Source organism: Amycolatopsis stemonae (genome assembly GCF_054781455.1).
The window spans coordinates 328,831-435,277 of the sequence record NZ_BAAGUJ010000005.1; the positions used below are offsets into that span (position 1 = coordinate 328,831).

Genomic DNA, 106,447 nt, shown 5'->3' on the forward strand with positions numbered 1-106,447 from the left:
GGCAGGCTCCCGTGAAGATCGCCGTGGTCGGCGCGGCCGGCATGGTCGGCTCCCGCGTCCTGGCCGAAGCCGCCCGGCGCGGCCACGACCTCGTCGCCGTCGTGCGGACGCGACGCCCCGACGTCCCCGGGGTCGTCGCCGTCGAAGGCGACGCGGGCGACCCGCACCGGATGGCCACGCTGTTCGCCGGGACGGACGCGGTCGTGGCCGCCGCCCGGCCGGCACCCGGGCAGGAGCACACGGTCGTCTCGACGACGACGGCCCTGCTCGACGCGGCCGCGAAGGCGGGTACCCGTCTCCTCGTCGTCGGCGGTGCGGCCCCGCTGCGCACGGGCGCCGGCCGGGTGCTCGACGACCCGCGGTACGTCCCCGCCGAGTACCGGGCGATCGCCGAAGCGAGCGCCGCGCAGCTGGCCGCCTGCCGGGCGCACCCGGCCGCCGGCTGGGTCTACCTCAGCCCGCCGGCGCTGCTGGAGCCCGGCCCGCGCACGGGCGCCTACCGCCGCGGGACCACGACGTTGCTCACGCGGCCCGACGGCTCGTCCCGCATCTCCGCGGAGGATCTCGCGGTTGCTGTCGTGGACGAGCTCGAGAACGCCGGGACCGACCGGCACTTCACGGTCGGGTACTGAGCTTGGTTTCGCAGCGGACCCGCGGGGCCTGCTCCGTGCCGGAGGCGACGCAGTCGACGCCCCGGCCCGGGGCGGGTACCGGGTAGGTGAACACGGTCGCCCCGTCGGTGTCCCGGCCGACCGAGAACTTCAGGAGCTTCGGCCGCCAGGCGCCGTCGCCGTGCAGGTTCTCCGAGTAGTACGCGGTGTGCGGCTCGACGCTGGTGCCCATGCCCGCGCCGTCGCCGGTCACCTCGTGGACGTGCAGCCGGTAGCCGGCGGCGGTGTACTTGCCCTCGTTCGCGTGCCCGGGCTCGGCGGGCGTCGCGCTGAAGACCTCCGGCGCGACGGGGTCCGCGGTGGCGGCGAGCACGTTCGCCCCGGCCGCCACCACCGCGGCCCCGGCCGCGACGGCGACGACCCCGGCTCGTGGGTATCCCATGTCCCTCAAGCTAGGGCGGTGACCGGGCCGCCCACTTCGGCCGAAGGGACAGGGCAGTCTCATCCTTTCGGCCGAGGTGGATCGTTGTCTCGGACAACTGTCGACGGCACCTGCGCTCAGCGGGGCTCGGCCATCCGGTAGGTCAGCAGGGCGAGGCTGTCGCCGACCGTGCGCATGCCGACCAGGTGCAGCGCCTTGACCGCACTCGTCGCGGGAAAGAGCCGGTCGCCCGCGCCGACGACGAACGGGTAGGTCATCAGCCGCAGCTCGTCGGCGAGGTCGTGTTCGATCAGGGTGTGCGCGAGGCGGCCGCTGCCGTACACGACGATTTCGCCCTTCACGCGCCGCTTCAGCGTCGTCACCTCCTCGACGACGTCTCCCTTCAGCACCGTCGTCTCGCCCCAGTCGCCCTCGAGCGGGCTGGAGGAGACGACGTACTTGGGCAGGTCACGCAGGCGATCGGCCCACTCCCCGGGGCGTGAAGCCCAGCCGCGGCCGAGGAAGTACTCGTGCGTCCGGCGGCCCATGAGCAGGGCTCCGGCGGCCAGCGCCTCCTCGAACTCGGCCTTGGCCCACGCTTCGCGGTCCTTGTCCGCGATGCCCGTGAACCAGCTGCCGCGGCCCGACGCGCCCTCGCCGGTCGGGTCCTGGACGACTCCGTCGAGCGTGATGTTTTCACTGATGATGAGTTTTCCCATGCCGGTTCCGACGCCGGGGCTTCGGAAAAGGGGGCGGCCGCCCCCTTCGCGCGCACGGTGGCGTCAGTACAGGATGGAACGCGAAGAGGGGAGAGAACTGGTGGAAGCCGACCTGATCGGCCGGGCGCGGGCGGGGGACGGCGAGGCGTTCCGGGCGCTGACCGAGCCGTACGGCCGCGAGCTCCGGCTGCACTGCTACCGGATGCTCGGCTCGTTCCAGGACGCCGAAGACGCGCTGCAGGAGACGTTGCTGTCCGCGTGGCGCGGGCTCGGCGGCTTCGACGGCCGCGCGTCGGTCCGCACCTGGCTCTACCGGATCGCCACGAACCGGTGCCTCAGCGAGCTTCGCGCGGCCGGACGACGGCCCGCGAAGGCGTGGGACATCCCCGGCGTCGAACCGCCCGAGCCGACCCGGCTGGGCGAAGCCGTCTGGCTCGAACCCTTTCCCGACGCCCTGCTGGAGGGGGCGTTCCCGGTTCCGCTCGGCCCGGAGGCCCGTTACGAGCAACGGGAATCCGTCTCGCTCGCCTTCGTGACGGCGCTGCAAGTGCTGCCACCCCGCCAGCTGGCCGTGCTCGTTCTGCGCGACGTGCTCGCGTTCCCCGCCAGCGAGGTGGCCGCGATGCTGGACACGACGGTCGAGTCGGTCAAGAGCGCCCTCAAGCGGGCGCGAGCCGGCCTGCGGCAGCGCCCGGCGGAACCGGCGCCCGCCACCGGCTCGCCGGGGGAGAACGCGCTCGTGGCGGACTTCGTGCGCGCTTGGGAGGCCGCGGACGTCGGCGCGCTGGTGGACCTGCTGACCGGCGACGTCTTCGTCTCGATGCCGCCGCTGCCGTTCGAATACGAGGGCCGGGAGGTCGTGGCCCGCTTCTGCGCGGCCCTCTTCGGGGCCGGCCGCCGCTTCGACCTCGTCCCGGCGCGCGCCAACGGCCAGCCCGCGTTCGGGGCGTACCTGCGCACGGCTTCGGGCACGCGGCACGGCACCGGGTTGTACGTCCTCACCCTCGCCGGTGACCGGATCGCTGCCCTGGCGCGGTTCGAGAACAGCGTCTTCCCGGCATTCGGCCTGCCGCGCTCGCTGCCCGGCTAGAGCCGGTCCGGGCCAGTGCGGCGCAGGCGTCACTCCGGCTGGCCGGAGTCCGTTCCGCGGAGCGGGGTTTCCCGGATGCGCCAGGCGGCGACGGCCGCCAGCCCCGCCGCGACGGCGGCGACCGTGAAGATGCGCGCCATCCCCGTCTCCAGCGGTGCCGGGCCGGTGGCCAGCAACGCGCCGAACACCGACGTGCCGACCGCGCCGCCGATCGTGCGGAACATCGTCGTGTTCGCCGTCGCCACGCCGATTTCCGCCACCGGCACCGTGTTCTGCGCGATCAGCGTCATCATCTGCGTGCTCAGGCCGAGCCCGGCGCCGATCAGCACGAGGGCGCCGCTGGTGAGCCAGACCGGCGTGCCGGCGTGCGCGGTCGTGAGCACGCCGCACCCGGCGGCCATGGCCACCGCGCCGGCGATCGGGAAGACGCGGTACCGGCCGGTCCGGCTGCTGATCCGGCCGGCCACCTGCGACGCGACGACGACCGCGAGCGTCATCGGCAGCAGCAGCGTCCCGGAGCCGGAAGCCGAGGCGCCCTGCACGGTCTGCTGGAACAGCGGCACGAACGTGATCGTCCCGAAGCTGACGACGCCGACGACGAAGATGATCACCGTCGTGAGCCGGATGTCGCGCCGGGCGAACAGGCTCAGCGGAAGCACCGGTTCGCTGCTTCGCCGTTCCACGACCACGAAAGCGGCGAACGCCACGACGGTCACCGGCGCCAACGCCAGCGCCGGGCCCGTGCGGTCGGTGAGCAGGAGCAGGCCCGTCACGGCGGTCGTGAGCAGCAACGCGCCGCCGACGTCCAGGTGCACCCGGCGCCGCGGCGTCGCCGGCACCAGCAGGACGACCGCGGTGGCCGCGAACACCGCCAGGCCGAGCGGGAGGTTGAGGTAGAACGTCCAGCGCCAGCCCAGCAGGCTCGTCACCAGGCCGCCGAAGAGCGGGCCGCCGATCTGCCCGGCGGCCATCACGCTCGCCGTCATGCCCTGGTAGCGGCCGCGGTCCCGGGGCGGGACCAGGACGCCGATCAGCGACAGCGCGCCGACGGCGAGCCCGCCGCCGCCGAGGCCCTGCACCGCGCGGAACGCGATGAGCTGCGTCATGTCCTGGGCGAAGCCGCACGCCACGGAGGCGGCGGTGAACAGCGCGATCGCGTACAGGTGCACGCGCTTGCGGCCGTAGAGGTCGCCGAGCTTGCCCCAGATCGGCGTGGAGGCGGCGGTGGTGAGGGTGTAGGCGGTGACGACCCACGACAGCCGGTCGAGGCCGCCGAGCTGGGTGACGATCGTGGGCATCGCGGTGCCGACGACCGTGTTGTCGAGCATCGCGAGCAGCATGGCGAGCAACAGCACGGCGAAGGCGGCGCGCAGCCGGGCCGGGCTCATCGGTGCCCGGCCGGGACGCGGCGGGGAGACGACCACGATCGCGCCCCTCAGGCCGGGGTGCCGAGGACGAGCTCGGCGACGCGGTCCGGCTGCTCCAGCTGCGGCTGGTGCCCGGCGCCGCGCACGACCGTGAACTCGGCGCCTTCGTCGTTCTCGCCGGCGAAAGCGGCCGCGTACGCGCGTCCGTAGGACAGGTCGGCGACCCCGTCGCTTTCGCCCCAGACGACCCGCACCGGCAGCCGCACCGCTTCCAGCCGGGCGCGCAGAGCGGGGTCGTGCATGTACGGGTCGCCCGCGTAGCGGTTCAGGGCCACGGCGTCGCCCTGCATCGCGGCGAGGCGTTCCGGCGGGAGCAGGGCCGGGTCGAGCCGGAACCGGTCGGGGGAGTGGAAGACGACGTCGGCGAGCTTGTCCGGCGGCGTCGCGGAAAGGTCGGTGATCGGGTGCCCGTCGACGGTGATCCCCATCGGGTCCAGCAGCGCGAGCCGGCCGACGCGGTGCGCCGAAACGTCCCCGGTGTCGCGGGCCGCCTGCTCGTCGACGCCCATCTGCGCCGCGATCCACCCGCCGACGGAGTTGCCGGCGACGAGGACGTCGTGCACGCCGAGTTCGCCGAGCAGCGCCCGGAAGAGCCGGGCGAGCGCGGGCACGTCGGCGACGGCGTCCGACGCCGCGGTGCCGTCGAAGCCGGGGATGACGGGCGCGAGCACCCGCGTGCCCCGCGCGGCGAGCAACCCGGCCAGGCCGGCCACCGAAGCCGGGCCCGCGCCGCCGTGCAGCAGCAGGACCGGCCGCCCGGCCCCGCGGTCTTCGACCCGGACGCTCAGGTCGCCGACGCGGACGTCGACGGTCCGCGGCCCGGCCACGGGTGTCTCGCCGGCGTAGGTGGTCGCCGGTTCCGTGTGGTAGCGGGCCATGATCTCGGTGAGTTCGGTGCCCTGCGCGGGCCGCCCGGTTTCGGCGGCGAACGCGCGCAGGTCGCGGAAGTACTGGACGTACAGGTCCGGCGTGAACGTGTTGAGCATGACGGCGGGTTCGTCGCCCGGGTTGGCGAAGGTGTGCGGCGCGCCCGGCGGCACCATGACGAGGGTGCCGGCCGGAGCGTCGTGGCTTTCCTCGCCCACGGTGAAGCGAACGGTGCCGCGGACGACGTAGAAACCTTCGTCGTGCTGGGCGTGCCGGTGCTGCGGCGGGCCGGGGGTGTGCGGGGCGACGACGATCTCGCCCAGGCCCAGCCGGTGCCCGGTGGTGCTGCCGTCCTCGAGGATCCGCAGCCGGATCGGGCCGGTCAGGGTGGTTTCGCCCGCTTCGGGCCCGACGATCGAGATGCGCGTCATGCCGACTCCTCATGAGAGTGAACTTTCACGAAGAAGGTAAACCCTCATCTGGCGTTCGTGCAAGTGCACTCTTATGATGAGAGCCGGCTTGACTGCGAAAGGCGGCGGACATGGACGGCGGACGGGTCAATCAGAAGCGGCGCACGCGCAACGCGATCCTGGCGGCCGCGACCGAACTGGTCCGCGGCGGCGCCACGGTGACGATGCCGGAGGTCGCCAAGGCGGCCGAGGTGTCGGAGGCGACGGCCTACCGGTACTTCCCCGACCTGGCGAGCCTGCTGCGCGAGGCCGTCGCCGGGACGCTGTTCGACCCGGCCGAGGCGCTCGCCCCGGTGGCGGACGCGACGGACCCCGTCACGCGCGTCGCGACGGCGACGGAACACCTGCTGCGGCACGTGCTGACCCACGAAGGCGCGGTCCGCGCGATGATCGCGGCGACGATCACCCGGCCCGCGGACACCGCCGCCCGGCCGGGCCTGCGGTTCGGGCTCATCGACCAGGCGCTCGCGCCGCCGGCCGACCTGCGGGGAACCGACGTGGCCCAGCTGAAGCGGGATCTTGCGGTAGTGATGAGCGCGGAAGCGTTGTTCGGGCTGACCGATCTCCACGGGTTGCCGGCCGAGGAAGCCGTGCGCAGCATCGTCCACACGGCGAAGACGCTGACGCGGGCCGCGCTCGGCTAGCGCCCGTCCCAGGCGGCGTTCGCGTGGCGGACGAACTCCGCGCGGCTGCCCGCGGTGAGCGCGCCCAGCCGCGTGCGGTAGCAGTCCAGCACCGCCTCGAACCCCGTGGCGTGCAGGAAGTCGCGCACCACCGGGCGCTCGCCGGTCACCACGCGCAGGCGGCTGGTGGCCGTGTCGTCGTGGGTCGCGCGGACCTGGCGGGCCCCGGCGAGGGACAGGAACGACAGCTCGGTCAGGTCGAGGACCAGCACCTCGGGATCGGCCGCGAGCACCTGCGCGGCGGCTTCGGCGAGCTTGGGCGTCGTGCCCGCGTCGAGTTCGCCGGACAGGGCGAGGACCACGACATCGGACTCCCCGCGTGTCCGGACCACCCGGAGACGTTCCGGGTGAAACGTACCTTTCACCGTCACCACGCTCCCCTGCGTCTTCGGTGGAGAGACCTCTCTCGGATCGGCTACCCGGGCGCCGGGGCGGCAAACGCCGCCATCCGCGTGACGGGCGGATTCCCCTTTCCCGCCCGGCCTGCTTGACTGGGTGTTCGGGTGCGCGGCCCGGGACGGGAGGGCTCTCCATGCCGACCGACCGGCGCGTCCCCCGGCAGGCCGCCGCGGAGATCCTCGCGGTCGAGCGGCTCGAGGTGCGGCCGGACCTGCTGGTCATCAGCGCGGCCGGTGAGATCGACACCGTTTCGGTGCGCGCGCTGCAGCACGAGACCTGGCAGGAGCTGGCCCCGGTCACCGTGCTGGACCTGTCCCGGGTGACCTTCCTCGGCGCGGCGGGCCTGCGCGTGCTCGGCCAGACGGCGCAGCGTGCCCGCGTCGAAGGGTGGCGGCTGTGCTTCGTCGTCCCGCCCCGCCCGGTTTCGGTGGTGCTGCTGAGCTTGTGGAACGACGACAGCGTCCTCCTCTACCCGACGCTGTCCGAGGCCCTGCAAGCGAACCCGGAGTGAGGGCACACTGGTCGGATGACGTCCTCGGGTTCGGGCGACTGGTCGGCGTTCACGATCGAGCGGGACGCGCCGCCCCCGCTCAGCGCGCTCCGGAGGTGGACCGCCCGCGCGCTGCCGCTGCTCGGCGCCGACCACCTCTGGGCGGTCCAGCTGGTGGTCACCGAGCTGGCCACCAACGCCTACGAACACGGGACCGGCCTGGTGACGGTCACCGCCGAGGCGACGCCGCGGCCGTGCTCGGCGCTGCTGGAGGTCCACGACGAGGGCGAGGACGCCCCGGTGGCGGGGAACCGCGCGCCGGTGAGCGGCCGGGGCCGGGGGCTGGTGCTGGTCCGGGACCTCTCGCGGGCGTGGGGTGTGCGGGCCGCGGACCCGGGGAAGACCGTCTGGGCGCGGATCGAGTGCGGGACCGGGACGATCAAGGCCTGCGCGGTGCGCGCGGAGCCGATCGCCATGGACCCGGAACCGTGCTGATCAGCCGAGCACGGCCGCCGCGTCGTGGAACGCCCGCCGCACGGCGGAAACGTCGCGGTCCCGGCTCGGGTGGACGCGGTTGGTCAGCAGCACGTAGTAACGGCCGCGCGACGGCTCGACCCACAGGCTCGTGCCCGTGAACCCCGTGTGGCCGTAGGAATCCGGCTGCAACGCCGTACCGACCGGTGAGCCCGGGACGTCCAGGCCCTGCCACGCCAGGCCGCGGCGCGGCCCGCGCGTGTGGCACGCGATCATCTCCGCGTGCGTCTCCGGCTTCAGCAGCGGCGACGCGCCGCCGGCGAGGATCCGGCCGAGGCGTTCGACGTCGGCCAGCGGCGCGAACAGGCCCGCGTGGCCGCAGATCCCGCCCAGCACCACCGCGTTCTCGTCGTGCACCTCGCCGGTCACGACCCGGCCGCGCCACGCGCAGTCCTCGGTGGCCACGGCGGCCCCGACCGGGCCGAACGTCGTGCGGCTCAGCCCGGCCGGGGTGGTCACGAGGTCGGCGACCAGGCGGTCCAGGGGAGCGCCGGCCGCCGCCGACGCGATCAGGCCGAGCAGGATGAACCCCTGCGACGAGTACTCGACTTCACCCGGCACGCCCGCCGGCGGCGTCACCCGGATCGCTTCGAGCAACGCCTCGCGCGTCGGGAACTCCCGCCACAGCGGCGTTCCGCCCGGCAGGCCCGACGTGTGGGTGAGCAGCTGCCGGACGGTGATCGACGCCTTGTCGGTGCCCGCGTACGCGGGGAGGAACTCCGGGAGGGGGTCGTCGAAGGACAGCGCGCCGCGCTCGGCCAAGGCCGCGACCACCAGGCCGGTCACCGGCTTGGTCACCGACGCCAGGTCCCACCGGCTCGCCTCGCCGGCCGGCGGCCCGTCCCACCAGCGCGTCCCGAGGAAACCGCGGTCCAGCACGCCGTCCGCGGTGCCGACCGACCACGCCGCCGCGGAGAAGACCCGGTCGGCACGGGCCTGGTTCAGCAGCTCAGCGAGCATCGACGGCTCGTAGCGTCGTTCCGGCGAGCACCGCCGAAAGCCGGTTCGCGGCCTCGGCGACCAGCGGGCCCAGCACGTCGAAGCTCGACGGCTGCAGCGTGAACGTCAGCCCGGACACGCTCACCGCGCCCAGGACCGCGCCGTCCGCGGCCAGCACCGGCGCACCCAGGCAGCGGACGTGCGCCTCGAACTGCTCGTCGTCCACGACGTACCCCGCACTGTCCACAGTGGCCAGCTCGGCGCGCAGAGCCGCCGGGTCCGTCAAGGTCTTGGCCGTGCGGGCGGCGAGCGGCGCGGCCAGTACGGCGTCCACTTCGGACTCGGACAGCCGCGACAGGATCGCGCGGCCGACCGCGGTGCAGTACAGCGGCACCTCGCCGCCCGGCCGGGTGGCGAGCTGGTAGGCCTGCTCCGGCTCCAGCTTCTCGACGTACACCGCCCGGTCGCCGTGGCGCACCGCGTAGTGGACCGTGTGGCCGGTGCGCCGCTGCAACTCGGCCAGCACAGGCCGCGCCGGTTTCAGGCCCGCCAGCGCCGCCGCGGACAGCCCCAGCAGCCGCGGCCCGACGGTGTAGCGGCCGCTGCCCGCACTGACCGCGTAACCGGCGTCGGTGAACGACTGCAGCATCCGGTGCACGGACGGTTTCGGCAGGTCGCAGGCCTGCGCGAGGTCCGCCAGCCGGTGCGGCCCGCCGGGTCCCGCGAGCGTCGCGAGCACCTCCAGAGCCTTCTCGACCGCGCCCCGGGCGGCGGGGGAAGCGTTGACAGCCTTGTTCACGGCGCCTAGCTTAGCGCAATTGCGTTCCGCGTGACGGAATGCTCTTCCGAAAGACGGAAAGGAGGCGCCGTGTCCCCACTGTCGCGCCGCGACGCCCTGCGGCTGGGCGGGCTCGCGCTCCCCGCGCTGGCCCTGCCCGGCCTGCTGAGCGCGTGCGGCACCGCCGCGGGCGCCACCGGCAGCGTGCTGCGCGTCGCGCAGACGTCGGACCCGAAGACGCTCGACCCGCAGAAGCAGGGCGACCTGACCTCGATGAATGTGCTGACCAACCTGTTCGACACGCTCACCACCCGGGGCCCGGACAACCGGCTCGCGCCGGGGCTGGCCCTGGAGTGGTCCTCGCCCGACCCGCTGACCTGGCGGTTCAAGCTGCGCTCCGGCGTACGGTTCCACAACGGGGAGCCGTGCGACGCCCAGGCCGTGGCCTTCAGCATCAACCGGCTGCTCGACCCGGCCACGAAGTCGCCGATCGTCGAGCTACGCTACGTCAAGCAGGCCGTCGCGACCGACCAGCTCACCGTGGACCTGCGCTGCAGCCAGCCCGACCCGATCATCCCGGCGAAGGTGTCGCTGTTCGGCGGCGTCGCCGTCCCGCCGGGCTACCTCAAGCAGGTCGGCAACGCCGGGTTCGCGAAGCACCCCGTCGGCACCGGGCCGTTCACCTTCGCCGAGTTCCAGCGCGACCACCGGCTGCGGATGCGCGCCAACCCCGTCTACTGGGGCGGCAAACCGGCCTACGACGAGCTGGTGTTCCTCCCGATGCCCGACCCGTCCTCGGCGCTCGCCTCGCTGCAGAGCGACGAAGTGGACATCGTCGCCAACCTGACCCCGGACGCCGCCCTGCAGCTGCAGGGCTACAAGGGCGTCTCGATCAAGCACTACCCGGGCATCCGCACGTCCTACCTGTCGCTGGACACCACCAGCGGCCCGCTGCGCGACGTGCGCGTCCGCCGGGCGCTCAACCACGCCGTCGACGTGCCGCTGCTGATCAAGGCGGTGCTCGACGGCAAGGCCCGCGAGGTGCCGACGATGTTCCCGCGCGAGTCCTTCGGCTTCGACGCCTCGGTCACGCCGTTCACCCGCGACCTCGGTCTGGCCAAACAACTGCTCGCCGAGGCCGGCTTCCCCGACGGCTTCGACACCTCGCTCACCGCGCAGACCGCCGACGCCAACCTCGCCGAGGCGATCTCCGGCCTGCTCGCCCGCGCCGGCGTCCGGGCCGAGGTGGACCTCGTCGACGCCGGCACGTACACGAGCCGGCTCACCTCGAGCAACCGCGCCGCGCTCGGCCCGATCTACCTGGCCGCCAGCACCGGCTGGACGCTCGACGCGGAAAGCCTCGTGCAGTCCAACGTCCGCCACGACCGGCGGCAGAGCCGCTGGCACAACGCCGACGCCGACCGGCTGGTCGACGCCGAAGAGCTGTCACCCGCCCCCGCCGACCGGCAGCGCGCGTTCACGCGGCTGCAGCACCTTCTCAAGGAGGAGGCGCCGTTCGTGTTCCTCTACCAGATCGACAACGTCCACGCGGTCAACGCCCGTCCACAGTGGACACCGGGCGTGGTCGGCGTGCTGAACATGGCGAAGGCGACGGTGACGCCATGACCGCGCTCGCGCTGAGCCGCCCGGCCGCCGCCGGGAGCGGGGTGCTCCGCACGGTCGCCACCAAGGTGCTGACCGCGGTCGTCGTGCTGTTCTTCGTCGCCACGGCGGCGTTCTTCCTGGTCCGCCTGTCGGGCGACCCGGTCAAGCTGATCCTGCCGCCCGACGCCACCGCCGCGCAGGAGGCGACGCTGCGCGCGAGCCTCGGCCTGGACCGCCCGCTGCTCACCCAGTACCTCGACTACCTCGGCGGCCTGCCGCGGCTGCGCCTGGGCACGTCGCTCGTCTACGACCAGCCCGTCGCCGACGTGCTGTTCGCCCGCGTCCCCGCGACGCTCGAACTGGCCGGCGCGGCCCTGCTGCTGGCGCTGGTCGTCGCCGTCCCGGCGGGCACGTTCGCCGCGGTGCGCCGCGGCCGCGCCGGCGACACCGGCGTGATGACCGGCGTCCTGGTCGGGCAGTCGACGCCGGCGTTCTGGGTGGGGATCCTGCTGATCCTCGTCTTCGCCGTGCGGCTGCAGCTGCTGCCCGCGTCCGGCTACGGCGGGTTCGACCACCTCGTGCTGCCCGCGATCACCCTTGCCGTCTACTCGGTCGCGGTGATCGCGCGGCTGCTGCGGACGTCGCTGATCGACGTGCTCGGCGCCGACTACATCCGCACCGCCCGCGCGAAGGGCCTCGGCACGGCCGGCGTCGTCCTGTCCCACGGCCTGCGCAACGCCGCGCTGCCGGTCGTCACGGTGGTCGGCCTGGAGGTCGGCTCGCTGCTCGGCGGCGCGATCCTCACCGAGCAGGTGTTCTCCTGGCCCGGCCTCGGCCGGCTCACCGTGGAGGCGATCCAGAACCGCGACTTCCCGCTGGTCCAGGCCGCGGTGCTGTTCTTCGCCGCCACGTTCGTCCTGGTCAACCTGCTGGTGGACCTGTCCTACACGCTGCTCGACCCGAGGGTGCGGGTGACCGCATGACCGCCGTCGCCCTGCCCGCCGCCCGCCCGAAGATGGCCCGCGCGCTCCTGCGCAGCAAGCTCGGCGCCGTCGCGCTCGCCGTGCTGACGCTCATGGTGCTCGTCGCCCTGTTCGCGCCGGTCATCGCGCCCTACGACCCGGGCGCGCAGGACCTGCTGGTGCGCCTGCACCCGCCCGCGTGGGCGGCCGGCGGCGACTCCGCCCACCTGCTCGGCACGGACCAGCTGGGCCGCGACATCCTGTCCCGGCTCTGCTACGGCGCCCGCGTCTCGCTGCTCGTCGGTGCGTGCGCGGCGCTGCTCGCGGGCCTCGCCGGGGCCGCGATCGGCCTGGTCGCCGGGTTCCTCGGCGGCTGGTTCGACCGGATCCTCATGCGGCTGGCCGACATCCAGCTCGCGTTCCCGTCGATCCTGCTGGCCCTGGCCATCGTCGGGTTCCTCGGCTCCGGCCTGTGGTACGTCGTGCTGGTGCTCGGCTTCACGGGCTGGGTCTCCTACGCCCGCGTCATCCGGTCCGAGGTGCTTTCGCTGCGCACCAGGGAGTTCGTCACCGAGGCCCGCGCGATCGGCGTCACGGACTTCACGATCATGCGGCGGCACCTGCTGCCCAACGTCATGGCACCGCTGGCGACCATCGGCACCCTGCACGTCGCCGCGGCGATCGTCGCGGAGGCGTCCCTGAGCTACCTCGGCCTCGGCGTGCCGAAGCAGACCGTGACCTGGGGCGGCATGCTCGCCGACGGCCAGCTCTACCTCGGCACGTCGTGGTGGGTGGCGGTGTTCCCGGGCATCGCGCTGATGCTCACCGCGCTGGCCGTCAACATCACCGGCGACGTGCTGCGCGACGTCGCGGACCCGAAGGCGTACCGCTCATGAGCCTGCTGGAGATCAACGACCTGCGCGTCGAGTTCCACGTCGACACCGGCGCGGTGACCGCGGCCGACGGCGTGAGCCTGTCGGTGGCCGAAGGCGAAACCCTGGCGCTGGTGGGGGAGTCCGGCAGCGGCAAGACCGCGACGGCGCTGTCGGTGCTGCGGCTCAACCCCGAGCCGCCGTGCGTCTACGCGGGCGGCTCCGTGCTGCTCGACGGCCGGGACATCCTGCGGCTGCCCGAAAAGGAGCTCCGGCGCGTCCGCGGCAACGACGTCGCCATGGTCTTCCAGGACCCGATGACGAGCCTCAACCCGGTGCGGCGCGTCGGGGTCCAGGTCGCCGAGGTGGTCCGGAAGCACCACGGCGCGTCCCGGGCCGAGGCGCGCGCGGCGGCCGTCTCGGCGTTGGAGGAAGCCGGTATCCCGGACGCCGGACGCCGGGCTTCGCAGTACCCGCACCAGCTTTCCGGCGGGCTGCGGCAGCGGGTGATGATCGCGATGGCGCTGGTCGGCCGGCCGCGGGTGCTCATCGCGGACGAGCCGACGACCGCGCTCGACGTGACCGTCCAGGCGCAGATCCTCGAGCTGCTGGTGGACCTGCAGGCCCGGCACGGGATGGCGATCCTGCTCATCACGCACGACCTGGGCGTCGTCGCGGAGGTCGCGGACCGGGTGGTGGTCATGAGCGCGGGCCGGGTCGTGGAGACCGGCGACGTCGTGCCGCTGTTCGAGGCGCCGCGGGAGGACTACACGCGCGAGCTGCTGCGCGCCACACCGAAGCTGGAGCGGGCATGACGAACCTGGCCGAGATCCGCGGGCTGCGCAAGGACTACGGCGCACTGTCCGCCGTGGACGGAGTCGACCTCGACGTCGTCGCGGGCGAAACCCTCGCGGTGGTCGGGGAGTCGGGCAGCGGCAAGACGACGCTGACCCGCCTGCTGCTGCGGCTGGTCGAGCCGACGGCGGGCACGGTCCGCTTCGACGGCGCCGACCTGCTCACCATGCCGGCCCGGCGGCTGCGCAAGGTCCGGCGCGAGATGCAGGTGGTGCTGCAGGACCCGTACTCGAGCATGAACCCGCGGCTGCGCGTCACGGAGATCGTCGGCGAACCCCTGCTGACGCACGACCCGTCGATGCGCGGACGCCGCGCCCGGGCCCGGGTCCGCGAGCGGGTGGCGGACCTGCTCGAAGCGGTCGGCCTGCCCGCGCAGGTCCAGGACCGCTACCCGCACGAGTTCTCCGGCGGCCAGCGCCAGCGCGTCTCCATCGCGCGGGCGCTGGCCCTGGAGCCGCGGCTGGTGGTGCTGGACGAGCCGACGAGCGCCCTCGACGTCTCGGTGCAGGCCCAGGTGCTGGACCTGCTGGGTGCGCTGCAGGAGCGGCTGAGCCTGACGTACGTGTTCGTGTCGCACAACCTGGCGGTGGTCCAGCAGATCGCCGACCGCGTGGCGGTGATGCGCGCGGGAAAGATCGTCGAACTGGCGGACGCGGCCACGCTGTTCCGCTCGCCTTCGCACGAGTACACGCGGAGCCTGCTCGACGCGGTGCCGAATCCGGACCCGCGGCTGGCGCGCCGCCGGGCGGCCGGATGAGGGCCTCAGCGGTGCGAAAGCACGAGACCCGCGCCGCCGAGCAGGGCGACGTCGTCGGCCGGGCCCGGGCTCACCACCACCCTCGGCGGTGCGGCGCCGCTGGCCCACGACGAATCTTCGCGCAGCCGGGCTTCGATGCGGGCGCGGAAGTGCTCGCCGCCGTCCGCGGCCTCGCCGTGGAGGACGAACAGGCCCGGGGCGAACAGCTGCTGCACGTTCACCAGGCCCAGCGCGATGTTGGCCGCGTACTCGTCGAGCAGGGGGTCGCCGGCCAGTTCGCGCACCGACTGCGCGGCCAGCCCGCGCCGCGCCGCCTCGGCGCGCAGCCACGGTGTCGTCGCGACCGTCTTCCAGCAGCCGCGGGCGCCGCAGGTGCAGCGGCGGCCGCTCGCCGCGACCGTCATGTGCGCGCCGCTGCGGCCGCCCGGTGGCGCCAGGACCTCGCCGCCGTACAGGATCCCGACGCCCAGCACTTCTCCGGTGGACACGGACGCGAACGCCGTCCGGCCGCGGCCCTCGCCGAACCAGCGGTCGCCCATGACCTGCAGCCGCGCCCGGTGTTCGACGTGCACCGGCACACCGGCCACAGTGGACAGTCTCGCGGCGACCGGGTAGCCGCGCAGCGCGGGCACTTCGTTGACCTCGATGATCACGCCCGCCGCGGCGTCGACGAGGCCGGCGGCGGCCACGCCGACGCCGACCGGGCGTTCGGGGAACCGCGCGACCGCCTCGAGGGCCGCGTCGATCTCGGCCGGGTCCGCCGTGTCGCGCGGGTACGCCGCCTCGGCGCGCCACCGCACCGCGCCGGACAGCTCGACCAGCGCCGCCCGGACGCGGCCGGGCAGCAGCTCGACGGCCCCCAGCACCGGGCCGCCGGCCTCGGGGGCCGGCGCCGGGACCAGCCGCAGGGCCGGGCGTTCGCCGGTGCTCATGCGGCCACGATGCCACGACCCGCGACGACAGGGGAGACCCGATGCCCGAACTGACGCGGATGTCCGCGCGGGAAGTCCGTGCCGAAGCGCGCGACGCCATCGCACTGCTGCCGATCGGCTCGCAGGAGCAGCACGCGGGCCACCTGCCGATGGGCACCGACACGCTGCTCGCCGAGGCCGTCACCGACCGCGCCCTCGACCGCCTCGGCGGGACGCCGGCCGTGGTGCGGCTGCCCGCCCTGCCCTTCGGCCACAGCCCGCACCACCTGTTCGCCGCGGCGGTCTCGCTGCGGGCCGCGACCCTGCAGGCCGTCCTCGCCGACGTGCTCGATTCGCTCGTCACCAGCGGGTTCCGCCGCGTGCTCGTGGTCAACGGCCACGGCGGCAACGACGAGATCATGCGCCTGGCCGTCAAGGAGCACGCCCTGCGCGCGGACGTAGCCGTGGGTGCGTGCTCGTACTTTTCGCTCGGCGAGCACAGCGGCTCACCCGGCCACGCCGGCCACTACGAGACGTCCCTGATGCTCGCCGCGCACCCGGACCTCGTCCGCCCGCGCGAACCGCGGCCGGAGGTCACGCCGCCACCGCTGTTCGCCGAACCGCCGTACCCCGGCCTGACCGCCGAACGCCACGGCGAATGGGCCCGCGCCGGCGGCAGCACCGACGACGCCGGCGAAGCGACCGCGGAAGGCGGCGCCGCCCTGCTCGAAGACCGGGTGACCGCGCTGGCGGACGCGATCCGCGCGTTCGACGCGGCCACCCGCGCAACCCACGCCGAAGGGGAGGCATGAAGATCACCGAAGTCGACGCGCTCGTCGTGAACCTGCCGTTGACCAACCCGTTCACCAGCTCGTTCGAGACCAAGACGGGCGAAACGCGCACCGTGGTGCGGCTGCGCACCGACACCGGCGTGACCGGCTGGGGCGAGACGATGTGGGGCCGCCCGGTCGCCGAGTTGGTGCGCAAGCTCGGCGCGGGCCTGGTGGGCACCAGCCCGTTCGCGCTCGAGGCGTTCCACCGGCGCCACCACATGGTGCCGTTCTTCCACGGCTACCTCGGCTACGCGGCGTTGGCCGCGCTCGACGTCGCCTGCTGGGACCTGATCGGGCGCGTCACCGGCCAGTCCGTGACGGACCTGCTCGGCGGCCGGGTCCGCGACGAAGTCCCGATCACGGCGCTCGTCACGCGTGCCGACGCTCCGGGCGCGGCGGGCCGCGAACTGGCCCAGGGGGTCGCCGAGCACGCGGCGAAGGTGGTCGCCCGGGGCGGGTTCACGGCGGTGAAGCTCAAGGGCACCACCGACGTCCGGGGCGACGTCGCGATCATGCGCGAGCTGCGGCGCGCGCTGCCGGACGTCGAGCTGCGCGTCGACCCGAACGCCGCCTGGTCGGTGCCCGACTCGATCCGTGCCGGGCTCGCGCTGGAGGAGCTGGACCTGGAGTACCTCGAAGACCCGTGCGCCGGCATCGAAGGCATGGCCCAGGTGCGCGCGAAGGTGCGGATTCCGTTGTGCACCAACATGTGCGTGGTGCGGTTCGAAGAGTTCGCACCGGCCGTGCGGCTGGGTGCGGTCGACGTGGTCCACGGCGACGTCTACAAGTGGGGCGGCATCGCGGCGACGAAGGCCCTGGCCGCGCACTGCGAGACGTTCGGCCTCGGGATGAACCTGCACAGCGGCGGCGAACTGGGCATCGCGACCGCCGCGCACCTGGCGGTCGTGGCGAGCACGCCGGTCCTGTCGCGGGCCATCGACAGCATGTACTACCTGCACGCGGACGACATCGTCGAGCCCCTCGAGCTCACCGGTGGCCGGCTGCGCGTGCCGTCCGGGCCGGGCCTGGGCGTGACGGTGGACGAGGACAAGCTGGCCCACTACGCCCGGCGCAACGCCGAGGAGGGCGACCTGACCGGCTGATCCGGCGACCGGGAGGGTGGCCCGGCCGGCGGCGGCCCCCTGCAGCCCCGCGGGCCGGGTCACCCTCGCGCAAGGCGGCCCGGCGCGCGGTACCGGGAGCGCGCGACCGCCCGTGTGGTCGGTGACCCGTCGAGCCGGGTGCCCGGCCGGACGTGACTCAAACCCGCCGGTGACCACGGACGCGTTCTCCGGCGCGGTGCTGCCGTGCCCGGAGCACCGGAAGCTCGTGGTCGCGATCCTCAGCCGGCGGCCAGGGTGTCGTGCAGGTCCCGCAGGGCCGCGCGCAGGCGCCGCCGGTCGTCCCACGCTTCCCAGCGGCTCACCGAGTGGGCGATGTGGTCGAGCTCGGTGGCTTCCGCCGCCGTGACGACCCGGCCGGACCGGCGGTCGAGGGTGGAGAGCACGGCCCGGCACTCCAGGCTGTCGTGGTCGAGCACCGGGGTGCTCTGCGCGAAACGGAACCGGTCGGCGAGCAGGACGTCCCGGGTGCGGGTGCCGGTGAGCAGGGTGTCGGTGCTCAGGTCCGGGACGACGACGCGGGTGCCGTAGAGGCTGGCCCGCGCGCACGCGGTGTCGAACCGGCCGATCCGGCCGAGGGTTCGCCAGAGCTCCCGGTCCAAGCCGTGGGCGCCGACCAGCAGCAGCGCGTTCGCGGTGGCGACCTGGGCGTAGCCGGCCGGTGCCGCCATGACGTTCATCGTGGCCTTGAGCGCGGCGTCGAGCACCGTGAGCAGTTTCGGGGCGGGGCTGGCGCGGACGGGGAACGGCATGGCCGGCGCGGCGCCGTCGGGCACCACGCCGCGCGTGGCCGGGATGAGCAGCTCGCCCGACGCGGCGGCCAGCTGACCGGCGTGGATCCGGTGCCGGGTCGCGGCGTCCCGCAGGAGGCCGACGGCCGTTTCGATGTCGCTCAGCGAGTAGCGGCGCTGGAGCTGCTGGACGGCCTGGACGAGCTCGGCCATGGTCCCGGCCCTGGTCGTCGGCGCGGCGCGGAGCACGGCCGCGCCGTCGGCGGCGAGCGCGGCGCCGCGCGAGTCGTGCACCGCGATCAGCCCGAGCGAGGTGATCAGGGGAACGACCCGGCGGGCCGGGCTGCCGGGGCCGATGACGACCCGGGTCCGGCGGTGGTGCGCGCGCCAGCCGGTGGCGGTCCGCGCGATCGCCCGCACCGCCGCGGCGGTGAACAGCGAGGCGGCCGAGAGGTCGACGACGACGTCGGCCGGCCCGGCGCCCGCCAGCTCGCGCAACCGCCGCTCGAACGCCGTGGCGACCGCCGCGTCGATGCCGCCGCGGACCACGATCACCTGCCTGGGTGGGCTGCCGGCGGCCGGCTCGGCCCACGCCTCCCATCGCCGCATTCCGTCCCCTGTGTGCGCACTGTCGGGTGGCCACCGGTGACGATGGTCGACCTGGCTGGTCGGAGAACGTACGAGCACGAGCCACGGCGCACACCGCGTCCCGACGTCAGGGTAGCCCGGCGCGGACGTCGTGCGGCCGCGCGATCGGACGAGCGGGCTACGGTGGTGTCATGCCGGTCCCGAACCCCAGTGACGACACGCGGATCAGCGTCCGCACCGTGTCGGACGTCGTCGTGGTCGCGGTGGCCGGCGAGCTCGACATGGTCGGTGCCCAGCCGCTGCGGTCCGAGCTGGCCGCCCGGATCCGGTCGGGCCCGGCCGGGCTGGTCGTCGACTTCGAGCGCGTCGAGTTCTGCGCGTCGCCCGGCCTGCGGGTGCTCGCGGAGACCGCGATGGCGGCCGCCGAGGCCGGGGTGCCGTTCGTCGTCGCCGGCGCGCGGCCGAACGTCGCACGGGCCCTCGAGATGGGCCGGCTGATCGAGGTCGTGCTGCTCGCCGACGACGTGGACCAGGCGGTGGCCTGGGTGCCCGGCCTGCGCGCGGCGGGTGAGCACCCCGGACTTTGAGGCGGGCGGCGTAGTCTCAGCGCGTGCAGATGCCGACACAGCGGGACCGCGGGCTGCCGACGCCGCTCCGCGACCACGTGTGCTGGGGCTACCGGCGGCGGGACGAGTTCGTCTCGCGGGCGCGGGAGTTCCTGGCCGAGGGCCTCGCCGCGGGGAAGCGGGTGCTCTACGTGGGCCAGGGTGACAAGACGTCCCTGGCCCGGCAGCTGCAGGGCACCGGCGAGTTCGACGAGGGGCTGCGGCGCGGTGCCGTGCGGGTGTCCTCTGTGGACTCGACCTACCCGGCGGGAGCCGTCGTCGACCCCGCCGGCCAGGTCCGGTTCTACGCCGCGGCGACCGAGGCGGCGCTGGCGGCCGGGTTCACCGGGCTGCGGGTGGCCGCGGACGCGACCTCGCTGGTGCGCACGCCCGCCCAGCTGGACGCCTTCGCCCGCTACGAGCACAGCGTGGACCGCTACATGGCGGCCCACCCGATGTCGGCGATGTGCGGTTACGACCGGACCGAACTGGGCGACGAAGCCGTCGCGCAACTGGCCTGCATGCACCCCTTCGCCCACGACGGCGCGACGCCGTTCCACCTGCACGGGCACGCCGGGCCCGGGGACTCCGCCGCCCTCGACGGGGAGCTGGACGTCGCGGTCCGCCGGTTGTGGCCGCTCGCGCTGGAGCGCGCCGGGCTGGGCTCGGCCGCGGACCCGGTCGCGATCGACGCGACCGGCCTGGACTTCATCGACCACCGCGGCCTGTTCGCCGTCTCCGACCACGCCGAACGGCACGGCACCACGGTCGTCCTGCGGACGCGGCTGAGCACCCCGGCGCGGCTGCTGGAGCTGTTCGACGTCCCGGGGGTGCGGGTGGAGCGCCCGTGACGACCACCGACCCGGCCACCACCCGGCGCGGCTACGACCACGCCGCCGTCCACTACTCCTCCGACGAAGAGCTGCTCGCCGTCGCCGTGCCGTTCCTCCGCGACGGGCTCGGCGCGGGCGAGCCGACCCTCGTTTCCCTGGTACCGGACCGGGCCGAACTCGTGCGCGACGCGCTTCCCGAGGCCGGCGCCGTGCACTTCCTGCCGACCGGCGACCTCTACACGCGGCCCGCCACGGCGATCAAGTCCTACCGCGAGCTGCTGGCCGGGCTCGTCGGCGAGGGCGCCACCGGCATCCGCGTCTTCGGCGAGATCCCGCCGGCCGTGATCGGGACCTCCTGGGACTGGTGGGCCCGCTACGAGTCCGCGGTGAACCACGCCTACGACGAGTTCCCCCTGCGCAGCATGTGCGCCTACGACACCCGCACGACCCCGCGGCACGTGCTCGACGACGTCGCCCGCACCCACCCGTTCCTCGCCACGCCCGGCGGTGGGTACCACCCCAACGCCGGGTACGTCGACCCGACCGCGTTCCTCGCCGGCCCGCGGCCGCCGGTGCCCTTCGCGATCCAGCGCAACGCGCCGCTGGCCGAACTCGCCGACCCGACGCCCTCGGCCGCCCGCCGGGCCGTCGCGGACGCCGTCCAGCCGCACCTGCCCGCGGCCGAGGCCGACGACCTCGTGCTGGCGGTCAGCGAGATCGTCGACAACGCCCTGCGCCACGGCCGCCCGCCGGTCCGGGTGCGGATCTGGGCGGGAGCCGGCCACGCGGTCGTCACGGTGCACGACACCGGCGAGGGCCCGGGCGACCCGTTCGCCGGCCTGCTGCCCGCCGGGCAGGACATCGGTGGCCGTGGGCTGTGGATCGCGCACCAGGTCTGCAGCGAGGTCGTCCTCCACCGCGACGACACGGGCTTCACCGCCCGGCTCGCCGCGGGGAACCCCTGGATCTGAGCGGTCAGGCGTCTTCGACGGGAGCCAGCTTCGCGTGGTTCTGGACCAGGGCTTCCGCGATCTCGGCCAGCTTGACGTTGAGGTCCTGCGAAGTGCGGCGGAGCAGGGCGAACGCGGCTTCGGCGTCGAGGCCCTGGCGGGCCATCAAGATCCCCTTCGCCTGGCCGATCACGTCCCGGGACCCGATCGCCTCCTTGAGGTGCGTGCGCTCCAGCTCGGCGACCTCGGCCCCGCGGGCGTGCTCCAGGGCCAGCGAGGCGTGCGTGGCGAGCAGCAGCGAGCGGTGGCGGTCGGTCGGGGTGATGCCGCCGCGGTGGGCGTAGATGTTGAGGGCGCCGGTGAGCCCGCCCGGGCGAGAGGCCGGCAGCAGGGCCGTCGACAGCACCGCGCCGAGGCCGTGCGCCGTCGCGACCGCGGCGAACTGCGGCCACGCCGAGGGCCGGGCGAGGTCCTGGTCGAGCGCGTAGGCGGGCCCGTCGGGCGTGGCGGCGTCCAGGCAGGGGCCCGCGCCGGTGCGGTACTGGACGTCGTCGAGGTCGGCGGCGATGTCGGGGATTTCGACGGGGGTGAAGAAGCGGCCCCCGGGATCCCGCAGGGTGATGCTGACCAGCCGCGCGTGCGGGACGACGACGGTCGTCGCGGCAACCACCTGCTCCAGGGCGCGGGTGACGCTGGGGGCGTCCAGCAGCACCCGGGTCAGCGCCGCGAGCTGCTCCCCGAGCCGGTCCTCGTCGGCTCCGCCGGGTGCTTCGGTCCGGATCGCCTCGGTCGCGCTGCCGTGCACGGGCAGGTGGCCGCCGCGCAGGAACTTCGCGTTGAGCGTGTGCGGCTCGAGCAGCACGGCCGACCGGACGCCGGTCCGCGCGCGGGTCACCGCGAACTCGCCCAGCGCCCGCACCCCGGCCGCGGAGATCACGTCGACGTCCCGCAGGTCGAGCAGCACGAGCCGCGGTGGCGGGAGGGTGACGGTCGCGTCGAGCAGTTTGCCGCGCGCGGTCTCCGCGGTCGCCGCGTCGAGCGTGCCGCTCACCTCCAGCACGAGAGCCTGTTCCGCGTCCACGGGGAGAACCTCGATCCCGCCGTGCCGTCCTTCAGCCATCTCGAGGGGGTACCCCGGATGACCCGTGGCTATCCCCGCCGACTTCGGCCGCCGCTCACGCGCGTCTCACCGGCGCGTAGACCTGGATCTCGCCGTCTTGTTCCCGCGCTTCGAACTGCGGCAGGGGCGGGATGTCCACCGGCAGGTCGTAGTGCACGATCTCGCCGGTCAGCGCGAAGATCGCGTTGTGGCACGGGCACTGCAGCCGGCGTGCGGAAGCGAGGAGCTGCAGCCGGCAGCCCAGGTGCGTGCAGGTCGAGGACACCGCGCGCAGGCCGTCCGGGGTCCGCTGGACGAAGCCGATCAAGGTGTCCAGCTCGAACTCGCGCACGCCCCCGGCGGGCAGGTCGGCGCTCGCCGCGACCGTGCGCCAGGTGCCCGCGGCGGCCGGTGGTGACGCCGGTGTGTCCGTGCCGCGGACGAGCCGGTCGATCCCGGCGCCCGCCGCGAGGGAGGCCGCGGCGACGCCCGCGGTCCGGACCACGGTGCGGCGGGTGCGCGGCCGGCCGGCGGCGGGTGCGTCGAGCCGGGCCGCGAGCCGGTGGCCGAGGCCGGCGACGAAGTCCGGGTCCGGCACCGCGTCGGCCGCCCCGACGTGCACGGCACGCAGTTCGATGGCGGCGCGCATCTGCGCGACCTGCTCGTCGTCGGGCCGGAACGGTTCCGGCGTGCGCTCCCTGATCAGGCTCTCGGCGAAGTGCTCGACGTCGTTCATGCCCCCTCCTCGATCCGGGCCGCGGCCTGCGCGGCGAGCCGCAGCGCCCGGTGCTGGATCACCTTCACGTTGGCCAGGGTGACGCCGAGTTCGTCGGCGGCGTCCTGCAGCGAGTACGACTCCAGGAACCGTAGTTGCAGGACTTTCCGGGCACGCTCGGGCAATTCGGCGAGAATTGCCGTGATCCGCCGATCCGTCGCGTGCCGGGGCGAGCCGTTCGGCGTTTCGTCGTCGCGATCGGGTATTTCCGTCGTTTCGTCGAGGCCGATCGTGGTGATTTCCCGGCCGAACAGCCGGCGCCAGTGCGCGGCGAGCACCGTCCGCGCGGTGGCGAGCAGGTAGGCGCGCACCTCTTCGCTGCGGGCCGTGAGGCGCAACGGTTTCAGTGCGGCGAGGAACACCTCGCCGGTGAGGTCTTCGGCGTCCGCCGGGTTTCCCACTTTGGTCAGCATCAGCCGGTAGATCCAGACGACGTTCTCGCGGTAGACGGTTTCCCAGTCCGATTCGGACTTCCCCTCCATCGGGACTCCACATCCGTGTTTCCGATGGTTCCCCACCATACCGGCGGACCGGGAGTGGTGTAACCCCGGTGCATATCTCTCGGCGAGGGGCCACCTTGATTTCTCCTCCGCGCCCCTGCCGGCGAGCGCGGGGACTGCCCGTTTCATGCGAGGAGCGATCATGAGGAGCAAGCGCAAGGCCGCGACCGCGGTGGTCGCGGCACTGACGCTGGGGGCGACCGCCACGTTCGCGAGTGGGGCCGGAGCCGTTACGCAGCAAGGGGGAGGGGGATTCACCGATCGCGGGGACATCCGGCAGCTGCCGCAGCCGCTGAAGGACCGGCTGGCGGTGCTGGCCGGCCGGCCGAGCACGTTCCCGCCGATGACCGCGTTTTCCGAAGCGCCGTCGCCGAGTCAGTTATTCCAGTACTACTTGATGGACACGAAGAATTTCCAACCGAATGTGTTCACGACGACCATTCCGGGAATCAACGACGGTGTCGCGCCGACCGCCACCGGGCCGAACCACGACCTGCCCACACTGGGCGCGACGCGGGTGGTCGTCGAACCGAAACCGGGGCTGCCGACCGATCCGAACGACCCCGGCTCGTTCGTCGACATGTTCACCGACATCTCGGGGCTGTTCGTCATCAACAACGAGTCCGGCTGGTACGAGGGCTGGATGATCCACGACGTGACGGTGCCGGCCGTCGCGGCGCCGCGGCCGGACGGGCACGCCACGTTCGGGACGGTCACCGCCGCCGACGCCGCCGCGCTGGCGAAGGCCGGTGACCACCACAACCGGCCCGGCGCGGTGTTCACCACCGACGGCAAGGCACCGCGCGAACCGTCCGCGACCGACCACTGGCCGGACCGGGTGTCCAACCTCGTGCCGATCCAGCTGTCGCTGGGTGCCTACAACGCGACGCAGCAGAGCGACCTCCACTCCTACTGGGAGCTGAACCAGTACACGAACTGGGTGCCGCCCGCCTACGAGCTGCCGTTCACCGGCGGTGCCCCCGGGACGTTCGAGAAGGGCAAGATCGGTGCGCTGTCCTCGATCGTGCCGGGCTCGGGGCCCGCGGGCGTGCAGAACAGGCCCCAGGTCGACGGCGACAACCCGAACATCCCGCGCGACCCGGACCGGCTGCTCAACACCAGCCCGGACGACCCGGACCGCCCGATGCCGAACAACGACGACCACAAGGAGAAGCGGCTCCGCTTCATCCCGAGCGGGCTGGGCAACGAAGTGATGCTGGACGTCTACCTGCGGACGGCGTCGTTCGAACCGTACGAGCACAACCTGAGCCAGCGGATCTTCGACGCCTACGCGGCCGAAGTCGCCCGGGTCGACGGCAACCACGACGGCATCGTCGACGCGGTCGAGGCGGACCTGGAGGGCACGTCCGACGGTGGCCAGTCCAACGACCGGCTGTTCCTGCCCGCGACGGCCTACAACCGCATCGCGGTCACCCGGGAGATCAACGACGGGCTGCTTTCGCCGCGGTTCGCGCCGAGCCAGCGCGCGTGGGTGCTCAGCGGTGACATCGCTCGCGTGAGCCCGTCCGTCCCGGCGTCGATCCCCCAGGACGGCGACAACCGGTAGGGCGGCCCAGATCGAGAGGAGCGCTTGGTGCGGCGGTGTCCGACCGCCGCACCAAGCGGCTGTCGAGGGGGTGAACATGCGCGTCTGGGAAACCAGTGCCAAGACACCGCGATGAGTCAGGGGGTCGCCGAGATCCGGTGGCCGCGCGGGGGATGCGTCGCTCCGCCGTAGTGGGTCGCGCCCAGCGTCACCGCGGCCACGAGCGCCACCACGCCGGTCGCCGTCGCGATCCGGGCCGGGGTGCGCAGCCGGAGCGGGATGCGCGGGACCTCGGTCGTGGCGCGGGAAAGCCACCGGTAGCCCTGGGCGAGCGCGAACGCCAGGGTGGCGCCGACGATGAAGAAGTCCGCGACGTTGAAGGAATACCGCCCGACGGGCACGAAGTCGATCGCGCCGCGGACGCTGCCCGGCGCGGTGAGGTGGTGCAGGCCGAGGCGGTCGAGCAGGTTGCTCGTCCAGCCGCCGATCGCCAGCGCGGCCGGCGCCCGCAGGAACACCGGGTGCCCGCGGCGCAGGAGGAGCAGCACGGCCGCGGTCAGGGTCGCGCTGCCGGCGAGGTCGAGCACCGCGCCGGTGACCGGATCGGCGTACCAGGCGCCGACAACCGGTCCGACCAGCGGGTTCCCGCCGAAGTTGATGTGCGTGCGGGGTACTTCGCGCCAGGCCCACCACTTGGTCACCTGATCCGCCACGACGACCAGCAGCAGAGCGAACGCCGTCCAGGGCAGGCGGAAGACCGGCTCCTCGAGCCGGACCGTCGCGGCTTCGTCACGGGTCATGGTGTCCTCACAGCGCGGCCGGAGCGACCACGGCCGTGACCCGGGCAACGGGGGCTGCGTGGGATCGCCGGGTGGTGAATACCCCACCGGCGGTGCCGTCAAACAATTGTCCTTTGTGGACTGAGGTCGGGGATGCCCGGCCGAGCCGCGATTCCCGCCCGTCGAGCTTCGTCGGCAGCCGGGGGAGCGGGTCCGGGCGGGGCAGGCGCGACCCGGACCCGCTCGCGTGCCCGTCCGGCCGGTCAGCGCAGGGCGGGCACGGCCGGTCAGGATGGGGCCGGCCGGACGGAACCCAGCGGCCTGCCGGTCAGAACCGGGCGGGGACGGCGGCGAGGACCGCGCCGAGGCTGGGCAGCCACCGCTGGTGCGGGTCCGGCGCGGTGAGCCACTCCGTCGCGACCTCCACGCGGCGGGCGCCCACCGGCAGCGGCAGCAACGTTCCCCAGGCCAGCACCTCGACGTCCTTGGGCAGGGCGTCGCGCGCGGGGAAGAGGCCGTCGGTTTCCGCGAGCAGGGCCACCCGCGGGCCGTGCGGGGTCGGGAGGTGCATGGCCGGGCCCTGGCAGCCGGTCGTGGCGAGCCGGGAGAGGACCGGGCCGGCGCTGAGCTTGGGCAGCGTCACCGCGCAGATCCCGTTCTCCAGCGCGAGGAACGGATGCGTCCCGCGCCACTTCACCGGCCAGCCGAAGAGCCGGCCGTAGTAGGCGTCGACCCGGTCGCCGGCCGGGTCCCGGGGGGCCGAGGAGCTCGTCGGCACCTTCTGGTCGAGCGACATCGTCGACGCCTTTCCGCTCGGTGGGAGGTTCGTCTCACTGTAACGGCACTCAGTGCCGTTAGCAAGCCCGGCTGCTACCGTCCGGCTATGATGGATTCGCCGCGCCGCGCGCCGGCCACCCGGGTCGGGGCGACCCCCGCGGGCCGGCGAAGGCTGCGCCGCGCGCTCGCCTCCGCGGCCGTGGACCTCTTCGCGGCCAACGGCTACGAGGCGACCACGGTGGACGACATCGCGGCCGCCGCGGGGGTCGGGCGCCGCACGTTCTTCCGGTACTTCGACGCGAAGGACGACGTGCTGTTCGCCAACCACGACGAGATCGTGGCGGAGATGGAGGAGGCCTTCGCGAACGCGGACCCGTCGCGCGACCCGGTGGAGGTGGCGTGTTCGGCGGTCGGCCTGGTCCTCGACTCCTACGCCGCCGACTTGGACGTGTCACTCAAGCGCTTCGCCCTCACGCGCGCGGTCCCGTCGCTGCGCGACAAGGAGGTCGCGACGGTCGACCGCTACCAGCGCGTGCTGACGCGCTACCTGCAGGCCCGGTTCGAGCAGCAGGGCGACGACACGGCCAGCCTGCGCGCGGCGGTGGCGGCGGCAGCCATCGCCGCGGCCAACAACCACGTGCTCCGGCGCTGGCTGCGCACGGGCGGCCAGGACGACATCAAGACCAGTGCGGCGGAGGCATTCGCCCTGGTCGCGGACGCATTCCGCCCCACCGGCCGCGACGATTCGACGGTGGTCGCGGTGATGAGCACGGCGACGCCCCTGCACGAGGTCGTCGCCCAGGTGAGCGCCGCTCTGCGCGCCGGCGGCCAGCCGGCGCGCTGAGCGCGGAATGTGACGGGTGAGGCTGCCTTCCAGGCGAGTGCCTTGCGTGACGGTGGCCGGTCGGCTCACCGAGCGGATCTGGCACTGAGTGTCATACGCGGCTCGCAAAAACGTCCCTGGTCAGCTCGAGCTGGCCGTGGTGCTGCGCCAGCTCCTCGTACACGTGCTGCAACGCCCCACCCTGGGTTCGCCCCGCCGGGGTGTCCCGGTACTTGGGTGGCGCCTCGGCCCGCAGCGGCGCCGTCGAGTCGGCCGCCGCAAGATCGGCGCGCAGCTGCTCCCTGGCCTGCTCGACACGTTCGAGCAGGCCGGCCACCGGACCCGCGGCAGTGAACTCGGCAGCGCGGTCCCGGTGCACCGAACGCCCGGCGACCAGCGACCCCACCCAGAACTCGAGCACGCCCAAGCAGTGCGTGACGATCGCGTAGGGCGTGTTGGCTCCGGGCAGCGCCGGCCGCCGGTTGGCGTCCTCGTCGCCCAGGGAGGCGAGGATCGCCGACATCCCGTCGAGGGCTCGTCCGGTGAACCAGAGAAAGTCCTCGTCGCTGATCCGCACCACCGGCACCTCCGCATCGACCGTCGTCCGGCGACAACTTAGCGCGCCGGACGACGTAGCCCGGAGAGGTCGTCGATCGGCGGGCCGCCATGAAGAACGTCAAACCGACGCCGTTTCCGGAGGCGGTGAGCACCCGTTCTTCGTGCGTGTATCACGCGCTCAGAACCAGTGCAGGCAGTGCGGCGCCCGCTCCCCGCGGAACAGGGCGTCCGCACGGGCCGCGGCCTCCGGGTGGTGGGCGCGGATGTGGCCGGCGCGCACCAGGGTGCTCGGCGCCGTACCGCCCAGGTACACCGAACCCAGGTCCCGGACGTCCAGGGACAGGTCCGGGTCCCGGTCGGTCGGGACGCACGCGGGCTTGCCCTCCCGGACGCTCAGCAGGTAGCGGCCGCCCTCGACGAGGAACGGGTCGGTGACGTCGAGGACCAGCTCGCCGTCGGTGAACCAGCCACGGGCCGTCAAGGCGCGCGGGACGTCCAGCAGCCGCACCCAGAGCCAGTCGGTGTCGTCGGTCAGCCGGGCCGCGCGGGAGTCCGCCAGCTGCCAGCGCAGCGGGTGGTCGGCCGGGAGCTGCTTGAACACGATCTCGGTGACCAGGTCGTGCCCGAGCACGAACCGGGTCAGCGCCGTGGAGACGTCGTCGGCGGCCGCGATCGTCTCGTCGACCGTCAAGGTGCCGGAGTCGCCCAGCGAATAGCTCGCGTACCCGTCCGCGACGCCGTCGGCGTCCCGGTGGACGGCGACGTAGCGCGGTGCCCGGGCCACCGGCGGCCGCCCCGCACCCGCGGCCCACCAGCGGTGCGGCCGGGACAGCGCGCCGGGCTGAGCGCGGCGGTACCGGTCGTAGACCTCTTCCATGAGCTCCGTGCAGGCGTCGCGGCGCAGCAGCTCGACCGAGCCGGTCCCCTCGGACGCGCCCCGCGGCGGGGCGAACTCCGCCTGGCGGCGCGGCACCGTCACGCGCTGCGTGGTGGTCGCCGGGCCGTAGCCGAACCGGCCGTAGATCGGGGCTTCGGAGGCCAGCAGCACCGCGAGGAGCTCCCCGCGCGCCCGCACGTCGGCGAGCTGGCGGCGCATCATCGCGCTGAGCACGCCCCGGCGCCGGTGCGTCGGCAGGACGCCGACCGCGCTCACCCCGGCGGCCGGGACGACGACCTCCCCGGGCAGCGTCAGCTCGAACGAGTACGCCGCGGTGGTGCCGACCGGGCGTCCGTCCGCCACCGCGAGCAGGGCGCGGTCCGGTTCGAACGCCGAGAAGAGCGTGCCGCCGGGCTCCGGGAAGCGGCCGAACGCGGCGTGGACCGTGTCGACGAAGACGGCGAAGTCCTCGTCGGTCGCAGAGCGGATCTCCATGGCGGCAGTCCAGCGCCGTCTTCGGCCCGGGGCAAGCGATTTACGCCGGGTGGAGGGCGGTGATGCCGGCGAGCACGAGGTCGATCCCGGCGAGGAACTGCTCGCGGTCGTCGTGCTCGCGCAGCTCCGCCGCGATGGACCGGGCGACCGGGTACTCGTCCGGGTCCAGGTCTTCCCAGGCCTTCGCCACGGAGTCGAGGAACTCGGCGCGGCCGGCGGCGGTCACCGGGCTGTGGGCGTTCGCGGCGTTCTGCCCGGCGGCGCCGAGGACGTAGTGCACCAGCGCCGACGTCGCCGTGAACAGGCTTCCCGCGGGCACGCCGAGCGCGCGCACCGGCCGTCCGAAGCGTTCGAAGATCCGCGGGGTCAACGATCCCCAGGAGCTGCGCGAGAGGTTCAGGGCGAGCTGCGTGGCGAGCCAGGAGTGCGCCTCGATCGCGTCGAACAGGCTCAGCGCGACGACACGGATCTCCTCTTTCGGCGAGGACGCGGCGGGCTCGACGGCCAGCGCGGCGGTCACGACGCCTTCGGTCGCGGCGTCGAGCAGCTCGCCTTTGTTCGCCACGTGCCAGTAGATCGCGCCGGCGCCGGTGGCGAGGCGCTCGGTCAGCGCCCGGAACGTCAGGCCGCTCTCGCCGTCGTTGTCGAGCAGCTCGACGGCGGTCTCCACGATCCGCTCGCGGGAGAGCGCTTCGGTGCGTCGTGACATACCGCCATCTTGACATATCTGGAACGGTGTTCCAAGATTGGAACATCATTCCAGAACGACCCGGAGGAGTCCTCATGACCACCCACGTCACGATCATCGGTGCCGGTCTCGGCGGCCTCGTGCTCGCCCGCGTCCTGCACGTCCACGACATCCCGGTCACGGTCTACGAGGCGGAGGCCTCACCGACCGCGCGAGCGCAGGGCGGGATGCTCGACATCCACGAAGACAACGGCCGGCCCGCCCTCGAAGCGGCCGGCCTGACGGCCGGGTTCCGCGAGCTCGTCCTGGAGGGCCGGCAGGCCGTCCGGATCCTGGGCAGCGACGGTGCCGTCCTCTACGAAGAAGCCGACGACGGCACCGGCGGACGTCCCGAAGTGCAACGCGGCGAGCTGCGGCAGCTGCTGCTCGACTCGCTGCCCGAAGACACGGTCCGGTGGGGGCACAAGGTCGGCGGCGTCCGCGCGCTGGGCGAGGGGCGCCACGAAGTGACCTTCGCCGACGGCGCCACCATCGTCACGAGCCTGCTGGTCGGCGCGGACGGCGCCTGGTCCAAGGTCCGGCCGCTGCTCTCGGCGGCCAAGCCGGAGTACACCGGCCGGTCGTACGTCGAGACGTTCCTCCACGACGGCGATACCCGGCACCCGGCCGCGGCCGAGGCGGTCGGCGGCGGGTCGCTGCTCGCGGTCGTGCCGGGCAAGGGCATCCAGGCCCACCGCGAAAAGGGGGACACCCTGCACACGTACGTGGCCCTGACGGAGTCACCGGAGTGGTTCGCCGCCATCGACTTCACCGACCCCGAAGGCGCCGCGGCGCGCGTCGCGGCGGAGTTCGACGGCTGGGCGCCGGAGCTCACCGAGCTGATCACCGGCGGCGACACGGCGCCGGTGCTGCGCCCGCTCTACGAGCTGCCGGCCGGGCACCGGTGGGAGCGGGTCCCCGGGGTGACGCTGGTCGGCGACGCCGCGCACCTCGCCGCCCCGAACGGCGAGGGCGCCAACCTGGCGATGCTCGACGGCGCCGAACTGGGCAAGGCCCTCGCGGCGCACCCCGAAGACGTCGAGACGGCCCTGGCCGAGTACGAGGCGGCCATGTTCGTCCGCAGCGCCGAGGCGGCCGCGGACGGCGACGAACTGCACGAGTTCCTCTTCGGCGACGACGCGCCGCACCGCCTGATCGCCATGTTCAGCGGCGCATCGTGACGACGATCGCCGTCGTGACGGCCAGGTGCATCAGCATCAGCCCGACGACGTTGGCGGCCGTGGCCCCCGCGGTCAGGAGCAGCAGGTCCGGGACCCAGGTCAGGACCAGGACCGCGGGGACGAGCACGCGCAGCAGCTTCGGGGCCCGGCGGGCGACCAGCGTCCAGCCGGCCGCGCCCACGAGGAGGCCGGCGACGGTCGCGGGCAGGTAGGCGACGGGGGCGAGGCCCATGCCGATCCCGCCGTCGTCGAGGGCCGACGCCGCGAGCGCGATGACGGTGTTGACGGCGGCGGCCGCCAGGACGGCGAGGCCCAGCCGGAGGGCCGTGACCGGGGTACGGGTGGCGGTGGTGGTCATCGCTCCTCCTTGGGTTGCGTGTTCAACCCAAACGGTAAGTTGGGTTGCGTGTTAAAGTCAAGAGGATGAGCGATCAGGAGGAGCCGGTCCGCTGGCTCGACGACGACGAGCAGCGGACCTGGATCAACCTGGCCAAGGTCCTGCTGACGCTGCCGGGTGCGCTGGAGAGCCAGCTGCTGCGCGACGCCGACCTGACGCTGCTCGGCTACATGATCCTGGCCCGGCTTTCGGTGGTGCCGCGGGAAACCCTGCGGATGAGCGTGATCGCGGAGATGGCCAACGGCTCGCTCCCGCGGATCTCGCACGCGGTGGCCCGCCTGGAGGACCGCGGCTGGGTGACGCGCAAGGTCTGCACGGGCCAGGGCCGCCGGTTCACGACGGCGACCCTCACCGACGCCGGTCGCGCGCACCTGGCGGCCGCGGCACCGGCCCACGTGGAGACGGTGCGGCGCTTGGTCCTCGACCCCCTCGGCGACGACTTCGCGCGGCTCGGGGCGGCGGTCGAGCGGATCGTGGAGAACCTGGGCCTGCCGACCGAAGTCCTCAAGGCTCCGGAGTCCTGATCCGGCGCCGGGCCGCCGTCCGGGACTAAGGTCGGCAGCGCGTACCCGCAGCGAGAGGAACCCGATGCACCGGCTCACCGTGCTCTACCCGCCGCCCGCCGACGAAGCCCACTTCCGCGAGTACTACGTCAGCACCCACCTGCCGCTGGCCGCGAAGCTCCCCGGCCTCGTGAAGTCGCAGTACTCGTTCGACGTCGCCTCGCTCGCCGGCGACAGCAAGTACTTCGCCGTCTTCAACGCCGACTTCGAGTCCGCCGAAGCCATGGCCGCCGCGCTCGGCTCCGAAGCGGGCAAAGCCGTCGCCGCGGACGTGCCGAACTACGCCACCGGCGGCGTGGAGATGATCCACTACCCGCTCGGCTGAGGCGCGGGGCATGGTCAGCGGTGGCAGTGCGCGCCCGCGGACGGCGGGACGTCCAGCGTCGGGTTGCGGTCGAAGAACCCCACCGGCTTCAAGGTGAATCCCGTGCAGTCGACCGGCATGATCGGCCAGTCCTCGGGCCGGGGCACGTGCGTGAGGCCGAAGGTGTGCCAGACGACGATGTCCTCGCCGTCCAGCGGCCGGTCCTGGGCCGCGTAGGCGGGGAGACCGGCGCCGCCCGCGTGCTGGTTGACGAAGTCGCCCGCCGAATACCGCTCGGCCGGGTCGTAACGCGTCACCCACAGGTGTTTCGTGGCGAACCCGGCCCGGTGCGCGATCGACGAGCCCGGGTCGGCCAGCAGGGTCGGGAGGCCTTCGGGGATCAGCGCGTAGGCCACCGGCCGCCCGAGCCGGTTCTCGCGGCCGGGGTTGACGATGTGCCACACGCGGTTGCGGGCGGGATCGGCGTCGCGCCGGGCTTCGGACTCCTTTGCCAGAACCGTGGTGCGGGTGGTGAACGCGTTGCCGCGCGGGTTGTCCGGCCCGATCGGCACCCGGGCGACGTCGACCTCCTCGACGCGGTTGCGCACGCCGTCGACGGTCATGTCGAGCCGGGCGCTGAACAGGTGCTGGTGCAGCGGCGCGCCGAGCCCGGGGGCGATCTGCGACGCGTACGGGTAGTCGCCGCCGTCGTGGGCCGACGTGAAGACGACGCCCGTCGCCTTGGCCTCGAACGCGATCGTGCCGTCGAGGGAGAAGTACCAGTAGAAGCCGTAGTCGTAGTTGCCGACCGTCGTGAAGAACGACACGACCAGCCGGCGCTGGCGGCGGGTCTGGGCCGAGCCGGACCACAGGTCCGTGTGCTTCCACAGGATCCCGAAGTCCTCTTCGTGGATGCAGATGGCGTTCGGGAGCGTCTTGGGTTCGCCGCGTTCGTCGGCGATCACCGCGTCCAGGTAGGTGATCTCGCCGAGGCAGTCGCAGCCGAGCTCCAGCGCGTTCGCGTACCGGCCGACCAGGTATTCGCCGGTGTCGAAGTAGTTCTGCCACGACCGCACCGGCGCCGGGTCCGCGTACGGCACCACCATTTCGGCGATCGACGCGCGGTGGACCACCGGGCGGACGCCGTCGCCCTCGTCGAAGCCGATCTGGTGCAGCACCAGGCCTTCTCGCGCGTCGAAGCCGACGCGCAGCGACCACTTCTCCCAGGTGAGGAGGTTGCCGTCGAGGTGCAGGCTCGACCCCTCGGGCTGGGTGATCTCGATCGGCTTCTGTGTCGTGCGCGGCGGCCCGGTGACGGCCGGATCGTCGAAGTTGCCGGATTCCCGCGGCACGGGCACGGGCCCGCTGTCGATGACCTGGTCGACCACCCGGTTCAGCGTGTCGACGTAGGCGACGAGACCGTCGATCGGGTGCGCCCACGCGGAGTCGGTTTCCTTCTCCTGCAGGAAGGCCAGGCCGCGCAGGATCCGCCGGCCGGACTCCTCCGGGTACTCGCCGGCGTAGACGCCGGCCGAAAGCGGTGCCACGCGGACGTTCTCGACCGCCAGCCCGCGCGCCTCGAGCGCGGCGAGCCAGCGCTCGTCGGTGGCCAGCACCTGCTCGACGAGCTCGAACTCCTCGTCCAGCACGGGCAGCTGGCCGCTGGTCGCGGTGTCGAGCTCGGTGGCGGAGACGACTTCCCCGGCGACCACGTCGACGACGACGTCGCGGGAGACCTGCGTCGCCAGGTCGAGCAAAAGGGCGCGGAACCGGCGGTCCGCGGTGCCGGCGAGCACGTCCGCCTTCGGGGGTTCTTCGAGTCCGATGTAGACGAACCGGGTGCTGTCGGCGGCCAGCCCGGCCTGCTCGGCCGTCCGGCGGACGGTGCGGATCTCTTCGGCTGTCACCGGGGCGAGCGGATGCTGCGGCATCGGCGTCCTCCTTGAGCGCGTGGCGCAACTATACTGAACACCTGTACAAAATAAAGCGCCTCGCCAGTAACGGCTGGGTCACGGCCTAGGCTGGGGGAGTCGAGCCGCCGGCGGAAAGAGAGCACGCGTGCCCAAGGTTGTCGATCACGACGCGCGCCGTCGGGAGATCATCGGCGTGGTGTGGAAGCTGGTCGCCGAAGAAGGCATCCAGTCGGTGACCACCCGGCGCATCGCCGAGGCGGCCGGCTTCGCGAACGGCGCCCTGCTCTACTACTTCCCGAACAAGGACGCCGTCCTCACCGCCGCCTTCCGGCACATCTTCGAAGCGACGAACACCCGCGCCGACAAGGTGGAGGGCAACCGCCGCGGGCTGGCCGGGCTCCGCACGCTGTGCCTGGAGATCATGCCGCTGGACGAAGAACGCCTCACGGAAGCGCGGCTGGCCATCACCTTCTGGCAGCAGGCCCTGAACTCCCCGGAGAAGGCCGAGCTGCACGCGGGCTTCGTGAACCACTGGCGCGTCGAGATGAGCGCCCGCCTCGCGGAGGCCGCGGCGGGCGGTGAGATCGCCGAGCCGCCGAGCGTCGACGCCGTCGTGGACGAGCTGCTCGCGATGCTCATGGGGCTGCAGATCCTCGGCGTGCTTTCGCCCCGGGAAGCGACGCCGGAACGGCAGCTGGCGCAGCTGGACGAGTTCTTCGCCCGGCTGCGCGGCTGAGGACGGGCGTCCTCAGCCGCGAAGGCTCAGGAGTGCAGGACGAACGCCGCGACGTCGAGGCCCAACTGGCGGCCGGCCGCGTGGTCGAGCCGCGTGTGGACGCCCGCGGCGATCCGGCTCAACCCGGCTTCGTCGGCCGCGTCCTGGAACGTGCCGAACCGCCGGACCACGCCCGGCAGCGCCTCGGACGTGACGTCCAGTGCCCACCGCGGCCCGTACTCCTGCCGCAGGACCAGCGCGCCCGCCTGCGAGACGACGCTGTGCGCGCCGGGGTACGCCGGATCCGCCGGGGTGGTGGCGAGGCTCGACCAGTCCGGGACCGCGTCCGTCGCCGGGTTCCCGTCGTCGGCGGCGAGCCGGACCGCGGTGATCGGCCGCCAGATCCGGTAGTGGTACTTCGCTTCGTAGAACGCGATCACGGCATCGGCGAAGGTGAGGTTCAGCCGCGCGAACACCCGGGCCGCGACGAGCAGGCTGCTGCGCGAACCGGCGACGACCGACTGCGCGATCTCGTTCCAGTAGTTCCAGATCGGCGCCGCCCAGAACCTCGCCTGCACGGTCTGGTCCGCGGTGCGCGTGGTGCTCGCGTCCCGGCCCGTCGCGGCGACCTCGTTCAGCGCTCTCGCGTACCGAGGGCCGTCCAGGGCGGGGTACGGACCAGGCCGGAACTGCCCGGCCCGGTTGAGCACGAACGGCGTCACGGCGGGCCAGTGGGTGAACACCGCGGGCGCGAACGCGGGTGGCGTCGGCCGGTACTGGCCGGGTGCCGTGCCCGGCGTCAGCACCGGCGGGGTCGCCGCGGAGCCGTCGTCCGCGCGCAGGCCCAGCAGGAGCCGGGCCACCAGCCGCCCGGCCCGCACGCCGCCGTCCCGGGCCGCCGGTGGCACGGCGGTCAGCTGCCCGGCCAGCAGGGCCGCCAGCTCCGCCGACCGGGTCGGGTAGAGCGCGGCCAGGACGTCGTGCGCGGCCTGCGCCGCCGCCGCTTCCGGAGCCGCCGGGCCCCGGACGTCGAGGGTGAACAGGTAGGGGTGCCCGGTGCCGGTCGTCGCGACGACGGCGTCGTGGATCGCGGCGTGCAGCAGCGCGAAGCCGCGCGTCGGGTGCACGGTCGCGGGCTGGAGGCCGGGCGTGCGCACGATGGCCAGCAGCTCGCGGTTCCAGGCGAGCACGACGTCCGCACCGCCCGGCCGGATCGGCGTCACCGCGGCGGCCGCGGGCCCCGGCAGGCCGGTGGTGGCGAGCACGGCGGCGGCCGCCCCGCCGGTGACGAGCAGCTGCCGGCGTGACATCGATGTGGTCATTTCGCTCCCCGGGTCGTCGGAAACTCCGCTCATCGATACGGTCTCCGGTTACGGCGTAACCCCGGCCCTTATCCCCTTGGTGGCGGGAAGAGACCGGTGGGGAGAAGGCGGGCGGTGCCGGTGGCACAGCGGTTCCGGCGCAGACGCGCCGAACAGGACGAAGCGGGCGACGCGCCGCGCGCGCGGCTGCACGCGGTCGGCGCGGATGTCTACCCGGACTGGGAGGCGGTCTACCGCGACAACGTCGACCGCGTGTTCCGGCTGATGTTCTCGAAGGTCGGCAACCGACCCGACGCGGAGGACCTCACCACGGAGGTCTTCCTGACGGCGTTGCGGCCGCTTCGGGTCTCGGCGAGCGTGGGCGAGGTGCGGGCCTACCTGCTGGCCACCGCGCGGACCGTGCTGGCCGGGCACTGGCGGCGCACGCTCGGCCGGGAGATCACCACCCTGGACGAGGAGCGCGACGTCGCCGCGTTCGAGGCGGACACCGTGGACCCGGGCGTGCTCGCCCGCGCCGAGGCGATCCTCGCGCAGCTGCCCGAGCGCTACGGCCGGATCCTGCGCCTGCGGTTCCTGCAGGCCTGCTCGTTGAAGGAGGCGGCGGCCGAGCTGGGCACCACCGTCGGCAACGCGAAGGTGCTGCAGCACCGCGCATTGCGCCAGGCGGCCCAGCTGGCGGAAGGGATGGAGACGTGAGCACTCGAGGCGTCCGCCGGTTCGTCAAGGACCTCCTGCGCCGGCGCCGGCCGCGCCCGTTCGAAGCCGGTCCCGGCGACGAGGCCGAGCTGCGGACCGCGGTGCTGCTGCGCGCCGCCCGGCCCGGGGGCGCGGCCGCGGGCGAGGAGTTCGTCGCCGCGCTGCACCGCAGGCTCGCCCAGGAGCTCGGGGACCCGGCTCCCGCGCGGGGCGGCACCCGCCGCCGGTTCATCCAGGTGTCCTCGGCCGCCGCGGTGGCGGCCGCGGCCGGCGCGGGCGTCGAATACCTGGTGACGTCCGGGGCCGAACCGGCCGCCGCGCCTCCGGAAGAGGAGACCCTGCGGCCGGAGAACGGCCAGTGGCGCGCCGTCGTGGCGGCGCACGACCTGCCCGAGGGCGGGGTGCTGCCGTTCGACTTCGGGGCCGTCGCCGGGTTCGTGCAGCGCTCCGGCGGGCAGGTGCGCGCGGTTTCGGCGACGTGCACGCACCTCGGCTGCCGGCTGAACCTGGACGCGCCGGCGCGGCGGCTGGACTGCCCGTGCCACCGGACGTCGTTCGCCGTCGACGGCGCGGTCCTCATGCACCAGCTGCCGGTGACCCCGCCGCCGCTGCCGCACCTGGTGGTGCGCGAGGCGGGCGGGGTCGTCGAGGTCCTGGTGCCGCCGGAGGGAGCGTAACCCCCGAGCGTATTCCTGGCATGAGGAAATCCGTTGGGGTGAAACACTTCCTGCTCGTCACCGCGGCCGCGCTGGCGTTGACGGCCTGTGCCGCGTCGCCGCCCGCCGCGCCCATGACGTCGATGCCCGGGATGACGCCGCCGCCGTCGCCGACCTCCGCCGCGAACTCGACGGCGAACGCCGTGGCCATCAAGGACTTCGCCTTCGCACCCGCCGCGACGACGGTGAAGAAGGGCACCACCGTCACCTGGACCAACCAGGACCAGGACGCGCACACGGTCACCAGCACGGGATCCGGCGGCCCGCTGCGGTCGCCGACCCTCCAAACCGGACAGTCCTACCAGTACACCTTCGGCACGCCCGGCACGTTCGAGTACCTGTGCACCATCCACCCGTTCATGACCGCGACCGTGACGGTGACCCCGTGACCGAAGACGACCACGGCCCGGAAGGCATGACCCGGCGCCAGCTCCTGCGCCACACGGCGTGGTTCGGTGCCGCGGTGGTGCTGACCGTCGCCGGCGGCGAGGTCATCAGCCGGATCGCCACGCCGGGCGGCGCGGCCGCCGACGACGACCCGAACGCGCTGCGGTTCGTCCAGGTCAGCGACAGCCACCTCGGCTTCACCGGGCCCGCGAACACCGCCGTCGAGTCGTCGTTTTCCGAGGCCATCACGCAGATCAACGCGCTCGGCCGCCGCCCGGACTTCGTCATGCACACCGGCGACCTGACGCACCTTTCGACGGCCGCCCAGTTCGACCAGGTCAAGCAGATGATGGGCACCCTCGACACCGGGCACGTGTCCACGGTGCCCGGCGAGCACGACTCGATCGACGACTCCGGCCAGAAGTACCGCAAGGCGTTCGGCGCGGGCACCGCGGGCGACGGCTGGTACAGCTTCGACGTCAAGGGCGTCCACTTCATCGCGCTGGTGAACACGCTGAGCCTGGAGAAGCTCGGCCACCTCGGGCCGGACCAGCTGGAGTTCGTGCGCAAGGACGTCGCGAAGCTCGGCTCGGACACGCCGATCGTGGTGTTCAGCCACATCCCGTTGTTCGCGATGTACCCGGCGTGGGGCTGGGGCACCGACGACGCGACCCAGGCGCTTTCGTACCTGCGGCGGTTCTCGTCGGTGACCTGCCTCAACGGGCACGTGCACCAGCTGTTCACGAAGACCGAAGGGAACATCACCTTCCACAGCGCGACGACGACCGCGTACCCGTTGCCCCAGCCGGGATCGCGGCCGGCGCCGACGCCGGTGACCCTGCCCGCGGGCAAGCTCAAGGACGCGCTCGGCATCCGCGAGGTGTCCTACCGCCCGGGCGGGCCGGGCCTGGCGGTGAAGGACGTGAAGCTGGCATGAACACCGTCCTCCGCCTCGCGACGGCGGTGTGCCTCGCGGTGAGCGGCTATCTCCACGCGCAGCTGTACGTCGGTGGCTACCGCGTGATCCCGGTGATCGGGCCGTCGTTCCTGCTTCAGGCGTCCGCGGCGTTCGCGGTGGCCGTGCTGGTGGCGTTGGGTGGTCCGGTCCTGCTGCGGCTGGCGGCGGCCGCGCTGGCGGCGGGGGCGCTGGCGGGCTTCGTGCTTTCGCGGACGACGGGGTTGTTCGGCTTTTCCGAACGTGGTTTCCAGCCCGCGCCGGAGGCATTGCTGAGCGTCTTGGCCGAAGCCGCGGTACTCGTTCTCGTCGCGATCACGCTTTACCGGCTGCGGCGGTCCCGGGCCCGCTGAGCGGTACCTTTCGACGAGCTTCGAAAGGCCTTGCCCCGCCCCCTTCCCGCACCCCACTCTCGATCATGGAACCCGGTTCGGAGGGAACCGGGTTCCGGACCGAAAAGGGGAGCAGAATGCGTTTCACATTCGCGAAAACCGCGGGGGCGGGCCTGGCGGCGATGGCGCTGCTGGGCACGGTGACGGCGGGGACGGCGTCGGCCGCGGAAATCGCGCCCGTCGCGAAACCGGCGTCGGTGCTGACCACGCCGAACGAATGCGAACAGTCGGGCCAGCAGCACAACTGCTGGGACTACGTCGACTGGTTCTGGACCTATTCGAACTGCCGCGCCGACCCGAGGAACCGGAACTTCGACCACAGCAAGTACGACACGGCCGACTGCTTCCAGTTCAGCGGCGGCTTGAACGTCGGGCTCTACTGGCACCGGCCGTAACCCGCGATGCCTCCGGCACACCCCCCGTGCCGGAGGCACCGCTCGTTCAGGAGCGGGCCTCGCGGCGGCCCAGCAGATCCGCGCCCAGCACCGTCAGCCGGTGCAGGACCGCGCCGCCGCGGCGCTCGCTCGACACCAGGCCGGAGGAGCGCAGGATCGACGCGTGGTAGCTCGCGGCCGACGTCGTGATCCCGGTCCGCCGGCCCAGCTCGGTCGTCGTGCAGCCCTCGGCGAGCACGCGCAGCACCGTCGCCCGCGTCGCGCCCAGGAGGTCGGCCAGCGCCGCCGGATCGGGCAGCGCGGCCGGGGACGCGGGCGCCGGCGCCGCGCGGACCTCGGCGGGGTAGACCAGAACCGGTGGGAGGCCGGGGTCGGCCAGCACCGTCGGGGCGTGCCGGCAGAAGTAGGCCGGGATCAGCCGGAGCCCGCGGCCGGCGAGGTCGAGCTCGCCCTGGACGTGGTCGCCGGCCAGCTCGAGGACCTGATCGCGCCAGGTGATCGCCGGGTGCAGGGACGCCAGCAGCCCGTCGGTGCCGCGGGTCGCCAGCACCCGGGTGCGCGCGGCGACCTCGTCGTCGACGACCTTCTCGACCCGCGTCCAGTACGGCCGCAGCGTCCGCCGGTGGTACTCGGCCAGGCCGCGGCCCAGTTCGCCGAGTTCGTGCCGGTCCCCGCAAGCGAGGCGGGTGGCCCAGGACGGCGGCGCCGGGCGGCCGGTCAGCTGGGCCAGCTCACCCGAGAGCCGGGTCGCCGGGGTCCGCAGCACCGCGTCGAGACCCGCTTCGAACCCCGTCGCCGTTTCGGCCGGCGTCAAGAAGTCGGGGGAGTAGCCGCGCGGGGGCGCGAGCCGGAACAGCGCCCGGGTCTTCGCGTCGATCGTGACGCCGGCGCGCCAGCGGTCCAGCCGCGGGTCGGCGGCCCGGCTCTGCAGGGCGTGCAGGCTGAGCAGCAGCTCCCACAGCGGGTCGGGGCGCGGGGCGAGGGTGAGCCGGGTCAGGTCCGCGGTGGCGAAGCGGATGCGCAGCGGCATGGTCGGTGGGCACCTTTCGGGAACGCCGCGAGACGGCTCGGGCATCGGCGGCGGCTGTCCGATCATGGAGGCGGCGCCGACGGCGGAGAAGATCCCCGGGGTTGCCTCTTGGCCGGCGACGTCGGGAAACCCGGTCCGACCAGCGCAAAGGAGCCGTTGAGAGCTGAGTGACACTCGCCGCCGCGGATGTCCTGATCGCGGGCTCCGCTAGCCTTGGCCGGCCGCGGTTCGGCGGCGGGAACGTCGTCGAGGCTGGACAGGGAATCGTGGCTGAGCAGGACATCCGGGCGCCCTTCGGCCGCGAACTGCGGCGCATCCGCACCGCGCGGGGCCTTTCGCTCGCCCGGCTCGCCGAGATCACGCACTACAGCAAGGGCTACCTGAGCAAGATCGAGAACGGCGCGAAGCCGGCGTCCGCCGAGCTGGCCGGCCGCCTCGACGACGTCCTCGACGCCGGGGGCCACCTCGTGCGCCTGCTGGCGGCCGTGCCCGGCCCACCGCGCGCCGACGTCTGCCCGTACCGCGGCCTGGCCGCCTTCCAAGAGGCCGACGCGCAGTGGTTCTTCGGGCGTGAGGAGACGACCGGGGAGATCCTCGGCGCGGTCGCCGGCGCCCTGCGCAACGGCAAACCGGCCGTGCTGGTCGGGCCCTCGGGCGTCGGCAAGTCGTCCCTGGTGCACGCGGCGCTGCTGCCGGCACTGGCCCGCGACGCCCTGCCCGGGTCGGCGGGCTGGCCCGTGCTGACGATGACGCCGACCGCGGACCCCGGCGCCGAGCTCGCCCGCCGCGCCGGCACCGTGCCCACGACCCCGGCCGAGCGGATCGTGCTCGTCGTCGACCAGTTCGAAGAGCTGTTCACCCTCTGCCCGGACGAGAGCGAACGTGCCGCGTTCGTCCGCGCGCTCGCCGGGATCGCCGCGACCGGCCGCGCGCTCGTCGTGCTCGCGTTGCGCGCCGACTTCTACGACCGCTGCCTGGCCTACCCGGACCTGCTCGAAGCGTTGCGCGGCAACCAGGTCACGGTCGGCCCGATGACCGGGACGCAGCTGCGCGCCGCGATCTCCCGGCCCGCCGAGCTGGCCGGGCTGACGCTGGAACCGGGCCTCGTCGACGTCCTGCTCGCCGAGGTCGGGCCGGGCTCGCTGCCGCTGCTGTCCCACGCCCTGCTGGCGACCTGGCAGGAACGCGAAGGCACCACGCTCACCGTCGCGGGGTACCGCCGGACCGGCGGCATCGGCAACGCCGTCGCCGAGACCGCCGAGCGCGCCTACGCCGAGCTGCCCGCCGAGGCCCGGGACGCGGCGCGCGCGTTGCTGCTGCACCTGGTGCGCGTCGGCGAGCAGGAGCAGGACTCCCGCCGCCCGGCCGGGCGCGCCGCGCTGGGGAGGCAGCTGCCCGACCCCGGCCACGTCGAGACCGCCGTCGAGGCGTTCGCCGCCGCCCGCCTGCTGACCGTCGACGGCGAGACCGTGACGATCGCGCACGAGGCGCTGCTGCACGCCTGGCCGCGGCTGCACGACTGGATCGAGTCCGACCGCTCCGGCCTCCGGCTGCACCAGCAGCTGCGCGAGGCCGCCGAAGCCTGGGACCGCGAGCGGCGCGACCCGGGCCTGCTCTACCGCGGCGCCCGGCTGGAGCTCACGTCCGGCTGGGCGGCCGGGCACCGGTCCCGGCTCGGCGAGGTCGAACACGACTTCCTGGCCGCCGCCCGCGCCGAGGAGGACGGCGGCCGGCTCGCCGCCCGGCGGCGGACCCGGCGGCTGCGGCGGCTCGTCGCCGGGCTCACCGCGATGACGCTGCTCGCGGTCACCGCCACGGTCGTCGCCGTCGAACAGGGCGGCGCCGCGACCCGCCAGCGCGACCTGGCGATCTCCCGCGCGGTCGCCGGGCAGGCGGGCGACCTGCGCTCCACCGACCCGGCCCTCGCGACCCGCCTCAGCCTGGCCGCCTACCGGATCGCCGACACCCCGGAGGCCCGCAGCGCCGTGCTCGCGTCCTCCGGGTCCACGCCGGTGCGGCAGCTGGCCGGGCAGCCGGGGTCGATCACGAAGATCGTCACGACCCCGGACGGCCGGACGGTCGTCACGACGGGGGACGACGGCTCGGCCCGCGTCTGGTCCGTGACCGCCGGCGACACGCTCGCCCCGGTCGCGACCATCCCCGGTCCGGAGCAGCTCACGACGCTCGCGCTCGCGGGCACGCTGCTGGCGAAGACCGGCGAGTCCGGGAGCACCCGGCTGTGGCGGCTGGGCGCGCAGCCGGTCGCGCTGGGGTCCGTTCCGGACGGCCCGCCGGTCGAATCCGCCGCGTTCGGGGACGACGGCAAGGTGCTCGCCCTGGGCCGCGCCGACGGGACGATCTCGGTGTGGGACACCACCGATCCCGCGAAGCCCGCCGCGCTCGGCGTCCTGACCGGGCACACCGGCAAGGTCGCCGGCTTGGCGTTCGCGCCGCACGCGCGGGTGCTGCTCAGCGGCGGCGAGGACTTCACGGCCCGGCTTTGGGACCTGACCGGTCCGGCCCGCACCGGCGTCGTCCTGGCCACGAAGCTCGCCGCGGTCCGGTCGGTCGCGTTCGGCCCGGACGGCCACGCCGTCGTCGCCAGTGACGACCACACGGCCGATCTCTGGGCCCCGGCCGGGCCGGCGCACCTCGTCCGGACCGGCCCGCTGGCCGAGGACACCATGTCCGTGCACCACTTCACGTTCGGCCCGGACGGCCGGACCATCGCCGCGGTCGGCGACGACCAGACCGTCCGGCTGTGGGACGTCGACGGCACGGCGATCACCACGCTGCACGTCCCCGCGCCCGCCCGCGGCGCGGCGTTCGCCGACGGCGGGCGGCTGCTCGTGACCGGCGACGACGTCGGCGGGCTCTGGCTCTGGCGCCTGCCGCCGCCGATGTTCTCCCGCGCCGCCGGTGTCGACTCGCTCGCGTACCGCCCGGGCACCGGCACCCTCGCGCTCGGCGAGGAGGACGGCACGGTGGAACTGCGTGACGGCACCACGTTCACGCGGCTGCCCGCCGGGAACGCGCCGGTCCGCGCGGTCGGGTTCAGCCCCGACGGCACCCTGCTCGCGGCCGCGGGGGAGGACGGCGCCGTCCGGCTGTGGAGCACGGCCGGGCTCGCCCCGCTGGCGACGTTCACCCCCGGCGACAAGCAGCTCGAGGCCCTCGCGTTCGCCCCGTCCGGCCGCGAACTGGCCGTCGGCGGCGACAGCCAGGTGATCGGCCTCTGGTCGATCGCGGACCCGCGCTCCCCGGCGCCGCTGGCGCGGCTGGCCGGGCACAACAACATCATCCGGGGGCTCGCGTTCGCGCCGGACGGGCGGCGGCTGGCCAGCGCGAGCGACGACTACAGCGCCCGCCTGTGGGACGTCCACGACCCGGCCCACCCGGGCGAGGGCGTGAAGATCCCCTGGCAGGCCAACGCGATCAACACGGTCGCCTTCACCCCGGACGGCCGCACGCTGGCGACCGGCGGCGACGACCACACGGTCCGGCTCTGGGACGTCACGGGTCCGCAGCCGGCGGCGCTGGCCGTGCTCACCCAGGCGAGCTCGGTGCAGCGGGTGGCGTTCAGCCCGGACGGCCGGCAGGTCGCGACCGTGGCCGTGGACGGCTCGGCCCGCCTGTGGGACCTGGCCGACCCCCGCAACCCGGCCCCGACGGCGACGTTCGCCGGCCACACCGGCCTCGCGGCGGCGCTCGCGTTCGCCCCGGGCGGCGGCGAGCTGGCGACGGGCAGCGAGGACAAGGCGGTCCGGTTCTGGCAGACCAGCCCGGAAGCAGCCGCGGCGCGGATCTGCGAGCTGGCCGGCCCGGCGCTGACGCCGCAGGAGTGGGACCAGTACGTCGAAGGCGCGCCGTTCCGCACGCTCTGCTGACCCGGGTTTCGACGGTGCTCGAAAGGGTTGCCCGCGACGGCGGGCGCCCCCGATGATCACGCCCGGGGGAGGACGCTGCGGCCGTGCCGGGATTCCCGGTGCGGCCGCAGCTGGTTCAGCGCAGGTGGGACGCGCCGTTGACGTCGAGGACGGCGCCGGAGCTCCACCTCGCCTCCGGTGAGGCGAGGTGGACGATCGCCGCCGCGACGTCCTCGGCCGTGCCGACCCGGCCGAACGGGCTCTGCTCCCGCAGCCTGTCGCCGCGCGGGCCGGCGAGGGCCTGCTCCTGGCGTTCGGTCGCGATGAACCCCGGCGCGACCGACGTCACCGAAATCCCGTGCGGCGCCAAGGCGATCGCCATCGACTGGCCGAACGCCTGCAGCGCCGCCTTGCTCGCCCCGTAGGCCGGGTGCTCGGGTTCGCCGCGGAACGCGCCACGCGAGCCGACGTTCACGATGCTGCCCGGCCGGCCCGCCTCGATCAGGTGCTGCGCCACCGCCCAGGTGACGTTCGCGGCGCCGAGGAGGTTGACCTCGACGGTCCGCCGCCAGACCTCCACCCACCGGTCGTAGCCGACTTCGGCGACGGCGTGCCGGGTCCGCTCGGCCGGGGCCTGGGCGGCGTTGTTGACCAGGACGTCGACCCGGCCGAGCGCCGCGACCGCCTCGTCGGCGACCCGCCGCGCTGCGGCCGGGTCGCCCAGGTCGCCGGGCAGGCACGTGTGGCCGGACCCCGCCAGCTCGCCCAACGTCGTTTCGGCGTCCTCGCGGCGCGTGCCGTAGTGGACCGCCACGCGGTAGCCGCGGGCCGCGAACGCCCGGGCGGTGGCCCGGCCGATGCCGCGCGAACCGCCGGTCACGAGCACGCCTTTCCCGGTCATCTCAACGGGCCTCGAGGACGAAGTGGACGAAACTCGGGAAGGTGTCGAGGATCGGGAAGTCCTCGGGGTAGCGCTCCTGGGCGGCCGGCACCGGCCGGGGTTCCCTGATGACGGCGATCCCGAAGCCGGCCGCGGTGAAGGCGTCGGTCATCGCGTGCAGGGGCCGGTGCCAGAAGGCCATCGGAACGCGCCGGCCGCCCATCGTCCAGTCCTCGGTCCACTCGTAGGTCGCGAAGTAGTCGGGCCGGGGCCCGGCCGCGCGGTGCAGGAGGTTGATCGCGAACGGGTGGTCGACCGACACGATGAGCCGCCCGCCGGCCCGCAGCACCCGCCGCAGTTCGGCGAGCGGCGGCGTCCAGTCCCGCAGGTAGTGCAGCACCAGGGACGCCACGACGTCGTCGAACGAGCCGTCGGCGAAGGGCAGGGGCTCGGCCAGGTCGGCGACCCGCAGGTCCGCGTCCTCGCCGAGCCGCTGCCGGGCCTGGGCCAGCATCCCCGCGCTGCTGTCGAAGCCGCTCACGACCGCGCCCCGGGAGCGCAGCTGCGCGGCCAGCAGGCCCGAGCCGCAGCCGGCGTCGAGGATCCGCCGCCCGGCCACGTCCCCGGCGAGGTCCAAGGTCGCCGGCCGCTCGTAGTAGGCGTTCATCAGGCTGGTTTCGTTCTCGGCCGTGTAAGCCTCGGCGAAACCGTCGTAACCGGTGGCCATGCGGCCATCCTGGCACAGCTAGCTTTCGAGCGGGTCCAGGCGCGGGGTCTCGCCCGGCCCAGCGGGGAAGTGGGCGAGGAACGTGACGCCCTCTTCCTGGGCGTCGAAGCGGGCGATCCGGGCCGCTTCCGGTTCGTAGAAGACGTCGCCGGGGGTGAGCACCGCCTCGGGTTCGCCCTCGATCTGGTAGACGGCCGAACCGGTCTCGATGCTGCCGAACACCGGTCCATTGTGGACGTGCAGGCCGGAGCCGTGGTCCGGGGCGATGGTGATGCGGCGGATCTCGACGTGGTCGACCAGGCGCGGTGCCGGGAGCTGCTGCTCCATGACCAGCGTCCGCGTGACGGGCGGGGTGGGGACGGGGGCGGGTTCGGCGCCGGCCACCGGCTCGCCGAGCTCGGTTCCCGTGCCGTCTTCGGGGATTTCTTCGATGGCCAGGTGCGTCATCGCGGTGGTGTCGGTGGCGCCGTGCCAGTGCCACTCGCCGGCGGCGACGCGGACCGTGTCGCCGGCCCGGACCAGCCGGGCCGCACCGCCGCGGCACTGGACGTACCCGGTGCCTTCGGTGACGACGAGGACCTGGCCGAGCGGGTGCCGGTGCCAGCGCGTGCGGGCGCCCGGCGCGAACTGCACGCGGTCGACCCGGGTGCGCGACGGCCCGGACGGGACGGCGAGCGAGGTGATCCACGCGCTGCCGGTGACCGCGCCGGCGGGTGCGGGGGTGCTGGGGCGGACGGGCACGAAGGACTCCTCAGTGGGTGACGAGCAGGGCGAGGACACCGGAAACGGCCCGGTCGAACGGTTCGGGGGAGTTCGCGGCGCGAGCCAGCACGTAGCCGCCCTGCAGGACGGCGACGACGGTGGCGGCCAGGGCGGCGGGATCGAGGTCCGCGGGCAGCTCACCCGCGGCCCGGCCGTCGTCGAGGACCTCGGCGAGGCGGGCCTGGAGCCGGGTGAGCGTCTCGTCGACGGGTGCGCGCAGTTCGGGGTCGGCGACGACCTCCGGGTCCTGGGTGAGCCGGCCGATGGGGCACCCCCGCAGCACTTCGCGCTCGCGGCGCAGGTACGCGGTGATCCGCTCGACGGCGGTCCCGGGCCGGCCCAGCTGGGCTTCGGCCGCGGCGAGCAGCTCGTCCGCGCTGCGCCGCACGGCCGCCAGGGCGAGCTCCCGCTTGCCGCTGAAGTGGTGGTACATGCTGCCCTGGCCGGCGCCGGCGCGCTGCTGGATGGCCTTGGGGCTGGTGCCGACGTAGCCGCGTTCCCACAGCAGCTCCCGCGTGCTGTCGACGAGCTGGTCCCGGGTGTCCATGCCGGTACTGTACATACCAGTAGGTACAGAATCCAGCGAGAAAAACGGCGAGCCCGGAGCCGGGCTCGCCGTTCCGCCGGTGTCAGGCGCCGGGGCCCGAGTAGATGTCCGCCTTCGCGGGCTCCTTGACCGGCGCCGGCTTGTCCCAGTCGGCGAAGTCGATCGTGCCGGTCTTGGGCTGCACGATGCGCAGCAGGTAGTGCGGCTCGGTGGTGGACACCGTGGCGGTGCCCTCCGAGCTGCTGTAGGTCTGGGCCGTCACGCCGGCCGGCTGGCCTTCGGTGAAGGTCGTCGTGGCCAGCTGCCCGACCGTGTTGTCGGTGAACGTCTTGTAGTCCATGAACTCCTTGAAGGCCTCGCCGATGCCGGCCCCGATCTTGGCGGTCGAGGGCACCCACTTGTCCTTGAGGAGCTTGGCCGCGCTGGAGGGCACGCCGGCTTCCTTGATCAGCGAGTCGGTGAAGCGGAAGTAGTACTTGTCGCCGACGCGCAGCACCGGGATCTCGATGCCGTCCTTGACCACGGTGCCGCTCGCGCTGTCCTGGTTGAGCTGCAGGTCCAGGTTGATGGTGCCTTCCTGGGTGATGGTGCCCCGGACGTGCACGGCGGAGGCCTTCTTGGCGGCGTCGGCGACGGCCTGGCCGACCTTGGCGGCGTCGAGGCCGGCGGGCGCGGCGGTCGACGACGGCGCGGCGGCGGCGGACGAGGTGTCGGCGGCCGGCGCGGTGGTGCCGGAAGTGCTGGAGCAGGCCGCGCAGAGAGCGGCGACAGCGACGAGTGCCGCCAGGTGAAGACGAGGCATCGGAGTCCGTTCGTGAAGGGTCCGGGCGTCCCGGACACGAACGGTGTATCGACCGAACGGGTGATCCGTTACAGCTGGTCATCAGCCGTGGGGCTTGCCGATGGGGAGCGCGGCAGGCATCCCGCAGATCGACCGGCCGGGCCGCGGTCAGGCTTCGAGCATGGGCACGAGGTAGCGGCGCGCGAGGATGGCCAGCTGCTCGTCGTCGTCGAGGTCGATGACGTGGCTCGGGATCGCCAGGAACGACGCGGACAGCCGGACCATCAGCTCGGCCACGACGTCGGGGTCGAGCGCGGCCGGCACCGTCCCGGCGTGCTGCTCCTGCCGGAGCTGGCCGGCCACGAACTCCCGCACGGTCGCGAGGGTCCGCCCGTCGTCGGTGATCATGGACGACGCGAGCAGGCCCGGTTCCGCGGCGATGAGCCCGCCGATCAGCGGGTTGCCGCGGATGGCGCGCAGCGAGCTGACGAAGCCGAGCACCACCCGGTCGGCGACCGTCTCGGCCTGCTTGATCTCGACGAGGAACCGGTCGAAGTAGCGGCGGTACTCCCGGCGCACCACGTGTTCGACGAGCGTGTCCTTCGTGGCGAACCGCCGGTAGACCGTGATGCGCGAGAGCCCGGCGCGCTTGGCGACGTCTTCCATCGTGGAGCGCTGGATGCCCATCCGGCAGAACTGCTCGTAGGCCGCGTCGAGCACCCGGACGCGGATCCGGTCCGCGTCGTCGACCTGCTCGAGCGCGTCGGTGTAGGCGCGCGCCAGCAGGGATTCCGCGCCGGGCGCGGCGGTGAACGGCGACGCCGCGGGTTCCACAGCCACCTCCTGATCCTGTCAGCTTAGGTCTTGTGACCGGCGCCCCGGCATGGTCTGATACAGAGTGCCAGATCGCGTATCAGAGTATCACCGGTGATCTCAGCTCCGGGAGGAGAAGCGATGGCCAAGGACGAAGTCAGCCGCCGGCTCGCGTTGAAGCGCGGTGGGGCGCTGAGCATCCTGGGCGCGGTGACGGTGGCGTCGCCGGCGTTGTGGACGTGGCCGGCGGAGGCATCGGTCGCCCGCGTCGGGGCGGGCGCGGATCCCCGGTGGGTGTGGGACCCCGAGGCCGACCCGCTGCTCGCGGCCGTCATCGACCGCGGCGACGTGCCGAAGGTCAACGCGCTGCTGCGGACGTGGAAGAAGAACGGCCAGCCCCTGCCGGACGGGCTGCCCGCGGACGTGCACGACTTCGTCGAACGGGCGCGGCAGCTGCCGTCGTGGGCCGACCCGGGCAAGCTGGCCACGTCGTTCGCGTTCACCGAGAAGCGCGGGCTCTACCTCGGCCTGTTGTACGGCCTGGCGAGCGGCATGATCAGCACGGTCATCCCGCACGAGGCCCGCGCGGTGTACTACTCCAAGGGCGGCGCGGCCATGAAGGACCGCATCTCCAAGACCGCCAAGCTCGGCTACGACATCATGACGCGCAACGCCTTCGACCCCGACGGCGAGATGATCGTGACGTGCGTCAAGACGCGGCTCGTGCACGCCGCCGTGCGCCACCTCCTGCCGCGGTCCCCGCAGTGGACGGGCACGGCCGACCAGGCGGTGCCGATCAGCCAGCGCGACCTGCTCGTCACCTGGCACAGCCTGCCCACGACCGTGATGCGGAAGCTGGTCGCGTGGGAGATCCCGATCCCGCGCGCGGAGTCCGAGGCGTACCTGCACTCCTGGCAGCTGACGGCGCACATGCTCGGCGTGGTGGACGAATACATCCCGGCGTCCTGGGCGGAAGCCGACGCGCAGGCCGACCAGGTCCTCACGCCGATCCTGGCCCCGAGCGACGAGGGCATCGAGCTGGCCCGCATCCTGCTCAACCTCGGGTCCACAGTGGACGGTGGCGTGCTGAGCGCGCACGTCCTGGGTGCGTTCACGCGGTACGTGCTGGGTGATCGGATCGCAGGCTGGCTGCGCATCCCGCGCGAACCGGTCTGGGACCCGCTGCTGAGCACGTCCTGGGGCCCGTTCGTCGCGGTCCGCGAAGGACTGCTGCCGTTCCCCCTGGCCCCGGCGGCGTACTGGACCTTCGACGAGTTCCTCCGCCAGGCGGCACTGCTGTTCCTCTCGGAGGGAAAGCCGATCAGCATCGAGATCCCCGAGACCAACCGGCCCTCCTGAAGGGTCAGTCCAGCAACGAGTTCTTCGTCTCCGGGGCCCACAGGACCGACACCACCAGCCCCACGGCGAGGACCAGGGTCAGGATCAGCATCGTCGGGGAGAAGCCGATTCCGTCCAGGGCCAGCGGGAGCAGGAACGTGCCGATCGCCGAGCCCACGCGGCTCAAGCCGTTCAGCAGCCCGACACCCGAGCTGCGCAGGTCCGTCGGGAACAGCTCCGGCGGGTACACCTGGTCGAGGTTGACCGCCGCCGACATGGTGAACGTGAAGACCAGGAACAGCGGGAACAGCAGGGCCGTCGGGGCGTCCGGCCAGACCGCCATCGGGGCCATCGACGCGATCAGCACCGCGAACGACCAGATCGTCAGGCCGCGGCGGGTCATCTTCGCGACCAGCCACAGGCCGCCCAGGCTGCCCAGGAGCAGGAACAGGTTCAGCAGGCCGTCGCTGGTCGTGTCCTCCTCGCCGATGCCGATCTTGAGCAGCACCAGCGGCAGGAACGTGTAGATCGCGAAGTACGGGATGACCTGCGCGTTGTAGAAGATCGCGCCGAACGCCGTGGCACGCCGGTACTTCCGGCCGAACAGCTCCCGGTAGCGGGCGCGCCGCTCCGGGCGGTGCGTGGCGACCAGCCGGTCGAACGCCGTTTCGTCGCCGCGCAGCCGCCGCACCACGGCGCGGGCCTCGTCGAGGCGGCCCTGGGTGAGCAGCCAGCGCGGGGACTCCGGGACGCCGATGCGCAGCAGCACCACGGCGATCGCCGGGACGCAGCTCGTCGCCAGCAGCCAGCGCCACGAGTCGCCGCCGAGAGAAACGAGGTAGTTGCCCAGGAAGAACGCCGCGACGTACCCGACCGTCCACAACACCGTCAGGGACGCGAGCAGCCCGCCGCGGTACCTGCGCGGGACGAACTCGGCCACGAGCGTCGGCCCGAGCGCGTAGTCCGCGCCGATGCCGATGCCGATCAACAGCCGCAACACGAAGAGCTGCACCGGATCCTGGACGAAGAACTCCGCGGCCGACGCGACGGCGATCAGCAGGAAGTCCCAAGTGTAGAGCCGCTGGCGGCCGATCTTGTCCGCCGCCCAGCCGACGAGCACGCTGCCGAGGAAGATCCCGATCAGTGCCGACGCGCCGAGCAGGCCTTCCCAGACCGCGCCGAAGCCCAGCGAAGAGGCGATCACCGGCAGGGCGATGCTGATGATGCCCAGCTCGTAACCGTCGGAGTAGTTGGCGCAGAACGTCAGTGCCGTGATGCGCAGGTGGAACCGGTTGAGGGGGACGTCGTCGAACGCCGTCACAGCCTCACTCGGGGAGGAAGAGGTCGTGCTCTGCGGCATAGTCTTCGAAGCCTTCCAGTCGTTGCCGGGCCGTGGCGCCGGCCGCGTCGGCCATCGCCTCGACCAGTGCCACGGTCAGGGAAACGACCGCGGCGTGGGAGTCGAACACGAACTCCGACGCGACGCCCGCGCTCAGCACGTCGTCGGCGCGGGGGGTCAACGCCGAGACGGGCCGGTCCGTGATGAGGAGCGTGCGCAGCCCCAGCGCGCGGGCGTCTTCGAGGGCGGCCAGGCTCTCCCGCGGGTAGCGGGGGAGCGCGACCAGGACCAGGGACCGCGCGCCGCACCGGTGGGCGTGGCGCAGGGAGTCGCCGAAGACGCTGCCGGAGTCGGTCAGCAGCCGGACGTCCGGGTGGATTTTCGTGGCCAGGTAAGCAAAGGACGCCGCCTGTGCGGCGGAGACGCGGTAGCCGGTCACGACGAGCGGAACGGAGTCCATCAGCCCGGCCGCGATCGTCCGCAGCCGGGTGTCGTCGGCCAGCTGCGCCCGCAGCGCCGTCAGGTTCCGGACGTCGGCGTCGATGGCGTCCTGGAACTTGTTGCCGCCGCACTCGGGTTCGGGTTCGGCCGCCGCCTCGCGCAGGTAGCGGCGGAACCCGGCGTACCCGTCGAAGCCGAGCAACGCGACGAACCGGGTGACCGACGGCTGGCTGACCTGGGCGTACTCGGCGAGCTCGGCGCTGGTGAGCGCCGCGGCCTCGGCCGCGTGGTCGGTCAGGTAGCTGGCGATGCGCCGCTGCGCCGGGGTCAGCCGGTGGGCGGTGAGCAGTTCGTGCAGCGACCGGGACACCCGGGCCTCCGTCCTTGTGTGAATGAGCAGTTTCATGTCACCTTAGGAATGAATGAAAACTTGTCAAGAGAGGTGGCGATGACCGACACGAACCGCATCGAGATCACCGGGACCGGGCTCCGGTGCGCCGACGTGGTGCGCGTGGCCCGGCGCAGCGCGTCGACCGAACTCGGCCCCGACGCGGTGAAGCGGGCCGAGTCGAGCTACCAGCTGGCCGTGGAGCTGGGCGCCAAGCGCGCGGTCTACGGCCGGACGACCGGGGTCGGCGCGAACCGGCACACCGTCGTCGACCCGGAGTCGGCCGACCACCACGGCCTGCGTCTGCTGCGCAGCCACGCGGGCGGGACCGGCGAGCCACTGCCCGACGACGCCGTGCGCGCGATCATGGCGATCCGCCTCAACCAGCTCGCCGCCGGCGGCAGCGGCGTGCACCCGCGGCTGCTGGAAGTGCTGCAGACGGCGTTGCGCGTCGGCGCGCTCCCGCACGTCCACGCGCGCGGCGCCATCGGCACCGGCGACCTCGCCCAGCTCGCCGAGATCGCCCTGACCCTCGCGGGCGAGCTGCCGTGGGCGGCGGGCGACCTCGACCCGGTCGCGATCAGCCCGGGCGACGCGCTCGCGTTCATCTCCAGCAACGCCGCCACCCTCGGCGAGGCCGTGCTGGCCTGGCACGACCTGAGCCGGCTGCTCGCCGCGAGCCACGTCGTCACCGCGCTGACCTTCTGCGCCCTCGGCGGCTCGGCCGAGGCGTACTCGGAGCGCGTCCACGCCGCGCGGCCGCACCCGGGCGCCGTCCGGTGCGCCGCGGAACTGCGCCGCCTGCTCACCGGCGTCGCGGAGGGGCGCCGGTTGCAGGATCCGTTCGGACTGCGGGCTTTTCCCCAGGTGCAGGGCCCGGCACTGGACGCCGCGGCGGCCGTCGAACGGGTGCTGGCCATCGACCTCAACGCCGCCGCGGAGAACCCCCTGATCGACGTCGGGACCGAGCAGGCCTACCACCACGGCCAGTTCTCGACGGCCCACGTCGCGCTGGCGTTCGACCAGCTGCGCGCGGCGCTGCACCACGTCGCGGAGCTGTCGACCGCGCGGCTCGGCGACCTCGTGGAGCCGGACCTGAGCGGCCTGCCGCCGTTCCTGGCCGAGGGCCCGGCGGGCAGCTCGGGCATCATGATCCTCGAGTACGTCGCGCACGACGCCCTGGGCACGCTGCGCCACGCGGCCGCCCCGGTCACGCTCGGCACGGCCGTGATCTCCCGCGGTCTGGAGGACCACGCGAGCTTCTCGACGCACGCGGTCCGCAGCACCGTCGTGGCCACCGCCGCGTACCGGACGGTGCTGGCGTGCGAGCTGCTCGGCGCGGTGCGCGCCCTGCGGATGGCGGACGCGCGGCTGCCGGACACGCCACTGCGGGAAGCGTTCCGCCTCGCCGACGGCGGCCTGCCGCACATCCGGGAAGACCACCCGCTCAGCGCGGAGATCAAGCAGGCCGAGCGCCTGCTGGACCGGCTCGCGGTGCTGTGAGGCTTCAGCCGAGCTCGACCGCGCGGTGGACGTCGGCGGCGTAGGCCTCGGGTTGTTCCCAGGCGGCGAAGTGGCCGCCGGCCGGGTGCGTCACGTAGTCGCGGAGGTTCAGGAACGCCTCGGCGTAGCTCCGCGGTTCGGGCTTGAGGTCGTGCGGGAACACGGACAGCACGGTCGGCGTACCGATCCGGGCGGGGAGGGTGACCGGCTCGGTGTAGGTGGTGAACGACGTGCCGATCGTGCCGCTGACCCAGTACGCGGTGATCCAGGTGAGCAGTTCGTCCGGGGAGAACGCCGGTCCGTCGGACCAGGAATCGAGCTTCTCGGCGAGCCATGCGGCGAGGCCCGCGGGGGAGTCTCCGAGCGCGACGGCGAGGGTGTTCGGCCGCGTCGACTGCGCGGCGATGTAGCCGCCCTCGGCCCGGAACCACTGCGCCGACCGGGCCAGGTAGGCCGCGGCGTCGGGGGCGAGCGCCGCCGGGTCGGCCGTGAGCGCGCGCTGCGGGGCGACGTTGGTCAGGTGCAGGGCCACCACCCGCTCGGGGTGGGCGCCGGCGAGGACTTCCGCGACGGTGCCGCCCACGTCACCGCCCGACAGCGTGTAGCGGGGGTAGCCGAGTTCGGCGAGCGCGCCGGCGACGAGCTCCGCGATCCGGCCGGCCGACATGCCGGGCGCGGTCAGCGGTGCCGCGAACGGGAAGCCCGGCAGTGCGGGCACGACCACGTGCAGGTCCGTGAGCAGCGGCAGGACGCGCTCGAACCGCAGCACCGAGTCCGGCCAGCCGTGCAGCAGCACGACGACCGGGGCCCGGGGATCCCTGGACCGCTGGTGGATCACGCGTAGTTCGGTGCCGCCCACCGGCACGGTCGCCCAGGGAAGCGCGCCGATCCGGCGTTCGTGGGTGGCCCAGTCGTAGCCGCCGGCCCAGTGGTCGAGGAGCTCGTCGAGGCGGGTGCCGGTGATGCCGCGGGTCGCGTCGTCGCTCCAGGGGAGCGCGACCCGTCTGGTCCGCCGGAGTCTTTCCCGTAGTCCGTCCGTCATGTGTACGACGATACACATCATGTGTATGCTCGTACACATGATTGCGCGCGACGCGGCGGCCACCCGGCAGCGGATCCTGGAGCAGGCGAAACGCCAGTTCGCCCGGCACGGGTACACGGCGATCACGGTCAAGGGCGTGGCCGACGCGGCCGGGGTGTCGCCCAACCTCATCACGCGCTACTTCGGCGGCAAGGACGGGCTTTTCCTGGCCGCGGCCCGGGTCGAGATCCCGGTCGCGGACTCCTTCGACGGCGACCGGTCCGCGCTGGGCGCCCGGCTCGCGGCGAGCATCGTCCGGCGCTGGACCGGCGAGCCGGGGGAGGACCCGTTGCTGGTGCTGCAACGCGCGTCCGGGGAACGCGCCGAGGCGGCCGAGGCCCTCGCCGCCTTCCTCGACACGAACTCGCTGGAACCCCTGCACCGGTACCTGCGCGAAAGCGGTCTGGACGACGCGGAAGCCCGCGACCGGGCGGCCGCGATCGACGCCTTCGTGCTCGGCGTCTCGACCCGGCGCCGCGTCCTGCGGGCCGAACTCGGCGACCCCGCGGCGCTCGAGGCCTGGCTGGCCGCCACCATCCAGCGCCTTGCCGACGGCTGATCGTGCGGGATGCTGGCCGCATGACCGCGACGGAAATGCACGCTTGGCGCGTCACCCGGCCCGGGCCGATCGCTTCGGGCCCGCTCGAGTGGGCGCGCGTGCCCGTGCCGCGGCCCGGCACCGGCGAGCTGCTGGTGCGGGTCCTGGTGTGCGGGGTGTGCCGGACGGACCTGCACGTGACCGAAGGCGACCTGCCCGTGCACCGGCCCGGGGTGACGCCGGGGCACGAGGTCGTCGGCGAGGTGGTCGCGCTCGGCGACGACGTCACCGGGTTCGCCGTGGGCGATCGGGCCGGCATCGCGTGGCTGCGATACACGTGCGGGAAGTGCCGGTATTGCCTGCGGGGGCGGGAAAACCTGTGCCCGGACTCGCGCTACACGGGCTGGGACGCGGACGGCGGGTACGCCGAGTACGCCGTCGTCCCGGCCGCGTACGCGCTTTCGTTGCCGGGCGGCTACTCCGACGACGAGCTCGCGCCGCTGCTGTGCGCCGGGCTGATCGGCTACCGCGCGCTCGTGCGGGCCGGGCTGCCCGAGGACGGGAGGCTCGGCATCTACGGCTTCGGCGGCAGCGCGCACCTGACGGCCCAGGTGGCGATCGCGCGCGGGGCGACGGTGCACGTGGTCACCCGCAGCGCCGAAGCCCGGCAGCTGGCGCTCGACCTCGGGGCGGCGTCCGCCCAGGACGGGCCGCCGCCGGAGCCGCTGGACTCGGCGATCCTGTTCGCCCCGGCCGGTGCCCTGGTGCCGCCCGCGCTGGCGGCGCTCGACCGCGGCGGGACGCTCGCCGTCGCGGGCATCCACCTCTCCGACGTGCCCGCCCTGAACTACCAGAGGCACCTGTTCCAGGAACGCCAGATCCGCAGCGTCACGGCGAACACCCGCGAAGACGCGCGGGAGTTCCTGGCCTTCGCGGGCGAGCACCACCTGAGCGTGCGCACGGTGCCGTACGCGCTCGCCGCCGGCCGGCGCGCGCTGGCGGACCTGGCGGCCGACCTCGTCACCGGCGCGGCGGTCCTGCGCGCGACGTGACGTCCGCGCGCGTCCGGAGCAGGCTCGCGGCCACGGCCGTCGCGAGGATCAGGCCGACCACGCCCAGCGACAGCGCCGTCGGGATCTTCCAGACCTCCAGCAGCAGCATCTTCACGCCGACCCAGACCAGCACCAGCGCCAGGCCGAGCTTGAGGTGGACGAAGCGGTGCATGAGGTCGGCGAGCAGGAAGTACAGCGCCCGCAGGCCGAGGATGGCGAAGGCGTTCGACGTGAACACCAGGAACGGTTCCTGCGTCACGGCGAAGATCGCCGGGATCGAGTCGACCGCGAAGACGACGTCCGTGACCTCGATCAGCACCAGCACCGCGAGCAGGGGCGTCGCCACCCAGCGGCCGGCTTCGCGGACGAGGAACTTCTTGCCGTGGTGGACGTCGGTCGACGGGACGAGCTTGCGGAACACGCGCAGGACGACGTTCCGGTCGTAGTCCACCGCCTCCGAGCGGTGCAGCGCCATCCGGATCCCGGTCAGCACCAGGAAAGCGCCGAACACGTAGAGGACCCAGGCGAAGCTCGCGAGCAGCGCGGAGCCGGCGGCGATGAACACCGCCCGGAACACGAGAGCACCGATGACGCCGTAGAACAGGACGCGGTGCTGGTGTTCCCGCGGCACGGCGAAGTAGCCGAAGATGATCGCGAACACGAAGACGTTGTCGACGGCCAAGGACTTCTCGATCACGTACCCGGCGTAGTACTGGCCCGCGAACTCCGCGCCCCAGACCCACCAGACGACGACGCCGAACGCGACGCCCAGAGCGACCCAGACACCGGACCACGCCAGCGCCTCGCGGACGCCGACGACGTGGGCCTTGCGGTGGGCGACGAGGTCGACCGCGAGCATGAGCAGGATGACGCCGAGCACAGCGGCCCAGGCCCAGATCGGGACGGTCACAGCACAGTCCTCCGGTTCGGTGGCGAACCGGAGGTCTTCCCGGCCACCTGGGACAGGTGGCGCCGGCACCGGGTCTGCGCCGGGGCAGCCGGATTGACGATGCCGGACCGGGCGGGTACTCCCCTCCGTCCACTCCAGAATGACGAACTGCGCTTCGTCTGTCAAGTGTGGACGGCTAGGCTGCCCGCATGGCTTCGTGGACGTTCCTGAGCAACCACGCGCACGTCCTGCTGTGCCTGGCCGCCGACCCGGACCGGAAGCTGCACGACATCGCCGAGCGCGTCGGCATCACCGAGCGCGGCGTGCAGCTGATCCTCGCGGACCTGATCGCGGGCGGCTACGTCGAACGCGAGCGCGTGGGCCGGCGCAACCACTACACGATCCACCCGGAAGGACGGCTGCGGCACCCGCTCGAAGCGCACCACCGGGTGGCCGACCTGGTCGCGGCCCTCGGCTGAGGCGCGCTCAGGAGACGAACTGCTGGCCGCCGTCGATGTCGTACGTCGCACCCGTGAGCGCCGTGTTGGTCATGAGGTGGACCGCCAGCGCGGCGACGTCGGCGGGCCCGACCACGCGGCCGATCGGCAGCGTGGCGCGCAGCTCGGCCCGGCGTTCGTCGAGCTTGTCGCCGAGCAGCGACGCCGAAAGCGGCGTGTCGACGAAGCCGGCGGCGATCAGGTTGACGCGCACGGGCGCGAGTTCGAGCGCGAGGGCCGCGGTGAACGGCGGCAGCGCGGCGGTCGCCGCCGAGACGATGCCGAGCCCGTGCCCGATCCGCCGGCCGCCGGTGCCGCCCATCAGCAGCAGCGTGCCGCCGGCCCGCATCTTCGGCGCGGCGTGCCGCGCGACCTCGAGCGAGACGACGATGTGGTCGCTGACCGCCGTCCGCACTTCCTCGGCGGTCATCCCCAGCAGCGGCCCGTAGCGCGGGCCGCCCGCGGTGACCAGCACGTGGTCGATCGGGCCGGGCAGGGTCCCGAAGAACTGCGCGACGGACCGCGCGTCGGCGGCGTCGAACGCGGCGGTGCTGCGGGCGCCCAGCGTCTCGGCCGCCCGCTCGAGCTTGGCCGGATCCCGGCCGGTGAGCACGACCTCGGCGCCTTCGGCACGCGCCAGCCGCGCCGTCTCGAACCCGATGCCGGCGCTGCCGCCGACCAGCACCACCGTCTGCCCGTCGAGGTCCTTCATGCCGGCAGCTCCGTTCCCGCCCGTCGCGCGGCGTCCCCTTGGCCGGTGTAAGGCCACCGTAGCGCGCTCCGGCGGGTGCGGAGACGGCCGATCGCCGGGATTTCGCGGTGCGAACGGCTCACGGCAGGCGGTCGCCCGGCGGGGCGACCTCCAGCCCGGCCGCCTCGGGGTTCTCGTCGTGGCTCGCGAGCCACTTGCCGGTCACGTGCAGGAGCACGGTCACCACCACGAACCCGCCGATCAGGACCAGCGCCCAGGACAGATCACTCATGGCTTCGAGGATGCGGCCGCGCGGCCGGGCCGGGCGAGACCCGCCAACGGGACCTTGACCGCGGATCCCGTGGGCTTGACGCCGTCTTGACCACGGATCGCGCGCCGGGCGCGGACGTGCGATGGTGCGGGCATGGCCGGATCCGAAGAAGACCGCAAGCGGCCGATCGAACCCCAGGGCCGCGCCGCCGGGATGCCCTACGACTGGCGCCGCCCGACCGCCGACCGCGTGCGGGCCCGGGTGTGGAACCCGGACGAGCCGCGCCTCTGGACCCCGAAGGCGTTCGGGTGGGGCTACGACCTGAACCTGTACTGGCTCGTGCATCCGCGGCGCTACCTGCGTGCGCGCCGGCGCTAAAATTTCGTAAAGACGGGGGAAACGCCCTTCGGCCCGTCGCGGGGGAACGACGTCCTGCGGGTGCGGGCCACTAGGGTCGCACCCTATGCGGAGAGGGACCACGTGAGCGGGACGACCAAGCGCGACACCGTCCGGCTGGGGCTGGTGATCGGCGCGCTCGGCGTGGTGTTCGGCGACATCGGCACGAGCCCGATCTACACGCTCCAGACCGTCTTCAACCCCGCCGACCCGCACCCCGTCCCGGTGACCCCGGACAACGTGTTCGGCGTGGTGTCGCTGATCTTCTGGTCGGTGATGATCATCGTCACCGTCACGTACGTGTTGCTGGCGATGCGTGCCGACAACGACGGCGAGGGCGGCATCATGGCCCTCATCACGCTGCTGCGGCGCTGGAGCGGCCAGCGGGGCAGGCGCGCCGCGGTGGTGCTGGCCGGGCTCGGGATCTTCGGCGCCGCCCTGTTCTTCGGCGACAGCATGATCACCCCGGCGATCTCCGTGCTCTCCGCGGTCGAGGGCCTCAAGGTCGTCTCGGACGGTCTCGACGACTGGGTCGTGCCGATCACCGCGGTCATCATCATCGGGCTGTTCCTCGTGCAGCGGCGCGGGACGGCCGCGGTCGGGCGGGTGTTCGGGCCGGTCATGATCGCCTGGTTCACGGTGATCGGCGTGTGCGGCATCGCCGGGATCGCCGGGCACCCGGAGATCCTGAAGGCGCTCTCGCCGACGTACGCGATCGGGTTCATGACCGGGCACTTCGACATCGCGTTCTTCGCGCTGGCGGCGGTCGTGCTGTCGGTGACCGGCGCCGAAGCCCTGTACGCCGACATGGGCCACTTCGGCCGGCGGGCGATCACCCGCGGCTGGCTGCTGCTGGTGCTGCCCGCGTGCGTGCTCAGCTACCTCGGCCAGGGCGCGCTGATCCTCGAGGACCCGGCGAACGTCAGCAGCCCGTTCTTCCTGCTGGTGCCGGGCTGGGGCCGGCTGCTGATGGTGGTGCTGGCCACGGCCGCGACGGTGATCGCGTCCCAGGCGGTCATCACCGGCGCGTACTCGGTCGCGGCGCAGGCGGCCCAGCTCGGCTACCTGCCGCGGCTGCGGATCGCGCACACTTCGGAGACCGAGCGCGGCCAGATCTACGTCCCGTGGATCAACTGGCTGCTGATGGTTTCGGTGCTGACGCTGGTGTTCGCGTTCCGCAGCTCGACGGCGCTGGCGTTCGCGTTCGGCATGGCGGTGACCGGCACGATCACCATCACGACGCTGCTGTTCTTCTACATCGCCCGGCAGAAGTGGGGGACGCCGCGCTGGCTGATCGGCATCGGCGCGACCGTCCTGCTGGTCGTGGACCTGCTGTTCGTCGCGGCCAACCTGACCAAGCTCGTGCACGGCGCGTGGCTGCCGCTGCTGATCGGCCTCACGGCGTTCGCGATCATGACGACCTGGCAGCGCGGCCGGCAGATCGTCACCGCCGAGCGCGAACGCCGCGAAGGCCCGCTCCGGGAGTTCATCGACGAACTGGCCGACCGGGACACCCCGACCCGGCGCGTCCCGGGCACGGCGGTCTTCCTCAACCGCGGCGGCGCGACGGCGCCGCTGGCCCTGCGCGCCAACGCCGAGCACAACCACGTCCGGCACGAGCAGGTCGTCATCATGTCCCTGGAAACCGAGCCGGTCCCGCGGGTGCCGCCCGGCCAGCGCGTGACGGTGGAGGACCTGGGCCACAGCGACGACGGGATCGTCTTCGTCACGGCCCGCTACGGCTACATGGAGACGCCGGACGTCCCGGGCGCACTGGCGCGCCTGGACCCGGCGGAGACCGAGGGCCGGCTGAACGTGGACGAAGCGTCGTATTTCCTGTCGAAGATCGAGCTGCAGCGCGGCCCGGAACCGACCATGGCGAGCTGGCGCAAGCGCCTGTTCATCGCGACGTCGTACATCACCGCGGACGCCGCGGAGTACTTCGGCCTGCCCCGCGACCGCACGGTGATCATGGGCTCCCACATCGACGTTTAGTCGTGCGCGGGCGCAGGCCCCGCCGCTGCCGCACGATCGCCCTCGACGGCGCCGCCGTGCGCGGAAGCGGTCGGCCCATCTCGGCAAGCAGCCCTTCGCGGCCGTGGGGTTGAAACGAAATAACGGCTCGTAGTAGCGTCGGGGCACCGACGATGTGAAACCTTTCAATCCAAAGGCGGGGGCGCATGAAGGTCGCCGTGCTGGTCACGTGCATCAACGACGCCCTCTTCCCGGACACCGGCAAGGCCGTCTTCCGGCTGCTGCGCCGGCTCGGCGTGGACGCCGACTTCCCGGCCGCCCAGACCTGCTGCGGCCAGCCGATGATCAACACCGGCTACCTCGACGAGGCCGTGCCGGTCGTGCGCGCGTTCACCCGCGCCTTCGCCGGGTACGACGCCGTCGTGACGCCGTCCGGCTCCTGCGCGGGCTCGGCGCGGCACCAGCACGCCCTCGTCGCGCGGCGGGCCGGTGACCTCCCGGCCGCCGGCCCGAAGGTCTACGAGCTGAGCGAGTTCCTCGTCGACGTGCTCGGCGTGACCGATGTGGACGCCTACTTCCCGCACCGCGTCACCTACCACCCGACCTGCCATTCCCTGCGCATGCTCGGGGTCGGCGACCGGCCGCTGCGGCTGCTGCGCGCGGTCCGCGGGCTCGATCTCGTCGAACTGCCCGCCGCCGGGGAATGCTGCGGCTTCGGCGGCACCTTCGCGCTCAAGAACGCCGGTACATCCACCGCGATGGGCGCCGACAAGGCCCGGCACGTCGCGGAAACCGGCGCGGAAGTGCTCGTCGCGGGCGACAACTCGTGCCTGCTGCACATCGGCGGGCTGCTGTCGCGGCAGCGCTCCGGCGTCCGCGTGCTGCACCTCGCCGACGTGCTGGCTTCGACCGAGGAGGACGCGTGAGCGCCACGTTCGTCGGCATGCCCGCTTTCCCGGCCGCGGCCCGGAAAGCCCTGGCCGACACCCAGTTGCGCCGCAACCTGGCCCACGCCACCGGCACGATCCGCGCCAAGCGCGCGGCCGTCGTCGGCGAGGTGGCCGAGTGGGAGGAGCTGCGGCTCGCGGGCGCGGCGATCAAGGACAACACCCTGCGCCGTCTCGACGAGCACCTGCTGACCCTCGAAGCGGCCCTCCAGGAGCGCGGCGCGACCGTCCACTGGGCGCGCGACGCGCGCGAAGCCTGCGACATCGTCGCCCGGATCGCGCGGGACCACGACGTCGACGAGGTCGTCAAGGTCAAGTCGATGGCGACCCAGGAGATCGGCCTCACCGAAGCGCTGGCCGAACACGGCGTCACGGCCTGGGAAACCGACCTCGCCGAACTGATCGTGCAACTCGGCGACGACCTGCCCAGCCACATCCTGGTGCCGGCCATCCACCGCAACCGCGCGGAAATCCGGGAGATCTTCCGCCGCCGGATGAGCGGGGCGCCCGAGGACCTGACCGACGACCCGGCCGAACTCGCCGGCGCGGCCCGGGCGCACCTGCGGGAGAAGTTCCTGCGCGCCAAGATGGCCGTCTCCGGGGCGAACTTCGCCGTCGCGGAGAGCGGCACCCTCGTGGTCGTCGAGTCCGAGGGCAACGGCCGCATGTGCCTGACGCTGCCCGAGGTGCTCGTTTCCGTGGTGGGCATCGAAAAGCTCGTGCCGACGTGGGCCGACCTGGACGTCTTCCTCCAGCTCCTGCCGCGCTCGAGCACGGGGGAGCGGATGAACCCGTACACCTCGACGTGGTCGGGCCGCGCGCCCGGGGACGGGCCGCGCGAGACGCACGTGGTGCTGCTCGACAACGGCCGCACCCGGGCGCTCGCCGACGAGGTCGGCCGTCAGGCACTGCGCTGCATCCGGTGTTCGGCGTGCCTCAACGTCTGCCCGGTCTACGAGCGGACCGGCGGCCACGCGTACGGCTCGGTGTACCCCGGTCCGATCGGCGCGATCCTCAACCCGCTGCTCAAGGGCGTCGGCGCCGACGAGCAGACCGATTCGCTGCCCTACGCGTCGAGTCTGTGCGGCGCGTGCTTCGAGGCGTGCCCGGTGCGCATCGACATCCCGGAGGTCCTCGTCCACCTGCGTGCCCAGGTCGTGGACGCGCACCGGGCCGGACCGCCGAAACCCGAAGCGGTGGCGATGAAAACGGCCGCGTGGCTGCTCTCCGACGCCCGCCGGCTCGGGTTCGCCGAACGCGGCTTGGGCGTCGCGAACCGGGTGTTGACCCGCCTCGGCCGCCGCACGCTCTCCCGGTTGCCCTGGCCGGGTTCACTGTGGACGAACGCGCGGGACCTGCCCGTCCCGCCCCGGGAGTCGTTCCGCTCGTGGTGGCGTCGATGACGGCGCGGGAGGAAATCCTGGCCAGGGTCCGGAATGCCTTGCGGGACGCGGACCGGACCGAGGCGGCCGTTCCCCGGGGCTACCGGTCGGTCGCGGTGCCGGACGTCGTGGAGCTGTTCGCCGAACGCGTCGTCGACTACCGCGCCTCCCTGACCCGCTGCCGGGCCGCCGAACTGCCCGGCGCGGTCCGCGCCGCCCTCGGGCCGGCCCGGAAAGTGCTGGTGCCGCAGGGATTTCCGGTCGAAGTCGAGGGTTCCGTCACGGACGCGGCAGACCTGGACGCCTTCGACGCCGTCGTCACCACCGCCGCGCTCGGCATCGCGACCACCGGGACCCTCGTGCTCGACCACGGACCCGGCCAGGGCCGCCGCGCGCTGAGCCTGGTGCCGGACGTCCACGTCTGCGTGCTGCGCGAAGACCGCATCGTGCCCGGCGTCCCGGACGCCGTCGCGGCGCTGGACCCGGCGCGCCCGCAGACCTGGATCAGCGGCCCCAGCGCCACGAGCGACATCGAGCTGACCCGGGTGGAGGGCGTGCACGGGCCGCGGACCCTGCACGTCATCCTGACCGGCTGAGGCCGGGCTCACCCGGCGGCGCGGCGGACGACGATGTCGTCGCACCGCGTGCGAGCGACGATCTTCAGCTCCGCCGTGCCGTCGTGGACGGGCAGCGAGGTGCGGACCGAGCCCTTCGTGCTGTCGGCGTCTACCCGGACCGTGGTGCCCTCGCCGACGCCCACCTCGATGCCACCGGAGGCGTTCGCGAGGTCGGCGTGACCGCGCGTCAGGCGGCCGATCCGGATCGGGCAGTCCGCCGCCTTCGCGACGACACCGCCGTCGGCGCGGTCGATCTCGAGGCGGCCGCTCGAGCCGGTGAAGCCGACGTCGGCGTGCGCGTGGCCGATCCGGACCGCGGCCGTGCCGGCGTCGATGGCGGCGAGCCCGGTGACCCGCTCGACCGTGATCTCGCCGGAGGCGACCTGCCCGCGCAGTGCGGCGACGTGCTCGAGCCGCACGGTGCCCGACGCCGAGTTCAGCTCGCAGTCACCCAGCGGGCCGCCGGCCCGCACGTCGGTCCACGCGGTGTCGAGGACCAGCCGGGAACCGGCGGGCAGCTCGACCGTGATGGCGACCGAGCCGTGCTTCGCGCCCGGCTTCGCCGTCTTGATCGACAGCTCGCCGTCGGCGAAGGCGACTTCCGTGCGCTCGGCGACCTTCACGTCCGACTTGCTCGCGCGGTCGACGGGCTCGACCCGCACCACCGTGTCCCGGCGGTCGCTCGCGGCGACGCGCACCCGGGCGCCGGCGGTGGTCAGCGTGGCGGTGATCGGCCGCGGCGTGGTGTAGGCGGTCATGGCGGTTCCCCTTGCGGTGTCCGTGTTCCGTGGTGTGGTGGGACCACGTTCGCCGACCGGCCTGACACGCACCTGACACCGCGCGGACACCCCCGCGGTCACCGTTCGCGCACCGCCCGGGCCCGCAGGTGGGCGCGTTCGCCCTGCTGTCCGAAGAGGATGAGCAGCTCGACGGCCTTCCCGTCGGCGCTGCCCAGCCAGTGGGGGAGCGTCGTGTCGAACTCCGCGGCCTCGCCCGCGGGCAGCACCAGGTCGTGCTCGCCGAGCACCAGCCGCAGCCGGCCGTGCAGGACGTAGAGCCACTCGTAGCCGTCATGGGTCTGGTGTGCCGGTTCGAGGGGACGTTCGCTGCTCGGGATGATCATCTTGTACGCCTGCATGCCACCCGGCCGGCGCGACAACGGCACGAACGTCATGCCGTGGCGGTGGATCGGCGTCAGGTGGACGCGGGGGTCGCCGGTGCGGGGCGCACCGACGAGGTCGTCCAGCGGGACCTGGTAGGCGCGCGCCAGCGGGAGCAGCAATTCCAGGCCGGCGCGCCGCTGCCCGCTCTCCAGCCGCGACAGCGTGCTCTCCGAGACGCCAGTGGTGCCGGCCAGCTCGGCCAGCGTCAGCCCGCGGGCGCGGCGCAGGGCCCGCAGCCGGGGGCCGACCGCGTGCAGGACGTCTTCGAAGTCGTCGCTCACCCCGGCCATCTTGCCGAAACCGCAAGAACGCGTGCCACCTCGGCACGTCCGGCGCCAGGGTGGGGCCATGACCGAAGACGCCACCCGCTTCTGGGACGACCACCACGCGACCCGGCGGGCCGAACCCCGCGCCAATGTCCGGCTCACCGAAGTCGTGGCCGGCCTCGACCCCGGCACCGCACTCGACCTGGGCTGCGGGGCCGGCGGCGACGCGCTGTGGCTCGCCCGCCGCGGCTGGCGCGTGACCGCGGCCGACATCTCCGGCGTCGCGATCGCCCGCCTGGCCGGCCACGCCCGGGTCTCCGCCGAGCGCCACGACCTGGCCGAGACGTTCCCCTCGGGCCGCTTCGACCTCGTCTCGGCGCACTACCTGCACACGTCCTTCGCCCTGCCCCGCGCGCAGGTCCTGCGGAAGGCCGCGCGGGCACTGACGCCCGGCGGACGGCTGCTGGTCGTCGACCACGGTTCGGTCGCGCCGTGGTCGTGGCACCCGGACGCGGACTTTCCGTCGCCGTTCGAGGTCGCCCGGTCGCTCGACCTCGACCCCGCGGTGTGGGCGGTCGAGCGGGCGGAAGCGCTTTCCCGCCACGCCACCGGCCCCGGCGGGCAGGCCGCCGACGTCGTCGACCACCTGCTGCTGATCCGCCGCACCCGCTGACTGCCGAGGAGAACCGATGCCCCGTCGCAACGACACCCCGCCGCCGCGGACCGGACCCGGCGAGAAGGACGTGCTGCGCGGCTTTCTCGACCAGCTGCGCGCCGCCGTCGCCGCGAAGGCCGAAGGCGTGCCGGAACCACAGGCGCGGACGTCCGGCGTGCCCTCGGGCACGTCGCTGCTGGGCCTGGTCCGGCACCTGACCCACGTCGAGCGCTTCACCTTCCTCGGCGAGCGCCCGAAGGACTGGCCCGGCACGTTCCGGCCGCGGCCGGACGAGACGGCCGCGACGCTGCTGACCGGCTACCGCACCGCGGTCGAGGAGGCCAACGCCGTCATCGACGCCTGCACCGACCTGACCGAGCCGGTACCCCGCCCGGGCGGCACGCCGCCGTCGATGCGCTGGGCACTGGTGCACATGATCGAGGAGACCGGCCGTCACGCCGGGCACGCCGACATCCTCCGCGAACTGATCGACGGCAGCACCGGCCGGTGAAGGCCGGGTACGTTTCCGGTGTGCGGGCACTGATCACCAACGACGACGGCATCGCGTCCCCGGGCCTGCTCGCCCTGGCCCGCGGTGCGGTGGCGCACGGCTGGACCGTCACCGTCGCCGCGCCGGCGGGGGAGGCCAGCGGGACCAGCGCCGGCCTGAGCGCCACCGGGGACGGCGGGCGGATCGCCGTCGAGCGGCGGGAGCTGCGCGGACTGCCGGACGTGCCCGCGTACGCCGTGGCCGCCCACCCCGGGCTCATCGCGCTGGCCGCCTCGCAAGGCGCCTTCGGCGAGCCCCCGGACGTGGTGCTGTCCGGGGTGAACCTCGGGGCGAACATCGGCCGCGCGGTACTGCATTCGGGCACCGTCGGCGCGGCCCTGACGGCGTCGCTCCACGGGGCGCGTGCGCTCGCGGTGTCGCTCGACGCCGGGCTGGAACCCGGGCCGGACCCGCACTGGGACACCGCCGTCGCGGTCGCGGCGACGCTGTTCGACCGGCTCGCCGCCTTGCCCGCCGGCACCGTGCTGAACCTCAACGTCCCCGACCGGGCCGAGGCCGGCGAGCCGCGCCGGGCCGGGCTGGCCGAGTCCGGTGCGGTCCGCGGCCGCGTCGGGCACGACGGCGACGGCTCGATCAGCCTCACCGCCGTGGTCGTCGAAGGCGAACTGCCGCCCGGGAGCGACGCGCGGCTGCTCGCCGAGGGCCACCCGACCGTGACGGCCCTGCGTTCGGTGGCCGAAGACCCCGACGTGCGGCTCTGATCTCCCGGACATCCGCGGCGGATGTGCGAAGGTAGCGGGATGCACGGCCGGACGGGGAGGCCCGGTGGCCCCGAGAACGGCGCGAGGTCGGTCGCGGACCTCGCGCGGATGTCGGCGTGGACGGTGACCGGCTCGCGCGGGCACTGGACCACCGCCGAGCGCGTCGTGGCGCTCGGGAACCGCCGCTGGGTGGTCGGGCTGACCCCGACCGCGGGCGGCGCGACGGCCCTGATGCTGTGGCGCGACGACGACATCGTCGCCCACCGCCGCGGCCCCGAGGCGGCGCTGTGCGACCTCGCGCTGCGGTGGATCACGAACCTGCTGTCCGGTCGCCCGTGGGACGGCCGCTGACCGGGTTCAGTGCGGCGAGACGAGGTCCGCCGCGCGCAGGGTCAGCTCGTACGGCGTCGTGAGCGCCACGGGCTCGTCGTCCCGGCCCTCGGCGTCGAGGACGTAGGCGTCTCCCTCGAGCCGGAAGCAGCTCACGCTGGGCACGCGCGGGTCGACGACCCAGTAGAACGGGCAGCCCGCCGCGGCGAGCCGGGCCGGTTTGAGGTGCAGGTCGATGTGGCGGCTGGACGGGGAGACGACTTCGACGGCGAGGACGGGGACCCCGACGAGCGCGCGGTCGGTGAACGTGTCGCGGCGGCCGACGACGACGTCCGGGATGAGCACCGTGTGCTCGTCGAGCACGACATCGAGTGGAGCGGGGAGAACCTCGCAGTCCGCAGGGCAAAGCGGGGTGAGCGCGGCGAGCAGGCGCGCGACCACCCTCTGGTGCAGCGGACGCGGGGACGGGCTCACTAGGAGGGTCCCGTCCACCAGTTCGTAACGGCGGCGTTCATCGGTGATCAGCTCCAGGTCCCGGCGGGTGAGACGGTCTCCGTGTGCGAACATCGGGACTGTCTCCATGCTGCCCCCAGCGTCGGGCCGGACGGGAATCGACCAGCCCAGGGTAGTGGGGTACCCGGCGCGGCGCGAACCGCCGCTCCGTGACCGCCCCCGCCCGGCCGGCCCAGTCCGCGGCCCGGCTGTCCGGTGTGGATGGTCACGGTGCGTGCGGCCATTCTTCCGGCGGTGCCCGAACAGCGCAGAATAGCCGGTAAATGCGGCCGAACGAGTGCACTGGAACAATTCTTGCGGTGGCCGTTTCCCGGCCTTCCCCCGGTCACGTCCCGATCATCTGCCGGACTTCTGACCAGCCTTGATGTCACGGTGAGGACGCGAAGGAGCGTATCGCGAGCACTTCCTGTCGGCAAGATTTCGGTGTTCAAGCCGAATTAACCGGATGGGCACGGGCGGGCGTTATCCTGAACGGACGCAGTTTTACGGGAGGCCGGTGATCGCATGGCTTCGACGTCCGCTCCGAGCAAGCCCGTGTCGCTGTTCCGGCTCGACGGCACCGCGGCCCCGGACGAGCTGCTGGTGCCGCTGAAGGACGGGCAGGTCACCACCGACACCGAGGTCGACCTCTCCGGCACGCGCGCGCGGCTGGTCGCGGGCCGGTTCCGCACCGAGGCCCCGCAGTGGCTCCCGCACGCGGCTGCCCTGACCGGGACCGAACTCGCGCTGTCGTCCGAACTGCCGTTCGCGGTGCTGCTCGTCCCGCGCGCGGCGTGGACCTACGCGGTCACCTGGGGCGCGGGCCACCTCACCCTCAACGACGAGCACGTCGAACAGGGTTTCGGCCTGCTGTTCGGGATCCGGCGGCTCGACCCGTTCGACCTCGGCCTGATCGCCAGCGCGGCCCTGGACACCTCCGCGCGCGCGACGCAGACGTCGATCCCCGGCGGCGGCGACCTTTCGGCGTTCCGCCTGGAACCGTACGGCGAGCTGGTCAACCGGCTGGCCGGGACGGCCGACCTCGCCGACCTCACCTACGGCCGGGTGACCGGGCGGCGGCACCGCATCCGTGCCGGCACCGCCGTGTGGCTGCCCCTGGCCAAGGACCCCTCGGCGTTCCTGGCCGACCTCGACGCCGTCGGCGCGGTGGTCGACGGGCCGGACGCGCACTCGTCGCTGCGGTTCGTCGCCCAGACCCGGCCGATGGACCGCCACGACCGCGTTGTCCCGGTCCTGGAGCGCCGGCTGGCGGAAAGCCTTGCGGGCGACGAGGAAGACCGGCTGGGCATCGCCTGGCCCGCGACGGCGGTGCAGGACGCCGAGCGCGCGGGCTCGTTCCGCGTCAGCGGCCTCGGTCCCGGCGGGCCGTTCGCCGTGCCGGGCCGGCTGGAGGCCGGGCACCTGACCGACCGCCTCGCGGAAATCCCGGTCGCCGACCGGCTGAAGGCGGTGCGCGCCGGGCGGATCGTCGCGTGCGCCGACGACGCGGGCGAGGAGGAGGCCGGCGCGTCGATCCCGGTCGCGCGGTGGCTGGTGTTCGAGACCTCGATCGACCACGTCCGGTACGTCTTCCACCAGGGGCGGTGGTACCGGATCGGCGAGACCTACGTGCGGCAGATGCGCGAGCAGGTCGCCGCGATGCTGGCGCGCCGCTTCGCGTGGCCCGCGGTCACGTGGGTCCCGACCGGGGCGCCCGACGACGAGAACCGGTACTGCCGGGAGGTGGCCCGCGAGCCGGGTTTCCTGTGCCTGGACCGGGATTTCGCCACCACGCCCCGGCACCCGCGGTTCGAGCTGTGCGACCTGCTCGGGCCCGCCGGCGAGCTCATCCACGTCAAGTGGCTCGGCCGCGCGACGGCGGCCAGCCACCTGTGCACGCAGGCGCTCGTCTCGGCCGACGCCCTGGCCTACGAGCCAGAGGCGCTGGCCCAGCTCGCCGCGAAGGCACCCGGCCGCGCGATCACCCGGGTCCCGCGCACGGTCGTGCTCGCCGCGGCGGGCCGCTCGTGGAACGTCGACGAGCTGTTCACCCTGTCGCAGGTCGCGTTGCTGCGGCTGGACCGCTCGGTGCGGGCGCTGCAGGCGACGTTGCGGTTCGCCGACATCCCGTACGAGCCGAAGTCCCGCCGGCGCGCCCAGCCGGTCCGCCGTCGCCGCGGCTAGCCTTCCTCGACGTCGCCGCCACGGCCGGGGACCGTGGTGTGGGGCGTGGTGGCGCTGCGCGCGCCCGGCCGCGGTGACCGCTACCAGGGCACCGCGCCGTCCGCGCCGAAGAAGCCGCCGGTCGGGCCTTCCGCGCCGAGGGTCGCGAGCCGGACCACCGCCGCCGCGCCCTGGGCCGTCGTGAGGAATCCCGTGTGGTTGTTGATGTCCGTGTCGACGTAGCCCGGGTCGGCCGCGTTGACCAGGATGCCGTCCTTGCGCAGCTCGTTCGCGTACTGCACGGTCAGCGCGTTCACCGCGCTCTTGGACGGCGAGTACGCGGCCGACGCCGGGAGCGCGGCGAGCGGGCCGCCGGGGTCGCTCGCGATCGTCAGGGAACCGGCGCCGCTGCTGACGTTGACGATGCGCGGGGCCGGTGCCCGCCGCAGCAGGGGGAGCAGGGCGTTGGTCACCGCGATCACGCCGAAGACGTTCGTCTCGAAGACCGCCCGGACCATGGCGAGGTCGACCGTGCTCGGCACCTGATCGAGGGCGTCCACCGGCGAAACCGGCCCGGACCCCGTGATGCCCGCGTTGTTGACGAGCACGTCGAGACGCCCGAAGCGCTCCTCGACCTCCTCCGCCGCTTCGTCGATGGTGGCCGCGTCGGTGACGTCCAGGACGATCGGGTGCACGTCCCCGCTCATCTCCGCGGCCGCCGCCGCACCGCGCTGCCGGTCCCGCGCGCCGACGAGCACCGTCATGCCCAGTGCGGCGAGCTGCTCCGCGGTCGCGCGGCCGATGCCCTTGTTCGCGCCGGTGACCAGTGCGATCCGTGTCGTGGTTTCGTTCATGCCTCCCGAGACGAGACAGGCCCGCCGATCCGTGACATGTCACAACCGGCGGGCCTGTCTCGTCTCGGGCACGTGACGAAAGCCGAGGAGTTCGAAGACCTGCGCCCGCTGCTGTTCTCCATCGCCTACCGGATTCTCGGCAGCGTGGGCGAGGCCGAGGACGCGGTCCAGGAGACGTGGCTGCGCTACGAGGCGTCCGCGTCGCGGCCCACGTCGGCGAAGGCGTTCCTGTCGGCCACGGTGTCGCGGATCGCCATCGACGTCCTGCGCTCGGCGCGGGTCCGGCGGGAGGAGTACGTCGGGCAGTGGTTCCCCGAGCCGCTGCTGGCCGACCCGTACGAGGACCCGGCACGCTCGGCCGAGCTGGCCGACTCGGTGTCGATGGCGGCGTTGCTGCTGCTGGAGCGGCTGAGCCCGCTCGAACGGGCGGTGTTCGTGCTGCGGGAGGTGTTCGGCTTCGGCTTCGCCGACGTCGCGTCGGCGGTGGGCCGCTCCGAAGCGGCGTGCCGCCAGCTCGCGGTCCGGGCCCGCCGGCACATGGACGCGGGCCGCGCCCGGTTCGCGGCGGACCGCCAAGAGCGCGCGCGGCTGGCCGAACGGTTCTTCGGCGCCTTCCGCGACGGCGACCTCGACGGCCTCCGCGACCTGCTCGCGGCCGACGTTGAGCTGGTCGGCGACAGCGGCGGCAAAGCACCACTGTGGGGCGAGGGCGTTTTCGGCGCCGAGCCGGTGGCCCGGCTGCTGACCGCGTTCGCCGCGCCGTTCGCCCGGATCGGGGGCGCCGTGGAACCCCGCGAGGTCAACGGCCAGCCGGGCGCGCTGTTCCGCGACCGCGACGGCAAGGTCGTCACCACACTGGTGCTCGACGTCCTCGACGGGCGCGTCCAGACGATCCGCGCGGTGCTGAACCCGGACAAGCTCGCGCACCTGGGCCCGGTCGCGGACGCCTGGACGGTGGCCCGCGAGACGAACCGCGCCCGCCGGGTCAGCCCCGGCCGAGGGTCTTGCGCTTGACGAAGCCGATCGCGCCGGTGGCCACGAACAGCACCGCGCCCACGATGATCAGCCAGAAGAGGCCCTTGATCGCGATGCCGAGCACCACGAGAACGGCCCAGACCACCAGCAGTCCGATGATGAGTCCCATGTCGGCTCCCTCCGGGATGTGGCCGGAGTGATACCCCGCCGGGCGGCGCGCTACACCCCGCGGAGTTCTCGGCCTTCCCCTTCCGAGGGGGACGTGCGCTCGTGCAGCGACGCCTCCAGCTTGGCCAGGAGCCCGGTGAGGGTCGTGCGTTCGTCGCGGGTGAGGCCGCCGATCAGGTCCGCCTCGTGCTCCAGGAGCCGGCGTACGGTCGCTTCGACCAGGCTGTGCCCGGCGTCGGTGAGCAGGACCGCGACCGCGCGGCGCGAGGCCGATGACGGTGACCGCTCGACCAGACCCGCCTGCTCGGCGCGGGCGACCCGCTGCGAGACCGCGCCCGCCGTGACCAGGGTGCGGCGCGTGATCTCGCGGGTGGTCAGCTCGTAGGGCGGGCCCGCCCGCCGGATCACGCTGAGCAGGTCCAGGGTCGACGGGTCGATCCCGAGCTCGGCCAGCGTCCGGCGCCGGTCGTCGGCCAGCAGCTTCGCGATGCGCCACGCGGGCGTGATGACCTCGATGGACTCGGTCCGCACGCCGGGCAGTTCCCGGTGCCACGACGACGCGATGTCCGCCGCGGGCCAGCGCAGGATCGCTTCCATCGGGTAGCTGTCGTTGGACACCCGGGCCTCCCCGTTGCTACGTTTAGAGCTAAACATAGCAGGAGGAGGAGTTCTCTGTGAGTCGCATCGTGCTGGTCACCGGGGGTGGGACCGGGCTGGGCAAGGCGGTCGCCGCGCGCTTCCGCGAGGACGGCGACACGGTGGTCGTCACCGGCCGCGACGCCGGCCGGCTCGCGCGCACGGCGGGCGAGCTCGACGTCCGGCCGATCCCGTGCGACGCCACCGATCCCGCGCAGGTGGCGCGGCTGGCCGACGAGCTGGGCCCGGACCTCGACGTGGTCGTCAACACGGCCGGCGGCAACACCGACTTCGGCGCGGACCGGGCTCCGGGGCTCGAGGGCGTGCTCTCGGCGTGGCGGGCCAATCTGGACGCCAACCTGCTCAGCGCCGTGCTTACGACGTCCGCCGTGCTCGGCAAGCTGCGCCCGGGCGGGACGATCGTCAACGTCGGGTCGATCGGCGCCGAATACGCGTCTTCGTCCTACGGCGCGGCGAAAGCGGCGCTCGCGGCGTGGACCGCGGGCCTGTCGGCGGAAGTCGGTCCGAAAGGGCTTACCGCCAACCTGATCTCACCCGGCTACATCGCCGAGACGGAGTTCTTCCGCGGGAAGCTCACCGAGCAGCGGCGGGCGGCGCTCATCGCGAGGACGCACAACGGGCGCGCCGGGCACCCGCGTGACGTCGCCGAGACGACGCACTTCCTGGCTTCCGCGGGAGCTCGGCACATCACCGGGCAAACGCTGCACGTCAACGGGGGTGCGCACACCACGCGCTGACCGTCCACAAGGGATGTAAGCGCTTCCGCACGTGCACTCGCACCTGCATGGACAGCAGGTTAACTTCGCGTATACGTCAGCTGACGGATGTCTGACGTACGTGTGTTGCGGAGCATTGCTCCCCGGAGCCCGGAGCTCCGGACCCTCGTCGCGAGGAGGAGCCATGTCCCGCAGTACCGCCATTTCCACGCTCGTGGTGTTCGCGCTGGCGCTCAACCTGAGGCCGGCGGTGACGAGTCTGGGTGCCGCCCTGCCGGACGTCTCTGTCGTCGGGGGGCTGACCGCCGCGGTGCTGGTCGCGCTGCCGTTGTGGGCGATCGGTCTCGGCGGCTGGGCGGCGCCGTGGCTGTGCGGCCGCGTCGGTTCGCACCGGACCGTCACCGTTTCCCTGATCGGCCTGGCGTCTTCGCTGGCCGGGCGGGTGCTCGGCGGCTCGGCGCTGCTGCTGGTCGGGACGGCGCTGGCGTGCCTGTCGCTCGCCGTGCTCGGCACGATGCTGCCGCTGCTGGCCGGCGGGTCCGCCGCCTACCCGCTCGGGCTCGGCCTGGGCAGCACGGTCGGCGCGCTGCTGACCCCGGCGGCGGTGACCTCGTCGTCGTGGCGGATCGGCCTGGGCGTCTGGGCGGTCGCGGCCGTGGCGGCCCACCAGCTGTGGCGGCACACCCCCGGTGACTTCCGGTCGCCGCGGGCGGCGACGGAGGCCGTGCGGCCCTACGCCTTGACGATCTACTTCGGGCTGGTTTCGACGGTGACGTTCCTGGTCATGGGCCGGCTCCCCGGCATCCTGCGCGAGGCGGGCGTTTCGCCGGCGACCGCGGGTGCGTGCCTGGCCCTGTCGATGGCACTGGGCCTGCCGATGATGTGGCTGGTCCCGGGCTGGACGCGGAAGTGGGAGAACCAGACGCTGCTGGTGGTCGCGCTGGCCGTGCCCAACGTCGTCGGCATCACCGGCCTGCTCGCCGCCCCCGCGGCCGCGCCCTGGGTGTGGGCCGGGGCCACCGGCCTGGGCATGGGGTCGCTCGCGTTCGCCCTGACCACGATCTCGTTGCGCAGCAAGAACGGCTCGCCCGCGTTGTCCGCGGTGGTCCAGGGCGCGGGCTACCTGATGGCCGGGTTCGGCGTGCTGGCCTGCGGCTGGCTCTACACCCGGACCGGATCGTGGCAGGTGCCGCTGCTGCTGGTGCTGGCGATCCTGCTCGCCCAGGTCGTCAGCGGGCACCTCACGGTCGCCCACCGGACCCCGGCGCCGGTGTTCCTCGAGCACCGGGCCGCCTGACCCGCACAGGCGGCCCGGTCCGCGGGCGGCGGGGCCGAGTCCGGGCCCCGCCGGTCCGGAACCGGGCGTCCGGACCGAGTGCCCGCGCAAGGCGTCGTGAGTGTTCAGGGGCGGCTCCCACCGCCCTGAACACTCACGACAGCCTGTGCGCCGCGCGGCGGGCCACTCAGGTCAGCCGGGCGGTGGGCGGCGGTTTCGGGCGCGCCTCCCAGCCGAGGTGCGCGGAGACCCGCGCGGCGGCCTTCGCCGTGACGAGGCCCGCGGCGTCGAGGCCCTCGCCGAGCCGTCCGGCGGGCGCCGAGACGTTCAGGGCGGCGACGACCCGGCCGCGGAAGTCCCGGATCGGCGCGGAAACGCCGACCAGGCCGGCCTCGAACTCCTCGCGGACCCGGGCGTAGCCGTCGCGGCGGGCCTGCTGGATCTTCGCCCACAGCTCGGGCAGAGTGTGCACTTCGGACAGTGGGTGGTCGGCGGCCAGTGCGGGGAAGCGGACGTACAGGTCGTCGGGCGTGGCGTCGAGGAGCAGCACGCGCCCCGCCGACGTGCAGTACGCCGGCACGCCGCGGCCTTCCCAGCCGTGCACCCGGAAGGAGTGCCCGGACACCGAGAGCAGCGTCAGCACCTCCTGGTCGCGCAGCACGCACAGGTGGTTGGTCTCTTCGAGCTCGGCCGACAGCTCCCGCATCACGGGCTCGGCCGCGCGCACGAGCCGGTCCTCGACCGTCCGGGCGACCAGCGAGAACAGCCGCCACCCGAGCCGGTAGCCGAGGGTGTCCGGGTCCCGTTCGACGATGCCCTCCTCGGCGAGTGCCTTGAGCGCCCGCGACACCTGGCTCTTCTCCCGCCCGGTGAGCTGCGCGAGGCGGACGACGCCCAGCTCTCCGGCGCGCTGTGCCTCGGGCGAGGCGAGCGCCTCGAGGAGGTCCAGGTCGCGGCGCAGGCCGTGCCCCTGGTGCCGGGTGTCGTCCATGCCGGGAAAGGTACCTCCGTGGTCCGCCGGCAAGGTGACCACCGGCCAAGGCCGGGGTTGGCGCCAGCGCAACCCGCGTTGCGATGTCCCGCCGGGCCTTGCCCGCCGTTTCCGGGCGCTCTTACCGTCGATCCCGCCGCCCACCCATCGACCTGGAGCACCCATGACTTTCGCGTCCACCGCGCTCATCGGCGAGGCCTTCGTCGGCGAGGGCGCCAACGCCGCCCACACGAACGTCGTGCTGGGCCGCCGGGGCGGACCGGTGGAAGCCGCGTGGGCCACCGCCCTCGCCACCCCCAGCGCCGGTCACGTGCCCTTCGTGACCGTGCTGCGCCCGTCCGTGCCGGTCCAGCCGCCGACGCTGTTCGTGCCCAAGGCCGCCGCCGAGACGGACCTGCACCGCCGCGCCACCTGGGGTGCCGCGCAGGCCGGGCTCGCGCAGGGCGTCGTCGACGCCGTCGAGGCCGGGGACATCCCCGCCGACGAGACCGGCGCCCTGCTGCTCATCGCCGCCATCTGGGTGAACCCCGAGGTCGACGACCTCGACACGGCCTTCGCCAACCAGCGCGAAGCCGCCGCCCGGGCGATCCGCGCCGCCGTCGCAGGCACCCCCACGGCCGCCGAAGTGCTCGAAGCGGCCCGCGCGGGCGCCGCCAACCCCTTCTACACGCCGTCCCGGGAGGCGGTGGCCCGATGAAGATCACCGGCATCACGCTCGACCACCTGCGGCTGGAGCTGGACCCGCCGTTGCGCGCGGCCTGGGACCCGGACCCGCGGCGCCACTTCGACGCCACGATCGTGCGCGTCCACACCGACGACGGCGTCACCGGCATCGGCTCCGGCGACACCATGGCCGGCTTCGCCGCGGTCGAGCACCTGTTCCTCGGCGAAGATCCCCTCGACATCGTCCGGCACGTCAAGGCGATCGAGACGGCCAACTTCCACGGCGGCTGCTTCTGGCCGCTCGAAGTCGCGCTCTGGGACATCATCGGCCAGGTCGCGGGCCTGCCCGTCGCGACGCTGTTCGGGAACTCCGCCCGCGCACTGCCCGCGTACGCCTCTTCGGCCGAGCTGAAGTCGCCCGAGGAGCGCGTCGAGACGGCGCTGCGGGCCCGTGAGGCCGGCTTCCGCGCCATGAAGATCCGCATCGACCGCGACCGGGTGGACGACGGCGTCGCCGCGGTGGCCGCCGTGCGCGAGGCCTTGGGGCCGGACTTCGAGATCATGGTCGACCTCAACCAGTCCTGGCGGATGGCGGGCGACACCGCGCCCGCGTCCGATCTGGCCAAGACCCGCAAGCTGGTCCGCCGGCTCGCCGAGCTGGACGTCTTCTGGGTCGAAGAACCCTTGCCGTACCACGACCTCGACGGCTTCAAGACGCTCCGCGCGGAGAACCCCGGCGTCCGGATCGCGGCGGGGGAGATGCACCACTCCGTGCCGGAACTGGTGCGCTACCTCGAAGAAGACGTCCTCGACGTCTACCAGATGGACGTCGTGCTCGCGGTCGGCATGCACCGCGCCCGGACGCTGGCCGAGCTCGCGCAGCTCAAGCACCGCGCGTTCACCCCGCACAGCTGGACCAACGGCATCGGCGTGCTGGCCAACCTGCACGTCTCGGCCGGCGTCGGCGGCGGCCCGTACTTCGAGTTCCCGTGGGATCCGCCGGGGTGGACGCCCGAGCGCCGGGACTTCATGCTGGCCGAGTCCGTGATGATCACCGCGGCGGGCGAGCTCGAGGTCCCGCAGCGGCCCGGGCTCGGCATCGAACTGGACGAGGAGGCGGTGGACCGGTGGCGGATCTGACCCACCAGGACTGGCTGGCGGCGGCGGAAAAACTGGCCCCCGAGACGCGGCCGTTCATCGGCGGCAGGCACGTGGAGTCCACTTCGGACGAAACCTTCCCGAGCATCTCGCCGCGCGACGGCCGGGAGATCGCCCGCATCCCCGCGGGCAGCGAAGAAGACGTCGACCGCGCGGTCCGCGCGGCCCGCGAGTCCTTCGAGGACGGACGCTGGCGCGAGCTGCCACCCCGCGAGCGCAAGGCGATCCTGCTGCGCTGGGCCGACGCCGTCACCGCGCACACGGCCGAGCTCGCCCTGCTCGACACCCTCGAAATGGGCAAGCCGATCAGCGAGTCCCAGCGCGTCGACGTCGCCAAGACGGCCGAGACGATCGCCTGGTACGCCGAGGCGATCGACAAGACCTACGACGAGGTCGCCCCGACCGGCGGCGACGCCCTCGCCTGGATCACCCGCGAGCCCCTCGGCGTGGTCGGCGCGGTCGTGCCGTGGAACTACGCCCTGCTCATCGCGTCCTGGAAGCTCGGCCCGGCCCTGGCGACCGGCAACTCGGTGGTGCTCAAGCCCGCCGAACAGACGTCGCTGGCCGCGCTGCTCCTGGCCCGGCTGGCGAGCGAAGCCGGGCTGCCGGACGGCGTGCTCAACGTCGTCCCCGGCCGCGGCGAAGTCGTCGGCCAGGCCCTCGGGCGCCACCCGGGCGTCGACAAGATCGCCTTCACCGGCTCGGCCGAGGTCGCGCGGCTCTTCCAGGTCTACGCCGGGGAGTCCAACGGCAAGCAGGTCGCGGTGGAGGCCGGCGGCAAGTCGCCGCAGCTGATCCTGCCCGACGCCGACCTCTCCGCCGCCGCTTCCGCGGTGGCGTGGGGCATCTTCTACAACGCCGGCCAGACCTGCAACGCCGGTTCGCGGGTGATCGTGCCCGCCGCGCTGAAGGACCGGCTGCTCGCCGAGGTCGTCAAGATCACCGAGGAGACGTTCCGGCCGGGCGACCCGCTGGACCCGGCGACCGTGCTCGGCCCGCTCGTCGACGCCGTCCAGCTCGACCGCGTCCTCGGCTACCTCGACACCGCCCGCGCCGAGGGCGGCACGATCGTGCACGGCGGGACCCACGACGGCCTGACCCTCGACCCGACCATCGTCGACGACGTCCGCCCCGGCACGACCATCGAGCGCGAAGAGGTCTTCGGCCCGGTGCTGTCGGTGCTCACCTACGACGGCTCGCCGGACGAAGGCGTCCGCCTGGCCAACGACACCGACTTCGGCCTGGTGGCGTCGGTCTGGACGCGCGACCTCACCACCGCCCATCGCGTCGCGAAACGGTTGCGCGCCGGCACGGTGTGGATCAACACCTTCGACGCGAGCGACGTGATCACCCCGTTCGGCGGCTTCAAGGCGACCGGCGCCGGTCGCGACAAGTCCCTGCACGCCCTCGACGCCTACACCGCCCTCAAGACCACCTGGCTCAACCTCCCGGAGACCTAGCATGAAGATCGGTTTCATCGGCCTCGGCACCATGGGCCGTCCCATGGCCCGGCACCTGATCCTCGCCGGCCACGACCTCACGGTGCACGACGCGCGCTCCGAAGCCGCGCTCGAGCACCTCGCGCTCGGCGCGCGCTGGGTCGACAGCCCCGCCACCTGCGCCGACGGCGTCGACGTGCTCATCACCATGCTGCCGACGCCGCGCGTGGTCGAGGACGTCCTCCTGCGCGGCGGCGCGGCCGAAGCGCTCGCCCCCGGCGCGCTCTGGATCGACATGTCCACTTCGACGCCCGCGGTGGCCCGGCGCGTCGCCGAAGAAGTGCTCGACGCCCGCGGCGTCCGGCGGCTCGACGCCCCGGTCAGCGGCATGGCGCGCGGGGCCGAGGCCGGCACGCTGCAGATCTTCGCGGGCGGCGACGCGGGCGACTTCCGGGCGGCGCTGCCGCTGCTGGAGGTGCTCGGCGAGCCCGAGAAGGTGCTGCACGTCGGCGCGGCCGGGCACGGCTACACCGTCAAGCTGATGATCAACCTCCTGTGGTTCTGCCACGTCGTGGCGACGTCGGAGGTGCTCGCGATGGGCGTCAAGGCCGGCGTCGACCTCGGCGTGCTGCGTTCGGCCCTGCTGGCCAGCCCGGCCGCTTCGCACTTCCTCGAGGAGGACGTGCTGTCCATCCTGGTCGACGGCGACTACGACGACTCGTTCGCGATGGTGCTGGCCTGCAAGGACCTGGGCCTGGCCGTCGACCTCGGCCGCGACGTCGGGGTGCCGGCCGAGCTGTCCGCGCTCGTCGAGCAGATCTTCCGCCGGGCGAAGGCGGCCTACGGTGACCTCGCCGGCGAAATGAGCCCCGTCCGGTTGTACGAAACGTGGGCGGGCCGGACCTTCCGCCTGCCGATGCCCACCGTTCCGGTCGTCTGAAGGAGACCCGCATGCGCCTGTCCGTCGAGCCGACCGGCCGCACCGAGTACGGCCCGGGCGTCGTCGCCGAGCTGCCCGGCTTCGTCGAAGCCCTCAGCCACTCCCGGGTGTTCGTGGTCACCGACCGCGGCCTGCGGGCCACCGGGATCGTTTCCCGGGTCGAGAAGATCCTCGCGCGCGCCGGCGTCGAGTACACCGTGCACGAGGACGTCGGCCCGAACCCCTCGACGGCCGAGCTCGACCGCGGCGCCGCGCGGCTGCGTTCCTTCGGGACGGCGGTCGTGCTCGCCCTCGGCGGCGGGTCCGCGTTGGACGCGGCGAAGGGCATTTCGCTGCTCGCGGGCAACCCGGGTGCCGCGGCGGCGGACGCGGACCGGCTGTGGGACGCGGCCGGCGGCCTGCCGCTGATCGCCGTGCCCACGACCGCGGGCACCGGCGCGGAGACCAACGGGTTCGGCGTCACCGAGGACACGTGCGCCCGCCGGAAGGTCTACATCGGACACTCGTCGGTGAAGCCGCGGATCGCCGTGCTGGACCCGGAACTGACGCTCGGCCTGCCCGCCCGGGTCACCGCCGCCACCGGCCTGGACGCGCTGGTCCACGGCATCGAGTCGCTGGCCTCACGCGGATCGACCCCGTTCTCGGCGGCCTACGCCACGCAGGCGGTGACCCTGGTCGGCCGCTGGCTCCCGGCGGCCTACCGCGACGGCGGCGACCTGGCGGCCCGGTCGGGGCTCATGCTCGGCGCGCACCTGGCCGGGCACGCGCTGACGCTGTCGGGACTCGGCCTGGTCCACGGCATCGGCCACGCGCTGACCGCGCACACGGGCACCCCGCACGGCGTCGCGCTGGCGGCGGTCCTGGAAGAGGTGATGGCGTTCAGCACCCCGGCGGCGGACCCGGCCTACGAAACGGCGGCGCGGGCGTTGCGCGTCCCGCCGTCCCCGGACTGGGCGGCCGCGGCGATCGAGGCGGTCCGCGAAATCTCGGGGGCGATCGAGATCAAGCGTCCGCTGCGCGACCTCGGCGTCACCACCGAGGACATCCCGTCGATCGCGGCGGCCGCGGTGGCCGACGCGGTCACGAAGAACGCCCCGCGGCTGCCGTCGGAAGCGGAGGTGGCGGACCTGCTGCGCTCGGTGTTCTGAGCGTTCAGAAGCCGCGGAAGACGCCGTCCTCGCCGGTCGAGCCGGTGAAGTCGGCCCAGTCCATGTTGGCCAGGTTGATGTTGTTCTCCACGCTCCACAGGTGCGCGGGCAGCACCCGGAAGGGCGCGCCGTCCTGGCGGGGGAGGACCTGGACCGCGAGGACGGGGTGTTCGGTGCCGGTCAAGGTCGTCTCGTCCGCGAGGAAGGAGACGGCCGGGCCCGCGGTCTGCTTGCCCCGCAGCGCTTCCGGCGTCAGGCCTTCGAACGCCGGGTCGTCGACCAGCGTGAGGTGGGCGAGGAAACCGTCTTCGCTGGGAGTCGCGACTTCCGCCGCGAGGGCGGCCCAGGCGCCGTCGTCGCCGAACCACGTGCGGACCAGGACCGGGCTGCTCGGCAACGTCATGGTTCGCACCCTAGCGGCGGTCAGGTCGTCCCGCGCTCGGGGTTCGCGGTCCGCCAGGTCGCGATCTGCGCGCGGTTCGTGAACCCCAGCTTGGTCAGGATGTGCTGCACGTGGCTTTCCGCCGTCCGCTCGGAAATGTGCAGCAGCGCGGCGATCTGCCTGTTCGTCAGGCCGTCGGCCACGTGGGTGGCGACCTCCCGTTCACGCCGGGTCAGCGGGCCCGGGGTGTCGCCGCGCAGGGTGGCGGCGAGGACGTCGGTGTCCCGTCGCAGCACGGACATCCCGAGCCGCGTGGCCGTCGCGGACACCGATGCCGCCAGGCCCAGTGCTTCCGCGACGTCACCCGGACGCGCTCGCCGCGCCAGGACCTTCGCCAGTTCGAAGCGGGCCAGCGCCGCGTAGGGCGGGGTACCGGCTTCGTCGTTGGCCGCGATCGCGAGCCGGAACTCCCGGACCGCTTCGTCGAGCCGGCCGAGAGCCGCCGCCGCGAGCCCGAGGTACCGGTGCGCCGAACCCGTGACGAGGATCGATCCGGCGCCGCCGGTGACGAACAACGACGCGTGCGGACGCAGGATCGCGGCCGCCCGCTCGACGGCGTCGGGCGGCCCGAACTCCGCGCCGACCTCGACGGTCACCGCGGCCACGGGGAGGATGGCCGGCACCGGAACCGGGTCGGGTGCGGACGCCCGGCGGTAGAGCTCGCCCGCTCCGGCGCGGTCGCCCAGCTGCAGCGTCCACGCGGCGTGCAGCAGCGTGACGAACGGCGGCGCGTTCTCGGCGAAGATGCGCTCCATCGCCGGCGTCACCAGGTCGGCCCGGCCGGTGAGCCCGGCGATGGCGGCCAGCACGGTGATCGGCACGCCCTGCAGGGACATGTGCGCCCGGTCGGCGACGATCGCGAAGCTCTGCTGCAGCGCCTCGACGGCTTCGTCGAACCGGCCGCGGGCGATCGCGATCGTGGCGAGGCTGCGCAGGTGGTGCCAGCGCGCGAGCGGCCGCCGCAGCCGGTCGGCCAGCTGCCGGATCGCGGTCAGCTCGTGCTCGGCTTCGCCGAACCGGCCGAGCATGAGGAGCGCGTCGAACCGCCACAACCGGCCCCACTGCGCCGCGTCGGCGTCGCCGTTGTCCTCGCCGAGGGCGATCATCCGGTGGGCGAGGGCCAGCCGCTCCTGAACGCCGCCGGGGGCCGACCGCACCATCTGCCGGGCGCGCAACGCCGACCGCAGCACGACCGGGTCGCCGAGCCGGTCGGCGATCGCCAGCGCCTCGGCGGACGCCGTCTCGGCCTCGTCGCTGCCGAGAAACCCGGCTTCCCCCGCGTGCAGGGCGAGCAGCCGGGCCCGCAGCGGATCGTGGCCGGCGGGCAGTCCGGCGAGGGCTTCGCCGGCGATCTTGGCGCCGCTGAAGCTGCCCCACGGGTCGGACAGGCCTTCCATCGCCAGGGCCGTTTCGCCGAGCAGGGCGGGGTCACCGGCTTCCCGGGCCGCCTCGGCGGCGAGTTCGAGGACCCGGGAACCCCGCTCGATCTCCCCGCCGCGCAGGTGCGCGATGCCCTCCTGCCGCCGCAGCCGGGCCCGGCAGGCGGCGGACGCCGGGGCGGCTTCGAGCGCGCGCCGGTAGAGGACCGCCGCGCGTTCCCAGGCGAGCTGGGCCAGGGCCTGGTCGCCGGCGCGCTCGGCCCACTCCGCGGCCCGCGCCGCGTCACCGACGGGCAGCGACTCCAGCCAGTGGTGGGCGATCTCGGAGACCCGGGCCGGGTCCCGGTCCCCGAGCCACGCCGCCAGCCGGGCGTGCGCCGTCAGCCGAGCCGCCGTCGGCAGGCCGGTCGCCGCGGATTCGCGGATGAGGTCGTGCTTGAAGCTGTGCGCGGTGACGATGCCGGCGTCGGCGGCCTCGTCGAGATCGGTGAGGACGTCGGCCGTCGCCCGGCCGGTGACTTCGGCCAGGGCTGCGGGGTCGAGGTCGCGGCCGAGCACGGCGGCGGTCGCGACGAGCCGGCGGCACGGCTCGCTCAGCCGGGCCAGGCGCGCCCGGACGGTGTCGACCACGCCGTCCGGCAGCGCGTCCCCGTCGGTACGGGCCAGCCGGGCCAGTTCCGCCACGAAGAACGGGTTGCCCCCCGACCGGCGGCTCACCAGTGCCGCGACGGCGGGGGAGACGTCGGCGTGCCCCAGCTGCTCGACGACCTCGGCCTCGGTGAGGCCGGCCAGCCGGATCCGGGTCAGGACCGGCTCGCGGGCCAGCGCCGCCAGCGCCGTGGTGAGCGCCTCCCGGCCGGTGGTTTCGGTGTCGCGGTAGGTCACCACGAGCATGACCGGCGCGCGGTCGAGGTCGCGGGCGAGGTGCACCAGCAACGCGAGGGAAGCCGCGTCGGCCCACTGCAGGTCGTCCAGCACCGCGAGCAGGCCGTGCGGGGTGGCCGCCTCGCGCAGGGCGTCGGCGAAGGCTTCGAAGGCGGCGAACCGCGCCTCGGCCGAGCCGTCCGCGCCGTCGATCGGGAACGGCCGCCCGAGCGAGCGGGCCAGCTGCCGGAAGACCCAGTACGGCGGGCTGCCTTCGTCGTCGCTCGCGCGGCCCCAGCCGGCCGGCACGCCCGCCCCCTCGGCGTGCCGGGCCAGCTCGCGGGCCAGGCTCGTCTTGCCGATGCCCGGCTCCCCGACGACGAGCACCAGACGGCCGCGCCCGGCCCGCGCCCCCTCGAGACCGGCGCGCAGCAGGTCCAGCTCGCCGGTCCGGCCGACGAACCCCCGACCGAGCTCCATGCGCCAGTACGATACGGCGCCCGGGCCCGCTCAGCGTGGTTCTCCGGGCCACCGGAACCGCGGCCACACCGGCGCCGGGAACCACGCGGCCCGGGCCAGTCCCGCGACGAGTGCCCTCAGGAACGTCCTCATGCGATCCACGTCCCCCGCGCGCACACGGCCCGGACCCGGCGCAGCGCGCGCGGGTCGGCCAGCGGATCACCGTCGACGGCCAGCAGGTCGGCGTCGAAGCCCGGCGCGACGCGGCCCTTGCGGTGCGCGAGCCCGCACACGCCCGCCGCGACCGACGTGATCGCCCGCAGCGTCTCGGCCGGCGAAAGGCCGAGCTGGCGCAGCATCAGCGGCGCCCACGGCAGCACGCCGTGCGGTTTCACCGGCGCGATGCCGGCGTCGGTCCCCGCGACCACGCGCGCCCCGAGCCGGTGCAGCCGCCGGTAGTTCGCGGCGACTCCCGGCAGCCGCCGGGCGATCTCCTCGGGCGGGGCCAGGCCCTCGACCGGCACCATGCCGACGGTCGCGCCGACCGCCACGCCCCGGTCCACGAGGGCGCGCAGCAGCTCCTCGTCGTGGTCGACGCCGGTGGCGGTCCAGAACGACACGTGTTCCATGCCGTCCACGCCCGCCGCGAGGGCGTCGGCGATGGCCGGGGTGCCGTGCGCGTGGGCGGTCACCGGCAGCCCGTGGCGGTGCGCCTCGTCGACGGCGGCCCGCAGGACGGCCCGGTCGAACTGCGCGTCTTCCTGGCGCGTGCCCGGCGTCATCGTCCCGCCGCTGGCCATGATCTTGATGACGTCGGTCCCGCGGTCGACGTGCTCGCGCACCGCCCTCCGCACCCCGGCCTCGCTCGCCTCCGCGACCCCGCCGAGGAAGTGGCAGTGCCCGCCGGGGCTGGTGATCGGCGGCCCGGCGGCGACGACCGTCGGCTGGTCGGCCCGCCCGCGCAGGGCCAGGGAGAGGTAGCCGCGGTCGCCGAGGTCCCGCACGGTCGTGACGCCCGCGCGCAGCGACGCGCGCCCGGCCTCGGCCATCGCGGCCAGTGCCTGGTCGTCGTCGCGCGCGGCGAGCCGGGCGACCGGGTCGGAACTGGCGTCGAAGGCCAGGTGGACGTGCGTGTCGACCAGGCCGGGCAGCAGCGTCGTGCCGGCCAGGTCCACGACGTCGGCGCCGTCCGGCGCGGTCCCGCCGGACTCGACGCCCAGGATCGTGGCGCCGTCGAGCACCACCAGCGGGTCCGGCACCGCGGCCGCGCCCACCCCGTCGAACAACCGAGCCGCACGGACCGCCGTGAGCCGGCGCCGCTCGGTCACCACAAGCTGTTTCGTCATGCGGCCCACGATCGCCGCCGCGAACGCCGGGCGCGTCGGGGCAACTACGGAGACGCGGTACGGAGGTCGGCCGACCCGGAGCCCGCGCCGGCACACGGACGATCTTCCCGCCCGGGACCGGACGCGCCGCCACCGTCCCGCGGGCAGCGACGCCGCCGGAAGCCGTCGTGCGGCGGTCGTCATCCGGGCAGTTCACGGGCCCGCCCGCGGCGTTCCGAGATCTTGAAACAGAAAAGAATCATGCGACGGTGATCAATGGACAACGGGCAGCGGGGGCAAATGGTGTCCCGTTTCAGAAACTAAGAGTGTTTCACCCGATCGTGTAATACTCGACTGAGTGTGCCGGGGTTGATTGGCGGCCAGTAATGATGGCGGTAGGGTTCCGCGGCGAGAGCTACCCGAACGGTTGATTGAATTCACCAGCTGTGCGCTTGTGCGATTTTCCCTGCGCGCATTCGGCGTGAAGCAGAAAGAAAAGAGTCTTGGACTTCGAAGCACTGGCCGCCGAGCTGCGCGACCTGCGGGAAACCGTTGCCGGGGTGACCGGCTCGGTGCTGGCCGCCGTCGACGGGATCCCGATCATCGCCGACGCGGACGACTACATCGACCCGGCCAAGATCTCCGCGCTCGCCGCGGCCGACCTCGGGATCGCGCGCCAGGCGGCGGAAATGACCGGGAAGGGCACGCTGAGCCAGACCGTGGTGTTCGGCAGCGACGGCTACATGGCCGTGTACGCCGTCGGACGGCTGGCGTTGATGGTCGTCCTCGGGGACAAGGGGCTCAATGTCGGGCGCCTCCTGTTCGAGGCCCGGCCGGTGATCGAACGGATCGGCGCGATCCTGGCCGCGTAGCGCAACGTTGCCGTTCAACGGAAGGAAAGCAGCATGATGATGAACATCGACACGGCGCTCAAGGAAGCAATGTCCATCACCGGTGCCGTCGGGGTCGCCCTGGTCGACTACGACAGCGGGATGTCGCTCGGCACCAGCGGGGGCGGCGAATGGCTGGACCTGGAGGTCGCGGCGGCCGGCAACACGGAGGTCGTGCGGTCGAAGATGCGGGTGATGTCCTCGCTCGCGCTGAACGACAGCATCGAGGACATCCTGATCACGCTGCACCGCCAGTACCACCTGATCCGGCTGCTGAACACGAACCGGAACTCGCTGTTCCTCTACCTGGTGCTGGACCGCGAACGGGCGAACCTGGCGCTGGCGCGGCACTACCTCAAACGCATCGAAGCCGATCTGCAGGTGTAGCGCACGGGAGGGAGGAGGCGATGACCGGAGGCGGCTCGCGGGCCGCACTCGTCATCGGCTCGGCGTTCATGCACGACCTCGGTTCGTTGTTCCCGGTGGCGATGCACCTCGCCGGCGACGAACTGGCGTTCACCTTCGTGTCGTCCTGCCCTTCGCCCGACGCCGTCGAGGAGTGGGTCGGGCTGCGCTCGGGGACCGTCGTGGCCGGCCGCGTGCTGCGGTTCGCCGTCGACGCGGACCGGCGGCGGATCCGCGTCGAGCTGGCCGGCACCGCGGTCCGCGCGCTGATCGTGCTGGCGGACGAGGCGACCGCGGCGGCGGTGCACGCCCCGCGCCTCGGCCGCTGGCAGGACCAGATGCCCTGCCTCGTGCAGCTCGCGATCGACGAGCTCGCCCGGATCCTCTCGCGGTGCCGGCACCGGGCCGGCGGCGCGGAGCCCCTGATCGACCTCGAGCTGTCGTACCGGCCGGACCGGGAGTACGACATCCGCGTGGCCGGCGCGCACGAGCGGGTGCGCGCCTTCATCCCGCCGGTCCGGCCGGTGCTGGCGGTGCGCTGGCGCTCGATGACGTCGGCGCAGCGCAAGGCGTTCCTCGACGAGCTGCCGGACGGCTCCTCGGCCCACGGCTGGCTCCGCCGCCGTCGCACCACCCGGATCCTGGGACTGGAGACGGAAGTTTCCCCCTGACCCGGCCGGAATGGTTTCGAACACCTGGTCGTCGGAATTTCTCCGAAGTGGCGTGGACAGAAGTGTCCGGCGCTCTGTCCAGCCGGAATGTCAATGGTGTCCCCGGGTGGCGGTGATTGATCGCAATTGCTCTGAACGAGTGTAATCAATTCCCCGGACACGGGCCGAATCGGCGCCGGCGAGTACGCTCCCAGCGATCCGAGGGGCTTCCCGGGGAAAGGCGATCGATATGAAGAGCGACGAAGCACGGCCTGAGCGGGCTCGGTACGCATGACGACCCCGGGCAGCCCGCGGGAGGCCGGCTTCCGCCACCAAGGGTGCCTCTACGGGAGCGACATCGAGTTCCTCGCGATGGCCGTGCCGTTCGCCCAGGACGGGTTGCGCCGCGGCGAGCCGGTCCTGGTCACCACGACGGCGGCCAACCTCGAGCTGCTGCACGCGGTGATGGGCGCCGAAGCCGGCCGGATCGCGGTCGCCGAATCGGCCTACTTCGGCCGGGCGCCGGCGAAGCTGGCCGGGGCCCTGCACCGGTACTGGACCCGGCACCGGGACACCACGCCGACCGGCACCGTGCGCATCCTCGCCGAGCCCGCGCGGTCCGGCGTGCCGCGCGACGAAGCGACGTGGCAGCGCACCGAGGCGGGGTTCAACGTGGTCCTGGCCGGCACCCGGATCTGGATGATCTGCCCGTACGACACCAGGACCGTCGACGCGACCGTGGTCGCCGACGCCCGCCGCACGCACCCCGAGTGCCTCGTCGACGGGCAGGTCCGGCCGTCCGCGCAGTTCGCCGCGCCCGAGGACGTCGGCGGGGCCGGCGCGGACCAGCAGCCGGGCCTGGCCGCCGACCTCTTCCGCTTCGAGGGGGACCTGGTCGCCGTCCGGCGGCACGTGCTCGACAGGGCGAGCGCTCTGCTTCGGTCCGAGAACGCCGCGACGCTGTTCGGTGTCGCCGTCGGCGAGGCGATCGCCTACCTGCTCGAGCGCGGCATCGACCGGGCGGCCGTCTGGGTGCGGCCTGCGGCCGGCCGGATCGTGTGCACGCTGCACAGCGACCGGCCGGTCGCGGGCCCCGCCTTCTACGGGCCGGGGACCAGCCTCTGGATGTCCGACCAGCTCTGCGAGTGGCTCGACATCAGCTCCGACGCGGCGGGCTGCACCATCGAGCTGGCGATGCCCGCCGCCGACTGAGGACACTTGTGTCCCTCACCGCAGCCGCACGTCCCCGAACCGGTCCTCGATCCGGCGCAGGTCGCGCAGCCGGGGCTCGGTCTGCCCGCTCAGCCACCGGCCCAGCGTCTTCGCGGACACTCCCAGCTGGACGGCCGCGGTCTCCTTCGTGATCCCCTTGCCGCGCAACGCTTCCGCCAGCCACTCCGCGAAGCTGGCGGCCGCGGCCGACGGCGGGACGACCGGGTCCGGCTGCGGGATCCGGGAGGGCAGCACGTCGAACTCGACGCGCCGGGGGTACTTCCGGCAGGAGACCTCGAGCACGCCGGCCGGTCCGGCCGCGGTCAGCAGGGCGCGCAGGATCGTGTTGCCCACCTCGCGCTCCTCGGCCTCCCCGAGCGGCGAGCCGTCGAGGCAGTCCTGGACGAATTCCCGGATTCCCGGAACGGCGGACGGCCGCGCCGGAAAGATCTTCGTGACGATTTCGACCGGGACGACCTCGATCGACTCCCCCTGCGTGCGGCCCGCCGATTCCATGACGATCATTGCCCCTTTCGCTGGGATTTTCAGTGTAGTCGGGAAAAGGTGCGGCGGGGGTGGCCGCCGGGCGATCACATGTGTCCCCGCCGCAGGTCCGGTGCCCTTGCCGCGCCTGGCCGACGGGGCTACGGTGGGCTTCCTCGCGCGCCCGCGAGGAAGGGGTCGACGATGGTCAGCGCCACCGAAGCCGGCGACGGCAATCCGCCCCCGGTCGTCCACATTCTCTGGATGAATGGCGGGCTGAGCTGTGACGGGGAATCCGTGGCCCTCACCGCGGCCACTCAGCCGAGTATCGAAGAGATCGTTCTCGGCGGCCTTCCCGGCCTTCCGGAGATCGCCATGCACTGGCCGTTCCTCGATTTTCACAGCGGCCCCGACGGCGGCTCCGACAGCTTCATCGAATGGTGGCACCGCGCGCACCGCGGGGAACTCGACCCGTTCATCCTGATCGTCGAAGGCTCGATCGCCGACGAGACGAACAAGGCCGAAGGCTACTGGTCGGGGTTCGGCACCGATCCCGGAACGGGCCAGCCCGTCACGGCGGCGGAGTGGCTCGACCGGCTGGCCCCGAAGGCGATGGCGGTCCTGGCCGTCGGCACCTGCGCCAGCTACGGCGGCGTGCACGCGATGGCGGGCAACCCGACCGGCGCCATGGGCGTGCCCGAATACCTCGGCCGCGACTGGCGGTCGCGGCCCGGGCTGCCGATCGTCTGCGTGCCCGGGTGCCCGGTCCAGCCCGACAACCTCTCCGAAACCATCCTGCACCTGCTGTTCCAGGCGTCCGGGCGGGCACCGGAGATCGACGTCGACGAGGCGCTGCGGCCGAAGTGGCTGTTCGGCAACACCGTCCACGAGGGCTGCGACCGCGCCGGGTACTACGAGCAGGACGAGTTCGCCGACCGGCACGGATCGCCGCGGTGCCTGGTGAAGCTGGGGTGCTGGGGCCAGGTGGTCAAGTGCAACGTGCCCAAGCGCGGCTGGATCAACGGCGTCGGCGGCTGCCCGAACGTCGGCGGGATCTGCATCGGTTGCACCATGCCCGGGTTCCCGGACAAGTTCATGCCGTTCATGGAGGACCCTACCGGCGCCGGTGTCCCCGGGGCGACGAGCAGCGTGTCCGGATCCGCGATCCGCATCCTGCGCGAGATCCGGACGGCGGGGGAGCGGTGACGCCCGACCTCGAAACGCTTCTGGGCGCGCTGCTGGCCGGGGAAAACCGTGGGCGCACCGAAGAAATCGTCCGGCTGCTGACGGATCTCCACGGCGAGGGCCTCGCGCGGGTCGTCGCCCTGCTGCGCGCGGACGACCCGGCGCTGGTCGAGGCGATCGCCGCCGACGAGCGGGTTTCGGGGCCGCTGACCCTGCACGACCTGCACCCCCTCGACGTGCCCGCGCGCGTCCGGCGGGCGCTCGCGGAGATGGGCGGCGAGGCCGGCTACCTGGGCACCGACGGCGCGGTGGTGCGGGTGTGGCACACCGGCGGCTGCGCGGCGCGGGCGACGGTGGAAGCCAGGATCCGCGACGCCGCACCGGAGATCGAGGGCGTCGAGTTCGTCACCGCCCTGCACCAGATCGGCATGGGACCGCCGGCGGGCCGCGCGTCATGAGTGTCCACAGTGGAGTTCCCGCCGCGGTGCGGGAACGGAGCCCGGCCCGGCCCGAACGCTGTGAGCTGTGCGGGACGCCGGTAGCCGCGCACCACGGGCACGTGGTGGACACCGGCCGCCGCGGCCTGATGTGCGCCTGCCGCGCGTGCTTCCTCCTGTTCACCCAAAGCGGCGACGCGCGCTACCGCGCGGTGCCGGAGCGCTACCTGTGGGACCCCGCGCACCCGGTGGCCTGCCTGGACTGGCGCGGACTCGGCGTCCCGGCGGGCTTCGCGTTCGTCCTGCACCGCGGCACCCGGGTCACGGCGTTCCAGCCCGGCCCGGCGGGCGCCGCGGAAACGGTCCTGCCCCCCGACCTCTGGACCGACCTGGCCGCGACCCACCCCCTGCTGGGCGCGGCGGAACCGGACGTCGAGGCGATCGTGTTCCGCGGCACCGAGCACGGCACCGGCTGCTACCTGGTCCCGGTGGACGTCTGCTACCGCCTGGTCGGAGCGGTGCGCCGGTTCTGGACGGGCCTCGACGGCGGCTGCGAGATGCACCGGCGGGTGGGCGAGCTGTTCGAGGAGATCACCCAGCGCGCGCGGCCGCTCTGAGCTTGTCACCCCGGCTGGACACGGGAACCCGGCGTACGTCGGCGTACGTATCGGAGATGCCGCTTCTGCGCCGACGCGGACACGGGCGCCCGTGCGGGATGGTCGGGCCGTCCGCACGCCGTCCCCCGAGGAGCACGCATCGTGTCCACCACCACCGCACCTCCCGGCCGCGCTCCGGCGATCGCCGGAGCGGCCGTCTTCCTGCTCGCTTTCCTGGCGGTGATGGTCGCCGGCAGCGCGCTCGGCGACCGCAGCCTGCCCCTGCCCGGCGCGCCGGCCGCCGACGTCGCGGCCTACTACACCGCCAACCCCGCCGCGGCGGTCGTCGCCGCCGTGCTGCAGGCCGTGTCCGTTCTCGGCTTCGCCGTCTTCGCCCGGGCCCTCCCGCGCAAGCCCGCCCTGACCGGGGTCGCCGTCGTTTCCGTGCTGGCCATGCTCGTCTCGAGCGCCCTCTCCGTCGCCCTGACGCTCGTCGCCGGTTCGGTATCGCTCGACGCCGTGCAGGCCTTGCGGCTGGGCACCTTCTACTCCGGAGGGGTCGTCAACGTCGTCACGCTGGGCATCTTCGTCTTCGCAGCCGCGAGGGGGTTCGCCGGACCGGCCCGGTGGTTCGGGTACGTCGCCGGCGGTCTGGCGATGCTTTCGGTGCTGTCCCTGGCCTTCGCCTACGCGAGCGCGTTCCTCCCGGTGGGCCGGGTGCTGTCGATGGTGTGGACGGTCGTCGCCGCGATCGTGCTCAGGCCGTCCCGTACCCGCTGACTTGCCGTCGGGGCCGCCGAGCGACCGGCCGCGTGTCCGATGCCGCGAGGGACCCGCGGTGACCGGCCTTTCCCGGCGACCGCTAGCGGTTCACGGAACTGACCTCGTCCCGGACCCGGGTGCGCACGTCCGCCGCGTCGGGCGCGAGGCTCGTGCGGGCCGACGGCGGCGTGCTCCGCACCGGCCCGGCGACCGGGTACACCCGGTCTTCACCCGGCAGCGGCACGCCGGGGCAGGTCGTGGTGCCGGGCCGGGAGTTCTTGGTGAGGAAGACGTTCACCAGCCCGTCGACACACGGGTTGCCCGCCAGCGCGTACTGACCGTGGAACGGCGAGTCGTCCACCGACACCAGCGGGACGCCGGCCGAGCGCGCGCCGGCCGAAGCCTCCTCGTAGCCGGTCTGCGGGTCGAATTCGCCCTGCACGACCAGGATGTCCGCCGCCACGGCGGGCGGCACGTCCGGGAGTTCGTGCTGCGGCTCCTCGGACCAGAAGCCGCAGGTCTCACCGAGCCCGTACGCCCAGCCGAACAGCGGGTACCGCGGGCCCTGCCGGTCGCTGAGCCGCTTGTACCAGGCGGCGGACCGCGTCGGCTGGTCACCGCACGCGACCGCGTACCGCGTGCCGGGCCGCTGCGTGTAGTCCGGCGCCGCCGCGGCCACCCGATCCGGCGTCACCGCCGCGGCCGGGACGCCGAACGCCTTGCGGGACGCGGCATCCATCGAGTCCGCCAGTGCCCGCGGGGGCGTGGCGGACGTCCCGTCGAGCGCGGCCGCGCCCTGGAGGAACACCAGCGCGCCGAGCAGCCACCGGAGCTCGCTGCCGTTGCCGACGAAGATGCCGTCGAAGGTGTCGGGGGAGACGCCGTGGCCGCCGTAGTAGGCGCGGACGCGCTCCCACTTCGACTTGACCTCGGCGGCCGTCCCGCCCAGCTGCGCGGGGAAGTTCCGGGCCAGCCACGGCAGGTAGACGTCGTCGAACTGCCGCTGGTCGATCACCGGGAACGCTTCGAAGTCCGCCTGCAGCCGGCCGTCGAAGTCGACGCTGGAGTCGAGCACGGTCTTCCCCGTGTGCGCCGGGAACAGGGACGCGTACTTGGCGCCGAGCCAGGTGCCGTAGGAGTAGCCGAGGTAGTTCAGCTTCTCGTCGCCCAGCAGCGCGCGGATCAGGTCCATGTCGTGGGCCGTCTGCCACGTGGTGACGTACGGCGCGAGCGCGTCGCTCTGGCACGCTTCGGCGATGGCGCGCGGGAGCTGTTGGTGGGCCGCGACGCTCGCCGCCGACCGGTCGCGGGCGTCGAGGGAACCCTGGGGCAGCCGTCCGACGGGGACCCGGCACTGGAAGCCGGCATCGTCGGTGCCGGCGTGGCCGGTGCCGCGCGGGTCCATGCCGACGAAGTCGTAGAGCTCGTGCACCGTCGGCTCGAGCCCGGCGAGCGTGCTCGCCAGCGGTGTGCCCTGACCGCCCGGGCCGCCGGGGTTGAGCAGGAGCGCGCCGCGCCGTTCGCCGGTCGCGGCGGCCCGGCTGATCGACACCCGCAAGTCGGTGCCGGAGGCGGGGTTCGCCCAGTCCCGCGGCACCGTGACGAGCGCGCACTGCACGGGCTGGTCGTTCGCGGCGGGTTTGAACGGGCAGTCACCCCAGTGGAGCTGTTGCGTCGTGTACGGCGCGAGCGGGTCGGCGGCCGCGGCGGGGACCGCGGCCGCGAAGAGGGCGGCTGTCGCGGCCGCCAGTCCTGTCCGGGAGATGCGCACCGGGGCTCCTTCGTCGGCAGTGGGTGCGCCCGAGCCTGGCCCGGCCGCGGGCTCCGGTGATCAGCCCGGGGAACGAACTCCCGGTGCCCGTCTCGGCCCGGGGTATGAGGCGTTCAGCGCGCGCCCGGCCGCCGGGGCCGCGATCATGGGCCCCATGACCGGTACGGGGATCGGGGTCGTCGGGCGCCGGGTCGTGCAGTTCCTCCTGGACGAGATGCTCGTCTTCGTGCCCATGCTGGTGCTCGCCATCGCCGTCGTCTGGCTGTTCCACCCGCACGGCCGGGCGCTGCTGCCGTTCCTCGAAGTCGTCGTCTACACGATGCTGGCCCTCGATTTCGCGGGGCTGTGCTTCGTCCTCGTGTGGTGGCCCTACCGGCACGGCGGCCAGACGCCGGCGATGCGCTGGCTGCGCCTGCGGGTCCAGACGCTCGAAGGCGGGCACCCGACGCTGGGCGCGTTCGTCGTGCGGGACCTGCTGATGCTCGTCGACGGCTTCGCGTGGGGCCTGGCCGGGGTCGTCGTCATGCTGGCGACGCGCCGCCGGCAGCGGTTCGGCGACGTCGTCGCGCGGACGGTCGTCGTGCGCGTCCCGCGGTCAGCGGACCAGGCCGCTTTCCCACGCCCAGATGGCGATCTCGGTGCGGTTGCGGGCGCCCAGCTTGCGCTTGGCCGCGCCGATGTGGGTCTTGACCGTGGGCAGCGAAACCACGAGTGACCGGCAGATCTCGTCGTTCGTCGCACCACTGGCCACGGCCTTCACGACGTCGAGTTCGCGCGGGGTCAGCGGGCTTTCGGGGGCCGGGGCCTGCCGGGTGTCGCGGCGCGAGAAGTGCGCCAGCAGCCGCGTGGTGATCGCGGGGGAGACGAGCGCTTCGCCGTGGGCGGCCGCGTGCACGGCTTCGACGAGCAGGTTCGGCCCGGCGTCCTTGAGCAGGAACCCGCAGGCCCCCGCCCGCAGCGCCGCGTGCACGTTCTCGTCGAGCCCGAACGTCGTCACCATCACGACGTGCAGCGGGTCCGGGACGCCCGCGCCGGCCAGGAGTTCCGTCGCGCGCAGGCCGTCGACGCCGGGCATCCGGATGTCCATCAGCGTGACGTCGGGGCGCAGTTCGCGGGCCAGGCGCACCGCCTGGTCGCCGTCGGCGGCCTCGCCGACGACTTCGATGTCCGGCTCGCCATCGAGGATCAGCCGGAACCCCGCGCGGACCATCGCCTGGTCGTCGGCGATCAGCACTCGCGTCGGCACCCGGTCTCCCCTCGCCTCAGCCCGGTTCGAGCGGCAGCTGTGCGACGACGCGCCAGCGCCGGCCGTCCGCCGGTCCCGCCTGCACCGTACCGCCCACCGCCGCCACCCGCTCCGCCATCCCGAGCAGGCCGTAGCCACCCCGGCGGGCGGGCCGCCCGGCGCCGTCGTTGACCACCTCGACGCGCAGCGCGCCGCGGGGTTCGTGGTGGACGAACACCCGGACTTCGGCGGCGTCGGGTGCGTGCCGCCGGACGTTGGTCAGCGACTCGGTGAGCAGCCGGTGCGCCGTCGTCACCACCTCCGGCGCGACCGCCAAGGTCGCGAGGTCCGGGCTGACATCGAGGTGGATGCGGTCGTCGTCGGGCACCGCGCGGTCGACGGCGGTGGCGAGGTCGGCGGGCGGGACGAAGAGGTCTTCTTCGCCGGTCCGCAGGGCGCCGACCAGCCGGCGCATCGCCCCGAGCGCGGCCGCGCCGGCGGTTTCGAGCTCGGCGAACGTCGCGGTGTCGCCGCCACTGCGCTCGGCGACGCGGTGCGCGGCCTGCACCCGCACGACGATGCCGGTGATCTGGTGGGCCACCAGGTCGTGCAGCTCCCGGGCCAGCCGGAGCCGTTCGGCCGAGCGGAGCTCGAGGACGTCCACCCGGTGGCGGACCTCCGCGTCGCGCAGCACGAGCCCGCCGGCCAGCGCGCCGCCCCACAGCACCGCGGCCCCGGCGGCGTAGAGCGCGGCGGGGGAGCCGGTGCCGTAGCGCAGGATCGGGGCCAGGGTCGCGGCCGCGCCGCCGAGCACCGCCTGGACGGTGGCCGCCCGCGGCGAGAGCCGGTGGCAGCACGCCCCGACCATCAGCGCGAGCGCGAGGGACTCGGCCGCCCCGGGCTGCGGCGGGAGCCGCGCCCCCGCGATCGCCAGTGCCGCCGCGACGGCCGTGCCCAGCAGCGAAAGCCCGGAGACGACACTCGCCAGCACGGCGATGTGGTCGGGGAACCGGCGGCGGAGCACGGCCAGCAGCGCCACGACCGGCCCGACGCCCGGCGCGAACTCGACGGCGACGGTCGTCAGCTCACCCCGGCCCGCCCCGGCCCGCGCCGCCACGACCATGTCGACCACGACCAGCACACCGAGGACGACCGCTTCGGCCACCAGCGGGCCGCGGCGGCCGGTCCACGGGATGCCCGGGCGGCCTTCGAAGGTCATCTGCCGATCGTGCCGCACCCGGAGCCGCCGCGCTCCGCGCACGCCGGGAGTTCGTACCTGGGTAGGAGGCCGCGGCGAAAACTCGTACCGCCGGCTGATCGCCCGCGCCGCCGGTGCGGGCACGCTCGGCGCATGGACCGATTTCTGATGCGGGAGGCCGACGTGGCGGCCGAGACCCGGCCCGGGAAGATCGAAGGCCTGCCGGGCTGGTACTTCGTGCTCGTCGGGCTCCTGGTGGCCAGCAACGACCTCAGCCTGCAGTTCGCGGACCGGTACCCGTGGGTCGTGTACCTGCCACTCGCGCTCGTCGCGGTGCACCTCACGCTGTGGTTCACGCTCCTGTCGCGGCGCCGCAAGTACCTGCGCGCGGTGTGGCGCAGCAAGCAGGCGCTCGGCCTGGTCGCCGTGCTCTTCGTGCTGCGGCTGGGCCTCCAGTTCGGCCTGACGAAGCTCACCGACAGTGCCGCGCCGCTGCACAGCTACACGCACCTGATCCTGGGGCTGGTCATGCTCGTCGTGACCACGGCCGGCGCGTGGTTCGACCAGTGGCTCATCCTGCGCGTGGTGAACCGGGACGCGTGAGCGTCAGCTGGAGCCGCGCACGACGAGCCGGTGCGGCGCGACGATCGACCGCGGCGGCCCGGCTCCGTCCGCCAGGCAGTCGAGGGCGAGCTCGGCGATGCGGTCCTTGTCCGGTGACACCGTCGTCAGGGCCGGGACGCTGAACCGGCCGTCCTCGATGTCGTCGAACCCCACCAGCGCCACGTCTTCCGGCACGGACACCCCGCGGTCGGCGGCGGCGCGCAGGGCGCCGAGGGCCAGTTCGTCGGTGAAGCAGAAGACGGCGTCGGGCGGCTCGGCCAGGTCCAGCAGGTCCAGCATCGCCCGGTGGCCGTCGGCCCGGTGCAGGCGCCGGACCGGGACCTCCCGCCGGGGGAGGTCCGCCAGCGCGTCGCGGTACCCGGCGAGCCGCTGGCGGGCGGTCGCGTTCAGCGACCGCGGCTGGACGCCGAGCGCCGCGATGCGCCGGCGTCCCTTGGCCAGCAGGTGCCCGGTCGCCTCGCGCGCGGCGGCGACGTTGTCGATCGCGACGTGGTCGACGCCGGCCGTGCCGTCGTGCTCGCCGAGCAGCACCAGCGGGACGGTGTCGGTGCGGGCGGTCAGCTCCGCGGGCGCGACGGCCCAGGGGCTGAACAGCACGCCGTCGACGAGCTGGCTGCGGTTGCCGTGCAGCAGCTGCTTTTCGCGTTCGGCGTCGCCGTCGGTCTGGTCGATGAGGACGGTCAGGCCCCGGCGTTCGGCGACGCGCACGGTCCGCGCGGCGAGCTCGGCGAAGTAGGGCGAATCGATCTCCGGGATGACCAGGGCGACCAGCCCGGTCCGGCCGCGGCGCAGCGTGCGGGCGGCCATGTTGGGCCGGTAGCCCAGCTCGTCGATGCTCGCCTGCACCCGCTCCCGGGTCGCCGGGGCCACGTAGCGGAAGCCGTTGACCACGTTGGACACCGTCCGCACCGACACGCCGGCGTGCTCGGCCACGTCCCGCAGTTTCGGGTTCACGTCCGCAGCGTACCTCTTGCAACGTGGCATGCCACGTTGCAAACTGAAGGCGCCACGCCGTCGTGACCACCGGAGGACCGGAAATGACCGCACTGCTCGAGACCACCGAGGTCGAAACCCTGACCGGCCGCCTGTACGAGGACGGCATCATCGGCCTGCCCGGAGCGTTTTCCCGCGACTGGGTCCGGCAGCTCGGCGAAGACATCGACGCGGCGTTCGCCGAGGCCCGCGCCCGCCCGGGTGGCGCCGTCGGCCGCGGGCCCCACCGCTTCTACGTCGAGATCCACCCCGAGCAGCTGCGCGGCTTCGCCGACCTGGCCGCGCACCCGTGGATCACCGCGGTCGCCGAAGCGGTGCTGGGGCCGGACTACCGGATCGTCGAGGTCGGCTTCGACGTCCCGCTCGCCGGCGCGGTCGACCAGCCGTGGCACCGCGACTTCCCGATGCCCGGGGAAACCGCGCGCCACCGCCGGCTCAACTCGCTCGCCGTCAACGTGACCGCCGTCGACACCGAGCCCGACATGGGGCCGTTCGAGATCGCGCCCGGCACGCACTGGGACGACGGCGGCGCTTTCGAGCACGGCATGTTCCCGCCGCGTTCGGCGTACCCGCGCTACCGCTCGCTGGCCGTGCGCAAGTTCCCGCGGATGGGCGACATCTCGATCCGCTCGGCGCTGACCGTCCACCGCGGCACCGCGAACCACTCGGCGAAGTCCCGCCCGGTCCTGGTCCTGGGCCTCGACGCGCCGGGCGCGGGGAACGACGAACGCCACGACACCGCCGTGACACGTGAGTTCTGGGCGTCACTGCCGGAATCCGTGCGCGCACACCTGCACTGCCCGGTCGTCGAGACCCTGGTGCCCATCACCCAGAAGCACACCATCGAGGGACTGGTGATGGGCGAATCCTGATCCCGATGTTTGCCGGACCCCGGGCGCGGCAACACATCGGCATGGTCGAAGCAGGGATCACCGAGGTGTCGGGCCGGGCCGGGATCGTCGCGGGACTGCGGCGCGTGCTGCTGGCGTTCGGAGTCGGCGGAGCGCTCGCGTGCCTCGCCTGGATGGCGTTGTGGCTCGCGATGCACGTGTAGCCGGCTAGAACTCGTCCGACTGGGTCAGTTCGTGCTCGAGCGCGTCCGCCCGGGCGACGACCGCCTTGAGCGGGCGCTCGAACTCGTGCTCGATGCTGAGGTCCTCCAGCGGCACGGTGTGCTTGAGCAGCGCGACACCGTCGACCACCGCGGCCCCGCCGACGGCCGAGGTCCCGGCGAGGTCGAGCAGGCGCCGCAGGTCGAGCTTGTCGGCCCAGCCGACCGGCGAGGAGATTTCGACCCACGAGCCGCCGTGCAGCTCCGCGACGTGGTGCACGGTCACCTGCTGCGTCCGGCCGTCCGGGCCCTGCAGGCGGAACCGGAGCCAGCCGTCGGTGTCCTCCAGGACCTCGTACCGCGTCCGGACATAGTTGATCACATCGGTCCAGGTGGTCACCCGCTCCGCCTCTCCCTCGGGCCTGCTGCGCGGTCGCAGCATCTCACGCCCCGCTGCGTCAGATGATTCCGGCTTCGATCAGCCGGGGCCAGATTTCGCTCTGGTCGACGACCTCGACGCCGTGCTTCTCGGCCTTCGTCAGCTTCGCGGCGCCGACGTCGGCGCCCGTGATGAGCAGGTCCGTGCTCGCCGAGACCGACGACGCGATGGTCGCACCGGCTCGCTCGCACAGCCGCTGGAAGGTCGGCCGCGGGACCTTCTCGCCCGAGCGCGGGTCGCTGATCGAGCCGGTGACCACCACGGTCTTGCCGGCCAGGGGCGCCCCGGACGCGACGACCGGCGGCAGGTCCTCCTCGCGGACGTCCAGCGACACGCCCCGCTCCCGCAGCCGTTCGAGCTCGGGCCGCAGCCTCGTGAGGTGCTCGATCAGCGAAGCGGCGACCTTCGGCCCGATGTCCTCCACGGCGACCAGCCCGTCGACCCCCGCGTCGGCGACCGCTTCCAGCGAGCCGAACCCGGCCCGGCACAGGCGGGCGGCGGTGCCTTCGGACGCCATCGGGATGGCGAGCCCGATCAGCGCCCGGCGCAGCCCGACCGCCCGGCTCCCGTCGATCGACTCGATCATGCGCGTGGCCGAGACGTCCCCGATGCGGTCGAACTCCAGCAGCCGCTCCTTGGTCAGCCGGTAGAAGTCGGAGGGGTGCTCGAGGTCGCCGGACTCGGCGAGCCGCTCGATCCAGACGCCGCCGATGGCGTCGATGTCGGCCGCGGCCCGCGACGCCCAGTGGATCAGCCGCCGCACGGTCTGCGCCGGGCAGGAGACGTTGGTGCAGAACAGTTCGCGGCTGTTGCCCTGCTCGGTCAGCGGCTGCCCGCAGGACGGGCACGCGCTGGGTGGCACGATCTCCCGCTCGTCCCCGGTGCGCTTCGAGGCGTCGAGCACGCCGGCCACGAACGGGATGACGTCACCGGCGCGGCGCACCAGCACGGTGTCGCCGATCTTGATGCCGCGCGCCTTGATGACCTCCTGGTTGGCCAGCGTCGCGCGGGTGACGGTGGTCCCGCCGACGAACACGGGTTCCAGCCAGGCGACCGGGGCGATCTTGCCGGTCTTGCCCACGTCCCAGACGACGTCGGCCAGCACGGTGGTCTTCTCCTCGGCGGCGAACTTGTAGGCGAGCGCGCCGCGCGGCGAGCTCGACCGGGTGCCGGCGGCGGCGTAAGCGTCGCGGTCGGCGAGCCGCAGGACCGCGCCGTCGAGGTCGTAGTCCAAGGTGTTGCGCTGCTGCTCGATCTCGGTGATCACCGCCTGCGCGGCCGCGGCGCCGGCGCAGCGGCGCATGTCGGCCGCGGTGAAGCCGAGGGTTTGGAGCGCGCTGCCCAGGTCGGTCTCGGCGCTGTCGGGGTCGGTGTCGAGGTCGAAGGCGAAGAACCGGAGCCGCCGCTCGGCGACCGTGGCCGGATCCTTGGCGCGCAGCGTGCCGGCGGCCGCGTTGCGCGGGTTGATCAGCGGCTTGTCCGGGTGCGCGGTGTTGTAGGCGGCGAAGGTGGACCGCAGCATGACGGCCTCCCCGCGCACCTCGACGCGCCCCGGGGCGTCGAGCCGGTCCGGCATGCCGTCGATGAGGGCGCGCGCGAGGATCGTGACGTCGTCGCCGGTCGTCCCGTCCCCGCGCGTGACGGCCCGGCTCAGCCGGCCGTTCTCGTAGACGACGGCCAGCGAAAGGCCGTCCAGCTTCGGCATGACGACGACCGGCTGGCCGGGGAAGCGGTCGAAGAAGGCCTCGACCTGCTCGGGCTTGGTCGCCTTCTCCAGGGAGAGCATCGGCCGTGAGTGCCGGATCGGCGCGTGCAGCACCGCGGGCGCGCCCACCTGCTCGAGCGGGTTCGGGTCCGGGGCGAGCTCCGGGTTCGCCTCGACCAGGGCGCGCAGCTCGTCTTCGACCGCGTCGTACTCGGCGTCGGCCACCAGGGGGGAGCCCTGGTAGTAGGCGTCGCGCAGCGCCACGATGCGATCGGCGAGTTCCTGAATGCGTTCCGGTGCTTCCACGGCCAGGACATTACCGGGCAGCACCGACAAAACCGCTCAGCCGTCGCCGAACCGGTCGCCGATCGCCTCGATCTCCGGCAGGCCGGCCAGGTCCGCGAAGTCGGTCAGGCCAGGCAGGTCGCGGACCGCCCGCACCGGCGTGCCGTCGGCGGCGATCCGGCCGAGGACCGCGCGCATCGCCTCGGTGGCCGCCAGCAACGTCGAGATCGGACAGATCACCAGGCGGAACCCGAGTGCGCGCAGGCGGTCCCGGCCCAGGGGCGGCGTCTTCCCGCCCTCGGCCCAGTTGAACAGCAGCGGCACGTCGCGGAACTCCGCCGCCACCCGTTCGATCTCCGCTTCCGACTGCAGGGCTTCGACGAACAGCATGTCCGCGCCCGCGTCGCGGTACCGGTGGCCCCGGTCGATCGCCGCGTCGAGGCCCTCCACGGCCCGGGCGTCGGTCCGGGCGATCAGGACGAAGTCCGGGTCGGTGCGGGCCGCGACGGCCGCCCGGACGCGGTCGGTCATCGTCCCCGCCGGGACGACGCGCTTGCCTTCGAGGTGGCCGCAGCGCTTCGGCGCGACCTGGTCCTCCAGGTGGATAGCCGCGACGCCCGCCGCTTCGTACTCGCGGACCGTGCGGATCACGTTGAGCGCGTTGCCGTACCCCGTGTCGGCGTCGGCGATGACCGGGACCTCCACCGCCGACCGGATGCGGCCCGCCGCCTGGACCATCTCCGTCATCGTCAGCAGCCCGACGTCGGGGCGCCCGAGCAGCGACGCCGTCGTGCCGAAGCCCGTCATGTACACCGCCGGGAAACCGGCCGCCTCGACCAGCCGGGCGCTCAGCGCGTCGTACGCGCCGGGGGCGACCACCAGGTCGTCCCCGGCCAGCAGCTCCCGCAGCCGTGCCGGTCCGGGTACCCGCGGTGCCAGCAGGTCGGCCACGGCGCTCACCTCCGTCAGTGGTCCGAGGCGAGGCTCCCCAGGGAGAGCCGCTCGAACACGATCTTCTCGTACGGGCCGGCCGTGCCCGTCTCGTACAGCAGCCCGACCGTGCCGGGGTCAGTCTGCACCAGGTCGGAGTAGGCCGCCGGGCCACCGGTCAGCGTGGGGCCCGGGCGCCACGTGCGCCCGCGGTCGGTGCTCAGCCGCAGCCGCATCACCGCGCGCGTCGCCGGGTCCGCCGGTCCGGAGTACAGCAGCAGCCACGGGATCGTCGTCTGCAGCACGCTGCCCTCGACCTTCGTCCCGGACAGCGTCGGCTGCACCCGGTACGGCTCGACGAGGGTCTTCCCGCCGTCGGTGCTGTAGCCGTCGACGCGGTGCGCGGCGGCCGAACCCTGGTTGCGGCTGGAGAAGTACAGCGTGCCGTCGGGCAGCTCGGTCGCCGACGTCTCGTTCGCCGCGACGACGCCGTCGGTGCGGTCGTCGGTGAAGCCGAGGTGCCAGGTGCGGCCGTCGTCGTCGCTGTAGAGGTCGTGGCCGCCGTAGTACTTCGCCTCGGTGCCGACGTCGGCCGAGCCCGCGGGCGGCGAGCCGGAGTGGTTGGCGGGCACGACGATCCGGCCCGCGTGCGGGCCGTGCCGCAGCAGCGTGGCGTGCCCGGGCCCGGTGGCGTACCACCGCCAGCCGGGCAGCTTGGTGCCGGCCGTGATGTCGCGCGCGGGGCTCCAGGTGCGCCCGTTGTCGCGGCTGCGCAGGACGTACACGCGGCGGGTGTCCCGAGCGGACGCCTGCCCGGACATGATCTGCCTCTCCGAGACGAGTCCGTTGTGGACAGTCAGCAGAACGAGCTCACCGTCGCGCGTGACCACGGGTGCCGGGTTGCCGGCGGTGGCGTCGCCGTTGCTGTCCACCACGGACAGCGGACCCCAGGTGCAGCCGCCGTCGGCCGAGGTGCGCGACACGGTCCGGATGGCTCCGGAGTCGCCGGCGGAATCCCGTCTCCCCTCGGCGAACGCGACCAGCGACCCGTTCGCGGCGCGGACCACCGCGGGGATGCGGAAGGTGTCGTAGCCCTCGGTGCCGGAGGTGAACGCGACGGAGGACGTGCAGCCGTGCGCCGGGCCGGCGAGGGCCGCGGGGGTGAGGGACAGGGCGGTCGTGGCCGCCGCCAGGAAGATCGTGCTGAACCTGCGCAGGGGGGACACCGGGGTTCGACCTCCTCGTCGAGGTAGGACATGGGATGTCTGACGTCCTATGTCTCGACAACCTAAGGAGGCCGGGCCCGTTCGTCAAGGAACGCGCCGGGGTCTGTCCGGTCAGGCCGCGCAGGGCCCGAAGTACAGGCACTCCACCAGCGCGCGGACGTCGTGCGCCCGCGCCCGGGACTCCAGCTCGTCGAGCAACGCGGTGAGCGCGCCGAGATCGATCGGGCCCGCGAACTGCCGCTCGGCGGTGTCGTGCTTCGCGCAGCCGCTGCCGCGCGGGTTGCCCGCCGGGACGACCGCGAACACGACTTCGCCGTCGTCGCCGAAGGTGAAGTGGCACTGCAGCGGGGTCGGCGTCGCGTCCGCGACGTCGTTCGTCCGTTCGCCGCCGAAGCTGGCGGGGTAGGACCAGCCCGCGGCCGGGTCGTCGAGGAACCCGGCGTCCGCCGGCGGGGTTTCGCCGTCGAGCCGCCAGCCGCGCGCCAGCAGCAGGTCGTGCACCCTGGAGATCGGCGTCGCGGTCATGGGCGTCCCTTCGGATCGGCGGGCTCCCAGTGTGGCCGGAGCGGCCGTGCCACGATCGAGCGACCTACCAATGGGTCTGGACCTCCGGTGCGAGGGCTGATAAGCCTCTGCCCGTGACGATGGACCTGCACAGCATCAACCCGTGGGAAGTGTCGTTCCTGCGTGAAGAGGTCGGCGGCTACTTCGCGCACGGCATCGAGCTCACGCCCGGCGCGACCGTCTTGGACGTCGGGGCCAACGTCGGCGTCTTCTCCGCGGCGGTGTACGAACGGCTGGACGGCGACGTGCGGATCTACGCCTTCGAGCCGCTGCCCCCGCTCCACGAGAAGCTCGACCGCAACGGCCGCGACTTCTTCGCGGGCAAGCTGAAAGCGCTGCCTTTCGGGCTGGCGTCCGGTGAGGACGAGCTCGACTTCAGCTACTTCCCGGGCGCGACGATCTTCTCGTCGTCGTGGCGGGACTCGGGCAACGTCGAAGCGGAACGGCGGCGGGTCACCGCCAGCATCGTCGAGATGATCCGGCAGGGCGGCCTCGGCCCGGCGGCACGCCGTGTCCCCGCCCCCGTGCTGCGGGGGCTCGTCGGCCGCAAGCTGAAGGTGATGCGGCAGCTCGAGACGCACCGGGTCCGCGTCCGGCCGCTGTCCCCGGTGCTCGACGAGGAGGGCATCGACCGCGTCGACCTGCTCAAGGTCGACGTCGAGGGTGCCGAGCTGGAGGTCCTGCGCGGCATCGAGGACCGGCACTGGCCACTGGTCCGGCAGGCGGTCGTCGAGGTGGAACGCTGGACGGAGAACCGCGACCGCGTCCGCGAGGTGTTCGGCGAGCGCGGGTTCGCGGTCGAGGCCGTGCAGGACCCGGTCCAGCAGGCGGCCGACATCGGCATGGTGTTCGCGCTGCGGTGAGCGCCGCCTGACCTTTATGTCCACAATGGACTTGGGTCGATCGGGTGAAAAGCCCGGAGTCGCGGCACGGGGTGCCGAGGCGCGCGCCTCGGCACCCCGTGCCGTCAGGCGTCGACCGAGGGCGTTCGCAGCAGTTCCCGGCGCCGGGTGTCCTTGAGCCAGACGTTGCGGGCGCCGGGCTTGCGGGCCTCGCCCGCCAGCTGCTTGACCGTGCCGCGGCAGACGAGCTCCTTCACCTTCGCGCCCAGCCGGCCGCCGAGGTGGAAGCGGACCGCGGTGTCGTCGCGGCGGGCGAACTGGAAGACCCCGGCGCGCCGGCCCAGGCTCAGGCAGACTCCGGCGAACCCGACGTCGGCGGGCGCGGGCCGGGTGCCCGCAATCCGGCTGAGCACGGTTTCGGCCGCCTGCGGGCCCAGCTGGACCGCGGACTGGCAGCCCATCCGGTACGGCAGGTCCGACGGCGCC

At 73.5% G+C, this 106,447-nt stretch carries 118 protein-coding genes and 1 pseudogene (2 of these 119 running past the window's edge); 65 read left to right on the forward strand and 54 right to left on the reverse strand.

What is annotated here, in order from left to right; genetic code table 11:
- Together ACYVLJ_RS20865 and ACYVLJ_RS20870 are read left to right on the forward strand one after the other, a co-directional pair.
- Window positions 1-15: the 3' portion of an EamA/DMT transporter family protein gene (locus ACYVLJ_RS20865; protein WP_460439919.1), read on the forward strand. The gene continues 903 nt to the left of window position 1, outside the view; 15 of the gene's 918 nt are visible here — the last part of the coding sequence; the start codon falls outside the window, past its left edge; it ends in the stop codon at window positions 13-15.
- Window positions 12-632 carry an NAD(P)-dependent oxidoreductase gene (locus ACYVLJ_RS20870; protein WP_460439920.1) on the forward strand — a complete coding sequence of 207 codons (621 nt, stop codon included), beginning with the start codon at window positions 12-14 and terminating at the stop codon, window positions 630-632. The genes ACYVLJ_RS20865 and ACYVLJ_RS20870 overlap by 4 nt, the downstream gene beginning before the upstream one ends.
- Here the strand turns inward: ACYVLJ_RS20870 and ACYVLJ_RS20875 are convergent.
- Window positions 616-1,053, reverse strand: coding sequence for a hypothetical protein (locus ACYVLJ_RS20875; RefSeq protein WP_451980740.1), 438 nt, complete (start codon window positions 1,051-1,053; stop codon window positions 616-618). The genes ACYVLJ_RS20870 and ACYVLJ_RS20875 overlap by 17 nt on opposite strands.
- A gap of 116 nt (window positions 1,054-1,169) precedes the next feature.
- Window positions 1,170-1,751, reverse strand: a complete 582-nt coding sequence (locus tag ACYVLJ_RS20880; RefSeq protein WP_460439921.1) for a dihydrofolate reductase family protein — start codon at window positions 1,749-1,751, stop codon at window positions 1,170-1,172.
- A 73-nt stretch (window positions 1,752-1,824) separates the two neighbouring features.
- Here ACYVLJ_RS20880 and ACYVLJ_RS20885 point away from each other — a divergent pair, with 73 nt between their 5' ends.
- A complete protein-coding gene (locus ACYVLJ_RS20885) occupies window positions 1,825-2,841 on the forward strand; it encodes a sigma-70 family RNA polymerase sigma factor (protein ID WP_460439922.1) in 1,017 nt (338 codons plus the stop codon).
- A 29-nt stretch (window positions 2,842-2,870) separates the two neighbouring features.
- Here ACYVLJ_RS20885 and ACYVLJ_RS20890 read toward each other — a convergent pair whose 3' ends face one another.
- Together ACYVLJ_RS20890 and ACYVLJ_RS20895 are read right to left on the reverse strand one after the other, a co-directional pair.
- Window positions 2,871-4,265, reverse strand: coding sequence for an MDR family MFS transporter (locus ACYVLJ_RS20890; RefSeq protein WP_460439923.1), 1,395 nt, complete (start codon window positions 4,263-4,265; stop codon window positions 2,871-2,873).
- 11 nt (window positions 4,266-4,276) lie between these two features.
- Window positions 4,277-5,566, reverse strand: a complete 1,290-nt coding sequence (locus tag ACYVLJ_RS20895; protein ID WP_460439924.1) for an alpha/beta fold hydrolase — start codon at window positions 5,564-5,566, stop codon at window positions 4,277-4,279.
- A gap of 110 nt (window positions 5,567-5,676) precedes the next feature.
- On the opposite strand from ACYVLJ_RS20895, the gene ACYVLJ_RS20900 reads away from it, so the two are divergent.
- Entirely contained in the window at window positions 5,677-6,249 is a 573-nt protein-coding gene (locus tag ACYVLJ_RS20900) for a TetR/AcrR family transcriptional regulator (protein WP_451980754.1), read from the forward strand.
- On the opposite strand, the gene ACYVLJ_RS20905 is transcribed toward ACYVLJ_RS20900, so the two are convergent.
- Window positions 6,246-6,620, reverse strand: coding sequence for an STAS domain-containing protein (locus ACYVLJ_RS20905; RefSeq protein WP_460439925.1), 375 nt, complete (start codon window positions 6,618-6,620; stop codon window positions 6,246-6,248). The two genes, ACYVLJ_RS20900 and ACYVLJ_RS20905, sit on opposite strands and share 4 nt — an antisense overlap.
- Before the next feature lie 200 nt (window positions 6,621-6,820).
- Between ACYVLJ_RS20905 and ACYVLJ_RS20910 the strand changes: the two genes are divergently transcribed.
- Both ACYVLJ_RS20910 and ACYVLJ_RS20915 read left to right on the forward strand, forming a co-directional pair.
- The gene (locus ACYVLJ_RS20910) at window positions 6,821-7,198 is read left to right on the forward strand and encodes an STAS domain-containing protein (RefSeq protein WP_460439926.1); all 378 of its coding nucleotides are present in this window, start codon (window positions 6,821-6,823) and stop codon (window positions 7,196-7,198) included.
- 15 nt (window positions 7,199-7,213) lie between these two features.
- Window positions 7,214-7,672, forward strand: a complete 459-nt coding sequence (locus tag ACYVLJ_RS20915; RefSeq protein ID WP_460439927.1) for an ATP-binding protein — start codon at window positions 7,214-7,216, stop codon at window positions 7,670-7,672.
- Here the strand turns inward: ACYVLJ_RS20915 and ACYVLJ_RS20920 are convergent, their stop codons facing one another.
- The gene (locus tag ACYVLJ_RS20920) at window positions 7,673-8,671 is read right to left on the reverse strand and encodes a serine hydrolase domain-containing protein (RefSeq protein WP_460439928.1); all 999 of its coding nucleotides are present in this window, start codon (window positions 8,669-8,671) and stop codon (window positions 7,673-7,675) included. It abuts the gene before it with no gap.
- Entirely contained in the window at window positions 8,661-9,449 is a 789-nt protein-coding gene (locus ACYVLJ_RS20925; protein WP_451980768.1) for an IclR family transcriptional regulator, read from the reverse strand. Before ACYVLJ_RS20925 ends, ACYVLJ_RS20920 begins: the two co-directional genes overlap by 11 nt.
- Window positions 9,450-9,518: 69 nt before the next feature.
- Between ACYVLJ_RS20925 and ACYVLJ_RS20930 the strand changes: the two genes are divergently transcribed.
- The 5 genes from ACYVLJ_RS20930 to ACYVLJ_RS20950 are packed head-to-tail and all read left to right on the forward strand — an operon-like array spanning window position 9,519 to window position 14,479.
- Window positions 9,519-11,054, forward strand: coding sequence for a periplasmic substrate-binding domain-containing protein (locus ACYVLJ_RS20930; RefSeq protein WP_460439929.1), 1,536 nt, complete (start codon window positions 9,519-9,521; stop codon window positions 11,052-11,054).
- Window positions 11,051-12,016 (forward strand): ABC transporter permease, encoded by a 966-nt coding sequence (locus tag ACYVLJ_RS20935; protein WP_460439930.1) that lies wholly within the window; start codon window positions 11,051-11,053, stop codon window positions 12,014-12,016. The genes ACYVLJ_RS20930 and ACYVLJ_RS20935 overlap by 4 nt, the downstream gene beginning before the upstream one ends.
- The gene (locus ACYVLJ_RS20940) at window positions 12,013-12,891 is read left to right on the forward strand and encodes an ABC transporter permease (RefSeq protein WP_460439931.1); all 879 of its coding nucleotides are present in this window, start codon (window positions 12,013-12,015) and stop codon (window positions 12,889-12,891) included. Before ACYVLJ_RS20935 ends, ACYVLJ_RS20940 begins: the two co-directional genes overlap by 4 nt.
- Window positions 12,888-13,682, forward strand: coding sequence for an ABC transporter ATP-binding protein (locus tag ACYVLJ_RS20945; RefSeq protein ID WP_460439932.1), 795 nt, complete (start codon window positions 12,888-12,890; stop codon window positions 13,680-13,682). The genes ACYVLJ_RS20940 and ACYVLJ_RS20945 overlap by 4 nt, the downstream gene beginning before the upstream one ends.
- On the forward strand, window positions 13,679-14,479 hold the full coding sequence (locus tag ACYVLJ_RS20950) for an ABC transporter ATP-binding protein (protein ID WP_460439933.1): 801 nt from the start codon (window positions 13,679-13,681) through the stop codon (window positions 14,477-14,479). Before ACYVLJ_RS20945 ends, ACYVLJ_RS20950 begins: the two co-directional genes overlap by 4 nt.
- 5 nt (window positions 14,480-14,484) lie before the next feature.
- Here ACYVLJ_RS20950 and ACYVLJ_RS20955 read toward each other — a convergent pair whose 3' ends face one another.
- Window positions 14,485-15,411 (reverse strand): ROK family protein, encoded by a 927-nt coding sequence (locus ACYVLJ_RS20955; RefSeq protein WP_451980783.1) that lies wholly within the window; start codon window positions 15,409-15,411, stop codon window positions 14,485-14,487.
- Window positions 15,412-15,452: 41 nt separating this feature from the next.
- Between ACYVLJ_RS20955 and ACYVLJ_RS20960 the strand changes: the two genes are divergently transcribed.
- Window positions 15,453-16,202 carry a creatininase family protein gene (locus tag ACYVLJ_RS20960; protein WP_460439934.1) on the forward strand — a complete coding sequence of 250 codons (750 nt, stop codon included), beginning with the start codon at window positions 15,453-15,455 and terminating at the stop codon, window positions 16,200-16,202.
- Window positions 16,199-17,326, forward strand: a complete 1,128-nt coding sequence (locus tag ACYVLJ_RS20965) for a mandelate racemase/muconate lactonizing enzyme family protein (RefSeq protein WP_460439935.1) — start codon at window positions 16,199-16,201, stop codon at window positions 17,324-17,326. The genes ACYVLJ_RS20960 and ACYVLJ_RS20965 overlap by 4 nt, the downstream gene beginning before the upstream one ends.
- 239 nt (window positions 17,327-17,565) lie before the next feature.
- Here the strand turns inward: ACYVLJ_RS20965 and ACYVLJ_RS20970 are convergent, their stop codons facing one another.
- Window positions 17,566-18,684 carry an STAS domain-containing protein gene (locus ACYVLJ_RS20970; RefSeq protein WP_460439936.1) on the reverse strand — a complete coding sequence of 373 codons (1,119 nt, stop codon included), beginning with the start codon at window positions 18,682-18,684 and terminating at the stop codon, window positions 17,566-17,568.
- 170 nt (window positions 18,685-18,854) lie between these two features.
- Here ACYVLJ_RS20970 and ACYVLJ_RS20975 point away from each other — a divergent pair, with 170 nt between their 5' ends.
- Genes ACYVLJ_RS20975 through ACYVLJ_RS20985 form a run of 3 tightly spaced genes read left to right on the forward strand, consistent with a single transcriptional unit; the run spans window position 18,855 to window position 21,072 of the window.
- Complete coding sequence (locus ACYVLJ_RS20975; RefSeq protein ID WP_460439937.1) at window positions 18,855-19,250, forward strand: STAS domain-containing protein; 396 nt, start codon at window positions 18,855-18,857, stop codon at window positions 19,248-19,250.
- A gap of 29 nt (window positions 19,251-19,279) precedes the next feature.
- Window positions 19,280-20,119 (forward strand): MEDS domain-containing protein, encoded by an 840-nt coding sequence (locus ACYVLJ_RS20980; protein ID WP_460440191.1) that lies wholly within the window; start codon window positions 19,280-19,282, stop codon window positions 20,117-20,119.
- Window positions 20,116-21,072, forward strand: a complete 957-nt coding sequence (locus ACYVLJ_RS20985; protein ID WP_460439938.1) for an anti-sigma factor RsbA family regulatory protein — start codon at window positions 20,116-20,118, stop codon at window positions 21,070-21,072. Before ACYVLJ_RS20980 ends, ACYVLJ_RS20985 begins: the two co-directional genes overlap by 4 nt.
- A 4-nt stretch (window positions 21,073-21,076) precedes the next feature.
- On the opposite strand, the gene ACYVLJ_RS20990 is transcribed toward ACYVLJ_RS20985, so the two are convergent.
- The 3 genes from ACYVLJ_RS20990 to ACYVLJ_RS21000 are packed head-to-tail and all read right to left on the reverse strand — an operon-like array spanning window position 21,077 to window position 23,407.
- Window positions 21,077-22,171 (reverse strand): ANTAR domain-containing protein, encoded by a 1,095-nt coding sequence (locus tag ACYVLJ_RS20990; RefSeq protein ID WP_460439939.1) that lies wholly within the window; start codon window positions 22,169-22,171, stop codon window positions 21,077-21,079.
- A 55-nt stretch (window positions 22,172-22,226) separates the two neighbouring features.
- Window positions 22,227-22,886, reverse strand: a complete 660-nt coding sequence (locus ACYVLJ_RS20995; protein WP_460439940.1) for a Rieske (2Fe-2S) protein — start codon at window positions 22,884-22,886, stop codon at window positions 22,227-22,229.
- The gene (locus ACYVLJ_RS21000; RefSeq protein WP_451980806.1) at window positions 22,883-23,407 is read right to left on the reverse strand and encodes an RNA polymerase sigma factor; all 525 of its coding nucleotides are present in this window, start codon (window positions 23,405-23,407) and stop codon (window positions 22,883-22,885) included. The genes ACYVLJ_RS20995 and ACYVLJ_RS21000 overlap by 4 nt, the downstream gene beginning before the upstream one ends.
- Before the next feature lie 160 nt (window positions 23,408-23,567).
- On the opposite strand from ACYVLJ_RS21000, the gene ACYVLJ_RS21005 reads away from it, so the two are divergent.
- Window positions 23,568-24,992 (forward strand): hypothetical protein, encoded by a 1,425-nt coding sequence (locus tag ACYVLJ_RS21005; protein ID WP_451980809.1) that lies wholly within the window; start codon window positions 23,568-23,570, stop codon window positions 24,990-24,992.
- A gap of 116 nt (window positions 24,993-25,108) precedes the next feature.
- Here the strand turns inward: ACYVLJ_RS21005 and ACYVLJ_RS21010 are convergent, their stop codons facing one another.
- A complete protein-coding gene (locus ACYVLJ_RS21010) occupies window positions 25,109-25,771 on the reverse strand; it encodes a signal peptidase II (RefSeq protein WP_460439941.1) in 663 nt (220 codons plus the stop codon).
- Window positions 25,772-26,078: 307 nt separating this feature from the next.
- Window positions 26,079-26,546, reverse strand: coding sequence for a glycogen operon protein GlgX (locus ACYVLJ_RS21015; protein WP_460439942.1), 468 nt, complete (start codon window positions 26,544-26,546; stop codon window positions 26,079-26,081).
- A gap of 87 nt (window positions 26,547-26,633) precedes the next feature.
- Here ACYVLJ_RS21015 and ACYVLJ_RS21020 point away from each other — a divergent pair, with 87 nt between their 5' ends.
- Window positions 26,634-27,371: a TetR/AcrR family transcriptional regulator gene (locus tag ACYVLJ_RS21020; protein ID WP_460439943.1), complete on the forward strand. Its 738-nt coding sequence runs from the start codon at window positions 26,634-26,636 to the stop codon at window positions 27,369-27,371.
- A 91-nt stretch (window positions 27,372-27,462) separates the two neighbouring features.
- Here the strand turns inward: ACYVLJ_RS21020 and ACYVLJ_RS21025 are convergent, their stop codons facing one another.
- The 3 genes from ACYVLJ_RS21025 to ACYVLJ_RS21035 all read right to left on the reverse strand — a co-directional run bounded on the left by ACYVLJ_RS21025 (window position 27,463) and on the right by ACYVLJ_RS21035 (window position 29,989).
- Window positions 27,463-27,927, reverse strand: coding sequence for a mycothiol transferase (locus tag ACYVLJ_RS21025; RefSeq protein WP_460439944.1), 465 nt, complete (start codon window positions 27,925-27,927; stop codon window positions 27,463-27,465).
- Between the two features lie 159 nt (window positions 27,928-28,086).
- Window positions 28,087-29,280: a GNAT family N-acetyltransferase gene (locus ACYVLJ_RS21030; RefSeq protein ID WP_460439945.1), complete on the reverse strand. Its 1,194-nt coding sequence runs from the start codon at window positions 29,278-29,280 to the stop codon at window positions 28,087-28,089.
- Window positions 29,281-29,320: 40 nt separating this feature from the next.
- Window positions 29,321-29,989: a TetR/AcrR family transcriptional regulator gene (locus tag ACYVLJ_RS21035; RefSeq protein WP_460439946.1), complete on the reverse strand. Its 669-nt coding sequence runs from the start codon at window positions 29,987-29,989 to the stop codon at window positions 29,321-29,323.
- Window positions 29,990-30,063: 74 nt separating this feature from the next.
- Between ACYVLJ_RS21035 and ACYVLJ_RS21040 the strand changes: the two genes are divergently transcribed.
- The gene (locus tag ACYVLJ_RS21040) at window positions 30,064-31,188 is read left to right on the forward strand and encodes an FAD-dependent oxidoreductase (RefSeq protein WP_460439947.1); all 1,125 of its coding nucleotides are present in this window, start codon (window positions 30,064-30,066) and stop codon (window positions 31,186-31,188) included.
- Here ACYVLJ_RS21040 and ACYVLJ_RS21045 read toward each other — a convergent pair.
- A complete protein-coding gene (locus ACYVLJ_RS21045; protein ID WP_451980832.1) occupies window positions 31,172-31,546 on the reverse strand; it encodes a DUF6069 family protein in 375 nt (124 codons plus the stop codon). The two genes, ACYVLJ_RS21040 and ACYVLJ_RS21045, sit on opposite strands and share 17 nt — an antisense overlap.
- 65 nt (window positions 31,547-31,611) lie before the next feature.
- On the opposite strand from ACYVLJ_RS21045, the gene ACYVLJ_RS21050 reads away from it, so the two are divergent.
- Entirely contained in the window at window positions 31,612-32,109 is a 498-nt protein-coding gene (locus tag ACYVLJ_RS21050) for a MarR family winged helix-turn-helix transcriptional regulator (protein ID WP_451980835.1), read from the forward strand.
- A gap of 64 nt (window positions 32,110-32,173) precedes the next feature.
- The gene (locus tag ACYVLJ_RS21055) at window positions 32,174-32,473 is read left to right on the forward strand and encodes an EthD family reductase (protein ID WP_451980837.1); all 300 of its coding nucleotides are present in this window, start codon (window positions 32,174-32,176) and stop codon (window positions 32,471-32,473) included.
- Window positions 32,474-32,487: 14 nt separating this feature from the next.
- Here ACYVLJ_RS21055 and ACYVLJ_RS21060 read toward each other — a convergent pair.
- Window positions 32,488-34,398 (reverse strand): annotated as a pseudogene (locus ACYVLJ_RS21060) (primary-amine oxidase); the annotation flags it as partial.
- A gap of 112 nt (window positions 34,399-34,510) precedes the next feature.
- Here ACYVLJ_RS21060 and ACYVLJ_RS21065 point away from each other — a divergent pair.
- Window positions 34,511-35,101: a TetR/AcrR family transcriptional regulator gene (locus ACYVLJ_RS21065; RefSeq protein ID WP_460439948.1), complete on the forward strand. Its 591-nt coding sequence runs from the start codon at window positions 34,511-34,513 to the stop codon at window positions 35,099-35,101.
- A 26-nt stretch (window positions 35,102-35,127) separates the two neighbouring features.
- On the opposite strand, the gene ACYVLJ_RS21070 is transcribed toward ACYVLJ_RS21065, so the two are convergent.
- Window positions 35,128-36,402, reverse strand: coding sequence for a vanadium-dependent haloperoxidase (locus tag ACYVLJ_RS21070; protein ID WP_460439949.1), 1,275 nt, complete (start codon window positions 36,400-36,402; stop codon window positions 35,128-35,130).
- A 114-nt stretch (window positions 36,403-36,516) separates the two neighbouring features.
- On the opposite strand from ACYVLJ_RS21070, the gene ACYVLJ_RS21075 reads away from it, so the two are divergent.
- From ACYVLJ_RS21075 to ACYVLJ_RS21100, 6 genes are all read left to right on the forward strand, one after another.
- Window positions 36,517-37,098, forward strand: a complete 582-nt coding sequence (locus ACYVLJ_RS21075; protein ID WP_451980846.1) for an RNA polymerase sigma factor — start codon at window positions 36,517-36,519, stop codon at window positions 37,096-37,098.
- On the forward strand, window positions 37,095-37,775 hold the full coding sequence (locus ACYVLJ_RS21080; RefSeq protein WP_460439950.1) for a QcrA and Rieske domain-containing protein: 681 nt from the start codon (window positions 37,095-37,097) through the stop codon (window positions 37,773-37,775). Before ACYVLJ_RS21075 ends, ACYVLJ_RS21080 begins: the two co-directional genes overlap by 4 nt.
- A 38-nt stretch (window positions 37,776-37,813) precedes the next feature.
- Entirely contained in the window at window positions 37,814-38,203 is a 390-nt protein-coding gene (locus ACYVLJ_RS21085; protein WP_460439951.1) for a cupredoxin domain-containing protein, read from the forward strand.
- Window positions 38,200-39,138, forward strand: a complete 939-nt coding sequence (locus tag ACYVLJ_RS21090; RefSeq protein ID WP_460439952.1) for a metallophosphoesterase family protein — start codon at window positions 38,200-38,202, stop codon at window positions 39,136-39,138. The genes ACYVLJ_RS21085 and ACYVLJ_RS21090 overlap by 4 nt, the downstream gene beginning before the upstream one ends.
- The gene (locus tag ACYVLJ_RS21095) at window positions 39,135-39,509 is read left to right on the forward strand and encodes a hypothetical protein (RefSeq protein ID WP_451980858.1); all 375 of its coding nucleotides are present in this window, start codon (window positions 39,135-39,137) and stop codon (window positions 39,507-39,509) included. Before ACYVLJ_RS21090 ends, ACYVLJ_RS21095 begins: the two co-directional genes overlap by 4 nt.
- Before the next feature lie 116 nt (window positions 39,510-39,625).
- Window positions 39,626-39,943, forward strand: a complete 318-nt coding sequence (locus tag ACYVLJ_RS21100; protein WP_451980861.1) for a hypothetical protein — start codon at window positions 39,626-39,628, stop codon at window positions 39,941-39,943.
- Window positions 39,944-39,989: 46 nt separating this feature from the next.
- Here ACYVLJ_RS21100 and ACYVLJ_RS21105 read toward each other — a convergent pair whose 3' ends face one another.
- Entirely contained in the window at window positions 39,990-40,973 is a 984-nt protein-coding gene (locus ACYVLJ_RS21105; protein ID WP_460439953.1) for an ArsR/SmtB family transcription factor, read from the reverse strand.
- A 266-nt stretch (window positions 40,974-41,239) separates the two neighbouring features.
- Between ACYVLJ_RS21105 and ACYVLJ_RS21110 the strand changes: the two genes are divergently transcribed.
- Window positions 41,240-44,860, forward strand: coding sequence for an nSTAND1 domain-containing NTPase (locus tag ACYVLJ_RS21110; protein ID WP_460439954.1), 3,621 nt, complete (start codon window positions 41,240-41,242; stop codon window positions 44,858-44,860).
- A 115-nt stretch (window positions 44,861-44,975) separates the two neighbouring features.
- Here ACYVLJ_RS21110 and ACYVLJ_RS21115 read toward each other — a convergent pair whose 3' ends face one another.
- From ACYVLJ_RS21115 to ACYVLJ_RS21140, 6 genes are all read right to left on the reverse strand, one after another.
- Window positions 44,976-45,740: an SDR family NAD(P)-dependent oxidoreductase gene (locus ACYVLJ_RS21115; RefSeq protein WP_460439955.1), complete on the reverse strand. Its 765-nt coding sequence runs from the start codon at window positions 45,738-45,740 to the stop codon at window positions 44,976-44,978.
- A gap of 1 nt (window position 45,741) precedes the next feature.
- The gene (locus ACYVLJ_RS21120; protein WP_451980873.1) at window positions 45,742-46,446 is read right to left on the reverse strand and encodes a class I SAM-dependent methyltransferase; all 705 of its coding nucleotides are present in this window, start codon (window positions 46,444-46,446) and stop codon (window positions 45,742-45,744) included.
- Window positions 46,447-46,464: 18 nt separating this feature from the next.
- Entirely contained in the window at window positions 46,465-47,187 is a 723-nt protein-coding gene (locus tag ACYVLJ_RS21125) for a cupin domain-containing protein (protein WP_460439956.1), read from the reverse strand.
- A 10-nt stretch (window positions 47,188-47,197) separates the two neighbouring features.
- Window positions 47,198-47,755, reverse strand: a complete 558-nt coding sequence (locus ACYVLJ_RS21130; protein ID WP_460439957.1) for a TetR/AcrR family transcriptional regulator — start codon at window positions 47,753-47,755, stop codon at window positions 47,198-47,200.
- Between the two features lie 82 nt (window positions 47,756-47,837).
- A complete protein-coding gene (locus tag ACYVLJ_RS21135; RefSeq protein WP_451980882.1) occupies window positions 47,838-48,557 on the reverse strand; it encodes a hypothetical protein in 720 nt (239 codons plus the stop codon).
- Between the two features lie 147 nt (window positions 48,558-48,704).
- A complete protein-coding gene (locus tag ACYVLJ_RS21140; protein WP_460439958.1) occupies window positions 48,705-49,376 on the reverse strand; it encodes a TetR/AcrR family transcriptional regulator in 672 nt (223 codons plus the stop codon).
- A 114-nt stretch (window positions 49,377-49,490) separates the two neighbouring features.
- On the opposite strand from ACYVLJ_RS21140, the gene ACYVLJ_RS21145 reads away from it, so the two are divergent.
- Window positions 49,491-50,708 carry an oxygenase MpaB family protein gene (locus ACYVLJ_RS21145; protein ID WP_460439959.1) on the forward strand — a complete coding sequence of 406 codons (1,218 nt, stop codon included), beginning with the start codon at window positions 49,491-49,493 and terminating at the stop codon, window positions 50,706-50,708.
- Window positions 50,709-50,712: 4 nt separating this feature from the next.
- Here ACYVLJ_RS21145 and ACYVLJ_RS21150 read toward each other — a convergent pair whose 3' ends face one another.
- Together ACYVLJ_RS21150 and ACYVLJ_RS21155 are read right to left on the reverse strand one after the other, a co-directional pair.
- Complete coding sequence (locus ACYVLJ_RS21150; protein ID WP_460439960.1) at window positions 50,713-52,008, reverse strand: MFS transporter; 1,296 nt, start codon at window positions 52,006-52,008, stop codon at window positions 50,713-50,715.
- Window positions 52,009-52,012: 4 nt separating this feature from the next.
- Complete coding sequence (locus tag ACYVLJ_RS21155; RefSeq protein ID WP_460439961.1) at window positions 52,013-52,873, reverse strand: MurR/RpiR family transcriptional regulator; 861 nt, start codon at window positions 52,871-52,873, stop codon at window positions 52,013-52,015.
- A gap of 42 nt (window positions 52,874-52,915) precedes the next feature.
- On the opposite strand from ACYVLJ_RS21155, the gene ACYVLJ_RS21160 reads away from it, so the two are divergent.
- Complete coding sequence (locus ACYVLJ_RS21160) at window positions 52,916-54,358, forward strand: aromatic amino acid ammonia-lyase (RefSeq protein WP_460439962.1); 1,443 nt, start codon at window positions 52,916-52,918, stop codon at window positions 54,356-54,358.
- A gap of 4 nt (window positions 54,359-54,362) precedes the next feature.
- Here the strand turns inward: ACYVLJ_RS21160 and ACYVLJ_RS21165 are convergent, their stop codons facing one another.
- A complete protein-coding gene (locus tag ACYVLJ_RS21165) occupies window positions 54,363-55,400 on the reverse strand; it encodes an epoxide hydrolase family protein (RefSeq protein ID WP_460439963.1) in 1,038 nt (345 codons plus the stop codon).
- Window positions 55,401-55,437: 37 nt separating this feature from the next.
- On the opposite strand from ACYVLJ_RS21165, the gene ACYVLJ_RS21170 reads away from it, so the two are divergent.
- Window positions 55,438-55,998: a TetR/AcrR family transcriptional regulator gene (locus ACYVLJ_RS21170; protein ID WP_460439964.1), complete on the forward strand. Its 561-nt coding sequence runs from the start codon at window positions 55,438-55,440 to the stop codon at window positions 55,996-55,998.
- A gap of 35 nt (window positions 55,999-56,033) precedes the next feature.
- Window positions 56,034-57,029 carry a zinc-binding alcohol dehydrogenase family protein gene (locus ACYVLJ_RS21175; RefSeq protein WP_460440192.1) on the forward strand — a complete coding sequence of 332 codons (996 nt, stop codon included), beginning with the start codon at window positions 56,034-56,036 and terminating at the stop codon, window positions 57,027-57,029.
- Here the strand turns inward: ACYVLJ_RS21175 and ACYVLJ_RS21180 are convergent.
- On the reverse strand, window positions 56,998-57,939 hold the full coding sequence (locus tag ACYVLJ_RS21180; RefSeq protein WP_460439965.1) for a TerC family protein: 942 nt from the start codon (window positions 57,937-57,939) through the stop codon (window positions 56,998-57,000). The two genes, ACYVLJ_RS21175 and ACYVLJ_RS21180, sit on opposite strands and share 32 nt — an antisense overlap.
- 188 nt (window positions 57,940-58,127) lie before the next feature.
- On the opposite strand from ACYVLJ_RS21180, the gene ACYVLJ_RS21185 reads away from it, so the two are divergent.
- Window positions 58,128-58,397, forward strand: a complete 270-nt coding sequence (locus tag ACYVLJ_RS21185) for a helix-turn-helix transcriptional regulator (RefSeq protein WP_451980909.1) — start codon at window positions 58,128-58,130, stop codon at window positions 58,395-58,397.
- A gap of 7 nt (window positions 58,398-58,404) precedes the next feature.
- Here ACYVLJ_RS21185 and ACYVLJ_RS21190 read toward each other — a convergent pair whose 3' ends face one another.
- Both ACYVLJ_RS21190 and ACYVLJ_RS21195 read right to left on the reverse strand, forming a co-directional pair.
- Window positions 58,405-59,127 carry an SDR family NAD(P)-dependent oxidoreductase gene (locus tag ACYVLJ_RS21190; protein ID WP_451980912.1) on the reverse strand — a complete coding sequence of 241 codons (723 nt, stop codon included), beginning with the start codon at window positions 59,125-59,127 and terminating at the stop codon, window positions 58,405-58,407.
- Window positions 59,128-59,245: 118 nt separating this feature from the next.
- Window positions 59,246-59,398, reverse strand: coding sequence for a hypothetical protein (locus ACYVLJ_RS21195; RefSeq protein ID WP_451980915.1), 153 nt, complete (start codon window positions 59,396-59,398; stop codon window positions 59,246-59,248).
- A gap of 132 nt (window positions 59,399-59,530) precedes the next feature.
- Between ACYVLJ_RS21195 and ACYVLJ_RS21200 the strand changes: the two genes are divergently transcribed.
- The 5 genes from ACYVLJ_RS21200 to ACYVLJ_RS21220 all read left to right on the forward strand — a co-directional run bounded on the left by ACYVLJ_RS21200 (window position 59,531) and on the right by ACYVLJ_RS21220 (window position 64,672).
- Complete coding sequence (locus ACYVLJ_RS21200) at window positions 59,531-59,755, forward strand: DUF5808 domain-containing protein (RefSeq protein ID WP_451980918.1); 225 nt, start codon at window positions 59,531-59,533, stop codon at window positions 59,753-59,755.
- Between the two features lie 102 nt (window positions 59,756-59,857).
- Window positions 59,858-61,768, forward strand: coding sequence for a potassium transporter Kup (locus tag ACYVLJ_RS21205; protein WP_460439966.1), 1,911 nt, complete (start codon window positions 59,858-59,860; stop codon window positions 61,766-61,768).
- Window positions 61,769-61,953: 185 nt separating this feature from the next.
- Window positions 61,954-62,673, forward strand: coding sequence for a (Fe-S)-binding protein (locus ACYVLJ_RS21210; protein ID WP_460439967.1), 720 nt, complete (start codon window positions 61,954-61,956; stop codon window positions 62,671-62,673).
- Between the two features lie 17 nt (window positions 62,674-62,690).
- Complete coding sequence (locus ACYVLJ_RS21215; RefSeq protein WP_460440193.1) at window positions 62,691-64,097, forward strand: lactate utilization protein B; 1,407 nt, start codon at window positions 62,691-62,693, stop codon at window positions 64,095-64,097.
- Window positions 64,094-64,672 carry a LutC/YkgG family protein gene (locus ACYVLJ_RS21220; RefSeq protein WP_460439968.1) on the forward strand — a complete coding sequence of 193 codons (579 nt, stop codon included), beginning with the start codon at window positions 64,094-64,096 and terminating at the stop codon, window positions 64,670-64,672. Before ACYVLJ_RS21215 ends, ACYVLJ_RS21220 begins: the two co-directional genes overlap by 4 nt.
- 8 nt (window positions 64,673-64,680) lie before the next feature.
- Here the strand turns inward: ACYVLJ_RS21220 and ACYVLJ_RS21225 are convergent, their stop codons facing one another.
- Together ACYVLJ_RS21225 and ACYVLJ_RS21230 are read right to left on the reverse strand one after the other, a co-directional pair.
- Window positions 64,681-65,451, reverse strand: coding sequence for a DUF4097 family beta strand repeat-containing protein (locus tag ACYVLJ_RS21225; RefSeq protein WP_460439969.1), 771 nt, complete (start codon window positions 65,449-65,451; stop codon window positions 64,681-64,683).
- 98 nt (window positions 65,452-65,549) lie between these two features.
- Window positions 65,550-66,137 carry a helix-turn-helix domain-containing protein gene (locus ACYVLJ_RS21230; RefSeq protein WP_460439970.1) on the reverse strand — a complete coding sequence of 196 codons (588 nt, stop codon included), beginning with the start codon at window positions 66,135-66,137 and terminating at the stop codon, window positions 65,550-65,552.
- Window positions 66,138-66,204: 67 nt separating this feature from the next.
- Here ACYVLJ_RS21230 and ACYVLJ_RS21235 point away from each other — a divergent pair, with 67 nt between their 5' ends.
- The 4 genes from ACYVLJ_RS21235 to ACYVLJ_RS21250 are packed head-to-tail and all read left to right on the forward strand — an operon-like array spanning window position 66,205 to window position 68,400.
- Window positions 66,205-66,795, forward strand: a complete 591-nt coding sequence (locus ACYVLJ_RS21235) for a class I SAM-dependent methyltransferase (protein WP_460439971.1) — start codon at window positions 66,205-66,207, stop codon at window positions 66,793-66,795.
- A gap of 16 nt (window positions 66,796-66,811) precedes the next feature.
- Window positions 66,812-67,288 carry a DinB family protein gene (locus ACYVLJ_RS21240; RefSeq protein WP_460439972.1) on the forward strand — a complete coding sequence of 159 codons (477 nt, stop codon included), beginning with the start codon at window positions 66,812-66,814 and terminating at the stop codon, window positions 67,286-67,288.
- A gap of 20 nt (window positions 67,289-67,308) precedes the next feature.
- Window positions 67,309-68,049, forward strand: coding sequence for a 5'/3'-nucleotidase SurE (gene surE / locus ACYVLJ_RS21245; protein WP_460439973.1), 741 nt, complete (start codon window positions 67,309-67,311; stop codon window positions 68,047-68,049).
- A 39-nt stretch (window positions 68,050-68,088) separates the two neighbouring features.
- A complete protein-coding gene (locus ACYVLJ_RS21250) occupies window positions 68,089-68,400 on the forward strand; it encodes a hypothetical protein (protein ID WP_451980944.1) in 312 nt (103 codons plus the stop codon).
- Window positions 68,401-68,406: 6 nt separating this feature from the next.
- On the opposite strand, the gene ACYVLJ_RS21255 is transcribed toward ACYVLJ_RS21250, so the two are convergent.
- Complete coding sequence (locus ACYVLJ_RS21255; protein ID WP_460439974.1) at window positions 68,407-68,946, reverse strand: Uma2 family endonuclease; 540 nt, start codon at window positions 68,944-68,946, stop codon at window positions 68,407-68,409.
- A 450-nt stretch (window positions 68,947-69,396) separates the two neighbouring features.
- On the opposite strand from ACYVLJ_RS21255, the gene ACYVLJ_RS21260 reads away from it, so the two are divergent.
- Window positions 69,397-71,055, forward strand: a complete 1,659-nt coding sequence (locus ACYVLJ_RS21260) for a TIGR04141 family sporadically distributed protein (RefSeq protein ID WP_460439975.1) — start codon at window positions 69,397-69,399, stop codon at window positions 71,053-71,055.
- Between the two features lie 80 nt (window positions 71,056-71,135).
- Here ACYVLJ_RS21260 and ACYVLJ_RS21265 read toward each other — a convergent pair whose 3' ends face one another.
- Window positions 71,136-71,888, reverse strand: coding sequence for an SDR family oxidoreductase (locus ACYVLJ_RS21265; protein WP_460439976.1), 753 nt, complete (start codon window positions 71,886-71,888; stop codon window positions 71,136-71,138).
- A 72-nt stretch (window positions 71,889-71,960) separates the two neighbouring features.
- On the opposite strand from ACYVLJ_RS21265, the gene ACYVLJ_RS21270 reads away from it, so the two are divergent.
- Window positions 71,961-72,902 (forward strand): sigma-70 family RNA polymerase sigma factor family protein, encoded by a 942-nt coding sequence (locus ACYVLJ_RS21270; RefSeq protein WP_460439977.1) that lies wholly within the window; start codon window positions 71,961-71,963, stop codon window positions 72,900-72,902.
- Here ACYVLJ_RS21270 and ACYVLJ_RS21275 read toward each other — a convergent pair.
- Complete coding sequence (locus ACYVLJ_RS21275; protein WP_451980958.1) at window positions 72,874-73,032, reverse strand: hypothetical protein; 159 nt, start codon at window positions 73,030-73,032, stop codon at window positions 72,874-72,876. The genes ACYVLJ_RS21270 and ACYVLJ_RS21275 overlap by 29 nt on opposite strands.
- A gap of 50 nt (window positions 73,033-73,082) precedes the next feature.
- Window positions 73,083-73,649 (reverse strand): MarR family winged helix-turn-helix transcriptional regulator, encoded by a 567-nt coding sequence (locus tag ACYVLJ_RS21280; RefSeq protein WP_460439978.1) that lies wholly within the window; start codon window positions 73,647-73,649, stop codon window positions 73,083-73,085.
- 56 nt (window positions 73,650-73,705) lie between these two features.
- On the opposite strand from ACYVLJ_RS21280, the gene ACYVLJ_RS21285 reads away from it, so the two are divergent.
- Together ACYVLJ_RS21285 and ACYVLJ_RS21290 are read left to right on the forward strand one after the other, a co-directional pair.
- The gene (locus ACYVLJ_RS21285) at window positions 73,706-74,425 is read left to right on the forward strand and encodes an SDR family NAD(P)-dependent oxidoreductase (protein ID WP_460439979.1); all 720 of its coding nucleotides are present in this window, start codon (window positions 73,706-73,708) and stop codon (window positions 74,423-74,425) included.
- A 163-nt stretch (window positions 74,426-74,588) separates the two neighbouring features.
- The gene (locus ACYVLJ_RS21290) at window positions 74,589-75,701 is read left to right on the forward strand and encodes an MFS transporter (protein ID WP_451980966.1); all 1,113 of its coding nucleotides are present in this window, start codon (window positions 74,589-74,591) and stop codon (window positions 75,699-75,701) included.
- Window positions 75,702-75,867: 166 nt separating this feature from the next.
- On the opposite strand, the gene ACYVLJ_RS21295 is transcribed toward ACYVLJ_RS21290, so the two are convergent.
- Window positions 75,868-76,671, reverse strand: coding sequence for an IclR family transcriptional regulator (locus tag ACYVLJ_RS21295; RefSeq protein ID WP_451980969.1), 804 nt, complete (start codon window positions 76,669-76,671; stop codon window positions 75,868-75,870).
- A gap of 163 nt (window positions 76,672-76,834) precedes the next feature.
- Between ACYVLJ_RS21295 and fae the strand changes: the two genes are divergently transcribed.
- The 5 genes from fae to ACYVLJ_RS21320 are packed head-to-tail and all read left to right on the forward strand — an operon-like array spanning window position 76,835 to window position 82,019.
- Window positions 76,835-77,368 carry a formaldehyde-activating enzyme gene (gene fae, locus ACYVLJ_RS21300; protein ID WP_460439980.1) on the forward strand — a complete coding sequence of 178 codons (534 nt, stop codon included), beginning with the start codon at window positions 76,835-76,837 and terminating at the stop codon, window positions 77,366-77,368.
- Window positions 77,365-78,474 (forward strand): mandelate racemase/muconate lactonizing enzyme family protein, encoded by a 1,110-nt coding sequence (locus tag ACYVLJ_RS21305; protein WP_460439981.1) that lies wholly within the window; start codon window positions 77,365-77,367, stop codon window positions 78,472-78,474. The genes fae and ACYVLJ_RS21305 overlap by 4 nt, the downstream gene beginning before the upstream one ends.
- A complete protein-coding gene (locus tag ACYVLJ_RS21310; protein ID WP_460439982.1) occupies window positions 78,462-79,952 on the forward strand; it encodes an aldehyde dehydrogenase family protein in 1,491 nt (496 codons plus the stop codon). Before ACYVLJ_RS21305 ends, ACYVLJ_RS21310 begins: the two co-directional genes overlap by 13 nt.
- 1 nt (window position 79,953) lies before the next feature.
- Window positions 79,954-80,871: an NAD(P)-dependent oxidoreductase gene (locus ACYVLJ_RS21315; protein WP_451980981.1), complete on the forward strand. Its 918-nt coding sequence runs from the start codon at window positions 79,954-79,956 to the stop codon at window positions 80,869-80,871.
- An 11-nt stretch (window positions 80,872-80,882) separates the two neighbouring features.
- Window positions 80,883-82,019, forward strand: coding sequence for an iron-containing alcohol dehydrogenase family protein (locus ACYVLJ_RS21320; protein WP_460439983.1), 1,137 nt, complete (start codon window positions 80,883-80,885; stop codon window positions 82,017-82,019).
- Window positions 82,020-82,023: 4 nt separating this feature from the next.
- Here ACYVLJ_RS21320 and ACYVLJ_RS21325 read toward each other — a convergent pair whose 3' ends face one another.
- The 3 genes from ACYVLJ_RS21325 to ACYVLJ_RS21335 form a co-directional block, all read right to left on the reverse strand.
- The gene (locus tag ACYVLJ_RS21325; RefSeq protein ID WP_451980987.1) at window positions 82,024-82,422 is read right to left on the reverse strand and encodes a DUF6924 domain-containing protein; all 399 of its coding nucleotides are present in this window, start codon (window positions 82,420-82,422) and stop codon (window positions 82,024-82,026) included.
- A 20-nt stretch (window positions 82,423-82,442) separates the two neighbouring features.
- Window positions 82,443-85,184: a helix-turn-helix transcriptional regulator gene (locus ACYVLJ_RS21330; RefSeq protein ID WP_460439984.1), complete on the reverse strand. Its 2,742-nt coding sequence runs from the start codon at window positions 85,182-85,184 to the stop codon at window positions 82,443-82,445.
- Between the two features lie 128 nt (window positions 85,185-85,312).
- Window positions 85,313-86,509 (reverse strand): amidohydrolase family protein, encoded by a 1,197-nt coding sequence (locus ACYVLJ_RS21335; RefSeq protein ID WP_460439985.1) that lies wholly within the window; start codon window positions 86,507-86,509, stop codon window positions 85,313-85,315.
- A gap of 482 nt (window positions 86,510-86,991) precedes the next feature.
- Between ACYVLJ_RS21335 and ACYVLJ_RS21340 the strand changes: the two genes are divergently transcribed.
- From ACYVLJ_RS21340 to ACYVLJ_RS21355, 4 genes are all read left to right on the forward strand, one after another.
- Window positions 86,992-87,360, forward strand: coding sequence for a roadblock/LC7 domain-containing protein (locus tag ACYVLJ_RS21340; protein WP_451980996.1), 369 nt, complete (start codon window positions 86,992-86,994; stop codon window positions 87,358-87,360).
- 39 nt (window positions 87,361-87,399) lie between these two features.
- Window positions 87,400-87,765, forward strand: coding sequence for a hypothetical protein (locus ACYVLJ_RS21345; RefSeq protein WP_451981549.1), 366 nt, complete (start codon window positions 87,400-87,402; stop codon window positions 87,763-87,765).
- 20 nt (window positions 87,766-87,785) lie between these two features.
- A complete protein-coding gene (locus tag ACYVLJ_RS21350; protein WP_451980999.1) occupies window positions 87,786-88,454 on the forward strand; it encodes a hypothetical protein in 669 nt (222 codons plus the stop codon).
- A gap of 270 nt (window positions 88,455-88,724) precedes the next feature.
- The gene (locus ACYVLJ_RS21355; RefSeq protein ID WP_460439986.1) at window positions 88,725-89,645 is read left to right on the forward strand and encodes an anti-sigma factor RsbA family regulatory protein; all 921 of its coding nucleotides are present in this window, start codon (window positions 88,725-88,727) and stop codon (window positions 89,643-89,645) included.
- Window positions 89,646-89,660: 15 nt separating this feature from the next.
- Here ACYVLJ_RS21355 and ACYVLJ_RS21360 read toward each other — a convergent pair whose 3' ends face one another.
- Complete coding sequence (locus tag ACYVLJ_RS21360) at window positions 89,661-90,170, reverse strand: helix-turn-helix domain-containing protein (protein WP_460439987.1); 510 nt, start codon at window positions 90,168-90,170, stop codon at window positions 89,661-89,663.
- A gap of 162 nt (window positions 90,171-90,332) precedes the next feature.
- On the opposite strand from ACYVLJ_RS21360, the gene ACYVLJ_RS21365 reads away from it, so the two are divergent.
- From ACYVLJ_RS21365 to ACYVLJ_RS21380, 4 genes are all read left to right on the forward strand, one after another.
- On the forward strand, window positions 90,333-91,334 hold the full coding sequence (locus ACYVLJ_RS21365) for an NADH-quinone oxidoreductase subunit B family protein (RefSeq protein ID WP_460439988.1): 1,002 nt from the start codon (window positions 90,333-90,335) through the stop codon (window positions 91,332-91,334).
- Window positions 91,331-91,771: a NifU family protein gene (locus ACYVLJ_RS21370; protein ID WP_460439989.1), complete on the forward strand. Its 441-nt coding sequence runs from the start codon at window positions 91,331-91,333 to the stop codon at window positions 91,769-91,771. The genes ACYVLJ_RS21365 and ACYVLJ_RS21370 overlap by 4 nt, the downstream gene beginning before the upstream one ends.
- A 26-nt stretch (window positions 91,772-91,797) precedes the next feature.
- Entirely contained in the window at window positions 91,798-92,367 is a 570-nt protein-coding gene (locus ACYVLJ_RS21375; RefSeq protein ID WP_451981014.1) for a DUF5947 family protein, read from the forward strand.
- 141 nt (window positions 92,368-92,508) lie between these two features.
- Entirely contained in the window at window positions 92,509-93,126 is a 618-nt protein-coding gene (locus tag ACYVLJ_RS21380) for a hypothetical protein (protein ID WP_460439990.1), read from the forward strand.
- Between the two features lie 82 nt (window positions 93,127-93,208).
- Here the strand turns inward: ACYVLJ_RS21380 and ACYVLJ_RS21385 are convergent, their stop codons facing one another.
- Entirely contained in the window at window positions 93,209-94,879 is a 1,671-nt protein-coding gene (locus ACYVLJ_RS21385; protein ID WP_460439991.1) for an alpha/beta hydrolase family protein, read from the reverse strand.
- Window positions 94,880-95,033: 154 nt separating this feature from the next.
- Between ACYVLJ_RS21385 and ACYVLJ_RS21390 the strand changes: the two genes are divergently transcribed.
- A complete protein-coding gene (locus ACYVLJ_RS21390) occupies window positions 95,034-95,594 on the forward strand; it encodes an RDD family protein (protein WP_460439992.1) in 561 nt (186 codons plus the stop codon).
- On the opposite strand, the gene ACYVLJ_RS21395 is transcribed toward ACYVLJ_RS21390, so the two are convergent.
- Both ACYVLJ_RS21395 and ACYVLJ_RS21400 read right to left on the reverse strand, forming a co-directional pair.
- Window positions 95,475-96,125 (reverse strand): transcriptional regulator, encoded by a 651-nt coding sequence (locus ACYVLJ_RS21395; RefSeq protein WP_460439993.1) that lies wholly within the window; start codon window positions 96,123-96,125, stop codon window positions 95,475-95,477. The genes ACYVLJ_RS21390 and ACYVLJ_RS21395 overlap by 120 nt on opposite strands.
- Before the next feature lie 16 nt (window positions 96,126-96,141).
- Complete coding sequence (locus ACYVLJ_RS21400) at window positions 96,142-97,323, reverse strand: sensor histidine kinase (protein ID WP_460439994.1); 1,182 nt, start codon at window positions 97,321-97,323, stop codon at window positions 96,142-96,144.
- Window positions 97,324-97,455: 132 nt separating this feature from the next.
- Here ACYVLJ_RS21400 and ACYVLJ_RS21405 point away from each other — a divergent pair, with 132 nt between their 5' ends.
- A complete protein-coding gene (locus tag ACYVLJ_RS21405; protein WP_451981034.1) occupies window positions 97,456-97,905 on the forward strand; it encodes a hypothetical protein in 450 nt (149 codons plus the stop codon).
- Window positions 97,906-97,908: 3 nt separating this feature from the next.
- Here the strand turns inward: ACYVLJ_RS21405 and ACYVLJ_RS21410 are convergent, their stop codons facing one another.
- Window positions 97,909-98,880 (reverse strand): LacI family DNA-binding transcriptional regulator, encoded by a 972-nt coding sequence (locus ACYVLJ_RS21410; protein WP_460439995.1) that lies wholly within the window; start codon window positions 98,878-98,880, stop codon window positions 97,909-97,911.
- A gap of 83 nt (window positions 98,881-98,963) precedes the next feature.
- Here ACYVLJ_RS21410 and ACYVLJ_RS21415 point away from each other — a divergent pair, with 83 nt between their 5' ends.
- Both ACYVLJ_RS21415 and ACYVLJ_RS21420 read left to right on the forward strand, forming a co-directional pair.
- On the forward strand, window positions 98,964-99,791 hold the full coding sequence (locus ACYVLJ_RS21415; protein WP_451981039.1) for a phytanoyl-CoA dioxygenase family protein: 828 nt from the start codon (window positions 98,964-98,966) through the stop codon (window positions 99,789-99,791).
- Window positions 99,792-99,832: 41 nt separating this feature from the next.
- Window positions 99,833-99,973, forward strand: a complete 141-nt coding sequence (locus ACYVLJ_RS21420) for a hypothetical protein (RefSeq protein WP_451981042.1) — start codon at window positions 99,833-99,835, stop codon at window positions 99,971-99,973.
- A 4-nt stretch (window positions 99,974-99,977) separates the two neighbouring features.
- Here ACYVLJ_RS21420 and ACYVLJ_RS21425 read toward each other — a convergent pair whose 3' ends face one another.
- From ACYVLJ_RS21425 to ACYVLJ_RS21445, 5 genes are all read right to left on the reverse strand, one after another.
- Complete coding sequence (locus ACYVLJ_RS21425) at window positions 99,978-100,370, reverse strand: hypothetical protein (RefSeq protein ID WP_451981044.1); 393 nt, start codon at window positions 100,368-100,370, stop codon at window positions 99,978-99,980.
- A 58-nt stretch (window positions 100,371-100,428) separates the two neighbouring features.
- A complete protein-coding gene (ligA, locus tag ACYVLJ_RS21430; protein WP_460439996.1) occupies window positions 100,429-102,420 on the reverse strand; it encodes an NAD-dependent DNA ligase LigA in 1,992 nt (663 codons plus the stop codon).
- 36 nt (window positions 102,421-102,456) lie between these two features.
- Window positions 102,457-103,350, reverse strand: coding sequence for an isocitrate lyase/PEP mutase family protein (locus tag ACYVLJ_RS21435; protein ID WP_460439997.1), 894 nt, complete (start codon window positions 103,348-103,350; stop codon window positions 102,457-102,459).
- Window positions 103,351-103,364: 14 nt separating this feature from the next.
- Window positions 103,365-104,555, reverse strand: coding sequence for a sialidase family protein (locus ACYVLJ_RS21440; protein ID WP_460439998.1), 1,191 nt, complete (start codon window positions 104,553-104,555; stop codon window positions 103,365-103,367).
- A gap of 111 nt (window positions 104,556-104,666) precedes the next feature.
- Complete coding sequence (locus ACYVLJ_RS21445; protein WP_460439999.1) at window positions 104,667-105,080, reverse strand: hypothetical protein; 414 nt, start codon at window positions 105,078-105,080, stop codon at window positions 104,667-104,669.
- A 119-nt stretch (window positions 105,081-105,199) separates the two neighbouring features.
- Between ACYVLJ_RS21445 and ACYVLJ_RS21450 the strand changes: the two genes are divergently transcribed.
- Window positions 105,200-105,982 carry an FkbM family methyltransferase gene (locus ACYVLJ_RS21450; RefSeq protein ID WP_451981552.1) on the forward strand — a complete coding sequence of 261 codons (783 nt, stop codon included), beginning with the start codon at window positions 105,200-105,202 and terminating at the stop codon, window positions 105,980-105,982.
- 104 nt (window positions 105,983-106,086) lie between these two features.
- On the opposite strand, the gene ACYVLJ_RS21455 is transcribed toward ACYVLJ_RS21450, so the two are convergent.
- Window positions 106,087-106,447, reverse strand: partial view of an NAD(P)/FAD-dependent oxidoreductase gene (locus ACYVLJ_RS21455; protein ID WP_460440000.1) — the 3' end only. 785 nt of this gene lie beyond the right edge of the window; 361 of the gene's 1,146 nt are visible here — the last part of the coding sequence; the start codon falls outside the window, past its right edge — the gene reads right to left on this strand; the stop codon is at window positions 106,087-106,089.

Coding starts and splice junctions, on each gene's coding strand:
- ACYVLJ_RS20945 (WP_460439932.1), top strand. CDS start 12,888: ATGAGCCTGCTGGAGATCAACGACCTGCGCGTCGAGTTCCACGTCGAC.
- ACYVLJ_RS21045 (WP_451980832.1), bottom strand. CDS start 31,546: ATGACCACCACCGCCACCCGTACCCCGGTCACGGCCCTCCGGCTGGGC.
- ACYVLJ_RS21225 (WP_460439969.1), bottom strand. CDS start 65,451: ATGACCGCCTACACCACGCCGCGGCCGATCACCGCCACGCTGACCACC.
- ACYVLJ_RS20995 (WP_460439940.1), bottom strand. CDS start 22,886: ATGAACGACGTCGAGCACTTCGCCGAGAGCCTGATCAGGGAGCGCACG.
- ACYVLJ_RS21295 (WP_451980969.1), bottom strand. CDS start 76,671: ATGGACGACACCCGGCACCAGGGGCACGGCCTGCGCCGCGACCTGGAC.
- ACYVLJ_RS21390 (WP_460439992.1), top strand. CDS start 95,034: ATGACCGGTACGGGGATCGGGGTCGTCGGGCGCCGGGTCGTGCAGTTC.
- ACYVLJ_RS20970 (WP_460439936.1), bottom strand. CDS start 18,684: ATGCGGCGATGGGAGGCGTGGGCCGAGCCGGCCGCCGGCAGCCCACCC.
- ACYVLJ_RS21070 (WP_460439949.1), bottom strand. CDS start 36,402: ATGACCACATCGATGTCACGCCGGCAGCTGCTCGTCACCGGCGGGGCG.
- ACYVLJ_RS21020 (WP_460439943.1), top strand. CDS start 26,634: ATGATGGATTCGCCGCGCCGCGCGCCGGCCACCCGGGTCGGGGCGACC.
- ACYVLJ_RS21100 (WP_451980861.1), top strand. CDS start 39,626: ATGCGTTTCACATTCGCGAAAACCGCGGGGGCGGGCCTGGCGGCGATG.
- ACYVLJ_RS21275 (WP_451980958.1), bottom strand. CDS start 73,032: ATGGGACTCATCATCGGACTGCTGGTGGTCTGGGCCGTTCTCGTGGTG.
- ACYVLJ_RS21405 (WP_451981034.1), top strand. CDS start 97,456: ATGGACCGATTTCTGATGCGGGAGGCCGACGTGGCGGCCGAGACCCGG.
- ACYVLJ_RS21195 (WP_451980915.1), bottom strand. CDS start 59,398: ATGAGTGATCTGTCCTGGGCGCTGGTCCTGATCGGCGGGTTCGTGGTG.
- ACYVLJ_RS21255 (WP_460439974.1), bottom strand. CDS start 68,946: ATGTTCGCACACGGAGACCGTCTCACCCGCCGGGACCTGGAGCTGATC.
- ACYVLJ_RS21030 (WP_460439945.1), bottom strand. CDS start 29,280: ATGGAGATCCGCTCTGCGACCGACGAGGACTTCGCCGTCTTCGTCGAC.
- ACYVLJ_RS20955 (WP_451980783.1), bottom strand. CDS start 15,411: ATGAGCACCGGCGAACGCCCGGCCCTGCGGCTGGTCCCGGCGCCGGCC.
- ACYVLJ_RS20910 (WP_460439926.1), top strand. CDS start 6,821: ATGCCGACCGACCGGCGCGTCCCCCGGCAGGCCGCCGCGGAGATCCTC.
- ACYVLJ_RS21175 (WP_460440192.1), top strand. CDS start 56,034: ATGCACGCTTGGCGCGTCACCCGGCCCGGGCCGATCGCTTCGGGCCCG.
- ACYVLJ_RS21450 (WP_451981552.1), top strand. CDS start 105,200: ATGGACCTGCACAGCATCAACCCGTGGGAAGTGTCGTTCCTGCGTGAA.
- ACYVLJ_RS20915 (WP_460439927.1), top strand. CDS start 7,214: ATGACGTCCTCGGGTTCGGGCGACTGGTCGGCGTTCACGATCGAGCGG.
- ACYVLJ_RS20885 (WP_460439922.1), top strand. CDS start 1,825: ATGGAACGCGAAGAGGGGAGAGAACTGGTGGAAGCCGACCTGATCGGC.
- ACYVLJ_RS20960 (WP_460439934.1), top strand. CDS start 15,453: ATGCCCGAACTGACGCGGATGTCCGCGCGGGAAGTCCGTGCCGAAGCG.
- ACYVLJ_RS21360 (WP_460439987.1), bottom strand. CDS start 90,170: ATGATCGTCATGGAATCGGCGGGCCGCACGCAGGGGGAGTCGATCGAG.
- ACYVLJ_RS21050 (WP_451980835.1), top strand. CDS start 31,612: ATGAGCGATCAGGAGGAGCCGGTCCGCTGGCTCGACGACGACGAGCAG.
- ACYVLJ_RS21185 (WP_451980909.1), top strand. CDS start 58,128: ATGGCTTCGTGGACGTTCCTGAGCAACCACGCGCACGTCCTGCTGTGC.
- ACYVLJ_RS20920 (WP_460439928.1), bottom strand. CDS start 8,671: ATGCTCGCTGAGCTGCTGAACCAGGCCCGTGCCGACCGGGTCTTCTCC.
- ACYVLJ_RS20975 (WP_460439937.1), top strand. CDS start 18,855: ATGCCGGTCCCGAACCCCAGTGACGACACGCGGATCAGCGTCCGCACC.
- ACYVLJ_RS21115 (WP_460439955.1), bottom strand. CDS start 45,740: ATGACCGGGAAAGGCGTGCTCGTGACCGGCGGTTCGCGCGGCATCGGC.
- ACYVLJ_RS20935 (WP_460439930.1), top strand. CDS start 11,051: ATGACCGCGCTCGCGCTGAGCCGCCCGGCCGCCGCCGGGAGCGGGGTG.
- ACYVLJ_RS21035 (WP_460439946.1), bottom strand. CDS start 29,989: ATGTCACGACGCACCGAAGCGCTCTCCCGCGAGCGGATCGTGGAGACC.
- ACYVLJ_RS20980 (WP_460440191.1), top strand. CDS start 19,280: ATGCCGACACAGCGGGACCGCGGGCTGCCGACGCCGCTCCGCGACCAC.
- ACYVLJ_RS21000 (WP_451980806.1), bottom strand. CDS start 23,407: ATGGAGGGGAAGTCCGAATCGGACTGGGAAACCGTCTACCGCGAGAAC.
- ACYVLJ_RS21005 (WP_451980809.1), top strand. CDS start 23,568: ATGAGGAGCAAGCGCAAGGCCGCGACCGCGGTGGTCGCGGCACTGACG.
- ACYVLJ_RS21215 (WP_460440193.1), top strand. CDS start 62,691: ATGCCCGCTTTCCCGGCCGCGGCCCGGAAAGCCCTGGCCGACACCCAG.
- ACYVLJ_RS21200 (WP_451980918.1), top strand. CDS start 59,531: ATGGCCGGATCCGAAGAAGACCGCAAGCGGCCGATCGAACCCCAGGGC.
- ACYVLJ_RS21305 (WP_460439981.1), top strand. CDS start 77,365: ATGAAGATCACCGGCATCACGCTCGACCACCTGCGGCTGGAGCTGGAC.
- ACYVLJ_RS21120 (WP_451980873.1), bottom strand. CDS start 46,446: ATGGCCACCGGTTACGACGGTTTCGCCGAGGCTTACACGGCCGAGAAC.
- ACYVLJ_RS21265 (WP_460439976.1), bottom strand. CDS start 71,888: ATGAACGAAACCACGACACGGATCGCACTGGTCACCGGCGCGAACAAG.
- ACYVLJ_RS21135 (WP_451980882.1), bottom strand. CDS start 48,557: ATGCCTCGTCTTCACCTGGCGGCACTCGTCGCTGTCGCCGCTCTCTGC.
- ACYVLJ_RS21130 (WP_460439957.1), bottom strand. CDS start 47,755: ATGGACACCCGGGACCAGCTCGTCGACAGCACGCGGGAGCTGCTGTGG.
- ACYVLJ_RS21145 (WP_460439959.1), top strand. CDS start 49,491: ATGGCCAAGGACGAAGTCAGCCGCCGGCTCGCGTTGAAGCGCGGTGGG.
- ACYVLJ_RS21315 (WP_451980981.1), top strand. CDS start 79,954: ATGAAGATCGGTTTCATCGGCCTCGGCACCATGGGCCGTCCCATGGCC.
- ACYVLJ_RS21250 (WP_451980944.1), top strand. CDS start 68,089: ATGCACGGCCGGACGGGGAGGCCCGGTGGCCCCGAGAACGGCGCGAGG.
- ACYVLJ_RS21190 (WP_451980912.1), bottom strand. CDS start 59,127: ATGAAGGACCTCGACGGGCAGACGGTGGTGCTGGTCGGCGGCAGCGCC.
- ACYVLJ_RS20875 (WP_451980740.1), bottom strand. CDS start 1,053: ATGGGATACCCACGAGCCGGGGTCGTCGCCGTCGCGGCCGGGGCCGCG.
- ACYVLJ_RS21160 (WP_460439962.1), top strand. CDS start 52,916: ATGACCGACACGAACCGCATCGAGATCACCGGGACCGGGCTCCGGTGC.
- ACYVLJ_RS21345 (WP_451981549.1), top strand. CDS start 87,400: ATGAACATCGACACGGCGCTCAAGGAAGCAATGTCCATCACCGGTGCC.
- ACYVLJ_RS21015 (WP_460439942.1), bottom strand. CDS start 26,546: ATGTCGCTCGACCAGAAGGTGCCGACGAGCTCCTCGGCCCCCCGGGAC.
- ACYVLJ_RS20940 (WP_460439931.1), top strand. CDS start 12,013: ATGACCGCCGTCGCCCTGCCCGCCGCCCGCCCGAAGATGGCCCGCGCG.
- ACYVLJ_RS21010 (WP_460439941.1), bottom strand. CDS start 25,771: ATGACCCGTGACGAAGCCGCGACGGTCCGGCTCGAGGAGCCGGTCTTC.
- ACYVLJ_RS20990 (WP_460439939.1), bottom strand. CDS start 22,171: ATGGCTGAAGGACGGCACGGCGGGATCGAGGTTCTCCCCGTGGACGCG.
- ACYVLJ_RS21330 (WP_460439984.1), bottom strand. CDS start 85,184: ATGGAGCTCGGTCGGGGGTTCGTCGGCCGGACCGGCGAGCTGGACCTG.
- ACYVLJ_RS21260 (WP_460439975.1), top strand. CDS start 69,397: ATGGCTTCGACGTCCGCTCCGAGCAAGCCCGTGTCGCTGTTCCGGCTC.
- ACYVLJ_RS21415 (WP_451981039.1), top strand. CDS start 98,964: ATGACCGCACTGCTCGAGACCACCGAGGTCGAAACCCTGACCGGCCGC.
- ACYVLJ_RS21220 (WP_460439968.1), top strand. CDS start 64,094: ATGACGGCGCGGGAGGAAATCCTGGCCAGGGTCCGGAATGCCTTGCGG.
- ACYVLJ_RS20895 (WP_460439924.1), bottom strand. CDS start 5,566: ATGACGCGCATCTCGATCGTCGGGCCCGAAGCGGGCGAAACCACCCTG.
- ACYVLJ_RS20880 (WP_460439921.1), bottom strand. CDS start 1,751: ATGGGAAAACTCATCATCAGTGAAAACATCACGCTCGACGGAGTCGTC.
- ACYVLJ_RS21320 (WP_460439983.1), top strand. CDS start 80,883: ATGCGCCTGTCCGTCGAGCCGACCGGCCGCACCGAGTACGGCCCGGGC.
- ACYVLJ_RS21235 (WP_460439971.1), top strand. CDS start 66,205: ATGACCGAAGACGCCACCCGCTTCTGGGACGACCACCACGCGACCCGG.
- fae (WP_460439980.1), top strand. CDS start 76,835: ATGACTTTCGCGTCCACCGCGCTCATCGGCGAGGCCTTCGTCGGCGAG.
- ACYVLJ_RS21445 (WP_460439999.1), bottom strand. CDS start 105,080: ATGACCGCGACGCCGATCTCCAGGGTGCACGACCTGCTGCTGGCGCGC.
- ACYVLJ_RS21105 (WP_460439953.1), bottom strand. CDS start 40,973: ATGCCGCTGCGCATCCGCTTCGCCACCGCGGACCTGACCCGGCTCACC.
- ACYVLJ_RS21335 (WP_460439985.1), bottom strand. CDS start 86,509: ATGACGAAACAGCTTGTGGTGACCGAGCGGCGCCGGCTCACGGCGGTC.
- ACYVLJ_RS21420 (WP_451981042.1), top strand. CDS start 99,833: ATGGTCGAAGCAGGGATCACCGAGGTGTCGGGCCGGGCCGGGATCGTC.
- ACYVLJ_RS21165 (WP_460439963.1), bottom strand. CDS start 55,400: ATGACGGACGGACTACGGGAAAGACTCCGGCGGACCAGACGGGTCGCG.
- ACYVLJ_RS21055 (WP_451980837.1), top strand. CDS start 32,174: ATGCACCGGCTCACCGTGCTCTACCCGCCGCCCGCCGACGAAGCCCAC.
- ACYVLJ_RS21325 (WP_451980987.1), bottom strand. CDS start 82,422: ATGACGTTGCCGAGCAGCCCGGTCCTGGTCCGCACGTGGTTCGGCGAC.
- ACYVLJ_RS20900 (WP_451980754.1), top strand. CDS start 5,677: ATGGACGGCGGACGGGTCAATCAGAAGCGGCGCACGCGCAACGCGATC.
- ACYVLJ_RS20950 (WP_460439933.1), top strand. CDS start 13,679: ATGACGAACCTGGCCGAGATCCGCGGGCTGCGCAAGGACTACGGCGCA.
- ACYVLJ_RS21400 (WP_460439994.1), bottom strand. CDS start 97,323: ATGACCTTCGAAGGCCGCCCGGGCATCCCGTGGACCGGCCGCCGCGGC.
- ACYVLJ_RS21210 (WP_460439967.1), top strand. CDS start 61,954: ATGAAGGTCGCCGTGCTGGTCACGTGCATCAACGACGCCCTCTTCCCG.
- ACYVLJ_RS21290 (WP_451980966.1), top strand. CDS start 74,589: ATGTCCCGCAGTACCGCCATTTCCACGCTCGTGGTGTTCGCGCTGGCG.
- ACYVLJ_RS21095 (WP_451980858.1), top strand. CDS start 39,135: ATGAACACCGTCCTCCGCCTCGCGACGGCGGTGTGCCTCGCGGTGAGC.
- ACYVLJ_RS21365 (WP_460439988.1), top strand. CDS start 90,333: ATGGTCAGCGCCACCGAAGCCGGCGACGGCAATCCGCCCCCGGTCGTC.
- ACYVLJ_RS21355 (WP_460439986.1), top strand. CDS start 88,725: ATGACGACCCCGGGCAGCCCGCGGGAGGCCGGCTTCCGCCACCAAGGG.
- ACYVLJ_RS21240 (WP_460439972.1), top strand. CDS start 66,812: ATGCCCCGTCGCAACGACACCCCGCCGCCGCGGACCGGACCCGGCGAG.
- ACYVLJ_RS21155 (WP_460439961.1), bottom strand. CDS start 52,873: ATGAAACTGCTCATTCACACAAGGACGGAGGCCCGGGTGTCCCGGTCG.
- ACYVLJ_RS21170 (WP_460439964.1), top strand. CDS start 55,438: ATGATTGCGCGCGACGCGGCGGCCACCCGGCAGCGGATCCTGGAGCAG.
- ACYVLJ_RS21040 (WP_460439947.1), top strand. CDS start 30,064: ATGACCACCCACGTCACGATCATCGGTGCCGGTCTCGGCGGCCTCGTG.
- ACYVLJ_RS21350 (WP_451980999.1), top strand. CDS start 87,786: ATGACCGGAGGCGGCTCGCGGGCCGCACTCGTCATCGGCTCGGCGTTC.
- ACYVLJ_RS20965 (WP_460439935.1), top strand. CDS start 16,199: ATGAAGATCACCGAAGTCGACGCGCTCGTCGTGAACCTGCCGTTGACC.